Below are 115,343 nucleotides of genomic sequence, written 5' to 3'. Positions count from 1 at the left end.
GCGACAGAGGCCGGCAAGGCTGCAAACAAGGAAGCCGTGTCGGCCGACTCGAAGTAGCCCGCATCAGCGTTCGACGGCGGCCGTTCCCCTGCGGGGGAGCGGCCGCCGTCGCCGTTAACCCGGTACGCCGTCACCGCAGGCCTCTCCGGGGCAGGCCGGGGCCGCGCCTAGACTGGCTGAATGACAGCTGAAAAGGACCTCAACACCCTGCTGGCCACGATGCATCCGGAAGTCCGTGCGGGCGAGTTCGTCTACGTCCTCTGGCCGCACGGCCGGCCGCTCGCCGGGGCCGCCGCAGCCGCCGTCCGCGAAGCGGAGGGCCTGACCGTGGTGCTGCCGCGCGCCGACGCCGACAGCCTCGGGCTGCCCTACGACTTCGTCGGCGCCTGGATCACCCTCCAGGTCCACTCCTCACTCGAAGCCATCGGCCTGACGGCAGCCGTCAGCGCCGCCTTGACCCAGGCAAAAATCAGCTGCAATGTCCTGGCCGGCTTCCACCACGACCACATCCTGGTCCCCGTCGCGGACGCTGACCGGGCGCTTGAGGTGCTGCACGAACTCGTGGCAGCAAGCGGGGAACACAAACCCGCTCCGGAGCTGGTGCTGCGCAGCGAACAGCCCGCGGACCGGCCCGCCATCCTCGACCTCACCGCCGCGGCCTTTGCCGTCTCCCCGGTCACCGGGCTGCCCGTTGAGGGCGAACCCGAAGAAGTGGAACTCGTGCGTGCGCTCTTTGACTGTGAGGAGTACCTGCCGGAGTCCAGCATCGTCGCGGAGCTCGGCGGCGAAGTCGTGGGACACGTGATCAGCACCCGCGGCTGGGTGGGGGAGCTGGAGCTCCTGGGCCTGGGCCCGATCGGTGTGGTGCCGCGCCTGCAGCGCCACGGCATCGGCAGCGCGCTCATGACGGAAACGATTGCCCGGGCCAACGCCGCGGGGGAGCGCGGCATCGCGCTGCTCGGAGACCCGGAGTACTACTCGCGTTTCGGCTTCGTGCCGTCGACGTCGCTCGGGGTGGAGGCCCCCGACCCTGAGTGGGGCGTCCACTTCCAGCTGCTTCCGCTGGCCGTCTGGCCGGGCGGCGTGAGTGGAACGTTCCGCTACGCCAAGCCGTTCGGTATCGCCTAGCCCGCCGCCCGGCGGGATACCATGGACCGGGCCCCAGTAGCCCAATTGGCAGAGGCAGCGGACTTAAAATCCGCGTGTTGTGGGTTCGAGTCCCACCTGGGGCACTCGTCGTTGCGCCCGGCGGTCCTTCGGGCAGATTTCCTCTATGCAACGAGTGTTATAAGGATGTGACCGTAGTCACTTTGGATCGGGCCGGAATTGCACTAGCTTGAAGTTAAATCAGGAACACCTGATCTTTCGCATCAAAGGCCGTTCGCACCTTTAGATCGAGGAGATTGTAAATGACTTCACTCCCCCAGGTGGCGCCCCGCATCGCTAAGCTCACCGCGCTTAGCATCGGCGTCGCCCTTCTGGCTACGGCTTGTGGTGGCTCGTCCACCCCGACGTCGACCGGATCCGGCACCGCTTCGGCAAACGCCGCGGGCATCGCATGCCCGGCGCCCAGCGCGACTGCCGGTGCCAGCACTGCCGCAGGAGCCGGCGGGGCCGTGCCGGCTGCCACCACCACCACCGAAACTGCCCTCAAGATTGGATCGCTCCTGCCGACAACGGGGTCGCTGGCGTTCCTCGGCCCGCCCGAAATTGCGGGTGTCAACCAGGGCATCAAGGAAATCAATGATGCCGGCGGCGTGCTGGGCAAAAAGGTTGAGGTCATCCACCGCGACTCCGGTGACACCAAGACCGATATCGCCACGCAGTCCACCAGCGCCCTCCTCGGCCAGGGCGTTAGCGCAATCGTCGGTGCCGCTTCCTCGGGCGTCTCCAAGACCGTCATCAACCAGATCACGGGCGCCGGCGTCATCCAGTTCTCCCCGGCCAACACCTCCCCGGACTTCACCGCCTGGGATGACAAGGGCCTGTACTGGCGTACCGCTCCCTCGGATGTTCTCCAGGGCAAGGTCCTCGGCAACTACATGGCCACCTGTGGCGCCCAGACCGTCGGCATGATCGTCCTGAACGACGCCTACGGAACCGGCCTGGCCAAGAACGTGCAGGCGGCTTTTGAGGCAGCCGGCGGCAAGGTTGTTGCCCAGGAGCTCTTCAACGAAGGCGACTCCCAGTTCAGCAGCCAGGTGGACAAGGTCCTTGCGGCCAAGCCGGATGCCATCGCCCTGATCACCTTCGACCAGGCCAAGAGCATCGTTCCGCTGATGACGGGCAAGGGCATCAAGGCCAACCAGATCTTCATGGTGGACGGCAACATGTCCGACTACAGCAAGGACTTCAAGGCAGGCACCCTGAAGGGCGCCCAGGGCACCATCCCGGGCACCTTCGCCAAGGATGACTTCAAGAAGAAGCTGCTGGCCATCGATCCCGCGCTGAAGGACTACAGCTACGCAGGCGAGTCCTACGACGCCGTGAACCTGATCGCACTGGCATCCGAAGCCGCCAAGAGCACCAAGGGAACCGACATCGCCGCGCAGCTCAAGGCAGTCTCCGAGACTGGCGAGAAGTGCAACGATTTCCCCTCCTGCGTCACCCTGCTCCGCAACGGCAAGGACATCGACTACGACGGCCAGTCCGGCCCCGTAACGTTCTCCGACGCCGGTGACCCGACAGAGGCCTACATCGGCATCTACGAGTTCCAGGATGACAACACGTACAAGCCGGTCAAGGAAGAATTCGGCAAGCTGTAAGCTCGCTCTTTCCTAGCCACAGGAAACCCCCGTCCACTCCGGACGGGGGTTTCTTGCGTGCGGGGCGAGGCGGCCCGGCAAGGGCGCCCCAGCTACGCGTCACGCACAGCAGACTCTTGCCGGGCCGACGAACGCCCGACGCCGGGAATTCGAGGGCACAGAAGGACAGCCCGCCCAAACCCCGCGCTGGGTGACACCGTCGTCGTTCGGCCGGGGGAGCGTGCGGCTGCGGAGGCGCCCGGACGGTTGCTGCACGCGCTGACCACGCGCCGGGAACCCGCCGGGCGCGCAGAAGGGCCGCCACCGGCTGGTGACGGCCCATCTGCTGCTGCTGTGGAGCTGCGGGGAACTACTCGACGGTGTCGGCGAGGGTGCCCAGGTAGAGCTGGATGACCTTGGGGTCCTTCATGAGCTCCCGGCCGGTGCCGGTGTACGCGTCCTTGCCCTGGTCCAGGACATAACCGCGGTCACAGATCTGCAGGCAGCGCCTGGCGTTCTGTTCGACCATGATGACCGAGACGCCCGCGCGGTTGATCTCGTGGACCCGGAGAAAGGTCTCGTCCTGCTTGACAGGGGAGAGGCCTGCGGAGGGCTCGTCGAGAAGCAGCACGGCGGGATCCATCATGAGGGCCCGACCCATCGCAACCATCTGGCGTTCGCCGCCGGAGAGCGACCCCGCCCGCTGGGCCCGCCGCTTGGCGAGTTCCGGGAACAGGCCCGTGACGAAGTCGAAGCGCTCGGCGAAGTCCTTGGGGCGCTGGAACATGCCCATCTGGAGATTCTCTTCGATGGTCAGCGCCGCGAATACGTTGTTGTTCTGCGGCACAAAGCCGATGCCCCGGCTGACCAGCTTGTTGGCCTTGAGCCCGGTGATGTCCTGGCCGCGGACCACGACGGAACCCGAGTGGACCTTGACCAGGCCGAACATCGCCTTCAGCAGCGTGGACTTGCCGGCGCCGTTGGGGCCGATGATACCGATCAGCTCGCCCTTGCGGGCCTCGATGCTGCAGCCGTTGAGGATGTTGACGCCGGGAATGTAGCCCGCCACCAGGTCGGTGACCTTGACGACCGAATCCTCATCGTGCACGGGCTGAGCGGCGGGTGCCGCGCTGGTGGCGCTCATTCTGTGTCCTTCTCTGTGCGGTTCGGCTGCTCCGGGCTGTGCGGCTGATCGCGGCGGGTCGGCTCATCGGAGCTGCGCCTGCCGCGCGCCGGCCCGTTGCTGTCCGGGCCAGCCGGCTTGTCCGTTTCCGCAGCGACGACGTCGAGCGAGATGATGCCGGCATTTTCGGTGCCGACAATCGACTCCTCGTCGGCCACGAGTTCGGCGGCGAGTTCCTTGATGCCTTCCGAGTCCCCGAGGTCCACGTCGTGGTGGGCGCCCAGGTAGGCGTCAATCACGGCCGGGTTCTTCATGACCTCGGCAGGAGGGCCTTCGGCCACGATCTTGCCCTCGGCCATAACAACAACCCAGTCGGCGATGTGCCGGACCATGTGCATGTCGTGTTCGACGAACAATACGGTCATGCCCTCGGCCTTGAGGTTCTTGATGTGGTCCAGCAGCGACTGGGTCAGTGCGGGGTTGACGCCGGCCATCGGCTCGTCAAGCATCACGAGCTTCGGCCGCACCATAAGCGAGCGGGCCATTTCCAGGAGCTTGCGCTGGCCGCCGGACAGGGACGCCGCATAGTCGTCCTTCTTGGCATCCAGCTTGAACTTCTCCAGCAGCACATTTGCGTCGGCGGTGATCTTCTTTTCCTGGCCACCCCAGATGCCTTTGAACAGGGCCTTGGAGAGCCGTTCGCCGGACTGGTTCGAGGCGCCGAGACGCATGTTCTCCATCACCGTGAGCTTGCCCATGACCTTGGTCAGCTGGAACGTGCGGACCATGCCCATGCGGGCCACCTTGTAGGAGGAGACCCCGGCAAGGCTGTTGCCCTCGAACTGCCACTTGCCCGTGTTGGGTGTGTCGAAACCCGTGAGCAGGTTGAACAGGGTGGTCTTGCCGGCGCCGTTGGGGCCGATCAGCGCCGTGATTTTGTGCCGCGGGATCTCGAGGTACTCGACGTCGACGGCGTTGATGCCGCCGAAGCTGCGGGTGACGTTTTCCGCCACCACGATCGGGTCGCGCTTCTTGCAGCCGGGGGAAGTCTCCCCGGCGGCGATCGGACGCGTATCCGTCATGTAGTCAATGCCACTTTCTTCGCTCTGCGTGCTCATGCGAACGCCAGCTCCTTCTTATTGCCGAGGACACCCTGGGGCCTGAAGATCATCAGCAGCATCAGTGCGACGCCCACCAGGATGTACCGCAGCTGGCCGGCCTGGACAGTGTTCAGCCAGGTCACGGCACCGGATTCGATAAGGCCGTACAGGATGCCTTGGGTGAGGGACAGTACGACCCAGAAGATCATGGCGCCGATGACCGGCCCCAGCACCGTGCCCAGACCGCCGAGCAGCAGGCAGGTGTAGAGGAAGAACGTCAGCTCGGTGCCGTAGTTCGCCGGCTGCACGGCGCCGCGGGGGAGGGTGAAGATCATGCCTGCGAGGGCGCCGAGGACGCCGCCGATGACCAGGGCCTGCATCTTGTAGGCGTACACGTTCTTGCCGAGCGAGCGGACAGCGTTCTCGTCCTCGCGGATGCCCTTGAGGACACGGCCCCAGGGGCTGCGCATCAGCAGCCATACGAGGGTGCAGAACAGGGCCACGACCGCCCAGGCGACTATGCGGATGAAGAAGTCCCGGTTGTTCATTCCCATGTAGGAGCCCGGGGGGAACGGGTTCATGGCGTAGAAGTCGCCCTCGAACGCGGCGAGGCCGTTGGCCGAACCCGTGACGGCGGTCAGCTGGTTGGTCGTGACGATGTAGCGCACGATTTCCGCCGCCGCGATCGTAACGATGGCGAGGTAGTCGGCCCGCAGCCGGAGCGTGGGAATACCGAGCAGCAAGGCGAAGATGGCCGAGCAGACCACGGCGATGAGCAGGCCGACGAAGAACGGCACGCCGAACGACAGGGTGGAGATGGCGAAGCCATAGGCACCCACCGCCATGAAGCCGGCCTGGCCGAAGTTGAGCAGGCCGGAGTAGCCGAAGTGAACCGCAAGGCCGAGGGTGGCGAGGGCGTATGCCGCCGTCGTCGGGCTGAACAGTTCACCGGCAGCGCTGGAAAATATGAATCCGAAGTCCATGGCTGTCTCCTAACCCACGCGCTCGCGCCGGCCCAAGATGCCTTGGGGCCGGAACAGAAGGACAATAATCATGATGAACAGTGCTCCCACGTATTTAAGGTCTGCGGCGAGGCCGAACACGGTGGTCAGCTCCACGAAGATACCAACGATGATGGATCCGATCAGGGCACCCCATACGGTGCCGAGGCCGCCCAGGGTGACGCCGGCGAAGATGAGCAGCAGGATCTGCGATCCCATGTCGAAGGTGACGCCGGGCCGGTAGTACGCCCACAGGATTCCGCCGAGGGAGGCCAGCATGCCGCCGGTGACCCAGACAATCCGGATGACGGAGTCGACGTCGATGCCCGAGGCGGCAGCCAGCGCGGGGTTGTCGGCGACCGCGCGGGTGGCTTTGCCGAGCCGGGTCTTGAGCAGGACGATGCCGAGGATGGCGATGACGACGGCGCTGATCACGAGGGACCAGAGGTTGTTGGGGGAAATGGAGATCGGGCCGAGCTGGATTTCCGCGCTCTGGGCGAAGGGCAGCTGCTGGGTGGCGCCGCCGAAGAAGAACTGGATGACGTAGCGCACGGCCAGGGCGAGGCCGATGCTGACGATCATCATCGGTACCAGGCCGGTGCCGCGGCGCCGGAGCGGTTTCCACAGGCCGGCGTCCTGGACGTAGCCGAATAGACCGCCGCCGAGCAGCGCGAGCAGGATGGCCAGCCAGAACGGGAGGTTCATGGCGTTGAAGGCGAAGACCAGGACGGCCCCGAGGGTGACCATTTCACCGTGGGCGAAGTTGGTCAGGCCGGTGGTGCCGAAGATCAGCGAGAGCCCCACCGAGGCCAGGGCCAGCAGCAGGCCGAAGCTCAGGCCCGCTACGAGGCGGTTGATCAGGTTCTGGCCGAAGTCCTGCTGCTGGATCACGATGCCCTTGCCGAAAGCGAAGATCACCGACAGGTTGGAGGTCTGGTTGAAAGTGACCTGGCGGGGGTTTTCCTGGCCGTCGGCGAGCTTGATGCCCTCCGGGAGCGTGGATTCGTCGAGCTTAACTTCGTAGGTGCCCTGGGTGGGTACCCCGATGGTCCAGGATCCGTTGGCGCTGGATTTGGCCGTTCCGGTGAAGTCGCCGCTCTTGGCGGTGATGGTGACGTCAGCGATCGGCGCGCGGTCGTCGCCGCGCAGGAAGCCGCTGATGCTGTTCTGGAACGTTGTTGCCGACGGGGATGGTGTCGGCGAGGGGCTCGTGGCCTGGGATGCCGGCGCGACGATCAGCAGTAGCGCGGCCACGGCGGCGAAAACAGCCCCCACAGCTTTCAGCAGTCTGCCGCGCCGTCTCTGCGACAGGCCTCTCGGTGTGCTTCTCAAAATGAAACCTCCACATGGGGGTGGTGTGGGTTGCGCCATTGCAACCGCTGCGAACAGTGCGGGTGACGGGGGTGATACCTGATGCGATGCGGTGGTGAAGTAATGCTTGTGATATCCGTCACCCTGTTTGGCCCATATTACAGCCCGCTTGGGGCAATGAATGCCGTCGCGAGCAGGCAAAATGTCGCGATCGGATAACGACCGTGAAGCGCATGCTACTGGGTGGTTTACCTGTCCTAAAGTAAACTTTTGTTGTTCCGGAGTATGCCTAAACAGTCGCCAGGCCCGGTCGTGGTGCAGGACGCGTTGACGGGGCGCAGAGGTCACGGTTGGGTTGCGGCCCGGACGTCCCGGGAACTATCGCTGCCCGCCGGCTGTTGGAATTGGTAGCGTGTTGTAACAAGGCACGACCAGTTCACCACCGGACCATCACCCACCCCTTTATATGGAGGACACCCGCAATGGCACTTGGCGGAAACCCAGTCTTCAACGGAAAGAACTTCCGTGGAGCAACCCAGGCACCGCCTGCCCCGCAGGCTTACGGACAGAACGCGTACGGCCAGGCCCAGTATGGACAGACCCAGACCGGCTGGAACCCTGCCCAGCAGGGCATGAGCCAGGACCAGCTCCAGGACTTGTATAACCGGCCCGCTGCCGGACCCGCCGACACGGGCCGCATGACCTACGACGATGTCATCATGAAGACCGCGGCCTGCCTCGGCGCCGTCGTCGTCGGTGCGGCCGTCACCCTCGTGGTGGCACCGGGCCTGGCCAACCTGCTGATGATCGTCGGCGCGCTGGGCGGCTTCGCCCTCGCCCTCGTCAACACCTTTAAGAAGCAGCCCTCACCGGCCCTGATCCTCGCCTACGCGGCCCTCGAGGGGCTTTTCCTCGGCGGCCTGACGCGCATCCTCGACGGCATGTTCCCGGGCGTCGGCCTGCAGGCCGTGATCGGCACACTCTCCGTGTTCGCCGTGACCCTGCTGCTCTTCCGGAGCGGCAAGGTCCGGGCCACCCCGAAGGCCATGCGCTTCTTTATGATCGCGACGATCGGCTACGCCGTCTTCGCGCTCATCAACATGGTCATGATGTGGACCGGCGTCGTCGATTCCCCGTTCGGACTGCGCACCGAGGTGGAGATCTTCGGGATCCCGCTGGGTGTCTTCATCGGCCTGCTGGCGATCGGCCTCGCCGCTTTCTCCCTGATCATGGACTTCACCAGCATCGAAGCCGGCGTCCGCAGCGGCGCCCCGCAGCGCTTCTCCTGGACCGCGGCCTTCGGCCTCACGGTCACGCTGGTGTGGCTCTACGTGGAGATCATCCGCCTCCTGGCGATCCTGCGCGGCGACGACTAACAGCTTCAGCCCGCAGCCGGTCGCTGACGACCAAAACCAGAGGAGCCCCGCCACATTGGCGGGGCTCCTCTGGTTTTCGTCCTGCTCCGGCTATGCCAGGCGCATGGCCCCTGCCGCGGGCCGGACGCTGAAGATGTCCGGCGCCGGGTACCCGGCTCCCGCGAAGTCGTGTTCCACGGCGGCACGCACCTGCTGCTCTGCCGACGCCGGGGTGAGTGCGATTGCGGAGCCGCCGAAGCCGCCCCCGGTCATCCGCGCACCGATGGCGCCGGCAGCGCGGGCGGCTTCCACGGCGAGGTCCAGCTCGGGGCAGGAGATCTCGAAGTCGTCCCGCATGGAGGCATGGGAAGCATCGAGCAGCGGCCCGATCGCCGCCGGCCCGGCGCCGTCGAGGAGCCCGACCGTCTGCAGGACCCGGTCATTCTCAGTGACCACGTGGCGCACCCGGCGGAACGTCTCCTGATCCAGCAGGCCGCACGCCTCGTCGAGCTCGCCAATCCCGACGTCGCGCAGCGCCTTGACCCCGAGGACCTCGGCGCCCAGCTCGCAGGACGCCCGCCGGGAGGCGTAGCCGCCGCCGGCATGGGAATGCGACACCTTCGTGTCAATCACGAGCATCACCAGCCCGGCGCTTTCGGCGTCGAACGGGACCAGCCGGATGCTCTGGTCACGGCAGTCCAGGAAGAGGGCGTGCCCGGCAGCGGCGCGCAGGGACGCGGACTGGTCCATGATGCCGGTGGGCGCGCCGACGAAGTCATTTTCCGCGCGCTGGGTGGCCAGCACCATGTCCCGGGCGTCCAGGCCCGCCGCGGCGAGCTCGTTGAGCGCGGAGATGACGGCGCATTCGATGGCATGGGACGAGGACAGCCCGGCGCCGCGGGGAACATCGGAGTCCAGCAGGAGGTCCAGGCCGCGGACGGGGAGTCCGCGCTGCTGAAGCGCCCACAGGACACCCAGCGGGTACTTGGTCCACCCCCTCGCCGTGCCGCGGTTCAGGGACCCGGCATCCGCCGTCGTCAGCCCCTGGTTTCCAAACGTTGACAGCAGCCGGACCCGGGAGTCCGGACGCAGGCGTACGGCGACCCGGGCTGCCTTGTCGATCGCAAAGGGCAGCACAAAGCCCTCGTTGTAGTCCGTGTGCTCACCGATCAGGTTGACGCGGCCGGGTGCCTGCCAGATGCCGTCCGGCGCCGCGCCGAAGACGGAATCGAACCTGTCAGCCAGCTGCCCCGCGCTGAGGGAGCGTGTCATGCCGTGCCGTCGGCGGCGGTCCGGGAAGTGCGGGTCATGGATCCACGGTATACGCCGCGGCATGCGGCTGGGTACGGTGGTGACCATGAACCTGCTGCCCCCTGCTTCCCCTCACCCCGACGGCCCCGGCCCCGCCGCCGCCGCCCGGCGCTATGCCTCGGGCCGGCAGTACGAGCTGCTGCGCGGCGACGCGCTCGCCGTCGTCACGGAACTGGCCGCCGGGCTGAGGCTGTACAGCCGAGGCGGGACGCAGTTGACGGAAAGCTACGGGGACGCGGAGATTTCGCCCGGCGCGGCCGGCATCACACTGGCGCCATGGGCGAACCGGGTAGAGGACGGCGTCTGGTACCTGAACGGCAAGAAGCAACAGCTGGATATCACGGAGGTGTCCCGCAACAACGCCAGCCACGGGCTGCTGCGCAACGCCTCCTATGAGCTTGTCGACGAATCCGAATTCTCGGTCACCCTCGTAGCGGCCGTGTTCCCGCAGCACGGCTATCCCTTCCTGCTGCGTCACCGCGTGCGCTACGAACTGGCCGCGGACCTGGGCCTTGTGGTCCGGCAGGAGCTGATCAACGACTCCCAGGAGCCGGCCCCGTTCGTCCTGGGCGCGCACCCGTATCTCCGGCTGGGGGAGGTGCCCAGCGAGGAGCTGACCATCACCGTCCGTGCCGGCACGCGGCTGGTGACGGACGGGCACCTGATCCCGCGCGCGACGGAACCGGTCAGCGGCGGCTTCGACCTCCGCACCGGAAAGTCCGTGGCCGAACTGGATCTCGATTCCGCCTACACGGACCTGGAGTTCGACGCCGGCGCGGCCCGCCACACGCTGACCGCGCCGGACGGCCGGAGCGTGAGCCTCTGGCAGGACGGCAACTGCGGCTACGTCCACGTTTTTGTCACTACGCAGTTCCCGGGCCGGACCAAGGCGGTGGCGATCGAACCGATGACCGGCCCGGCCAATGCCTTCAACAGCGGCGACGGACTCCGCTGGCTGCCGCCGGGCGAGAACTTCGCCATGAGCTGGGGGATCAGCGCGTCCCTGGAACCGTGAGCGGGCACAGAGTTTCCCATCCGAGTTTCCCATCCGAGTTTCCCATCCGAGTTTCCCATCAGAGTTTCCCATCCGAGTTTCCCATCCGAGTTTCCCATCCGGGGGGTGCTGGTGAATCATGGGGCTATGACGCCAGCTGACGATCCCGCCCCGCGGGACCTCCCGTACGCCTCCCGCCCCGCCGCCAGCGTCTCCGCCGGAATCTCCGCACAGGTGCGACCTGTCACGGACCGGGAAATCGACCAGGACATCCCGTACGGCGTCCGGATCGCCGCGTCCTGGTCCTGGCGCCTTGGGCTCATCATTCTCGTGGCGGGCGCCCTCGTGTGGCTGCTCAGCAGGGTCAGCTTCCTCCTCATTCCGGTGATGGTTGCCGCGCTGCTGGCCGGGCTGCTGGCACCGGTAAAGAACTGGCTCAGGAGGAACCGCGTCCCCAACGGGCTGGCCGTGGCTATCACCGTCCTGGGCTTCATCGGCGTGATTGGCGGGGCGCTGGCCCTCGTGGGGCGGCAGCTCGTGTCCGGCTTCTCCGAGTTGTGGAGCGAGGCGCTGGCCGGAGTCCAGAAAATCCAGGTCTGGCTCGCCGACGGCCCCCTGCACCTGACGGCGGCCCAGATCGACCAGTACCTCAAGGACGCCACCGAAGCGCTGCAGAACAACAGCAGCAGCATCCTCAGCGGAGCACTGTCCTTCGGCAGCACCGCCGGGCATTTCGCGGCCGGAATGATCCTGGCGCTGTTCATCCTCGTCTTCTTCCTGCTGGAAGGAGACCGCATCTGGGCCTTCCTTGTGCGGCTGCTGCCCAGGAAGGCCCGTGCCGCGACGGACGGGGCCGGCCGGGTGGGCTGGTCCTCGATGGTGAGCTACGCCCGGATCCAGATGTTCGTTGCTTTTGTGGACGCGGTCGGGATCGGCGTGGGGGCCGCAATCATCGGCGTGCCCCTGGCGCTGCCGCTGGGCGTGCTGGTGTTCCTGGGCTCCTTCATCCCGATCATCGGCGCCCTCGTGACCGGCGCCGTCGCCGTGCTGCTGGCCCTCGTCGCCAACGGGTGGGTGAACGCCCTGATCATGCTGGGGATCGTCCTGCTGGTCCAGCAACTGGAGAGCCACATCCTGCAGCCGCTGGTGATGGGCAAGGCCGTCTCGCTGCACCCGGTGGCCGTCATCCTGGCCGTCGCCGCCGGTTCCTACCTCGCCGGCATCCCCGGAGCCCTGTTCTCCGTTCCCATCCTCGCCGTAGCAAACTCGTCGATTCGCTACATTGCCGGCAGAACGTGGGAACATGAAAGTGCGCCGGCCGCCGCGGGCCATCAGGACGTCCTTGCCCCTGCGTCCGGCGCCGACCACACCGTGAGGGACGCCCGCCTGCCGGGTGAAACCTCCGGCCGCAGCAACGATGCCAGGTCCGAAGACTGAGCCGTAGAAGGAGACTAGTTCGTGAACACCCTTGAGAGCCTGCCCGTCACGCTGGACGATGTCCTGGAGGCGCAGAAGCTGCTCGACGGGATTATTACGCGGACCCCGGTTGAATCCTCGCGTGCCCTGGGCGCCATGGTCGGCGGTGAGGTGTTCCTCAAATGCGAGAACCTGCAGCGGGCCGGCTCCTTCAAGGTCCGTGGCGCCTACGTACGGATGGCCAAGCTCAGCGCCGAGGAAAAAAGGCGCGGCGTTGTGGCGGCCTCGGCCGGCAATCATGCCCAGGGGGTGGCCGTCGCGGCCAAGAGCCTGGGCATCAAAGCCCGCATCTACATGCCGCTGGGCGTCGCCCTGCCCAAACTCGCCGCGACCCGCAGCCACGGGGCCGAGGTGGTCCTGCACGGCCACAACGTCGACGAGGCCCTCGCCGAAGCGAAGCGCTACGCCGATGAGACCGGCGCCGTCTTCGTCCACCCCTTTGACGACGTCGACGTCGTCGCAGGCCAGGGCACCGTCGGGCTGGAAATCCTCGAACAGGTCCCGTACGTCGACACCATCCTGATGGGCGTCGGCGGCGGCGGGCTCCTGGCCGGAGTCGCCGTGGCCGTGAAAGCCAGGGCCAAGGAACTGGGCCGGGAGATCCGGATCATCGGCGTCCAGGCCGAAAACGCGGCCGCCTACCCGCCGTCGCTCGCCGCCGACGCCCTCGTGCCGCTCAAGCGCGTCTCCACGATGGCCGACGGCATCGCCGTCGGCCGGCCCGGCCAGCTGCCGTTCAGCATCATCCGGGAACTCGTCGACGACGTCGTCACCGTCAGCGAGGACGCCCTGGCCCGGGCGCTCATCTTCCTGCTGGAGCGCGCCAAGATGGTCGTCGAGCCCGCCGGCGCAGTGGGCGTCGCAGCCCTGATGGAGGGCAAGATCGAGAACCCGGGCACTGTCGCCGTGGTCCTCTCCGGCGGCAACATCGACCCGATGCTGATGCTCAAGGTCATCCAGCGCGGCCTCTCCGCCGCGGGCCGGTACATGACCGTTCGCATGATGCTGGACGACCGGCCCGGCTCGCTGGCCACCATCGCCCGGATCATCGCAGAGAACGACGCCAACGTGACGGGACTGGACCACACCCGGGTGGGCGGCTCGATCAGCATGGGCGACGTGTCCATCACCGTGAACCTGGAGACCAAAGGCCACGAGCACTGCGAGCAGGTCCTCGCGGCGCTCCGGGCCGAAGGCTTCCAGCCGATCGTGGTGCACTAGGGGACCATGATGCTGGACTCCACCCGGAACGGCAGGCCACGAGCCGGCGAGACCGCGGCGGGGCGCGCCCGCACGGGACTGTTGGTGGTGGGGTCGTTCGTGCTGGTGCTTTACGTCATCGAGATCATCAACGCCCTCATGCTGCATTCGCTCAACGGCATGTTCGGCCTGCGCCCGCGCAGCCTCGACGGGGTCCTGGATATCCTGACGTTCCCGCTGCTGCACGCCAACCTGGCGCACTTGTTCTCCAACACGCTTCCGTTGATCGTCTTCGGTTTCCTGGTGCTGCTGTCCGGACCGCGGGTGTTCTTCACCACCCTGGCCCTGAGCTGGCTGGCCTCGGGGGTGGTGGTGTGGCTGATCGGCGGCTTCAACATCACCGTCGGGGCGTCCGGACTGGTGTTCGGGCTCTTTGCGTTCCTGCTGGTGCGGGGCTTCTTCAACCGCAACTGGTGGCAGATCCTGCTCTCCGTGGTGTTGTTCCTGAGCTACGGCGGGATCCTGTTCGGCGTCCTGCCCACAATGGTGGGCTTCGTGTCGTGGCAGGCGCACCTCGGCGGCGCCATCGGCGGAGTGCTCGCCGCCCTGCTCCTGAGCGCGCCCCGGGCAGGAACCCAGCTCAGCAGGCCGTAACCGGCGCCCGGGGGCTGCTGAACCGGCCGCGGAACGCAGAAAGTCCCCGCCGCGGCAGGGACTTTCTGGTGGGACCGTTGAGGCTGGCTGCGCCGAAGTCCTGTGTTAGCCGGCGTACGGCTTGGCGGAGATGATCTCCACCGTGATGACCTTGCCGTTCGGAGCGGTGTAGCTGAGCTTGTCGCCCTCCTTGTGGCCGACGATGGCCGCGCCCAGGGGGGACTTCTCGCTGAAGACATCCAGGTCCGAGTCGCCCGCGATTTCGCGTGAGCCGAGCAGGAAGGATTCCTCGTCACCGGCGATTTTGGCAACGACGATCATGCCGGGCTCGACGATGCCGTCGTCCGCCGGGGATTCGCCCACGTGGGCGTCCCGGAGCAGCGCGGTCAGCTGGCGGATGCGGGCTTCGATCTTGCCCTGCTCCTCTTTGGCCGCGTGGTAGCCGCCGTTTTCCTTGAGGTCGCCTTCCTGGCGCGCGGCTTCGATTTTCTGGACGATTTCCGCCCGGCCGGGGCCGGAGAGGTGGTCCAGCTCTGCCTTCAGGCGGTCAAAAGCTTCCTGGGTAAGCCAAGCTGCAGTTGCGCTGTTGGTGGTAGACACGGACTTCTCCTTATGGTCAAACAAGCAAAGACCCCGCCACGGTGGCCACTTTTGGGACTCAGTAACCAGCTCAGCGGGGGAAAGGTATTGATCCATTGTAGTCAATCCTGTGGATAAACCAAAGATGGCTGCGGCGTGGATCACACCGTGTTCCCGCACCCCGGCCGGCTGCGCGGCGCCGGGCTATTTGCCGGCGTCGGGGATCCAGCAACTGTCGACGATGCCGGACACGGCCTGGGACTCGGTGCGCACCGTCGCCCGGTGTGCGATGGTGCGTCCGCCGTTGGTGCCGGCGTCGGCGGCGTTGGGGGTGATGTCCACGACTTTCCAGCCGACGACGGCGAACTTGGAATCCAGCGCCTTGACGGAACATTTGGCGGCGGTGGCCGGCTCCTTGGTGACCTGAAAATCCACCTCGGCCAGGGTGGCATCCGGCGTGCTGTAGCCGATGTCCTTGAACGTAACGCTCTCCGTCGCGTTGGACGTTGAAATCCAAGCCATAAAGCCCATCCCGGCAGCAAGGGCAACGATCAGTGCGGTGCGTTTGGCTTTGCCGCTCAGCGTCCGCTTTTGACCGCCGTAACGATTGGCTAGGCTGGGAGATGCCGATGCGGGCGCGGCAGGCTGATCCTTGGAAGTCACTAGTCCAGTTTAGTGTGGATCGGGACGGGTATTCGCCGCTTCGCCGATCCGGCCCGCGGCGCCCGCCAAAAGTTCTGTACCTGTAGATGAAAGAGGAGCCGTCCCACGATGACAGCGTCCACCAGCCCGTCAGCGCCGCTTCGGCTGTTGGCTGTCCATGCTCATCCCGACGACGAATCCAGCAAGGGCGCCGCCACGATGGCCATGTACGCCGCAGCCGGCGTCGACGTCCTGGTGGCCACGTGCACGGACGGTTCGCGCGGCGACATCCAGAACCCGGCGATGGAAGGCGTGCCGCACCCCAAACGCGACATGGCCGGAGCGCGCAGGCTCGAGATGGAGCACGCCGCCGCGGTACTGGGCGTCCGCCAGCGCTGGCTGGGCTTCGTGGATTCGGGGCTGCCCGAGGGCGACCCGCTGCCGCCGCTGCCGGTCGGCTCCTTCGCGACCCTGCCGCTGGAACGGGCGGCCGCGCCGCTGGTCCGGCTGGTCCGCAGCTTCAAACCGCAGGTCATCCTGAGTTACGACGAGAACGGCGGCTACCCGCACCCGGACCACATCATGGCGCACCGGGTCGCCGTCGAGGCTTTCGAAGCCGCGGGGGATTCCGCCCGCTACCCGGGAACCGGCGAGGCCTGGGCGCCGAGCAAGCTCTACTACGACCGGGCCTTCAGCCCCGAACGGTTCCGGGCCCTGCATTTTGCGCTGGAGGAATCCGGGCTCCAGTCGCCCTACGCCGAGCGGATCGCCGCCTGGCTCGAAGCCGACGCGGAAGGCCACACCCCGCCGGCCCCGACCCACGCCACCACCACCCAGATCGAGTGCGGGGATTTCTTCGAAGCGCGCGATGACGCGCTCCGTGCACACCGCACCCAGGTGGACCCGGAGGGCTTCTTCTTCGCCGTCTCGCCTGCGATGCAGCGCCGCGTCTGGCCGTGGGAGGACTACTCGCTGATTCAGTCAAGGGTCCCCGCCGACCTGCCTGAAAAGGACTTCTTCGCCGGGCTAAGATAGACCCAACAGGCCATTTCTATGACGCGTAGAAGACGTCGTGGAAAAAGTTCCCACTCCGCAGCCAGCCCCGTCGGGCCGCCATTTAGCCCCCATAGAAGGTCCTCACCGTGCACTCCTTGCTCACCGCCCTGGCAACCACCCCGGCGCCCGCTCCCTCGCCGTCGCTCCGCGAGGGATTGTCCCAGGACCAGGTGACGCCCGGCCTGCTGGGCTTCCTCCTGACCGCCTTCATCGTGGTGCTGACGGCACTGCTCATTGTCGACATGGTCCGCCGCATCCGCCGCGTCCGCTACCGGGCCCAGGTGGAGGAGGAACGCGCGGCCGCCGCCGGGGCTTCCGTCAACGAGGGCGCTGCGCAGGCCACAGGGACCCAGGATCCGGCCGGCCAGCCCGGCACCCGTCCGGACGCCGACGGTGATGCAGGACCCGGAAACCGCTGACCGCGGCACACCCCCGCACTTCCCCGAGGCCGCCAATGCCCTGGCTGGAGAGCCCTCTGCCTACCTCCGGCAGCACGCCGGGAACCCCGTGCACTGGCGGCCCTTCGGCGACGCGGCGTTCGCTTTCGCCGCAGCCCGCGATGTGCCCGTCTTCCTCTCGGTCGGCTACGCGGCCTGCCACTGGTGCCACGTTATGGCCCGGGAATCCTTTGAAGACCCGGACACCGCGGACTTCCTGAACGCCAACTTCGTGGCCGTGAAGGTGGACCGCGAGGAGCGTCCCGACGTCGACGCCGTCTACATGGCCGCGACCCAGGCCATCAGCGGTGAAGGCGGCTGGCCGATGTCCGTCTTCCTGCTGCCCGATGGTCGGGCCTTCCACGCCGGCACCTACTACCCGCCCTGGCCGCAGCCGGGCCGGCCCTCCTTCCGCCAGGTACTGGAAGCCGTGGCCGAAGCGTGGCGGGAGCGCCGCGACGCCGTGGAACAGAACGCCGACGCCCTGGCCCGCGGCCTCGCCGCTTCGCAACCGCGCGCCGCCGTGCGGCTGGACGGTGTGCCGGAGGCGCTCGACCCGTCCCTGCCCGGGGATGCCGTGCGGGCGCTGGCCGGCGACGAAGACCCCGTATACGGAGGCTTCGGCACCGCGCCGAAGTTCCCGCCGTCGGCCGTGCTGGAATTCCTGATCCGTCACGCCGCGGTTCCCGTCCGGGCTGTTTCCCGGCAGGCCGGGCCCTCGCTGGCCGGGGAGGCAGAGACCCCAGCCATGGCCCGGGACCTGGCGGGCCGGACCCTCGCCGCGATGTCCCGCTCGGCCCTGTTCGACCAGCTCGACGGCGGCTTCGCCCGCTATTCCGTGACCCGCGACTGGTCCGTGCCACACTTCGAGAAAATGCTCTACGACAACGCCCAGCTGCTGCGCGTCTACGTCCACTGGGTCCGGCTGGGCGGCACCCCCGGGTACCCCGCCGCGGAAGCCGCCGACGTCGCCGGCCGCACCGCCGGCTGGCTCCTCGCCTCACTGGGACTGGGGCACGCCGGTTCGGGCCCCGGAGCGGTGCCCGAGGCCCTGGCCTCGTCCCTCGACGCCGATACTGTCGTGGACGGTGTCCACGCCGAGGGGGGCAGCTACCTGTGGACCCCGGCAGCCCTGGCCTCCGTGCTGGGACCCGCCGACGGCGCCGCCGTCGCCCGTCTCCTGAACGTCCACCCCCGCGGCACCGTCACCGCGGAGGGATCCCCCCTGCACCCCGGCCGGGCGTTCAGCGCCGACGAAGCGGCACTGTGGCAGCGGGTCCGGCCGGTGCTGCTCACCGGGCGCTCCCGCCGGCCCCGGCCTGCCCGGGACGACAAGGTGGTGGCCGGCTGGAACGGGCTGGCGGTCGCGGCGCTGGCCGAGGCCGGCGCCGTGCTGGGACAACCCCGGCTGGCCGCCGCGGCCGGGCGGATTGCCAACTACCTGGAACGGGTGCACTGGCGTCCCGGTGCCGATGGCCAGCCCGGCACGCTCATGCGGATCTCCCACGACGGCGCCGCCCGGGGGATCGGCGGGCTCCTGGAGGACTACGCCTTCTGCGTCGAGGGCCTGATCGCGCTTTACGCCGTCTCAGGCCGGACACGCTGGTACCGGCTGGCCGAGGACATCCTGGCTGCAGCCTGCGCACGGTTCGCCACGGACGGCACGCTCAAGGACACCGCGGTGGAGCCTGCACAAGTCGCCAATGCCCACGGCGGACGCGCGTCGCTGGAGCTCTTCGACAATGCCACGCCGAGCGGAGCCGCCGCCTTCGCGGGCGCGCTGCTGTCCTGCGCGGCACTTTCCGGCTCCTCTGAATACCGGGCCCTCGCCGGCAACATCCTTTCGCCGCTGCCGGCGCTGGCCACCCGCGCGCCACGGGCGGCGGGCTGGCTCCTCGCGACGGCGCAGGCCGCGCTCGCCGGCCCGGTGGAGGCCGCCGTCGTCGGGCCGGACACGCCGGAACGGGCGGCACTGCACCGGGAGTTGCTGCTCTCGCCCAGCCCCGGGCTGGTGATCGCCCTGCAGGAGGACGCCCTGCAGGACAACGACGCTGCCGTGCCCCTGTTGCGCGGCCGGGAGGGCGCGCCCGACGGAAGGCCTGTGGTCTATCTGTGCCGCGGGATGGTCTGCGGGCTTCCACTGGGTTCTGCCGACGAGGTGCGGGACCGGCTGGCTACACTGGCGGGATGACTCCCTCACCCCTTCGAACTTGTGGTTTTCGACTGCGACGGCGTCCTGGTCGATTCCGAGGTCATTGCCGTCCGGGTGGACCAGGCTGTGACACCGTTTCGAAGGCCGGATCTTCAGCGCGACGGATGTTGCCAACGGCAAACCCGCCCCGGACCTGCTGCTGCACGCCGGGGCGCTCGGCTGAGCCGGCCCTGACGCCGGAAAGTCCCCACCTTTGAAGTCGGCGCGCGGTGTGTCGGGCAGAAGAGCCGGGGAGTCGCGGCGTCGTCCTCTCAAAGGTGGGGAGAGTCCGCGCAGGCAGGACGTCAGCTCAGGACGGCGATGGCAATCGCGATGTAGTGCGCGGCGAAGGCGAAGACCGTAAGGGCGTGGAAGAGTTCGTGGAAACCGAAGTGTTCGTAGCTGAAGTTTGGCTTCTTCAGCGCGTAGAAGACGGCGCCGGTGATGTAGAGGGCGCCGCCGACGCAGATCAGCACGGCGGAGGCAACATTGGCGGCGAAGAAGTCCGGGAGGTAGAACAGCGCGCCGCACCCCAGGGCGATGTAGATCGGCACGTAGAGCCAGCGCGGGGCATGGGTCCACAGCAGCCGGAACAGCACGCCCAGGATGGCGCCGGTCCAGATCACCCACAGCAGGAGCTCGGCCTTGGGCCGGTCCAGGAGTGCCCAGGCCAGCGGCGTGTAGCTGCCGGCGATCACCAGCATGATGTTCGTGTGGTCCAGCCGCTTCAGCACGATCTTGACCCGCGGCGACCAGTTGCCGCGGTGGTAGATGGCACTGATGCCAAACAGCAGCACCCCGGTGAACGCATAGATGGCGCAGGCGATCTTCAGGTCCGGTGTCGGCGCCAGAATCACCAGCACCAGGCCGGCGGCCAGCGCCAGCGGAGCCGTCACGGTGTGGATCCATCCGCGCCACTTGGGTTTGATCATCAGGAGCTCGGCCAGCCGGACGGCAGCGTCGTCTATCGGGCCGGTTCCACGGTCCGGGGGATGCTCGGGCCGGGGCTCGGGGGTGTTGCTGTCCATCCCGCCATAATAAACTACGGTCCGGTAAGTTACCTGCGGGTAACAACGCCCGGGGGCCACAGCCGTCTCGTTCCTGCGCCCCGGCGGCCCCTGCGGCGGGTAGCCTAGGATGTGCACAGCAGTCGCACTTCAAGGAAGCCAGGTGAATCTCCGGATGCAAATGCCCGGGTTCCTCTATGGCTTCTACGAGCGCAAACTCCAGCGCTCGCTGGACCCGGAGCGCATCCCCCGGCATATCGGCGTCATGGTGGACGGCAACCGCCGCTGGGCCCGGCAGTTCAACGCCCCCACCAGCCAGGGCCACCAGGCCGGGGCCGACAAGATCCACGAGTTCCTTCGCTGGTCCCAGGAACTGGGCGTCAAAGTGGTCACCCTCTACATGCTCTCCACGGACAACATGAACCGCTCGAGCGAAGAACTCGACCTCCTCATGGCGATCATCGCCAACACGCTGGACCGGCTGGACGAGGACGCCGAAATCTCGGTCCATGCCATGGGCGCCCCGGAACTGCTGCCTGACTACCTCGCCGCACGGCTCAACCGGCTCACGGCCCGGACCCCGACGCGCGAGAAACTCCACGTCAATGTCGCCGTCGGCTACGGCGGACGCCGTGAAATCGTCGACGCCGTCCGCGAGCTGTTGCACGACGCCGTCGCGCGCGGTGCGGACATCGGGAAACTGGCCGACGAACTGAGCGTCGACGACATCTCACGATTCCTCTACACGCGCGGCCAGCCCGATCCGGACCTCGTGATCCGGACCTCGGGGGAGCAGCGGCTCTCCGGCTTCCTGATGTGGCAAAGCGCGTACAGCGAGTTCTATTTCTGCGAAGCCCTGTGGCCCGCCTTCCGGAAAGTGGACTTCCTCCGGGCCCTCCGCGACTACGCCGGCAGGCAGCGGCGTTACGGTTCCTGACCCGTCATGAGCTGTTCACACGATGGCAACAAGAATCGCCGACGAATTGGCACAGAAACGCCGCGCCCCGGACGTACGTTAATCCCATCAGCAGGCAAACTGCCGGCTGATCGGGGAGGCCAGTACATGGAGCGGAAGTTCGCACCGGGTGTATGGGAGGCCGCGTCCGGCCTCAAGGCCGAGCCGCCTCACCACTAACAATTCCGGGCATGCGCCCCGGGGCTGGAGTCGATGTGGCTATTTCTGAACAACTGCCCGACGTCGTGACCGACCAGGGACAGAAAGCTACCTCTCGCGCCAAGCGAGCCACCTCAAAGACCGGTGCAGCGGAGATTGACGCTGCGGCCGGTCTTGCTGTTTCCGGGGAAGGGACAGCAAGTATGGAACCGGCCCGGAGCTTCGTGATCGACACCTCGGTTCTGCTCTCGGACCCGCGGGCGCTGCTGCGCTTCGCGGAGCATGAAGTGATCCTGCCGATCGTCGTCATCACCGAACTCGAAGGCAAGCGGCACGATCCCGAGCTCGGCTATTTCGCCCGCAAGGCACTCAGGCTCCTGGACGACCTGCGGGTGGAACACGGCGGGCTCGACCGCCCCATCCCGCTCGGGCACGACGGCGGCACGCTCATGGTGGAGCTGAACCACATCTCCGCCGAGGTGCTCCCCGCCGGCTTCCGCGGCGGGGACAACGACAGCCGGATCCTCGCCGTCGCCAAGAACCTCGCCAACGAAGGGCGGGACGTCACCGTGGTGTCCAAGGACCTTCCGATGCGCGTCAAGGCCTCGGCCATGGGGCTGCAGGCCGACGAGTACCGCAACGAACTCGTCAAGGACTCGGGCTGGACCGGCGTCGCGGAAATCGACGCGAGTGAGGAGGAAGTCGCCACCCTCTACGGCCACGAGCCCGTCTTCATCCCGGAGGCGGCCGAGATGCCGACGAACACCGGCCTGGTGCTCCTCTCCCAGCGGGGCTCTGCGCTGGGCCGGGTAGGCGCCGACAAGCAGGTCCGGCTCGTGAAGGGCGACCGCGACGTGTTCGGTCTGCACGGGCGGTCGGCCGAACAGCGGCTGGCGATCGACCTGCTGATGGACCCCTCCGTGGGCATTGTGTCCCTCGGCGGCCGCGCCGGCACGGGAAAGTCCGCGCTGGCCCTGTGCGCGGGCCTCGAAGCCGTCCTGGAGCGCCAGGAACACCGAAAGGTCATCGTCTTCCGGCCGCTCTACGCGGTGGGCGGGCAGGAGCTCGGCTACCTGCCCGGCTCCGAGGCGGAGAAAATGAACCCGTGGGCGCAGGCCGTCTTCGACACGCTCGGCGCCCTGGTCAGCCAGGAGGTCGTGGAGGAAGTGATGGACCGCGGCATGCTCGAGGTGATGCCGCTGACCCACATCCGGGGCCGGTCGCTGCATGACGCGTTCGTGATCGTGGATGAGGCCCAGTCGCTCGAGAAGAACGTGCTGCTGACCGTCATGAGCCGGATCGGGCAGAACTCCAAGATCGTCCTGACCCACGACGTCGCCCAACGCGACAACCTCCGGGTCGGCCGGCACGACGGCGTGGCCGCCGTCGTCGAGACGCTCAAGGGGCACCCGCTCTTCGGCCACGTCACCCTCACCCGTTCGGAGCGCTCGCCGATCGCTGCGCTTGTTACGGAGTTGCTCGAAGGGGCGGAGATCTAGGTCGGGTTCTTCAACTCGCCTGTGCTGGGGGCCGTGGTCGGGTTCGCCGGGCCACGGCCCTTCGCCGTCGTCGGGTTCGCCGGGCCACGGCCCTTCGCCGTCGTCGGGTTCGCCGGGCCGCGGCCCTTCGCCGTGGTCGGGTTCGCCGGGCCGCGGCCCTTCGCCGTCGCTTAGCGCAGAGGTCCCTTCCCAAGGCTCGCAAGCTCGCCTCGGGGCCCTCGGGACGCTGCTTACGTCGCATGGGGCCCGCTGCGGTCGCTGGGCGACCTCCGCTTCGCTTTGGTCGGCGATGCGCTCCTTTGCGAAGAACCGTGACCCGGCTTGGGTGCCTCTGCAATCCTCTCGAAGGCGGCATGCGATCCGTCGCCTTTGTTCCTAGATCCCCAGGTACTTCGCCGTGGGTTCGTGGCCTTGCACTTGCAGGTGCCAGTCGGGGCGGTTGAACGTGGCGGGGGTGAGGCGGACTTTTTGGGCTTCCTGGCGCCGGCCGCCCCAGGTGACGCGGGTGACGCCGTTGAGTTCGTAGCCCAGGGAACGGGAGACGCCGAGGGACTGCTGGTTCCAGGCGGCCGCCTCGGATTCCGCGACCTCCGCGCCGAGCCAGTCGAAGGCATAGAGGGCGACGGCGGCGCGCATCTCCTTGCCGAGTCCGCGGCCGTGCACGCTTTGTTTGAGCCAGGATCCGGTGCTCACCGTTTTCAGGGTGGCGAAGTCCCTGGCCTCGATGTCCTGGCAGCCGATGAAGTCGTCCTCGTGCCAGATGCCCAGCAGCAGGGTCCATTCCTGCGGCGACATGTTCCCGCGGCAGCGCCAGTACCACTGCGCCATATTCGGACCGAGCTCCTCCGGCGGGGCCTCGGCCCAGGGCCGGCTGAACGGGCTGCGGCCCGGCTCGTGGATGCCGCTCAGGGCCGCCTGCACCGCCACGGGGATCTCCTCGTCGCGGATGGGCCGCAGCGCCAGGCGTGGTGTGGTCAGGGTGAGGCCGAAGGGCGGCCAGCAGCGGGCGAGTTCAGTCATCCGGGAAGCCTAGCCGCGCAGCCGGGGCCCAGCCAGTCACACGCGCTTTTCAGCCCGCCGGGAGTTCCCAGCTGATGTGCCGGCGGACATCCGTGAGGTTCATGGACTCGGCGAGGAACAAGTCATCCAGCATGTACTCATCTACGGCCAGGATCCGGATCCAGTGCCCATACCCGTCCGGTCCGTCCCCTTCCTGCCCGCCCTCCAGCCAGCGGCTCGCGACGCAAACGCCCGTGCCGGCGTCGATCCTCACCAGCGTGCGGCCCGGCCGGCACAGCGGCGACCCGGGGTCGCTGGGACGGTAGCCGGGGTTCGGGGTCACGGTGGCTTCCAGCGCGGGTCGGCCTTCGTGCAGCACTTCGGTGATGGTGCCCAGTTCCACAGCATTTGAATTGGGGAATTCGAGCGGCACGGGGGCGTTGCCGGCCAGTTCCACCGGGTCCAGCGCGGCGGCGAACCGGCCGTTGCCGAAGCCGGGCTCGCCGTAGGCGGCTTCGGGGCGGCGCCGGACCAGGCCGCGGTCGTCGTAGACCGGGGTGACGAGGTGGGGCGGCAGTAACCAGGTCTTCCTGGTGGAGCGGACGTAGAACACGTCACGGGAATCATTGATGCCGGTGGTGCTTTGCAGGACCAGGCCGTCGGCCGTCTCCAGCCGCAGGGCCCCGGGGCGGCGAAGCCAGGCACGGACCAGGTCCGGGGGCGGTGCCGTTTCAGGGGCACCGGAACCGGCGGCGAGGGGCCGGTCAAGGTACTCGAAGCGCAGGGAGTGCCATTTCCACGGCGAGGAGCGGCACAGGTTCCGGAAAGCGGCCGCCTGTTCCGCGGGGTCCCCGGGCGTGCGCGGCCCGCGCGCGTTTGCGTTGTCCCATGCGGCCATATCCACAGTTTACGCGCGGGCCCCGCCACGCCAGCCGGAAATTCCAGTAGCATCCGAGAGTGATCCAACGACTCGGTGGACTGGGCGAAGTGACCCCGCTGGCCTTCTGGCTGGTGCTTCTGGCGTGCACCTACCTTGCGGTCACCGCCGTCCGCCTCACGGTCATCGACGTCAGGCGCCATCTGCTGCCGGACCGGATCGTCTTTCCGGCCTATGCCGTCGCCGGGGTGCTGCTGCTGGGTGCAGTGGCGGTCCACGCGGCGTCGGGAGCCCCGGCCGCGGCTGCCGTGCCCGACGGCGGGGCCGGGCTCTTCGGGGTGCCCGGACTGCGCGTGCTGGCCGGGGGAGCGGCGTTGTGGCTTTTCTACTTCCTGCTGCGGGCCGTGTACCCGCCGGGGATGGGTTTTGGCGACGTCAAGCTGGCAGGCGTGCTCGGAATGTATCTGGGCTTCCTCGGCTGGCCGCACGTGTTTGCCGGGACCTTCGCCGCGTTCCTTTTCGGCGGGCTGTGGAGCCTGGGCCTGCTGGTTTCGCGGCGCGGCAACCTGAAATCGAGCATCCCCTTCGGGCCGTTCATGCTGGCCGGCGCCGCCGCGGCCATGCTCCTTCTCCCGGCGGCCTGAGGCGGAGACCCCCGTGCCCGTTGGCTAGGCTGGCGGGATGGCTACCCCCGATTTCATTCTCAAGCTCCGCGCCAAGGTTGGTCACGAGACCCTCTGGATTCCCGGCGCCCGGGCCGTCGTGTTCGACGACGCCGGCCGGGTCCTGCTCGGCCAGCGGGCCGACAACGGCCGCTGGGGGCTGATCACCGGGATTCTGGAGCCCGGCGAAGAGCCGGCGGCGGGCCTGCTGCGGGAGGTCCTGGAGGAGACCGGCGTCGTGGCCTTCGCCGAACGGCTCGTCTCGGTGGACACGGTCGGGCCCACCACCTATCCGAACGGCGACGTCTGCCACTTCCTGACGCTCGTGTTCCGGTGCCGTTATGTCTCCGGGGAGGCGCGGGTCAACGACGACGAATCCCTCGCCGTGGGCTGGTTCCGGCCGGAGGAGTTCCCCGAGCTGATGCCCGGGCACCTTGAGAGCATTGAGCGTGCGGGGCAGGCCGACGGGGCTGCCCACTTCCGGCGCTAGCGGTGCAGGCTGTGGAGTTCGTCGTCTGCCGGCGCCGCTGGGACCGGCTCCGGAGGCGAGGTGACTCCGGCGTGGCGTTCGGCTTCAAGGCGTTCGGCCTCCTCGCCGCCCACGGCCTCGCCGCGGGCCACCATGCCGGCGGTGTCCGAGAGCGGGATCTGCTTCAGGGTCAGCGCGAGCACCAGGGCGATCCCGAGGAACGGCAGCAGGTACCAGAACACGGGGGCCAGTGAATCGGCGTAGGCGTTGACGATCGCGTCCTTGAGCTGGGCCGGGAGCTGGCTGAGGGCCTGCGGGTCCAGGGTGCGGGTGGACTGCGACGCCTGCTCCGCTGTGGCGCCCGCTCCGGTGAACGCCCGGGACAGGGACTCGGAGAGCCGGGCGGTGAAGATGGAACCAAAGACCGCGACGCCGAGCGAGGCGCCCACTTCACGGAAGTAGTTGTTGGTGCTCGTGGCCGTGCCGATCTGTTCGGCGGGAACGGAGTTCTGCACCACCAGCACGATCACTTGCATGATGGAGCCGAGTCCGGCCCCGAAGATGAACAGCTGGACGCAAATGATCCAGATGGGGGTCGCGGCGGTGAGCGTGGTCAGCCACAGCATCGCGGCAATGGTGAGGACGGCCCCGAGGATCGGGAACATCTTGTACTTGCCGGTCTTGGAGATGCGGATGCCCGAGAAGATGGCCATGCCCATCAGCCCCACCATCATGGGCAGCATCAGCAGGCCGGATTCCGCCGCGGAGGTCCCGGAGGACATCTGCAGGAACGTGGGGACAAAGGCGATGGCGGCAAACATGCCCAGGCCAAGGGTGAAGCCGATCGCCGTGGAGTTGACGAAGATCCGGTTCCTGAACAGGCTCAGCGGGATGATGGGGTCCTCGGCCCTGCGCTCCACGAGGACGAAGGCGACGGCGGCAAGCACCATCCCGGCGCCGAAGGCCCATGTCAGCGGGGAATCCCAGCCTTCATCCTTCTTGCCGCCGAAGTCAGTGAAGAAGATCAGGCAGGTGGTGGCCGCGGACAGCAGGAGCACACCCAGGATGTCGATCCGCTTTTCGGCCTTCTTGTTGGGCAGGGTCAGCGTGAACCAGGCGATGGTGAACGCCGCGATGCCGATCGGGATGTTGATGTAGAAGGCCCACTCCCACGTCAGGTGGTCCACGAAGTAGCCGCCCAGGAGCGGGCCGGCGACGGCGGACAGGCCGAAGATGGCGCCCAGCGGGCCCATGTACTTGCCGCGGTCCTTGGCCGGGACGATGTCTGCGATGATGGCCTGCGCGAGGATCATGAGCCCGCCGCCGCCCAGGCCCTGGACGGCGCGGAAGATGACGAAGCCCCAGAAGTCCGTGGCGAAGGCGCAGCCGATCGAGGCCAGCGTGAACAGGGCGATGGCAACCAGGAACAGGTTCCGGCGGCCCAGGATGTCGCCGAACTTGCCGTAGATCGGCATCACGATGGTGGTGGCCAGCAGGTAGGCGGTGGTGATCCACGCCTGGTGTTCCACGCCCCCGAGCTTGCCGACGATGGTGGGCATGGCGGTGGAGACAATCGTCTGGTCCAGGCTGGAGAGCAGCATGCCAGCGATCAGGGCGGAGAAAATGATCCAGATGCGTTTCTGGGTCAGCAGCAGCGGCTCGGCCGCCGGTGTGATGCTGGCGGTGGAACTCATTGGGGTCCTTCGGTGGAGGCGGACGGGGCGATGTCCAGGGGCTGGCAAAAAAGTGAGCGGGCGGCTGCGACGTTTTCGAGCAGCATGTCCTTGTAGGGGCGGGTGTTGTCCGCGGAGAAGTAGTCGGCGCTCGTCTTCCGGGCGATGTTGCCCAGGAGAAGGACGGCCATGCGGACCACCGGGTGGTCCGGCGGGACGTTTTCCCGGGCCGCGAGCATTCGGGCGAATTCGGCTTCGCGCTGTTCCGAGGCGCCGATGATCCGCAACATCAGCTGGGGTTCCTTTTGGATGACGCCGATCAGCTGGCGGGTTTCTTCCTCGCTGGCGGTCATCTGTTCGGACAGGTCAAGAGAGAGCTGCACGAGGTCCGACAGCAGGGTGGGGGAGATCGCGCCGGCCGGAGAGCCGGCCCCGCCCGCCACGAAGCGACTGACGACGGCGGCCGGGAAGTCGTCGTCGACGTGTCCGATGATGGCGTCTTCCTTGGTGGGGAAGTAGTTAAAAAACGTCCGGCGGGAGATTCCCGTCCGTTCGCAGACCTCCTCCACCGTGTAGCCGTTCAGGCCATGCGCTGCCGTCAGGGAACGTGCGACGGCGGTGATCGCCGCCCGCGTCGCGGCGCGCTTGCGCTCGCGGAGTCCGCCCTCAATAATTGCACTTTCATTCACATAGTAAAGATTTGCACTTTGTTTTGGTAAGTGCAACATTATCGGCCGGAACATCGGCGCCACGAACGACGCCGGCCGGCACCTTTCACGCAAAGGTGCCGGCCGGCGTCGGACGTTCTGGCGGGAGAGCGGGCGTCCCGCCCGCGGGGCCCTAGGCCTTGTGCGGCGGACGGGTCATGGACATAACGTCCAGGGCGGTGTCCAGCTGCTCCTCGGTCAGTTCGCCGCGCTCCAGGAAGCCCATCGCCACCACAGTTTCGCGGATGGTCAGGCCCTCGGCCACGGACTTCTTCGCGATCTTCGCGGCGTTCTCGTAACCGATGAACTTGTTCAGCGGCGTGACGATCGACGGCGAAGCCTCGGCCAGGAAGCGGGCGCGCTCGACGTTGGCGGTGATGCCGTCGATCATCTTGTCCGCCATGACGCGGCTGGTGTTGGCCAGCAGGCGCACGGACTCGAGCAGGTTGGCGGCCATCACGGGGATGCCGACGTTGAGCTCGAAGGCCCCGTTGGTGCCGGACCAGGCGATGGCGGTGTCGTTGCCGATGACCTGGGCGCAGACCATGATGGAGGCCTCGCAGATCACCGGGTTGACCTTGCCGGGCATGATCGAGGAGCCCGGCTGCAGGTCCGGGATCGAGATTTCGCCGAGGCCGGTGTTGGGGCCGGAGCCCATCCAGCGAAGGTCGTTGTTGATCTTCATGAAGGAGATCGCGATGTTGCGCAGCTGGCTGGACGCCTCGATCAGGCCGTCACGGTTGGCCTGCGCCTCGAAGTGGTCGCGGGCCTCGGTCAGCGGCAGCCCGGTGTCGGCGGAGAGCAGTTCGATGACGCGCTCCGGGAAGCCGGCGGGGGTGTTGATTCCGGTGCCGACGGCGGTGCCGCCAAGCGGAACCTCAGCGACGCGGGGGAGGGAGGCATTGATGCGCTCGACGCCGTAGCGGACCTGCGCGGCGTAGCCGCCGAACTCCTGGCCCAGCGTCACCGGCGTGGCGTCCATGAGGTGGGTGCGGCCGGACTTCACGACGTCCTTGAACTCGACGGCCTTGCGCTCCAGGGACTCCGCGAGGTAGCCCAGTGCCGGGATCAGGTCGTTGATCAGTGCGGACGTGGCAGCCACGTGGACCGAGGTGGGGAAGACGTCGTTGGAGGACTGTGAGGCGTTGACGTGGTCGTTGGGGTGGACCACCTTGTCGCTGCCGGCGGCCTTGAGCGCGCGGGTGGCCAGTTCGGCAAGCACCTCGTTGGTGTTCATGTTGGAGGAAGTGCCCGAGCCGGTCTGGAACACGTCGATCGGGAAGTCGCCGTCGTACTTTCCGGTGGCGACCTCATCGGCAGCGTCCGCGATCGCCTGGGCGAGCTCGCCGTCGAGCACCCCGAGTTCGGCGTTGGCCTGCGCTGCGGCCTTCTTGACGCGGGCGAGGGCTTCGATGTGGGCGCGCTCGAGGGTCTTGCCGGAGATCGGGAAGTTTTCGACGGCACGCTGTGTCTGGGCACGGTACAGGGCGTTCACGGGCACGCGGACTTCGCCCATCGTGTCGTGTTCAATGCGGAACTCTTCGGTGTTCAACTCTTCTGTGGAAGTCATGGGGCTAGCTTATTGGGCGGAGGCGTTCCATCGAAAACCGTGAAGTGCTTGCTACCCGGAGGCGGCAGGAGTGCTGCGGCGGGAACTCAGAGCTCGCCGATTCCGGAAACGAGGTCGGCCCTGCCATCGGACAGGCTGTAGGCAAGGCCGATTACCGCGGCCCGGCCGCCTTCAACTGCCTCGGAAATGACCCGCGAGCTGTCCACGAGCCGCTGCGACGTCTGTTTGACGTTCTCGACCACCATGTCGTTGATGTCGTTCTGGTTGTTGCGCAGCGAGGTCAGCACCGACGGGGTGATGCGCTCGACGAGGCTGCGCATGAAGCCCACGGGCATCAGCCCGGTCTCCATGGCGTTCTTGGTGGCCGTGACCGCGCCGCAGCTGTCATGCCCGAGGACGACGATCAGCGGCACCGACAGGACGCTGACGCTGTATTCGAGCGAGCCGAGGACGGCGTCGTCGATCACATGGCCTGCGGTGCGGACCACGAATGCATCGCCAAGGCCGAGGTCGAAGATGATTTCAGCGGCCAGCCGGGAATCCGAGCAGCCGAAGATTACCGCAAAGGGGTGCTGGTTCTCCACGAGGGAGGAACGCCGGGACGCGTCCTGGTTCGGATGGGACGAAGTTCCGGAAACAAAGCGCTCGTTGCCTTCGCGGAGGCGGCGCCAGGCAAGGGCGGGGGTGAGATAGGTGGCCACGGCCTTACCTTACGGCGAAGGGACGGTGGACGGCGAAACTGTGGCTTCCGCGGTGCCCCCTGGTGACGCGCCGCCGGCCGCACCGGGCGTGCCCTCAAGGGACTTCACCACAGCGGCTGCGAGCAGCGTGAATTCGTCCAGCTGCGCGGATCCGGTCAGGACAACGGTGGTGCCGCCGGCGTCGGCAAGCACCATGCTCTTCTCGCCCTTGCCCGTGTCACGGAGTTCCCAGTCGCGTCCTCCGGCGCTGCGGGTGCCGGTCACGGGCGCGCTCTTCACCTGCTGCAGGAGCCACGTGGGATTGGACTGCCGGGCCTGCACCAGGGCGATGAAGGACTCCTTGGGGGTGAGGTAGCCCACCTCCCACGTCGGGACGCCGCTGCCCGCGCCGGATTCCCAGCGGGCGTAATTTGCGCGGAATGTGTCGCCGGTTTCCGGGGCCGCGGGTGTGAATCCCGCCACACCCGCCGCGTTGCGCGCCACGGCGCTGACGTCGATGTTGGGCCGGTAGCCGTCGGTCTTGGGCGACGGGTTCATCAGGACGATCGGCAGGAAGGCCGCGATGCTCACGACCAGCGCAATGATCATGCCGATTACCGAGGCGTTCGCGCGCTTCGCCGCTCCCGCGGTCAGGACGGGCTTGACGGGCGGCTGGCCATCCGCGCCATGCGCTTCCGGGCCGGCGGTGCCCGCAGGGGAAGCGGGGGCTGAGGGGGGCGTTTCCTGCAATTCACTCACCCCTCTATAGTCGCCCATTCCCGGCCGATCTCACATTCGGCAGTGCCGGGCGGCCCGACAGGCGGGCGTTCACGGATTGGTCATTCCAAGACGCGGCTTTCCGCCGCGACTATGATCAGTAACAGACGAGATCACAAACAAACGAATCACCGCGACGGATCGATCCTGTCCGTACGGCTTCAGTGATCGCCACTCGAAGAAGAGGTTCACGTGACACCAGCGCCAATGACACAGAAGTACTCCACCCTCTCCCCGTCTCTTGCCGTCGGCATCGACGAGCCGGACCGCAACCTTGCTCTGGAACTGGTCCGCGTCACCGAAGCGGCCGCCATCGCCGGCGGCCACTGGGTGGGGTTCGGGGACAAGAACAAGGCCGACGGCGCCGCCGTTGACGCCATGCGCTCCTTCCTCCAGACCGTCCACTTCAATGGTGTGGTGGTGATTGGCGAGGGCGAGAAGGACGAAGCCCCGATGCTCTTCAACGGCGAAAACGTCGGTGACGGCACCGGCCCCGAGTGCGACGTCGCCGTCGACCCCATTGACGGAACCCGCCTGGCCGCCCTCGGCATCAACAACGCCCTCGCCGTCCTGGCCGTCGCCGAGCGGGGCTCCATGTTCGACCCCTCCGCGGTGTTCTACATGGAGAAGCTCGTGACCGGCCCGGAAGCCGCCGACATGGTGGACCTGCGCCTGCCCGTCAAACAGAACCTGCACCTGATCGCCAAGGCCAAGGGTGTCAAGGTCAACCAGCTCAACGTCATGATCCTGGACCGGGACCGGCACCGTGGGCTCGTGGAGGAGATCCGCGAGGCCGGTGCCCGAACCAAGTTCATCATGGACGGCGACGTCGCCGGCGCCATCGCTGCCGCACGCGCTGGGACGGGTGTCGATGCCCTGATGGGTATCGGCGGAACGCCGGAAGGCATCGTATCGGCTTGCGCCATCAAGTCCCTCGGCGGCGTCATCCAGGGCCGGCTGTGGCCCACGAGCGATGACGAGAAGCAGAAGGCGATCGACGCCGGCCACGACCTCGACCGGGTGCTGTCGACCAACGACCTCGTCTCCAGCGACAACTGCTACTTCGCGGCCACGGGTATAACCGACGGTGACCTGCTCAAGGGTGTGCGTTACTCCAAGGACAAGGTCCTCACCCAGTCCATCGTGATGCGCTCCAAGTCCGGGACCATACGCTTTGTTGATGGCGAGCACCAGGCCAGCAAGTGGGAAGGCTACGCGCGCAAGAGCTAACGCCTGCCGCACCAGCCAGAACACCCGGATCCCGGGGCGCGTTTCGCGCCCCGGGATCCGGCGTTTCCGGAGAGCCGCTTTCCGGGCCGCGGGGCGGCCGTTCCGGACGGCCCGGCTGCCGGGCGGCGGGGCGGCATTAGGTAGGGTGGAACCATGACATGGCTCGTAACAGGTGGCGCAGGATATATCGGTTCACACGTGGTCTCCGCATTGCGCGGGGCCGGGATCCAGGCGGTGGTGATTGACTCGCTCTCCAGCGGGCACCGCGAGTTCGTCCCGGAGGACGTGCCCTTCGTGCACGGCACCATCCTCGACTCCGAGCTCGTGGCCCGCACCATGCTGGACCACGGCGTGACCGGCGTCATCCACCTCGCGGGCTTCAAGTACGCCGGCGTCTCCGTGCAGGAGCCGCTGCTGACATATGAGCAGAACGTCACCGGCACGGCGGAACTGCTGAAGGCGATGGAGCTCGCCGAGGTGGACAAGCTGGTCTTCTCATCCTCGGCCGCAACCTACGGAACCCCCACCGGGGACATCGTCACGGAAGAGACCCCGACGCAGCCGGAATCCCCTTACGGGGAAAGCAAACTGATCGGCGAATGGCTGATCCGTGACCAGGGGACGGCACGGGGGCTGAAGCACACCTCGCTGCGCTACTTCAACGTCGTCGGCTCGGGCTCGCCCGAGCTCTACGACACAAGCCCGCACAATCTCTTTCCGATCGTGCTCCGCGCATTGACCGCAGGCAAGACGCCCCGCATCAACGGCACCGACTACAACACCGCAGACGGCACCTGCGTGAGGGACTACGTCCATGTGGCCGACCTGGCGACCTCGCACGTGGCGGCAGCCCAGGCCCTTGCCGCCGGAAAGCTGCTGGAACGCGTCTACAACCTCGGATCCGGCGACGGCCTCTCCGTACGGCAGATCATGACGGCCATGGCCAAGGTCACCGGCATCGATTTCGAGCCCGAGATCGGACCCCGCAGAGCCGGTGACCCGGACCGGATCGTGGCCGACGGCACCCTTGCCGCCCGCGACCTGGACTGGAAGATGCGGCACTCCGTCGAGGACATGGTCGCCAGCGCCTACGAGGCGCAGAAGAAAGCTGCCTCCGCGGCCCTCTAGGGGCTCCGCCCCCGCGCCCCAGGCCCACCCGGGGGACATGTCCAGTGGCCGGGCCCCAGGCCCACCCGGGGGACATGTCCAGTGGCCGGGCCCAGGAATGGACATAGTGGGTTTATGTCCAACCGCCACGGCTGACGCGGGGCATGTCCAGCGGTCAGACCCAGGTTGATGCTGCACGGGCGGGACATGCTCAGTGCTGAGGCCCAGGTTAGTGCTGCTGCCCGGGGGACATGCCCAGTGGCCGGGCCCAAAAATGGATTTAGTGGGCCTATGCTCACCTGCCAAGGCTGACGCGGGACATGTCCGGTGGGCGGGCCGGATGCGTGCTGCTACGGGACATGCCCAGTGCGGCCGCCCAGGTTCATGCTGCCATAGGCGGACATGCTCAGTGCCGAGGCCCAGATTAGTGCTGCTGCCCGGGGGACATGCCCAGTGGCCGGGCCCAGGAACGGACAGAGTGGGCTTATGTCCACCCGCCAGGGCTGACGCGGGGCATGTCCAGTGGGGGGAGGGTAGGCCCAGCCGGGGAGGGTGGGCCCAGCCGGGGCTGCGGGCTAGCGGCGGAGCGCCGCGGGGAGCTTGCGCGCCGAGGTGATGCCCCTGCGCGCAGTCTGAGCGCACTTCCGGGCCAGCTGGTAGGCGCCGTAGCGCAAGGTCCGCACCGGGAGATCCCAGGTTCCGGGGTACGCGACTTCGCGGCCGCCGAAGGACTTCTTGAAGGCCGTGAAACCCGCCCACTTGTGGTCCGGCTGGTCCGCAGGTGCCACCCCCCAGAGATCCACATGCTTCAGGCCCCGGTCCTTGGCATCTGCCATCAGCGTGACCAGCAGCGGAATCCCGGCGCTGAGCTTCCGGTGCGCGTCATCGAGCGCGGCGTGGGCATAGGTCCGTGTGTCCGCGGAGTCGTAGGCCAGGGCAGCCGCGATCGGCTCGCCCTCGAGTTCGGCAATGAAGAGCGTGGCAGCCCCGGCCGGCATCAGTGAGCGGGCCACCTGGGTGAGGTAGTCGTCGCTCTGCGGCTTGAAACCATTGCGTGCCGCCGTCAGATGCAGGAACCCCAGCAGGATGGAGATCGCCTCCGGGTCCTGGCTGGAGCGGAACGTCACGCCCTTCTTGTGGATGTTCCGGTACACGTTTCGGTTCGCCGGTTTCATATCCGCGAGGACGTCCTTGAAGTCCCGTTCCAGGTCCACGATCCAGCTCAGGTCCGGCTGCTGGTTGGCCGGGGCGCGCCGGAGGCCGCGCGTGCGCAGGACAGCGTCGGCGTCGTCGGCTGTGAAGCCGGCATCGACCGGTTCAATCCGGACGAACACGGCCCCGCAACTGCGGGCCAGGTCCGTCAGCGCCGCCAGGGCGGCGTCGAACGCGGCAAGGGATGCGGCGACCGGGCCATAGGGTGCGTAGAGGAGTTTCCCGGCCGGGTTGCTTTCCTCGATGGCCAGGAAACTCCAGCCGGGTCCGGAGCGCTGGTGCACGGTCCGGCCGAGGCTGCGCTGGAAATCGGCCCAGGCGGGGCTTTGCAGGAAGTGGTCCACGGGCTCAGGCTTCCAAGGCGGTGGTGACGGCAAAGGCCAGGGCGGTCCCGGTGGCGCCGGACGCGGCGTGCGCATTGACCGGGGCCTCGGCCGCGGGCAGGAACGCGCTTGAGCCGCGCTCCAGCCGCAGCTCGCCCTTGGGGGAGTCAAGGAGCACGGATCCGGAGACCACGATGATGACTGCGGCTCCTGACTGCGCCAGCGGGACGGGTTCCGCGCCGGGCTCCAGCACGATGCGCTGCAGCTGGAACTCGCGGAACGGCGGCCGGAAGACCTCCTGTCCCAGCATGGTGGTCTCGGGGCTCAGCATCGGCACGCCGGCGGATTCAAAGGAGATGGTCCGGAGGAGCTCGGGGACATCGACGAATTTCGGGGTCAGTCCGCCGCGCAGCACGTTGTCCGAGGAGGCCATGACTTCGATGCCGAGGCCGTGCAGGTAGGCGTGGACGTTGCCGGCCGGCAAATAGACAGCCTCGCCCGGTGCCAGCGAGATCCGGTTGAGCAGCAGCGAAATCAGCACGCCGGGATCTCCCGGGTACTGCGCGTTGAGGGTGACGACGGTGGACAGCTCCGCCTGGTAAGGGGCGGTCGGGGCGCCGGAGATGAGGGCTGACTCAATCGCGGCCGTCGCCTCAGCCACCTCCCCGCCACCGGCGATCAGCCGCTCGAAGGCCGAACGCAGGGCCGTGCGTTCGTCCGGCTGTGCCAAATCCTGCAGCAGCAACGGAACAAGCGGCGGGAGTTCGAGGCCGGCCAGCTCAAAATCCGCCACGAGCCGCTCGAAGACGGCACGGGCGTCCGCCGCCGGTTTGAAGCCGCACAGCGCCTCGAACGGTGTCAGCGCGAGGATCATCTCCGGCTTGTGGTTGTCGTCCTTGTAATTGCGTTCCGCAGCGGCGCGGTCGACGCCGGCGGCCTCCTCGCGGGCGAACCCCGCGCGGGCCTGCTCGAGCGTCGGGTGTACCTGGAGGGACAGGGGGCTGTCGGCAGCCAGGACCTTGAGCAGGAACGGCAGCCGGGGGCCGAACTCGGCCACACTGTCACTGCCCAGGTGGTGCTCCGGATCCTCCGCGATCAGCGCGTCCAGGGCCAGGCGTCCGCCGTCGTCCGCCACCGCAGCGTGGGCGCCAGCCGACCCGGCACCGGCCGGGCTGAGCGCCACGGACGGGGAGTCCGGGTGCGCGCCGATCCACAGCTCCGCTTCCGGGCCGCCGGATGCTGCCCTGCCGAGGAGCCCGGCAATGGCTGTTGCGGAGCCCCAGGCATAGGGCCGGAGGACATTTTCGAGTTCGTACACTGCCGGGGTGTCCCTGTCTGTTGTGGAATCCTGTTTACGGAAAAACTGCTAGAGCGGCGCGCACTGGCCGTTCGTGGCGACCAGGTTGCGGATCGACTGTTCGTCGCCGTCGAGCTTGAGCTGGTTCAGCATCTCTTCGGTGATCGGCTCGCCGTCCGGAGTGGTGGTTACCGGAGTGAAGTCCGACGACGGCGCGGGCTGGGTGCCGGGCTGGGCGAGCGGCACGCCGCCGGCCGCCGAGAGCGGTCCGGGCGCCGCGTCCTGCCGGCGGATGCCGTCGTCGGCGGGGCCCGCCGCGGGAGCGGGTCCGAGGAGGGCGTCGACCTTCTGGTGGATCTGGTCGAAGTCCGGGACCGTCGAGAAGGAGGCGTCGAAGTCGGGCGGTCCGATGGTCAGCCGTTTCGATTCCTGGCCCTTGGCCTTCATGGCCAGGTCCACAAAACTGCCGAGCTGGCTGGCGGAGACGTTGGAATCGACCACCTTGGTGCCGGCCTTGGCGATGTCCTCGAACTTGGCCAGGAGGGTTGCCGGGTCCAGCTGCTTGAGCATGGCCTGCTGGACGCACTGCTGGCGTGCGATACGTGCGTAGTCGTCCACGAATTCGCGCGAACGGCCGTACCAGAGGGCATGGTAGCCGTCCAGGGTGTTCTCGCCGGCCGGGATCCAGCCCAGCGGCATCCCGTGGATTCCGTTGGCTTCGTCCACGGTCTCGCCGCTGATCGGGACCCAGCCGCCGGCCTTGATCCGGATGCCGCCCATGGCGTCAATGAGCTTGGCGAAGCCGTCCATGTCCACCAGGACGTAGGCCTGGACCTTGATGCCCAGGGATCCCGACACGGCCTCCAGCGTGGCCTGCGCGCCGGGGTCCTCCACCCCGGGGTACAGGTCCTTGTGCTCGTTGGTGACCTCGGTGTTGATGGCGTTAATGAGGCATTCATTGCCGCAGTCGTAGCCGTCAGGATAAATCGTGCGCATCGGGGAGTCTTCGCTGAACTGCGCATTCTGGAGGTTGCGGGGCACTGAGATGATGGCGGTCTGGCCGGTCTTGGCATCCACGCTGATAACCGAGAGGCTGTCCGGCCGGCGGCCGGTGCGGTCCGCCCCGGCGTCCCCGCCCATCATCAGGAAGTTGTACCGGCCCTCCGAAGGCTGCATGGTGGGTCCGGCGGAGAAGATGTTGCCGATGGCGTCGCGGCTGACGTTGAGCAGGTAGGCGGCGTAGCCGAGCGAACCGCTGCTGAGGACCATCGCGAGCACCAAGGCAACGACGACGGCGGGGCGAACGCCGGGTGCCAGCAGCACGGGGCGGATCAGACGCAGGGTGTTGAGGAAGAGGGCCGCCCAGCCGATGGCCAGCGCCACGAGCCCGATGATCAGCAGCAGCGACGTAACGGGGCTGGTGAACAGGTTGATCAGCGTCGACCGTGAAACCAGGAGGAGCACCACCGCGAGGATGGCCAGCACCCAGACCGTGAGGGTGACGCGCAGCGCCATCCGCCCCAGCCGCCGGTTGCCGGCGACAATCTGGGCGCTGCCGGGCACCAACAGCGTCATCAGGACCAGCAGGAAGGCACGTTTGGCCAGGACCGGAGCCGCCGCCCCCGAGGGGTAGCGGACGGGATCCGTGAGGGTCCCGGCAGGCGTCGGGTTCCTCGGCGCCGGCTGACGGGAAGGGGCGTAACTGTTGGTCATCTGGTAATCCTTAACGGCTGCCCCGGGTGACGACGTTTGCGTCGGCGAACACTTCGCTCACCTTCTGCCGCAGGTTCGCGCCTTTCCGGGTGGCGACGTCATTGAGCTCCTGGGCGAAGTCGAGCAGCTCGGTCCGGAGCCGGGCGGCCAGCGGATCCGTGCCGGCGGCCAGCATGCGCACAGCCAGGAGGCCGGCGTTCCGGGCCCCGCCGATGGAGACGGTTGCGACCGGGACGCCGGCGGGCATCTGGACGATGGAGAGCAGGGAGTCCATCCCGTCAAGGGTCTTCAGTGGCACCGGGACTCCGATGACCGGCAAGGGCGTGACAGAGGCGAGCATGCCCGGCAGGTGGGCGGCGCCGCCGGCGCCGGCAATGACGACGCGCAGCCCGCGCTCATGGGCCGTCTGGCCGTAACGGATCATTTCCAGCGGCATGCGGTGTGCGGAGACGACGTCGGCCTCAAAGGGGATTCCGAATTCGGCGAGGGCCTCGGCGGCGGCCTCCATCACGGGCCAGTCGGAGTCCGAGCCCATCACGAGTCCGACGATCGGGGCGTCGTCGCCGGTGTCCGACGCTGCGGGGAACTGGACGTCGCTGGAAGGGGCTGTGTTGCTGGCGCTCATGGGTTCTCCTCGTGGGCTCCCGCAGCGGTTCGGGACTGGGCCGTTCCATTCCGGATGATGTTGGCGACCGTGGTGGCGCGTTCGCGCACGGAGTCGACGTCGGCAACGGAGCCTCCGACGAGGTTAACGTGGCCGATCTTGCGGCCCGGCCGGACGGCCTTGCCGTAGCAGTGGACCTTCGCCGCGGGTTCGCTGGCCAGGGCTGCTGGGTATGCGGAGAACAGATTCCGGTTCGCGCCGCCCAGGAAGTTCTTCATGACCACAACGGGGCCCAGCAGGTCCGTGGCGCCGAGCGGCAGATTGAGGATGGCCCGGAGATGCTGTTCAAACTGGCTTGTCACCGAGCCGTCCTGGGTCCAGTGGCCGGTGTTGTGTGGACGCATGGCGAGTTCGTTGATCAGGAAGCCGGCACCCACCCCCGGGGTCTCGAACAGTTCCACGGCCATAACACCCGTGACGCCGAGTTCGCTGGCGATCCGCAGGGCGGCGTTCTCCGCCGCGGCAGCGACGTCCAGCGGGATGTCCAGGGCCGGGGCGATGACTTCGTCACAGACGCCGTCGACCTGGATGGTGTGCACCACGGGCCAGGCCCGCGCCTCGCCGTCTGGGGTCCGGGCAACGAGGGCCGAGAGTTCGCGGCTGAATTCCACTTTGGCCTCCGCGAGCAGCGGCGACATCGCTTCGAACCAGTCCGCGGTGTCCGCGGCGTCGGCTGCGGAGTCCACGATCCGCACGCCCTTGCCGTCGTAGCCGCCGCGCGGGGTTTTCAGGACGACCGGCCAGCCGGTGTCCCCGCCGAAGGCGATCAGCCCGGCGACGTCGTCGACGGGGGCCCAGCGCGGATTGGGCAGCTCCAGCCGGTCGATGGCCGCCCGCATCACGAGCTTGTCCTGGGCGTTGACCAGTGCATCCGGTCCGGGGTGGACGTTGACGCCGGCCCGCTGCAGGGACCGCAGGTGTTCGGTGGGGACGTGTTCGTGGTCGAACGTCAGGACGTCCAGGCCGCGGGAGAACTCAAGGAGATGGTCGAGGTCGGTGTAGTCACCGACCGGGGCATGGGCCACGGCGGAGACGGCTGAGACGTCCTCACCTTCGGCAAGGACGCGGAGCTCGAAGCCCAGGGCGGTGGCCGCCGGGGCCATCATTCGGGCGAGCTGGCCGCCGCCAACCACACCGATCACAGGAAAAGTCACAAGTCCCAGCCTACCGAAAACCTCGCCATAACCCGGCTTTTGGCAGTCCCGGTGCTGGTTCCGGGCCGTCGTCGGCCGCTTTCCGGCGCGGTTCGACGGGGGATATCGCCGGGCTGATGACCGCCGGCCGGCAGGCTTTCGACCCGGGTGGTTGCGGCCGCGGGGCCGCGTGCCGGGGCGCGGGGATGGCAATCGGCGCTAAAATGGGCCCTTGGCCCAATGGCCGACAGTTCAAAGAAGGCCACGGAGGGTCATGATTACTACACTTACCGAGCGCTTGCGCGGGCTTGCCTCGCTCTTCTGGCGCGAAGTGGCCAAGTTCGGTGCGGTGGGCGGTGTTGCGTTCATCATTGACAACGGACTCACGTATTACCTGATGCACGGGCCGATGACCGACAGCGAGGCCAAAGCCCGCTTCGTCGGCGCCACCATCGCAACCATCTTTTCGTGGATTGCCAACCGTTTCTGGACGTTCCGCCACCGCCGCCAGGACAATGTGATCCGCGAGTTCGCGATGTTCATCCTGATCAATGGCATCGGCATCGGTATCTCCACCGGGTTCACCGCCATCGCCAAGTACAGTCTCGGTGTCACGGACAAGAACATGCTGTTCGCCGCCGGAATCGTTGGCATCCTGGTCGCCACAGTGGTGCGCTTCTTCGCCTACCGGTTCCTGGTCTTCAACAAGGAACTCGACGAAGAGCCGGAGTTCTCCCACGACCACGAAATCATCGAACTGCACCCGCACACCCACCCCGGCCCCGTGGTCGGGAGTCGCAGCGTGGACAGCCCAGTCGCCGGGAGCCGCACCGCCAAGGATTCCGGGCTGCCGGGCCCGCCGGCCTAGGGACAGTGCTCAGCTGCCATTGACGCGTTCGTCCGCGAGCAGCTTCGCCGTCACCGCAACGCCGGGGTGCACCAGAACCACGGAGCCGTCGCCTTTCCAGGCACCCAGGGCGTGGGCGAGGGCTGTTTCCAGGCCTTCGCCGGCGGGCACCAGCAGCCGCACGCCGTCCGCGTGCGCCGCCGCGAAGCCGTCAAGCAGTCCGCCGTGGGTGTGTTCCGTTCCCGCGGCGGCCAGCACGGCACGCCGCGAGGCTTCCGGATCCACGTGTGGCATAAAGACGTCGCCGTGGGAGCGCACCTCGGCGGCATAATCGACGACGCCGGTGGGCAGCTCGCCCGGCCACCGCATTGCCAACGCCGGCAGTGCCACTGCCAGGACAGCGTCGAAAGCCCCCTGCGCCGCCCCGGGACCCGGATCGGCGGTGGCCAGCAGGTCCGCCCCGGCGTCGTTGAACACGACCTCCATGCCAAGCTGCCAGGCGGCGAGGGCAAGGATTACTGACTTCCAGTGGGCCGGCAGGTCCAGCCGCAACCGCGTCCCGGGTTCGGCGTCGAGTTCGTCCTGCAGCAGGTTGGAAGTCTTCGCCACCCAGTTGTCCAGGACCCGGCCGGAGAGCTCAACCCGCTCGGAATCAGGCCCGTACCAGGTGAGCCGGGGGGAGGTCGACTGGCCGGAACGCAGGGCTGTCATCAGTTCGATTGCCGGGATGCTCATGGGTTCATCTTGCCACGGCGGCCGCTCGTGTGATCTCTGTCATACGCATCCCGGTCGCCGTCGGCGGGCAGCCCCGGACCGTGCCGGGAAGTTCCCCGTGAATTCAGCAAAAATTCTCCAAAGTGCTCAGTACCCTGATTATTCTGCGCGTTCTCCGGGGTGTGGCCGAAAAATCCCGGGCGTGGCGTGCCCCGGCTTTGGGTCTCAAGTTGATTATTATCTCCGCCGTGGCTTGACTCCTGGATACTTACACACGTGTAATTAGGTATCGAAGGCCAATGCGCGGAAACCGGCACTCAACCGAGTGTTCAAGGGTCAGGCAAGGGCTGCAAATCAGAGAGGGAACGCCAATGGGGCTAGCAGAGCGTATCCATGAAGAGGCCGTCGTTGCTGGGCAGGCCACGGCCAAGTACCGTTCACGCGGAGTGCCGAGCGACTGGTATGTAGATCCGGCCGATCCCGACGCAGCGGACCGCTATAACGAACACACCAAAGACTCGCTGCAGGACCAGGCGACCGCCTTCCTCGCGGCGCATGACGAACTACTGGCCCGTCCGGACCAGGGCAACGACCTTCACGATCCACCGATGGAACTCCAGACCCTCCACGCGGGCACCACCACGCAGCCGGTATGGATCGGATTGCCCTCCCAGCAGGACTTCGACGATGAAGGCGAGCTGGGCTGGCAGACGGACGCGCTCTGCGCACAGACCGACCCGGAAGCGTTCTTCCCTGAGAAGGGCGGCTCCACCCGCGACGCCAAGAAGGTCTGCGGGGCGTGCAACGTCCGCTCCCAGTGCCTCGAATACGCCCTCTCCAACGACGAGCGTTTCGGTATCTGGGGTGGCCTCTCCGAGCGCGAGCGGCGCCGGCTTAGGAAGCGAGCGATCTAATTCTTCAGGTAGTACGAGTCACCGCCGTCGTGGTTTCCCACGACGGCGGAGACTTTCTCCCCAGGACCCTCGCGGCGCTGGCGGCTCAAACCCGGCCCGCGGACAGCTGCATCGGCGTTGACACCGGTTCCCGCGACCAGTCCGCGGCGCTCCTCGAACAGGCTTTCGGCGCCGCCAACGTCACCGTTTTAGACCAGACCCGCAGCGGCATGGGCGGGGCCGTGCAGGCAGGCCTCAGCGCGCTCGCCCCGTGGGGCGGCGGCACTTCCGTCGGCGGCACCGTTGCCGGTGGGCCGGCCGAGTGGATCTGGCTGCTGCATGACGACGCCGCCCCCGCTCCCGAAGCCCTGGCCGAACTCCTCCAAGCGGTGGAACGCGCTCCGTCCGTCACGGTGGCCGGCTGCAAGCAGCTGGACTGGTACCACGAGCGCCGGCTGATCGACGTCGGGCTCTCCACCAGCCGCTGGGCCGAGCGGCTGACCCTCATCGAAGCCGACGAGCTCGACCAGGGACAATACGACGGCCGCAGCGACACGTTCGCCGTCAACTCCGCCGGCATGCTGGTCCGCCGCGACGTCTGGGAGGACCTCCGCGGCTTCGACCCCGCCCTGCCGGGCAGCGGCGACGACGTCGATTTCTGCTGGCGCAACCGGCTGGCCGGACACCGGGTGGTGGTGGTCCCCAGCGCAAGGATGTTCCACGTCTTGCACCGCCCGCACGCCCTGGGCAACGCGACGGCGGCCCGCAAGGCGCAGGTGCACCTCCGGCTCAAGCACGCCCCGGCCTGGAAGGTTCCGCTGCACGCCGCCGGCGCCCTGCTGGGCAGCATTTTCAAACTGGTCCTGAGCATCGCGGTGAAAGATCCGGGCCACGGTTTCTCGCAGCTCCTGGCCACGTTCGGCGCCCTCGGACGCCCGGGAGCCGTGATCCGGGGGCGGCGAAACGCTGCCCGGACGCGCCGCATCCGGCGTTCTGTCATCAAGGGGCTGCAGACCCCACGGCGTGAGGTCTGGTCGCACCGCCGCTCACTGATGGAAGCCATCGGCGCGGACGATTCCGGGGAAGGCCTGACCGGGAACGACCCGCTGGCCGAACAGCCCACCGGCGACTCGGACGACGACTTCGCCGCACTCACCACCTCCGATCGTGGCTGGGTGGGCAACGGCGCGCTGCTCGCCATCCTGGTCACCACCGCTGCCTCGCTGATCGGCCTGCTCAACATCTTCCGGGCAGAAGCCGTCTCCGGCGGCGCGATGATTCCCGTCTCGCTGCGTCTGGGCGAAATCTGGAACCATGCCTCCGGCTGGTGGGTCACGCTCGGCGCAGGGCTTCCCGGCCACGGCGACCCCTTCGGCTATGTCCTGTGGGTCCTCGGCGTGCTCGGTGCCGGAAATGCCAACAGCGCACTCGGCTGGCTGCTGATCCTGGCCATGCCGCTTTCCGCCCTCGGCGCCTGGTTTGCGGCCGGCGCACTGACGCAACGCCGCCGCCTCCGCCTCGCCGCAGCCCTCGTGTGGGCCGGAGCGCCTGCCCTGCAGGTGGCGCTCAACCAGGGCCGCGTCGGGGCCCTGGTTGTCCACGTCGTGATGCCCCTGCTGGTGCTCGCCCTGCTGCGGGCCACCGGCACCGCCGCGGGACGCGGCCGCTACGCCGTTCCGGCCCCCGGGGAGCGGCGCTTCACCGAAGCGCCCCCGGCGAAACCTGGCATCAACGGCACACCCTCCTGGACCGCCGCCGCCGCGGCCGGCCTTTCGCTGGCGGTCGTCACCGCGGCAGCACCATCGCTGCTGCTGCCCGGCGTCGTCCTCGTGGCACTCTGCGGCACGCTCCTGGGCCGTCGCGGGCGGACTGTCTGGTGGGCACTGCTGCCCAGTCTTGCGCTGTTCGTACCGTTCCTGGCCTCCACCATTGACCGGCCCCGCGCCCTCCTTGCAGACCCCGGCCTGCCGCTGGGCTTTGACGCCGCACCCCTGTGGCAACAGGCCCTGGGCCAGCCGCTGCGCTTCGCGGCCGACGGCGGCCTCACCGGCCTCCCGGCGTTCGGCGCAGGCACTGCCGTGCCGTGGGCGCTCCTGCTCGCCCTCCTGATCGGTCTGCCCGTCGTGCTCCTGGCCGTGGCTGCACTGTTCCTGCCCGGCCGTGCACCGCGGAGTGCCCGGGCCCTCTGGGCCGCCGCACTGATGGTGCTGGCCGGCGGCTGGCTCAGCGGCCAGGTTGCCACGGGAGTCAGCGCCAACGTCCTGGTGACTCCCTTCACGGGACCCGCCGTCTCGGCCGCAGCCTTCGCCATCCTGGGGGCGTCACTGATCGGCGCGGCAGGCCTGCTGGACGCCGCGGACCGGGCCGCCGCCGCAACGATGGGCCGCAAGGTCCTCACCCGCGCCACCGCGGTCACGGCCATGATCCTCCTGCTGGCAGGCCCGCTGGCCGGCCTTACGGTATGGGCCGCGCAAAACGTCCTGCCGCAGGCCACCGAGGCCGCAGGCATGCCCGGCGCGGAACCGGCCTCCGGGCTGGCCGGCACTGATTCACCGGGCACGGCCTCGCTGGGCGCCTGGAGGCTTGTGCAGCCGGCCGAGTCCCGGAGCCTCCCGGCAACGGCCATCGACCGCGGCGAGGGGCCGGAACAGGCGCGCACCCTCATCATCTCCACCGGCGAAAACGGAACATTCGACGCCGCGCTGATGCGCGGTGCCGGCACCACCCTTGATGCCCTGTCCACGATTGCCGCCGCCCGCCCGATCATGGGGGAGCCGGGGCAGGAGACCGTGCGTGACGACGACGCCGTTGTGGCTTCCGTCCGCAATGTTGTGGCCACCATCGTGGCCGGTCAGGGCGTCGATCCCCGCGCAGAGCTCGAGCGGCTCGGCGTCGGCTTTGTGGTTCTGCGGGCCGCCGATACCGCGGCCCAGCTGACCGCGAGCCGGATGGACGCCGTCCCCGGCCTCGTCGCCGTCGGTAAGACCGACGTCGGCTGGCTGTGGCGGATCAGTCCCCTCAACCAGCCGGTGATCCAGGCCGCCGACGTCGCGCACCGCGTGCGGATTGTCGACGGCGCCGGCGCAGCGGTCGGGCTGGTCCCGTCCCAGGCGGTGTCCGCGGACGCCGCGGTTCCCGCCGGACCGGAAGGCCGGCTCGTGGTGCTGGCGGAACGCGCCGATCCGGGGTGGAGTGCCTGGCTCGACGGCCGCCGCCTCACCGCCACCACGTCCGGGTGGGCGCAGGCCTTCACCCTGCCCGCCGAGGGCGGCCGGCTCAGTCTCCGCTACGAGGCACACTGGGCCGTCTGGACCGGCGTCGCCCAGGCCGTCATCATTGGCCTGACCGCCCTGCTTGCCATCCCCATGCCTGCCCGCCGGCCGAACACCGGCCTGTCCAGGGACGAAGGCTCCCTGCGTAAGGAACATCTTGATGCCTAGGGACGACAACCCCGCGAACGACGCTCCGGACGCCCCGGAGACCCCGGACACCCCGGACGACGCCGGCGTCCCCGGCCGGACCGGGCGCAGGACACGCGTGTCGCTCCTGTCGCGGCCGACGGCTACTCCGCGCGCCCGGCGGCTGGGTGGCGTCCTTTCCGCCGCCGTCCTTGTCGCTGCCGGCGGCGGACTCGTGTCCGCAACGGCGCTCACCCCGCAGGGTCCCGGCAGCAGCCGGTCCATCGCGGCGCCGCTGGCGGCCGTCCCGGCGGGCAGCAGCATCGGCGTCTGCCCGGGGCCGGCCCGGCTGCTCGAAGGCGCGCCCGTGGGCACCGATCCGCAGTTCAGCCCCGAGTCCGCCACCGCCAAGACCGAGGTCAATGCCCTTGTGCTGGGCTCCGGTGCCGGCGTCCTGCCCGGCAGCAGGCTCGCTTCACTCACCGGCAGCACCCTGGTTGAACTCGCCAAGTCCACAGCGGCGTTCGCAAGCCCCGCCACGGCGGCGCCCAAACCCGCTCATTCCGTGCCACTGGCCGGCGTCGTATCCCAGCGCGGCGTCGATGGTGTGAGCGTCCTGAGCGCCGATGCACAGGGCGACCGCCAGCCCGCCGCCGGGGCCGTCCTGCGCTACACAGCAGAGGACGGCGACCTCCGGGGTTCGGCGGCCGCCGCCTGCCAGCAGCCTGCCAACGATCTCTGGCTCGTCGGTGCGAACACCGCGCTGGGCCGGACGGCCGTACTGAACCTCAGCAACGCCTCCAGCAGCCCGGCCACAGTCAGCCTCGATCTCTTCGGAGCCAAAGGCCCCCTCCAGGCCCCGGGCAGCCGTGGACTCCTCGTCGCACCGGGCACCACACGCTCGGTTATCCTGGCCGGGCTCGCTCCGGGGCAGGAGCAACTCAGCGTCCGGGTGCGCAGCGCCGGCGGACCCGTGGCAGCGGTTATCCAGCAGAGCGTGTTGCGGGGGCTGACGCCCGGCGGTGTGGAGTTCATCGCCCCCGCCACGGCCCCGGCGCTCCGCCAGGTGGTCTCCGGTGTCGACATCCAGGACCCCGCCGGGCTGGCGGATCTCACCGGGAAGTCCGGTTTCGCGGATGCCGGACCTGCCCTGCAGATCACGGTGCCGGGGTCGGCCGACGCCGTCGTCGCGATCAAGTTGTTCGGACGGGACGGCCAGAAGGCCCTGCCCGGCGGCGGCGTGGTCACGGCGAAGGCTGGATCCGTCACCCAGGTTCCGCTCGCCGGCGTGCCGGCCGGGCCTTACACGGTGGCCGTCAGCTCGGACGTTTCCTTCACTGCGGCGGCGCGTGTCACCAGGGGCCTCAAAGCCGAAGACGCCTCCGACTTCGCGTGGTCGGCGGCGTCGGCGAGGCTGGGAAGCCAACACGTTGTGCCGGTCCCGGGCGCAGGGGACCGCTTCCTCATTTTCGGCGCTCCCGAGGGCCGCGCCACGATTTCCTACACGCCGATCACCGCGGATGGAAAAATCCGCGCGGCCGCAGCCGCCGACATCGCCGGCGGCACGACTGCCTCCATCAAGGTCCCCGCCGAGGTCGAGGGCTCACAGCTTGTCGGCTACCTGGTGTCCGCCGCGGGCGATCCCGCCTACGGCGCGGTCCTGCTGCAGCAGGACGGCCGACAGGACATTTCAACTATTGCCATTGCCCCGGGAGTGGCGGGCCAGGAGCAGGTCCCGGTCACGCTCGGCTACTGAGCACGCCGGGGCAGCGTAGTTCCGCCCGCGGCAGCCGGATAGCGGCGGCCCGGTAGTGGGGTCCAGCAGGGCGCCCTAGTAGCGGCGGCGGTAGACAGGGTCCAGTGACTCCGGCGGCACACCAAGCATCTCGGCCGTGTACTCCACCACAACGTCATGGACCAGGTCCTGAAGTTCCTCGCGGGTCACGCAGGCCTGCCCGACGACCCGGCGGTACAGGGTGATCACGGGACCCTCGTCCGCCGTGGCGGGGGAGTAGGAACCCATGGGGGCAGGAGCCCGGTCCGCCACGAGCTGTTCGAGCCCCGGCGGAATCTCATCGACGGCGAAACGGACGCCGTCCAGCGGCTTGCCCCAAATGTCGTGCAGCCGCTCGGCCGAGTCGAGGACGAAGTCGTCGAAGCGGTCGGAGCGGGTACGGTAGCCGGGCAGTGTGGGCAGCATGATCTCGCCGCGGAGCCCGCGGCCGTGCCGGTTCCTGCGCCGCTGGCGGAACCCCCGGGCCGCCGTGGGGCGCCCTGAACCGCCCGCCGGGGAACCGGCGTCGTGACGTCCGGCGTCGCTTTCAGCCAAGCGGACCGTAAAACCCGGATCGTGGTGCGATGACTGCATATCTCGACTCTAAACCCGGCGAATGGTTTACGCGATACGGGCCCCCCGACCCGCCGTCAGCGCGCCGGGCGCCGTCCGGCGGCGCGGGGGAGTAGTCTGTGATGTCGTGGGTGCAATTCGTCTTTGTTCAAGGTCAGCCTGCCGCAACTCAGCGGTGGCCACTTTGACGTACGTGTATGCCGACTCCACCGCGGTCCTGGGACCCCTGGCAACCTATGCCGAGCCGCACTGCTACGACTTGTGTGAACAGCACGCCGGGTCCCTGACGGTCCCGCGCGGCTGGGAAGTGATGCGGCTGGCCATGCCGGCCACCCCCGCAGGTCCCGGCCCCGATGACCTCCTCGCCCTCGCCAATGCCGTCCGGGAAGCGGCCTCGCGGCCCGCCGCGCCGGAATCCGGCCAGGGCCAGCGCAGCGTCCATCCGGCCCTTGAAGCTCCTGCCGGGGCCGAAGGCACCCGCCGGGGCCATCTGCGCGTCCTGCGCGAACCTTCGTAGGCGGCAACTGGCGGTAGGCTGGGAACTGCAAAATCCGTAAGCCACCGGCGCCTGCTGCGGCGTCCACCAGGGAGCGTTCACCATGCCGAAGATCAGTCCCGAACTGTTGTCTGTCCTGAGATGCCCCGTGACCGGTTCGCCGCTGGTGCAGGACGGCGAGGAACTCGTCACCACCACGGCCGGCCCTTCCGGAGAGAAGCTGCGCTACGCGATCGAGGACGGCATCCCCCTGCTGCTGCCGCCGGAACTGCTTCCAGCCGCCGCGGCGGCCCCGGCTTTCCAGCACGACGGCGGCCAGCCCGACGCAGCCAAGCCCGATGCAGCCTCCCGCCCCACCGGCGCTTAGCCCCCGGGCCCATCGCTTTGCCGCTCGGCTTCGAAGTACTTTCCAGCCACCGATAAGCACCTCTACCGACTTCACAGGCAGCCAGGTCCCGGACCTGCCCGCCGGCCACAACAAAGGATTCAAATGACTCTCGATTACAAGATTGCGGACATCTCCCTGGCCGAGGCAGGCCGTCACCAGATCCGCCTCGCCGAGCACGAAATGCCCGGCCTGATGTCCCTGCGCGAGGAGTTCGGCGCAAGCCAGCCGCTCAAGGGTGCCCGGATCGCCGGCTCCCTGCACATGACGGTGCAGACCGCCGTGCTGATCGAGACCCTCACGGCACTCGGCGCCGAGGTCCGCTGGGCCTCCTGCAACATTTTCTCCACGCAGGACGAAGCCGCCGCCGCCGTAGTGGTCGGCAACGGCACGGTTGAGGACCCCCAGGGTGTTCCCGTGTTCGCCTGGAAAGGCGAGACCCTCGAGGAATACTGGTGGACTGCGGAACAGATCCTGACCTGGCCCGGCGCGGACAGCAACCCGGACCTCGGCCCGAACATGATCCTCGACGACGGCGGCGACGCCACCATGCTGGTCCACAAGGGCACCGACGTCGAGGCGCTCGGCGCTGTCCCGGCCACCGCAGAGGACGAGTCCGAGGAAGGCCGCGTCTTCCTCGAGGTGCTGCGCGCCTCGCTGCAGGCGGATCCGCAGAAGTGGACCCGGATCGGCTCCCGCCTGCTCGGCGTCACTGAGGAAACCACCACCGGTGTGCACCGCCTCTACCAGCTCGCGGAGCAGGGCAAACTGCTGTTCCCGGCCATCAACGTCAACGACTCCGTCACCAAGAGCAAGTTCGACAATAAATACGGCATCCGCCACTCCCTGCCCGACGGCATCAACCGCGCCACCGACGTCCTGATGGGCGGCAAGGTCGCCGTCGTCTGCGGCTACGGCGACGTCGGCAAGGGCGCAGCGGAGGCCTTCCGCGGCCAGGGCTCGCGCGTCATCGTCACCGAAATCGACCCCATCTGCGCCCTCCAGGCAGCAATGGACGGCTACCAGGTCGCGAAGCTGGAGTCCGTCCTCAGCGGGGGCCACATCTTCATCACCACGACGGGCAACAAGGACGTCATCATGGCCGAGCACATGGCCGGGATGCGTGACAAGGCGATCGTGGGCAACATCGGCCACTTCGACAACGAGATCGACATGGCCGGACTGGCCCGGATCCCGGGCATCAAGAAGGTCGAGATCAAGCCCCAGGTGCACGAGTGGGTGCTGGAGGCCGATCCCGCCACAGGCAAGGACAGCCGCTCCATCATCGTCCTCTCCGAAGGCCGTCTGCTGAATCTCGGCAACGCCACCGGCCACCCGTCCTTCGTCATGAGCAACTCCTTCGCCAACCAGACGATCGCGCAGATCGAGCTCTTCACCAAGCGAGACCAGCCGGAAGGCGAGCGGGAGTACGAAAAGCAGGTCTACGTGCTGCCGAAGATCCTTGACGAGAAGGTCGCCCGGCTGCACCTCGATGCCCTTGGAGTCGAACTGACCGAGCTTTCGAAGGAGCAGGCCCAGTACCTGGACCTTGAGGTTTCCGGCCCGTACAAGCCGGACCACTACCGCTACTAGGACGCGCCGGCCGCCGCACCACGCCTTCGCCACCACGGCCCAGCACCGGCGGGTGACTGCCACGAGGGCTCCGGACTGCCGTCCGGGGCCCTCTTCGTGACCGGATCGTGGCGGGGCCGACGGCGGGTCCCACCGGTATTTCCCTTATGCTTTCAAGGTAACTTCTGGAAGGACCTGAGTATTGTGAACGCCCCGAGAAGCCGGAGCACCGGCCGCAAGCTTGCCGTCCTCGGAGCGGTCTGCGCCATAGCCGCGGCCGGCGGGGTGTTCGCGGCGGGACCCGGATTGGCCCATGCCTCCTTCGCCTCCGAGGCCACCTCGCCGGAGCGCTCGACGCCGGGACTCGCCTTCCCGGTGGTGGCGCCTGCGCAACTGGACGTCGTCCCGGCGAATGAGGCCAAGCAGGTCAACCCGGCCGCGCCCGTGACCCTGAAGGTCAAGAACGGCCGGATCGACCGCGTGTCGCTCACCAGCGGTTCCGGTGACGCCGTGGAGGGGACCCTCAGCGCGGATGCCTCCAGCTGGACGGCGACTGCACCGCTGAAGTTCAACACCCGCTACAGCTACACCTTCTCCGTGGTGGACGCAGCCGGCCGCAAGGAGAACACCACACGGACTTTCACCACCGTCTCCACCGCCAACGAAGCCGACGCCGCCATCTACCCGCTGGACGGCATGAAGGTGGGAGTGACGCAACCGCTGCAGATCACTTTCAGCGAGCCTGTCCTGAACCGGGACGCCGTCGAGAAGGCCATCAGGATCAGCTCCACCTCCGGGCAGCCAGGCGACTTCCACTGGTTCAGCAACACCATGGTCCGGTACCGTCCGGAGAGTTTCTGGACCGCGAACAGCACCATCACCATGGACATGCAGCTCTTCGGCGTCGACCTCGGGAACGGGCAGATCGGCAACTTCAACAAAAAGGTCACCGTCCACATCGGCGACAAGAAGGTCGCCATCGCGGACGCGACCGCGCACACGTTCACGGCCAGTATCAACGACCAGCAGGTCGGGCAGTGGCCGGCGACCATGGGCGACACCCGGTTCCCTTCGGCCCGCGGGTACCTCGTGTTCATGGAGAAGTACCGCGTGGAGCACATGGATGCCTCCACCATCGGGCTCAAGCCCGGCGACCCCGCCTACTACGGCCAGCTCGACGTCAACTACGCCACGCGCCTGACCCCGAGCGGGGAGTTCATCCACCAGGCCACGGACTCCGCCATGCCGTATCTAGGCGTCGCCAACCTCTCCCACGGCTGCATCGGGTTGGGGCCGGACGGTGCGAAATGGGTCTTCGAGAACATGACTACCGGTGACGTGGTCCAGGTGGTCAACACCGACGGCGACTTCGCCGCTGTGGACGACGGCTACGGGGACTGGAACATCCCCTGGGCGCAGTACGCCAACTGAGGCCCGCGGGCGGCTCCGCGAACCGCGGTAAGACTTTTTATTTGGGGGACAGGACATGGACGAGATGACAACGGACCTTGGCGCGCGGCGCCGGCGCGGCAAACCCGGGTCCCGGCGGGAACCCGGGGGCAAGGGCCGCCGGAGAAGCGGGAAGATGCTGGCTGTGCTGGCACTCTGCGCCGCCGTCGGCGCCGGCGGAATCGGCATCGCGACGGCGCCCGGCCGGGCCGACGCGGAAATGCCTTCAGAGGCAGCTTCCCCGATGCGGAACGTCGCGGGCCTCGCGGCCCCGGTGGTGAAGGCCGTGGAACTCGGTGTGACCCCGACCGACGGGGCCAAGGCCGTCAACCCCGCCGCACCGGCTTCGGTCAAGGCCGTCAACGGGACGGTGAAAGACGTCGTTCTCGAGCGTGCCTCCGGCGGCGGCCGCGTCCCCGGGACCACGAGTCCGGACGGCTCCACCTGGACCGCCGGAGATCCCCTCGATTTCGATACGAAGTACAAGTACAGCTTTACGATTGTCGACCAGGCCGGCCGGGAGACGAAGAAGGCCCAGACCTTCGCGACTGTCGCCAAGGCCAACGAGGCCGACGCCGCCGTGTATCCGCTCAACGGCACGACTGCCGGGGCCGGCCAGCCTATCGAGATTGTCTTCAGCGAACCGGTGCTGAACAAGGAGGCCATGGAGAAGGCCGTCACGGTTACGGCTTCCTCCGGCCAGGCCGTGGCGTGGCGCTGGTACTCGGACCGGCGCGTCCGGATCCGGCCCGAAGCATTCTGGGCTGCCAACAGCGAGATCACCGTGGACCTGAAGCTCTTCGGCGTCGACTTCGGCAACAAGATGATCGGCAACTCCGACACGAAGGCCTCCTTCAAGGTGGGACCGCAGCGCCTCGCAGTCGTAGATGACATCACCAAGACCATGAACGTGTACTTCGACGGCCAGCTGGTCAAGACAGCACCGGTCACGCTGGGAGACGCTGAGTGGCTCTCTCCAACGGGCTTCGCCGTCATCATGGAGCAGGAACGCCACTCCAAGTTCAACGCCGGCAGCATCGGCCTCAAACCCGGCGACAAGGGCTACTACCCGCCCCTGACCGTGGAATACGCCAACCGCCTGACCAGCTCCGGTGTCTACGTCCACCAGGCCCTCGAATCTGCGTGGGGTGCCGTGGGCAAGTACAACGTCTCGCACGGCTGCGTCGGGCTGCTCCCGGCCGACGCGGCCTGGTTCTTCAACAACATGAAGACCGGCGACGTCGTCCAGACCCTCAACACCGGAGCGCCGGCCGTGGAGCCGCTCGAAGGTTTCGGCGACTGGAACATCCCGTGGGCGCAGTACGCCAAACGATGACCGCAGGCCGGGGCCGGCCGCACCGGGATGCCGCCTGAATCCCACCGCCTGAATCCCGGCCCGCTTCGGGGTGGCATCTCGCCCACCCCGCGGCTCGGGCGGTAGGCTCGGAGGCAGATATGTAGCGTTGCCGGGCCCCGGGCCGGCGGCGCGGCCGCCTACGGAAGCGAAGCTGCAGTGACTGACTCAAGTCCCACCCCTCCGAACCGACAGGATCCGCAGCTGGATCCGGCCGATGACGCTGACGAACCCGCGTTCGACTGGATGAAGCAGAACCCGGCGGAGAAGCGTTCCGCTGCCCCTTCCGACCACTCACCGGCGACGGCTGCCGGCGCTGCTCCGGCCACGACGACGGACTCAACCGCGCAGGACGCCACCACGCCGACGACGCCGGACACGACGCCGGCGTGGCGCCAGGCCGGCAGCCGCGCCGACCGCAAGGCTGCGGAAGCCGCCGTCGAACCGGCACCCCGGGGCAACGGCAGCCACTTCAGCGAGCCGCTGCCAACGTCCGCACTGCAGGTCCGGCCATCCGAGGAAGAGGTGCAGCGCCGGAACGCCGAGCGGGAACACGCTGCAAACGCCAAGCCCGTCGCCCCGCGCGTGATGCAGGTCCTGCTCGCCGTGTGCTTCCCCGTCATTTTGCTGGTGCTGGCCATCCGGGCCATCGCCAGCCCGCTGTTCCTCTGGGTCGAGTACAACCGGCCGGGCTTCCCGGGCGACGGCTACGGCTTCAGCACCGACGACCGCATGACCTACGGATCCTATGCCGTCGACTACCTCAGCAACTGGGCAGGACCGCGTTACCTGGGCGAACTCGTCCACCGCGGGGGAGACAAACTGTTCAAGGACGGCGAGGTCAGCCACATGGCCGACGTCAAGGTCGTGATCCTGTCCGCCTTCGGCGCCGGCGTCCTGCTGATTCTCCTGAGCCTCATCGCCGCGATCTACCTGCGGCGCCGCAGTACCGGCGGAGTGCGCCGCGGCCTGTTCGCAGGCTCCATCATCACGCTCGTTATCATCATCGGCCTCGGCGTGCTGGGTGTGCTGGGCTGGGAACAGTTCTTCGCCCAGTTCCACAGTGTCTTCTTCGCCAACGGCACCTGGACGTTCTCCCTGCAGGACACCCTGATCCGGCTCTTCCCCGCCCAGTTCTGGGTGGACGGCGGTATTGTCATCGCCGGCCTGGTGCTGGTCGCCTCGCTCGCCACCCTGATCCTGACCTGGCCAACGCGCAAGCGCCGCGGGCTGCCGAAGCGCAGCGCAGCGAAAGAGGACCCGGCCGGCGAGGACACCACCGAAACTGACGCCACCACAGACGCTGTTCCCGGTGACGCACCCGCCAGGCGCTCGCTCTTCCGCCGGGACAAGGCCAGCAAGGCCGATGCAGGCGCCGGCGACGAGCCGGCCGCCGATGATGCGGCCGCCACGGACTCAGCCGCCGGCCGCTCCGCCCCGCGTTCCACTGCCCCGGGGCGCCCCGGCGCTGCCGGGACCGGAACATCAGCGACCGGGACGACTGACACCGGCACACAGGACACCCCCACGCGGGGGCAGTCCAGCACCGTCTAGCAAGCCCGGATCAAGGCGCCGGATCACGGCGCTGAATCCGCCCGGGACACCGGCGACGGACAGGCAACCGGAAGCGGCCGGCACCCACGGTGCCGGTCGCTTCCGTGCATCCCCGCCGGAGATGCCGCGGTGTCAGCCGTAGATGCGGTTGATCTGCGCCTCGAAGTCGCGCACGACGGCGGCCCTCTTGAGCTTGAGCGACGGCGTCAGGTGCCCGGACTCCACCGTGAAGTCGGCGTCCAGCACCACGAACGTGCGGATGGACTCGGCCTTGGAAACGAGGGCGTTCGCGTCGTCCACGGCCCGCTGCAGGGCAACCCGGACCAGGTCACTGCCCCGGGCCTCGGCGGGGCTCATCGCCGGAATCCTGTGTGAGGCGCACCAGTTCTCCAGGCCCTCCGGGTCCAGGTTAATCAGGGCTGACACGAACGGTCTGCCGTCCCCGATCACCACGGCCTGGAGGACCAGTTCGTGCTCGCGGATCTTTTCCTCCAGCGGCCCGGGTGCGACGTTCTTGCCGCCGGCGGTGACCAGCAGATCCTTTTTCCGGCCCGTGATGGTCAGGAAGCCGTCCGCGTCGAGGGAGCCGAGGTCGCCGGTGCGGAAGAACCCGTCCACGAACGCCGCCGCATTGGCCGCGGCGTTGTTGTGGTAGCCCTTGAAGACGCCGATGCCCTTGACCAGGATTTCGCCGTCCTCGGCAACCCGGATGGTGGTGCCGGGCACCGGGATGCCGACCGTGCCCACCTTGGTCCGCGCCGGAGTGTTGGCCGTGCACGGTGCCGTGGTTTCGGTGAGTCCGTAGCCTTCGAGGACGGGGATGCCGGCGCCGCGGAAGAAGTGCGCGTCGTGCGGACTCAACGGGCTGGCCCCTGAGACCGTGTAGCCCAGCTGGCCGCCGAAGGCCTGCCGGAGCTTGGGATAGAGCAGCCGGTCGAAGAGGGCGTGCTTGGCGCGGGTCACCAGCCCGGGGCCGCTCCCGTCACCCCGGGCGGCGGAGTCAAGGGCCTTTGAGTAGTCGATCGCGACGGCGGCTGCCGACTCGAACAAGCGTTCCTTCCCGGCGAGGGCCGCCTTGTGGGCGGCGCCGGCGTAGACCTTTTCGAAGATCCGGGGCACCACGAGCAGGAAGGTGGGTTTGAAGCTGGCCAGGTCCTCCAGCAGTTCCTTGGCGCTGGCCGTGTGGCCCAAAGTGGTCCCGGCGCTCAGGCAGATCACCTGGACGGCGCGGGCGAGGACGTGGGCCAGCGGGAGGAACATGAGGGTCCGGGTGCGGGGCTGCATCAGGATCTCGGGCAAGAAGGGCACGATGTTGCGGGCGACCAGGGCGAAGTTCCCGTGGGTGATTTCGCAGCCCTTGGGCCGGCCTGTGGTGCCGGAGGTGTAGACGAGCGAGGCGACGTCCGCGAGTCCGGCCGCGGACCGGTGGCGTTCGAGCTCGGCGTCGCTGACTCCGCTGCCTGCCGCGGCGAGGCTGGCGAGGTTGGGGGCGGCGCCGTCGTAGTCCATCCGCACCACGGGGAGCACGGTGTCGCCGAGCACCCCGGAGCTGTCCAGCACCTGGCGGACAAGGGCCGCCTTTGCCTCGTTCTCCGCGAAGATCCGTCGGGCCCCCGAGTCATGCAGGATCCATTCGATCTGGCTGGGGGAGGACGTTTCGTAGATGGGAACGGGCAGGCCGCCGGCGAACCAGATGGCAAAGTCGACCACGGTCCACTCATACCGGGTGCCGGACATGACCGCGACGGTTTCGCCGGGAGTGATGCCGCCGGCGATCAGGCCCTTGGCCAAGGCCCGGACCTGGTCCAGGAACTGCTGTGCGGAGACGTCGGCCCAGCCGGCCGGTCCTTTGCGGGAGTACAGCGCATGCACGGGATCCTTGGCGTGCTGCTCGAGCAGCAGATCGGTCACGTTGCTGCCCGGGTCGAGCTCGACGAGCAGCCCGGTGCTTGCTTCTCTCACAGCCGTTCCTCCGTTCCGCGTCCGCCTCGTGCCGGTGGACGTCCCCTGCAATCCTGCCCTAGATCCAGGACGGCATCCACATCCGGAACCGCCAATCCTGGTAGGTGATGGTCTCGGCGGTCCAGACCGGATAGAAGAAGGCCGAGACGGCGACGGCCGTGACCACAAAGAGCGCCACGAGGTAGAGCCCGGAACGCCGCCGCCACAACGGATCCGCCCGCTGCCCCAGGACGAGGCCCAGGCAGTACACGAGGGCCAGTACCAGGAAGGGCTCGAAGGACACGGCGTAGAAGTAGAACATGGTGCGTTCCGGGTACAGGAACCAGGGGAGGTAGCCGGCTGCCACGGCCGCCAGGACGGCCCCGGCGCGCCAGTCACGCCGTCCGGCCCACCAGAAGAGCAGCACGCCCAGGCAAACGGCGGCGCCCCACCAGATGAGGGGGTTGCCCACGGAGAGGATCGCCGTTGTGCAGCTGGTGGCATCGCACCCCGGGCTGCCCTGCTTGGGGGATTCGTAGAAGAAGGAAGTAGGCCGGCCGAGCACCAGCCAGCTCCAGGCGCTGGCCTCGTACGGGTGGTCCGCGCTGAGCCCCTGGTGGAACTTGTAGGCCTCCAGGTGGTAATGCGCCAGGGACCGGACGGCATTGGGCAGCCAGCCCCACTCCGCCGAAGGGACGGTTTCAGCCCAGTTCCGGAAGTAGGCGTCCTTGGACCGGAACCACCCGATCCAGGTGGCGGTGTACACCAGTGCAGCCACCGGCACGATGCTGAGGAAGGCGGGGATCCCGTCCTTGAGGATCCCGCCGCTGATCCAGCCGTGGATTCCAGCGATCCGGCGGGCGCTCAGGTCCCAGAAGACCGTCAGCAGCCCGAAGCCGGCCAGGAAGAACAGCGCGGACCATTTGGTGCCGACCGCCAATCCCAGGCACACCCCGGCCGCGAGCCGCCACCAGCGGATCCCCAGCCAGGGGCCCGACGCCAGCTGCAGCAGGCTGGGCCGTCCGTCCGGGGAGGCGGCGGCCTGCCGGCCGAGCCGCCCGGCAAGCCGGCGGCGGCCGTCGTCGCGGTCCATCAGCAGGGCCCCGAACGCGGCAAGGATCCAGAACATCAGGAAGATATCCAGCAGCGAGGTCCGGGACATCACCAGATGGTGTCCGTCCACCGCCAGCAGCACCCCGGCCACTGCCCCAAGGGTCAGCGAGCGGAAGAGTTTCTGGGCGATGAGGGCCAGCAGGAAAATGGACAGCGTACCGGTCAGAGCCGCCCCGAACCGCCAGCCGAAGGGATTGTCCGCGCCGAAAAGCCACATGCCGGCGGCGATCATCCACTTCCCGACCGGCGGGTGGACGACATATTCGGGGGTGTCCAGCAGCACCCCGGGATTGCCGGCGATAAAGGAATCGTTGGCTTTGTCCGGCCACGCCCGCTCGTAGCCGCTGACCAGGAGGGAGTAGCTGTCCTTGACGTAGTAGGTCTCGTCGAAGACCAGGTTGCGGGGCGTATCCAGCCGGACGAAGCGCAGGACGCCGCCGAGGGCCGCGGTGATGACCGGAATGAGCCAGAACCACAGCCGAAGCGAGGGCGGGTAGTCCCGCCAGCTCCGGATGCCGCCGATCAGGCGGTCCTTGAGGGCTTCGGCGGTAAACGCCTCCGCCGGGCGGGTGACCCAGCGGTGCCCCTCCAGGTTGCGTCCGGTGCTGGGGGCTGGGGGCGCCGATCCGGGGGAACCGGCGTCGACAGTCCGCGTGGGGGTCTGCGTCACGATGCCCATGCTACCTTTTGCGGCCGGGGCCATCGGCCCCGGCGCCGCCCCGGTTCGCGGGTCCGGCCAGTCTGCAGGGGCCCCGTGCCGGCAGTAGGCTGGTTATGTGGACCCAAAACTGAGCACTTCCCCGAACCTTCCCGGCGACAACCTGGTCCCTGCGGACGACGTCGAAGAGGGTGCCGGTGCCGGCCCCGGCGGCCCCCCCAGGACGGAGCAGGCGACGGAGCAGGGCACGGAGCAGGGCACGGCGCCGGCTGCGCAAAGCGGCGGACCCGGCCGGATCGTGCTGGCGGCAACCCCGATCGGCAACGTCGGGGACGCCACCTACCGTCTGGTCGAGCTGCTGACGACGGCGGACATCGTCGCCGCCGAGGACACCCGCAGGCTGCACCGGCTGGTCCAGAACCTGGGGATCACTGTTGCCGGCCGGATCATCAGCTACCACGAGCACAACGAGGCCGCCAAGACCGGTGAACTCCTGGAGCAGGTGCGCTCCGGCAAGACCCTCGTGATGGTGACCGACGCCGGCATGCCGTCCGTCTCGGACCCCGGCTTCCGCCTGGTCGAAGGGGCCGTGGCCGCCGGATTGACGGTCACCGCAGCACCCGGGCCGTCCGCGGTGCTCACCGCGCTCGCGCTCTCCGGCTTGCCGACCGACCGTTTCTGCTTCGAGGGCTTCCTGCCCCGGAAAGCCGGAGAACGCGCCTCCCGCCTTGCGGATCTCGACGCCGAGCGGCGCACCATGGTCTTTTTCGAGGCCCCGCACCGGCTGGAACCGATGCTCCGGGCGCTGCGTGAGCGGTTCGGCGCGGACCGTCGTGCCGCCATCTGCCGGGAACTGACGAAGACGTACGAGGAAGTCATCCGGGGCACCCTGCGCGAGCTGCTGGAGTGGGCCGAGACCAACGAGGTGCGCGGCGAGATAGCCGTCGTTGTGGGCGGCGCCCCGGAGCGGGAGCCGGGCACGCCGGAGGACCACGTGGCCGACGTCAACGCGCTCATAGCCCAGGGAATCCGGCTCAAGGAAGCTGTCGCGGCCGTGGCGGAGGACGCCAAGGTCAGCAAGCGCGAACTCTATTCCGCGGTGCTCGCAGCCCGGTAGTCCCGCCCGCCGCCGGCTGGAACGGCGCTGTGCAGCTGCACAGCGAAGCGTGCCCGGCGTAGTGCGGACATGCGTAGACAGCCCCGAGAGCACAGCAGTACCGTGGCAGTAAATCCAGCGCGCTGAGACGGTCTTATGAACGGCGCTGAACCCGATCCCATCCACCCCGAATCGCTGACGAGGGAGTCAACCGTGACTGTAACTGCCCAGCCCATTGTTACCGCAGAGCGCGAGAGCGCCCTGCTGGCGTCTGTCCCGACCGGCCTCCTGATCGGCGGCCAATGGCGCCCGGCCGCTTCCGGCAAGACCTTCGACGTGGAGGACCCCTCGACCGGCAAGGTCCTGCTGAGCATTGCCGATGCCGGGCCCGAGGACGGGGCTGCCGCCCTGGACGCGGCCGCCGCTGCGCAGGAGTCCTGGGCGAAGGTCCCGGCCCGGGAACGCGGGGAGATCCTGCGCCGGGCCTTTGACCTGGTCACCGCACGGGCCGAGGACTTCGCGCTGCTGATGACGCTGGAGATGGGCAAGCCGCTGGCCGAGGCCCGCGGCGAGGTCACGTACGGCGCCGAGTTCCTGCGCTGGTTCTCCGAGGAAGCCGTCCGCGCGTTCGGCCGGTACTCCGTGTCCCCGGACGGGAAGTCCCGGCTGCTGGTGACGAAGAAGCCGGTGGGCCCGTGCCTGCTGATCACGCCGTGGAACTTCCCGTTGGCCATGGCGACCCGCAAGGTGGCCCCCGCGGTCGCTGCGGGCTGCACGATGGTGCTGAAGTCCGCGAACCTGACCCCGCTGACCTCGCAGCTGTTCGCGGCCGTGATGATGGAGGCCGGGCTGCCGGCCGGGGTCCTGAACGTCATCCCGACCTCCACGGCCGGGGCGACCACGGGTCCGCTGATCAAGGATTCCCGGCTCCGCAAGCTTTCCTTCACGGGATCCACCGAGGTGGGCCGCCGGCTGCTCGCCGATGCCTCCGAAAACGTGCTGCGGACCTCGATGGAACTGGGCGGCAATGCCCCCTTTGTCGTGTTCGGTGACGCGGACGTCGATGCCGCTGTCACCGGGGCGATGCTCGCGAAGCTGCGCAACATGGGCGAGGCCTGCACAGCCGCGAACCGGTTCATTGTGCACGAATCCGTCGCGGATGAATTCGCGGAGAAGTTCGCCGCGAAGATGGCGGAGATGACCACGGCCCGCGGCACCGAGGCGGAGTCCAAGGTGGGCCCGCTGATCGATGCGAAGAGCCGGGACAAGGTCCACGAACTGGTCTCCGACGCCGTCGCCGCCGGTGCGGTCGCGGTAATCGGCGGCGCCGCCGTCGAGGGCCCGGGCTACTTCTACCAGCCCACCATCCTCAAGGGAGTCACCGAGGGCACCCGGATCCTGTCCGAGGAAATCTTCGGACCCGTCGCCCCGATCATCACCTTCGACACCGAGGACGAGGCCGTCCGGCTGGCGAACAACACCGAGTACGGACTTGTCGCCTACGTCTTCACGCGCGACCTCAACCGGGGCATCCGGATGGGCGAACGCCTCGAAACCGGCATGCTGGGCCTGAACGCCGGCGTCGTCTCCAACGCCGCCGCCCCCTTCGGCGGGGTCAAGCAGTCAGGCCTGGGCCGGGAAGGCGGACTCGAAGGCATCGAGGAATACCTCTACACCCAGTACATCGGCATCGCCGACCCCTACGCCGGCCAGTAACACCCCCCCCGGCTTACCGGGGCGGCCTCAGCTCCGGCGCAGCCTACGCACCCGGCGCAGCGTTTCGCGGGCCCTTGACCAGGCCCTTGCGACGCCGCGCCGGGTGCTCTGTGCTGCGCGGCGGGCGGCGCGGAACGGCGCCCTGGCCGCATGCCGCCAGACAGCCAGGATGGAGGACGGCAGCCACTCCGCACGGAACCGCCGGAGCGGTCCGGCATGGGCGCGCAGCGAACTGCGGACCGACGATATCAGCGGTGCCGCCGATGTGACGGGGCTGACTGTGCCGGGGGAACGGTCGGCGTCGGGCCCGGCCGGAGGACCGTATTGCCGGCGTTCGAAGTCCGCAGTCAAGGCCCTGACGGCCTTGTGGCTGTCCGCGTCCATGGCCTGCGGTTCGCCCAGGGCCCCCGAGGAGCGCAGCCTTTCGGAGTAATGCCGTGGAGTCTCGCTGGTCCGCGCCGCCACGCCGTAATCCATGGTGAGGTCGCGCAGTTCCGCCCAGGCCTGCAACGCTGCCGCACTCCGGCCTCGGGAACCGTTCAGCCGGCGGCGGCGGACTGCGCTGCGTGCCAGGTGCGGCGACGCCAGCAGAAGCCCCAGGAGCAGCAGGGCGCCGGTGCCGTACAGCACGGGCCGCAGCCTACTTGCCGTGTCCGCCGGGGCGGCAGCTCCCGGGAGCGGCAGCGGCGCCACGCTGGGCGCGGGGGAGGGGTTCGGGCTGATGCTCGGAATGAGTCCGTCATTGTTCTCATTCGTGCTGGCGCCGCTGGGGGCTGCGGATTCCGTGGCGTAGGGCGGAACCACGCCGCGCGACGGAGTGGGTTCGAAGGGGACCCAGCCCAACCCCTGGAGATACAGTTCAGGCCACGCGTGGGCGTCACGGGCATCCACCTCGTACTCCGGCAGGGCGCCCTGGCCCCCGATCGACACCGTGGAGCCGGTGGGCCGGCCCGGGGCGTAACCGATGGCAATGCGGCTGGGGATGCCTTCCAGCCGCGCCATCACGGCCATCGCCGAGGCGAAATGAATGCAGTATCCGCTCTTCTGGGTCAGGAAGTCCGCCAGCACAGACAACCCGTTGCCGTCATAGCCTCCCTGTACCGGGGACTGCAGCGAATAGGTGAAATCGACGGAGCGCAGGTACCGCTGGATGGCCATGGCCCGGGCGTAGGGAGTGGCGCTTCCGGCGGTCACGGCCCCGGCGGTGGTGCGCACGATCTCCGGGACGTTGTCCGGCGGCCGGATGAACTGTTCGGCCACACCCTGCACCGGCCCTGTGGCCTGTGCCAGCAGGTCCGGGGTGAGCTGGGGGGCAACAGAGAGCGCGACGTACTGCTGGTCGCGGGAGTTGGTGTCGACGCCCTTGATGCTCAGTGTGGCCGGGTCCCAGCTCCAGCGGCCGGTAAGGCCGTTGACTGCCTCCGGCGCGTAGGGCACCGGCAGATACGGACTTGTGAACTGGCCGGTGTTGACCGCGGTGACCACCCGGACTTCGGTCGCGGCGGACTCGAGGCCCGATTCCATCCTCCCCGTGCCCAGCCGGCGGGTATCATCGCGATCATCGGGCGCCCAGTTGTCCCCGTTGAAACTGTCCACGGTCACGGAGCGAAGGTACGGGGTGCTCGGCGCGTTCGTCGCAAAGGTAATCCGGCCCGCACCGGTGGGGCTGCGCAGGCTGTTGCCCAGGCTGATCATCGGGTTGAGCCCCGAGGCCGGGCCGAAGGGATTCAGCCGGGAGCCCTGCGGGAACGTTCCCTGGTCGAAGCCCGGGATCACCAGCTGGAGCAGGAGGGTAACGGTCAGCGCTACGGCGCCTGTCAGCGCGCCGCGGCGGAACTGGCCCGGGTTGCGTACTGTGTCTGCCCCGGTCCGAACGTCGGGCGCGAACCAGTGGCTGCAGCCGAGGATCATCAGGTAGCCGGCGGCAGCCGCCGCGAAACCCAGCGCGCCCACGCTCTGCGGCTTGATCATGGCGGGAACGATGAGGATGGCGAGGATCCCGAGGCCGCTCGTCGCCGGCAATGCCAAAGGATAGGCAAGGGCATCGACCAGGATCACCACCAGTCCCAGGGCGGCGCAGACCAGCAGGACGATGCCGGCATTCGGTGCCACGGGCGCGCTTTCCCCTAGGACAGTCTCACTGGCCCGGCGCACGTACCGGCCCAGCTGCGTCATGGTGGCGCCGGAGGGAATGAAGCCCACGATGCTCTGCGGACGGAAGAAGGTAAATGTCAGGATCAGCACCAGTGCCGCCAGCGCACCAGCCGTCACGAAGACGCTGCGCCACCGGAGGGCGCGCAGACCGGCCATGGTGAACGCCACTGTGAGGACCGTCGAGAGCACGGGGGAGTACCACGCCCATCCCCGCAGCACTCCGTTGAGGCTCAGGGCTGCACCGGCGACGGCGAGTGCCACCGCGAAGGCCATCAGCCACGGCCGCGCGCCCACCTTCGTCCGTACCTTCGGTTTCCCCGGCGGGACACCCGGGCCGGCGTCCGGGCCGCGCCGCACGCCCGCCCCGGACTGTCCGGCGCCGGCGGCGCTTCGCTGGGGTGTCAGTGTCATCGCCGGATCCCCGTTCCGCGCCGGACGTCGGCGGCCGCGGCCAGTGGTGCGGTGCCGCCGTCGTCGAAGGCGGTCCATGCTGCCGGCAACGGCGTCGAGGGGGAGACGGCCACGGCCCGCCAGCCGCCGAGCCGGAGGGCTTCGAGCACTTCGTCGGGTTGGGCGGCCCGCTCCGTGATCACCAGGGCAAACGCGTTTGCCGCGAAGCCGGCAGCCGGGGAGAGCGCCCCGGCTTCGGCCGGCGTGAGATTTCCGAGGATAGCCAGGACGGGCCCGCGCATCCTGTGGGCGGCCAGCTTGTCCATGAGCCGGTCATCGAACGGCTGCGGACCGGCGCCCGCGCCTGAGGGATGCCGCCGGCCAGGAGTCCCGGGGGCGGCAGCCTCCCTGGCGTCCCGGCGGTTGTGGTGGGGGCTGGCGAGCTGGATCGCGGCCAGGCTTTCGGCGACGGACTGCAGCCCCGGTGCGCCGAGGTACTCTTCCGCGTCCGGCTCGGGTGCGGACGGCGAGTGCTGGAAGGCGGGCTCGCCCGCGGCGTCGAGGAAACGCAACGCATAGTTGCGCTCGGCGAGGTGGGCGGCGATGGACACGGCGGCCGTCACGGCCCACTCGAAGGCGTCGCTGGTCAGGGGTTCGTGGCCGTCCGCGGGGGGAACGCCGCGGTGAAGCGTCCCGCGGTCCGTCCCGCGTGGGCTGCCGAACGGGTGGCGGGCGTGCGAATTCGAGCCGGCCGAAAAGGTGCCGCGGGTGAAGGCCGACAGCCGCTGGTCCAGGATGATGGTCGCTTCCGGCGTGGTGACGGACTCCTCCTGGCGGACCATCAGTTCCCCGTGCCGTGCCGTGGCCGCCCAGTGCACACGGCGCATCGGATCACCGTGGCGGTATTCCCGGGTCATGACGTCGTCGTCGCTCGGGTTGGCCCGGATGCGCGTGGCGGTGACGCCGTCGTGCCCCCTGGCGCCGGCCAGCCCGGTAACGGGAAGTTCGACGGCGGCGGGCGTCACGGTGAGGATGTCGCCGTCGTCGATGGCGTGGCGGTGCACGGACAGCCCGAAGGGGTCGCTGAACTCGGCCGTGACCGGCCCGATCAGGAACTGGCCCCGGTTCCCGGAGCGCAGGTGATATTCGTAGCGGCTGGCCCCGCCCATGGCCGAACGGGCCGGGAACCGGAAAACAGGGGATTCGCCGAACCGGGCGGGAAGGTGCTCCTCCATGAGCGCGTGGCCGGAGCCGACGCCGGTCCGGGCCACGGCCAGGCGGACCGTGGCCGTGGCCGCCGTTTCGACGCTGGCAGGGGTGAACTCCCGGTAGACGCTGAAGTTGGGCTTGAGCAGGCGCGTTCCGGCCAGCGAGAGCAAAGGCAGGACGAACAGCAGGATGGCCAGCGCCAGCAGGTCCCGGCGCCCCATCACCTGGGCTGCCAGCAGGAACACCGCGCCCGTCCCCAGCAGTCCCCAGCCACGGGTCGTGAAGATGTGCCTCGGGATCCGGTCTTTCAGCGCCACGGCCGGGCCACCCCTAGCGGCGGTTCGGCAGCGTGGCAGCCGGGGCGGCCGCCAGGTCCGGGCTGACCGGGACCTTCGCCAGGAGGGTACGGATGACGCTCTGGGCAGTCTCGCCAGTGCTCGCGGCTTTGCGGTCCAGGATGATCCGGTGGGCCAGAACGGATTCAGCCACGCTGACGATGTCGTCGGGCAGCACAAAGTCGCGGCCTTCCAGGGCCGCCGTGGCTTTGGCCGCGCGCAGCAGCTGGAGCATGGAACGGGGGCTGGCACCGAGCCGGAGCATCCCGCTTTCGCGCGTGGCGCGGCCCAGGGACACGGTGTATTCCTTGATCGACTGGGAGACGTACACCTGCCGCACCGTGGCAATCATGGAGGCGACCTCGGCGGCGGTGACGACGGCGGTGACCTTGGCCAGGGGGGATGTGGCCTGGTGGGTTTCCAGCATCTCCATCTCGGCTTCCTTGTCCGGGTAGCCCATCGAGATCCGGGCCATGAAACGGTCCCGCTGTGCCTCCGGGAGCGGGTAGGTCCCCTCCATTTCGATCGGGTTCTGCGTGGCCACCACCATAAACGGCTCGTCGAGCCTGTAGGACTTGCCGTCCACGGTGACCTGGTGTTCCTCCATGCATTCCAGCAGGGCAGACTGCGTCTTGGCCGAGGCGCGGTTGATTTCGTCGCCGATGACGATGTTGGCGAACACGGCTCCGGGCCGGAACTCAAAGGACCTCGACGCCTGGTTGTAAATGGACACGCCGGTGACATCGGACGGGAGCAAATCAGGGGTGAACTGGATGCGGCTCACCGAACAGTCGATGGTGCGGGCCAGCGTCTTCGCGAGCAGGGTCTTGCCGACCCCGGGGACGTCCTCGAGGAGCAGGTGGCCCTGGGCCAGGAGTACGGTCAGTGCCAGCTTGGCCGCTTCCGCCTTTCCGTCGATCACGGTGTTGATGGCGGTCAGGATCCGCTCGCTGGCGGAGCGGAAAGCCTCCGCATCCATGGCCGCGGGCGCCCGGGCGGGGCGCAGCGCAGCCGGGAGCGCAGCCGCGGCGGAGTCGTCCCTGAGGTCCGGCCCCTCAGGGAGTGCTTCGCCTAGGGAGATGCGGTGGTAGTCCATCGGTAGCCTTTCAGCCCTGGTGGTTCCCGGGTCGGATCGGCATGGAGCCTGCCGGGCCACTCGTCGGGTGTGTGCCTGTGTTCCTGACCGTTGATTCCTAGCCTCCCTGCTCCTGGCTGCTGATTTTTTCCGTGGTGCGGAAGCCGGTCTTTAGACCAGAGTACTAACACAACTGCCGGGCCTGACAGAGAGTTCCGGGGAAATCTCCGCCAGGCTTCCGCCCGGCTGGTAGCGCGGTCGGGTTAACTCCTGCGCGGGCCGGTTCATCCGGCCGGGGACCGCCGATAAGGTTGAAAGATGAGCACCCCCCTTACCCCCGTCCCGTTCCGTGCGCCCGGCAGCGATGGCACCGGCAGGCAGGGATATCCGCCGGCGCCGGAACCGCTTCCCGTGCCGGTCATGGACAACCACACCCACCTGGATTTCCCCCACAGCGAGCTGAAGGTCAGCATCACCGACGCCCTCGACGCCGCCGAAGCGGTCGGGGTGCAGGGTGCCGTGCAGGTGGGGTGCGACCTCGAATCGTCCAGGTTCACCGTGCGGGCGGTCGAGCTGGACCCGCGGCTGCTCGGCGCCGTCGCCCTCCACCCCAATGACGCGCCGGACTACGCCGCCCGGGGCGAACTGGAGGAGGCCCTGGCCGAGATTGAAGCCCTCGCGGCGCACCCGCGGATCCGGGCCATCGGCGAGACGGGCCTGGACTTCTTCCGCACCGAGGGCGAGGGGCTGGCCCACCAGCGCTACTCCTTCCGCCGACACATCGATATCGCGAAGCGCCTTGGGCTGACATTGCAAATCCATGACCGTGACGCCCACGATGACGTGGTGCAGGTGCTGCGGGAGGAAGGCGCCCCCGAGCGCGTGGTGTTCCACTGCTTCTCCGGCGGGGAGGACCTGGCCCGGATCTGCAACAGCGAGGGCTGGTATATGTCCTTCGCCGGGACGCTGACGTTCAAGAACGCCGCCAACCTCCGGGCCGCGGTGGCCATCGCGGAGCCAGAGCGGATCCTCGTCGAAACGGATGCCCCGTTCCTCACCCCGCACCCGCACCGGGGCCGTCCCAACGCCAGCTATCTGGTCCCGTACACCGTCCGGGCCATGGCCGAATTGACTGGATGGGAGCTCTCGGAACTGTGTTCCCGAATTGCCGGAAATACCGTGCAGGCCTACGGATCCTGGGACTGATGTGACGAAAACAAACCCCGCGGGGTAGATACTTGGTATGCACAATTTGTTGGACGGTTTATAACGCTCCGGTTACAGTGGACAACTATTAGCCGGGGTCGGGGAAGGCCTTCGGATAGTTTCACTCCTGCAGGGCGCGCATCGTGGCCAACGAACCATGGGCGCGCTCTCGTTTGTGAGTGTGGCGGTGCACACAGCTGCCGCGGACACACCGCACCGTTTCCGGTGCCGCCTCCGGGCTGTCTGCGACGGGTGGGACTGTGCACTTTTCCCCGTGCCCGGATGGTCCAAAAGATACGGGCAATCGTGGTCAAGTTCTTTACATCGGATGGCAAGTTCAGCTTCGTCAAGGTCGGCACGCAGCTCGTGGTGCTCGTCGCCCTGGTGCTGGGGCTCGTCGCCTTCGTCGGCAACAACAAGACAGTCACCCTCAACGTCGACGGCAAAGTGAGTTCCGTCCAGACCTTCGGCGGCACTGTCGGCCAGGTGGTCAAGGGCGCCAGCCTTGAACTCCAGTCTTCCGACCGGGTCACGCCTGCTGCGGACTCCCATGTACAGGACGGCACCGTCATCAACGTCAACCTCGCCAAGGCCGTCAAGGTCAGCCTGGACGGCGCCGAGCGGACCATCAGCACCACCTCACCCACCGTCGAAGGCCTCGTGACGGAACTCGGCGTCGCCAGTTCCTCCGAGCTGTCTGTTCCGAAAGACGCGCAGCTCGCGGTCTCCGGTTCCTTCGTGTCCATCTCAACGCCAAAGACCGTGAGCATCGTCGCTGACGGCAAGGCCGACAAGACCACGACGACTGCCGCCAATGTGTCCCAGCTCCTCTCCGACGCCGGCATCGCGCTGGCCGCGAGCGACCGCGTCTCGCAGCCGGGCAACGCGCCCGTGGTCAATGACATGGTGATCAAGGTTTCCCGCGTGGACGTCAGCAAGACGGCAGACGCCACCGAGTCCGTGCCGTTCGAAACCCTCACCTCGGAGGACGCCGGCATGGCCAAGGGTGAAAAGAAAGTGACCCAGGCGGGCGTCGCCGGCACCATCAACAAGAGCTTCAAGCTGGTCCTGGTCGACGGCCGCGAGGCCTCCCGCACCCTGGTGTCCCAGTCCGTCAGCACGCAGCCGGTCACCGAAAAGGTCACTGTCGGCACCAAGGAAAAGCCGAAGCCGGCAGCCCAGGCCGCCGCCGCGAACACCGGTGCCGCGGCCCCGGCCATGATGAACGAAGCCATGTGGGACAAGGTCGCGCAGTGCGAGTCCGGCGGCAACTGGTCCATCAACTCCGGCAACGGCTACTACGGCGGCCTGCAGTTCGACGTCCGGACCTGGCTCGGTTCCGGCGGCGGCGCGTACGCACCGAATGCGGCCGGGGCCAGCAAGGCCCAGCAGATCGACATCGCCAACCGCGTCTACGCTCAGCGCGGCCTGCAGCCGTGGGGCTGCGGCTGGGCCGCCTCAAGCTAGTGGCGCCGGGCCGGGGCCTTGGCTCCGGCTGACGGGCATGAATCAGCGCCGGTTCCGCAGCGGCTGACCACGGCAGCGGAAGTCCGGCATGGGCCGGGTCCGGTTTTTCGGACCCGGCCTTCGCCATGCCCGGGCCGGGCAACGGGATAGGATACCTAGGTGACTGAACCGACCCCCTCCGCGCCAGGCAGTGCGCCAACCAGTGCACCAACCAGCACGCCGGCGGGCGCCCCCGCACCCCTCATGGGCGCCTCGGACATCCGCAGGCTGGCCGAGGAAATCGGCGTCCGCCCCACCAAGAACCTCGGTCAGAACTTCGTCATTGACGGCAACACCATCCGCAGGATCGTGGCGGCTGCTGACATCCACCCGGACGAGACAGTCCTGGAGGTCGGGCCGGGGCTGGGGTCCCTCACCCTGGGCCTGCTGGACGCCGCCCGCTCGGTCGTCGCCGTCGAGATTGATCCGGTCCTCGCCGGCAAACTCCCTGCCACAGTCGCCGCGTGGCGGCCGGACGCCGTCGGGAATTTCCACCTGGTCCTCGCCGATGCCATGCGGGTCACCGAGCTTCCCGTGGAGCCCACCGCGCTCGTGGCGAACCTGCCCTACAACGTCGCCGTCCCGGTGGTCCTGCACCTGCTGCAGCACTTCCCGAGCCTCCGCCACGGCCTGGTCATGGTCCAGGACGAGGTGGCCGACCGGCTGGCCGCCGGGCCCGGGTCCAAGACCTACGGCGTGCCCTCGGTCAAGGCGGCCTGGTACAGCAGCATGCGCAAGGCCGGGGTCATCGGCATGAACGTCTTCTGGCCGGCGCCCAAAATCCACTCCGGCCTCGTGGCGTTCACCCGCAGGGAACCACCCGTCACCACGGCCACCCGGGAACAGGTGTTCGCCGTCATCGACGCCGCTTTCGCCCAGCGCCGCAAGACCCTGCGCGCCGCCCTGGCCGGCTGGGCAGGCAGCGCAGCGGAGGCCGAGCGGTGCCTTCGTGCCGCCGGCGTCGACCCCACCGCCCGCGGCGAAGTGATCGACGTCGCGGCGTTTTCGCGGATCGCGGAAGCGCACGAGCGCCCGGCTCAATGACCCCCGCGGCAGCCACGGAAACGTGAGGCCGCACCCGCGCTGTGCTTGGAGCCTGCCCCTGCCATGCCATAGCGTGGAGCCATGAACGCAGTGAGAGGGCGCTTTGCCGCGAGGACTGTCCGGGTCAAGGCTCCCGGCAAAGTAAACGTCTCACTGGACGTCGGGCCGCTGCGTGCGGACGGCTACCACTCGGTGGCCAGCGTCTACCTCGCGGTCTCCCTCTACGAAGAAGTCGCCGCCACCAGCACGGACACCGGGGAGATCACGGTCAGTATCAGCCCGGAAAGCACCCTGGACCTCGACGGTGTCGACATCCCCCTGGACCGGCGCAACCTGGCCTACAAGGCCGCGGCCATCATGGCCGACGTCTCGGAGCACTCCACCGGCGTCCACCTCGAAATCACGAAGCGGGTTCCCGTGGCCGGCGGCATGGGCGGCGGCTCGGCCGACGCCGCAGCCACCCTCCTTGCCTGCGACGCGCTGTGGAACAGCGGCCTCTCGCGCGACGAACTCGCCCATCTGGCCGCCGAACTCGGCGCCGACGTGCCGTTCTCCCTACTCGGCGGAACCGCCGTCGGGCTCGGCCTGGGCGACGAACTCTCGCCGGCCCTGGTCAAGGCGCAGACCGACTGGGTCCTCGTGGCCGCGGACTTCGGCCTGCCCACCCCCGAGGTCTACCGGACCCTGGACCGGCTGCGCGCCGCCGAAGGAGCGGTCATCGAGGAGCCCACCGCGGTGGACCCGATGATCCTCCAGGCCCTGCGGGCAGGCGATGCCGATGCCCTGAGCCGGGTGCTGGTCAACGATCTCCAGCGCGCCTCGATTGAGCTGGCCCCCAGCCTCCGGGACACCCTCGGACTCGGTGAATCCCTGGGGGCGATCGCCGGAATTGTCTCCGGCTCCGGCCCCACGGTCGCGCTGCTGGCCCACAGCCCGGCGGCGGCTGAGGGACTGGCCAACGACCTGCGGCACCACGGCCTCGACGCCCTGGCGGTGCACGGCCCGGTTCACGGGGCGCGCATCATCTCCGATACGCTCCTTTAAGAGGATTGTCGTCCTCCTCCGCACGACCTACCGGGCTTGGGTCAATCCAGCCTGACCAGATTCGCTCGACATTATTCTTCTCTAGGAAAGCAGTTCCCAGTGGCACACCTGCTCGGCGGCGAGAACCTCACGGTCTCGTATGCAACCCGTACCGTCCTCGATGGCATCACCCTCGGCCTTGAAGAGGGCGACCGGATCGGCATGGTCGGCCGCAACGGCGACGGCAAATCGACGCTGATGCGGCTGCTGGCCATGCGCGCCACCCCGGACTCCGGCCGCGTCACCAAACGCAGCGAAGTCAACATCGGCTACCTGGACCAGAGCGACGTGCTCGACGGCGACCTCACCGTCGGCGCCGCTATTGTCGGGGACCAGGCCGACTACGAATGGGCCCGCAACCCGCAGATCCGCGAAGTCATGGGCGGACTCGTCTCCGACGTCGACTGGCACGCCAACGTGCACGCACTCTCCGGCGGCCAGAAGCGCCGTGTGGCGCTCGCCAAGCTGCTGATCGAGGACCACGACGTCATCATGCTCGACGAGCCCACCAACCACCTCGACGTCGAGGGCGTCGCCTGGCTGTCCCGGCACCTGAAGACCCGCTGGCGGCCCAACCAGGGCGCCTTCCTCGTGGTCACCCACGACCGCTGGTTCCTCGACGAAGTCTGCACGAAGACCTGGGAAATCCACGACGGCATCATGGACCCGTTCGACGGCGGCTACGCGGCCTATGTGCTGGCCCGCGCCGAACGTGACCGCTCAGCATCCGTGGTGGAAAGCAAACGCCAGATGCTCGTGAAGAAGGAGCTCGCCTGGCTCCGGCGCGGCGCCCCGGCCCGCACCGCCAAGCCCAAATTCCGGATCGAGGCTGCCAACGCCCTGATCGCCGACGTCCCCGAACCGCGCGACTCGACGGCGCTGAGCAAGATGGCCACGGCCCGGCTCGGCAAGGACGTCCTGGACCTCGAGAACGTCTCCCTGGACTTCCTGGGCGGCGAGCCCGGCCAGAAGCTCTTCGACAACATCACCCTGCGGCTCGCCCCCGGCGAGCGGCTCGGCCTGGTGGGCGTCAACGGCGCCGGCAAGACCACCCTGCTGAAGCTCCTCAACGGCGAGATCCAGCCCACGTCCGGCAAGGTCAAGCGGGGCAAGACGGTGGTCACCGCGGTCCTGACCCAGGAGGTCAAGGAGCTCGACGACGTTTCGGATCTGCGCGTCATCGAAGTGATTGAGCGGGAGAAGCGTTCCTTCAACGTCGGCGGCAAGGAATTCACCGCCGGCCAGCTCGTGGAGCAGCTTGGCTTCACCAACGAGAAGCAGTGGACCCCGGTCAAGGACCTCTCCGGTGGCGAACGCCGGCGCCTCCAGCTCCTGCGCCTGCTCGTGGGGGAGCCCAACGTGCTGATGCTCGATGAGCCCACCAACGACCTCGACACCGACACCCTGGCCGCCGTCGAAGACGTGCTGGACGGCTGGCCGGGCACACTCGTCGTCGTCAGCCACGACCGCTACCTGCTGGAACGCGTCACGGACCACCAGATGGCGCTGCTCGGTGACGGCAAGATCCGCGCCCTGCCGCGCGGCGTTGACCAGTACCTGGAACTGCGTGAAGCGGCGCTGGCCGGCTCCACCATCACCGGCGGCGGCAACCCGGTCACCGCTGCCAGCGGCGCTTCGGCACCCGCGGCAGCCGGTCCGTCGGAGGGCGAAAAGCGGGACGCCCGCAAGGCCAAGAACCGGATCGACCGCCAGCTGGGCAAGCTCAAGCAGCAGGAAGACAAGATCCACGCCCAGATGACCGCTGCCGCCGCCGACCCCTCTGCCGTCGGCGAACTCGGCGGACTTAACAAAAAACTCAAGGAGTTCGCCGTCGAACGCGAAGCCCTCGAACTCGAATGGCTCGCCGCGCTCGAGGTGCTGGGGGAGTAGGCTTCCGGGCCGCTCGCCTCGGCCCACTCGAAACCCTTCGGACATGCCCCTTGGTGCAGGCCAGGGATGGGCATAATGGCACTATGTCCATTCTTGGGGGCCAGGGGAGGGCATGTCCCGCGGGGCGCTAGGTTGGTTCGGTTGCTTCGTCGCCGGCAGGGCTTCGCCATGTCCCTGGGTCCTGGCCCAGGCTGGACATGTCCCTCGGCCCACTCAAAACCCTTCGGACATGCCCCTTGGTGCAGGCCAGGGATGGGCATAATGGCACTATGTCCATTCTTGGGGGCCAGGGGAGGGCATGTCCCGCGCAGGGCTCAGAACTCCGGGGCCCGCCCCGGTGCCCGGCATGCGAAGTCCGGCTAGTCGTCGCTGCGGAGTTCGGGGTCCTTTTGGAGGCCCGTGAGGCCATTCCAGGCAAGGTTGACCAGGTGGGCGGCGACCTCGCGCTTGTCCGGGGTCCGGCTGTCCTGCCACCACTGGCCCGTCATCGCGACCATGCCGACCAGCATCTGCGCGTACATGGCGCCGTCGGCCGATGTGAAGCCGCGGCGCGCGAACTCGTCGGCCAGGATGTACTCCACCCGGGCCGTGACGTGGGAAAGCAAGGTGGAAAACGCCCCCTCGGGTTGGGTCGGCGGAGCATCGCGCATAAGGATCCGGAAGCCGTCCGCACGGTCCTCGATGTAGCTCAGCAGCGCCAGGGCTGCGCGCTCGACCAGGACGCGCGGCTTCGCTTCCTCGGACAGTGCGTCGTTGATGGAACCCAGCAGGATCCGGAACTCGAACTCAACGACCTGCGTGTACAGGCCCTCCTTGGAGCCGAAGTGCTCGTAGATCACCGGTTTGGAGACGCCCGCGGCAGCGGCGATCTCCTCGATGGTGGTCCCGTCCAGTCCGCGGAGCGCGAAGAGTCCCCGGCCGATGCCGATGAGCTGGCTGCGGCGCTGGGGCCCCGTCATCCGGATCCGGGGTACGTAATCGGCAGACCGGACGGGCCGGCCGCTGCGGCCCTCCGCCCCTCCGGATACCCCTGCGCTCTTGCTCACAGCTCCATCATGCCCCAGAACATCCGCCAGGAGGGCTGCGGCCGGACCACGGGCATGGCGCCAACACTTGGGGGCAACGCAGTGTGGCAGAATTGACTCTCGTGCCACAGGCTCAACGCCTGGGCATGGTCCGCCCTGGTGTAATGGCAGCACCCCGGCCTTTGGAGCCGTGGAGTATAGGTTCGAGTCCTATGGGCGGAACTGTTGCGCATCGCGGGGCCGGGAAACGGCGCCGCCGGGCGCGGCCCGGCGTGAGTCCAGTAGGATGAATCTGGCGCCGCGACCGGAGTGTGGTCCGCCCACACCGCGCGGATCCGGCAACCGAGGTGCACCAGCTGGCCTCGGCCGCCGGCCACCCAGATCCACCAAGCAGGGGCATGAGCTAAGCCGCTGAGCAAGGAGAGCCCGTACGTGAGCCCCGAGAAGACCGGCCCAGCCGCCGTCATCGTCCTAGCTGCAGGGGCCGGTACCCGGATGAAGTCCCGTACCCCCAAAATCCTCCACGAGATCGGCGGGCGCTCCCTCGTTGGCCACGCGCTGCACGCCGCGCGCACCATCCGGCCGCAGGAGCTGGCACTCGTCGTCCGGCATGAACGGGACCTCGTGGCCGCCCACATCGCCGCCGTCGACCCGTCTGCCCTGATCGTCGACCAGGACGAGGTGCCCGGCACCGGCCGGGCCGTCGAGGCCGCCCTGGAGGCCCTCGACGCGCTTCACCCCGACGGCCGGCTCAGCGGCACGGTCGTCGTCACCTACGGCGACGTCCCCTTGCTCACCGGCCAGCTCCTCGCCGAACTCGTCGCCAGCCACGAGGCCGGCCATAACGCCGTCACCGTCCTCACCGCCGTCCTGGACGACGCCGCCGGCTACGGCCGCATCCTGCGGGCAGAAGACGGAACCGTCCTGGGCATCCGCGAGCACAAGGACGCCACGGACGCCGAACGCGGGATCCGCGAGATCAACTCCGGCATCTACGCCTTCGACGCCGCCGTGCTCCGCGACTCCCTGGCCCAGGTCACCACCGACAACGCCCAGGGCGAAAAATACCTCACCGACGTGCTGGGCCTGGCCCGGGCCGCCGGTGGCCGCGTCGCCGCCGTCGTGACCGAAGACCGCTGGCAGGTCGAGGGCGCCAACGACCGGGTCCAGCTCTCGGCACTGGGCGCCGAACTCAACCGGCGCACGGTCGAGGCCTGGATGCGCGCCGGCGTCACCGTCGTCGACCCGGCAACCACCTGGATCGATGCCACCGTCATCCTCGACGAGGACGTCCGGCTGCTGCCCAACATCCAGCTCCACGGCACCACCGCGGTGGCGCGCGACGCCGTCGTCGGTCCCGACACGACCCTCACCGATGTCCAGGTGGGGGAAGGCGCCACGGTGATCCGCACGCACGGTTCCGGCTCAACCATTGGGGCCCGGGCGAGCGTCGGCCCGTTTACCTACCTGCGCCCCGGCACCGTCCTGGGCGAGACCGGCAAGATCGGCGCGTTCTACGAGACCAAGAACGTCACCATCGGCCGGGGCTCGAAGCTTTCCCACCTCGGCTACGCCGGCGACGCCGAGATCGGCGAGGACACCAACATCGGCTGCGGCAACATCACTGCGAACTACGACGGCGAGAAGAAGCACCGCACGGTCATCGGCTCAGGCGTCCGTACCGGCTCCAACACCGTCTTCGTCGCGCCCGTCCAGGTGGGCGACGGCGCCTACAGCGGCGCCGGCGCCGTGATCCGCCGCGACGTGCCGCCCGGGGCCCTGGTCCTCTCGGTGGCCAAGCAGCAGAACGCCGAGGGCTGGGTCCTAGCGAACCGCCCGGACTCGATTTCCGCGTCCCTGGCCCAGGCCGCCGGCGCCACCACGACTTCCTCCAGTACTCCGGCATCTACAGAAGAGGGCTAGCAATAATGAGCGAAATTACGGCACGCGGCGAGAAGAAGCTGGTGCTTGCTGCTGGGCGCGCGCATCCGGAGCTGGCGAAGGAGATCGCCAAGGAACTCGGGACCGAGCTGCTGCCCCTGGACGCCTACGACTTCGCCAACGGCGAGATCTACGTCCGGGCCGGCGAAAGCGTGCGCGGCACCGATGCCTTCGTCATCCAGGCGCACCCCGCCCCGTTGAACAACTGGCTGATGGAACAGCTGATCATGATCGATTCGCTCAAGCGGGCCTCCGCCAAGCGGATCACGGTCGTTTCGCCGTTCTACCCCTACGCGCGCCAGGACAAGAAGGGCCGCGGCCGCGAGCCCATCTCCGCGCGCCTCATCGCCGATCTCTACAAGACCGCCGGCGCCGACCGCATTATGAGCGTGGACCTGCACACCTCGCAGATCCAAGGCTTCTTCGACGGCCCCGTGGACCACCTCATGGCCATCCCGCTGCTGGCGGACTACATCCGTACCCGCGTCGGCGCTGACGACATCACGGTGGTTTCCCCGGACACCGGCCGTGTCCGGGTCGCCGAACAGTGGGCCGAACGCCTCGGCGGCGCGCCGCTGGCCTTCGTGCACAAGAGCCGCGACCTCACCGTCCCGAACCAGGCCATCTCCAAGACAGTCGTCGGCCAGATCGAGGGCCGCACCTGCGTGCTGATCGATGACATGATCGACACCGGGGGAACCATTTCCGGCGCGGTCCAGGTGCTCAAGAACGCCGGCGCCAAGGATGTCATCATCGCGGCAACGCACGCCGTCTTCTCCGACCCTGCGGCCCAGCGGCTGTCCGAGTCCGGCGCCCGCGAGGTTGTCGTCACCAATACCCTGCCGATCGACGCCAGCAAGCGCTTCCCGCAGCTCACCGTGCTGTCCATCGCTCCGCTGATCGCCCGCGCCATCCGCGAAGTGTTCGACGACGGCTCCGTCACCAGCCTGTTTGACGGCAACGCCTAACCCGATTAACCCGGCAGCTGAGCCCGCTCAGCTGTCCGCCAGTACGGGGCCGTTTTCATGATTGCGGCCCCGCACTGGTAGCCTTGTACCGAAACCTTGGCGAGGGAGAGCGCCGGTATTCCGTATTGTTCCGTAATTCAGAGGAAATTATTACGGTAGCCGGACTGCTGGTCTCCGTTATCGACTGGGTCTGAATCTCCCTTCGGAAGGGCGGCCGCACAGCCACCCGGCGTTGAAGGTCGCAAACAGACCTCCGCCCTTGCTGACCACCGCTAGTCCACTAGGAGATACCCATGTCTGAGCAGAAGCTCGCAGCAGAAGTCCGCACCGAATTCGGCAAGGGCTTCGCCCGCCGCGCCCGCATGGCCAACCTGATTCCTGCCGTCATTTACGGCCACGGCGCCGAGCCGATCCACATTACCCTGCCGGCGAAGGCCACCACCCTGGCAGTCCGCAAGGCCAACGCCCTGCTGACCCTGGACATCAACGGCGAACAGCACCTGGCCCTCGTCAAGGACATCCAGCGCGACCCGATCAAGCAGATCATCGAGCACCTCGACCTCCTGACCGTCCGCACCGGCGAAAAGGTCACCGTCGACGTTCCCGTGCACCTCACCGGCGAACTGGCTCCGGGCAGCGTGTACAACCAGGAAATGACCGTCGTTTCCCTCGAGGCTGAGGCAACCCACCTGCCGACCGCCATCGAGGTCAGCATCGAGGGCCGCACCGCCGGCGAGCACATCCACGCTTCGGATCTCGTTCTGCCGAAGGGCTCCGTCCTGCTGGCCGACGCCGAGTCCCTCGTCGTGCACATCTCCGAGGCCACCGAGGTCTCCGAGGAAGAGGCATCGGCCGACACCACTGAAGGCTCCTCGGTCGCAGCCGAGTAGCACCCACGATTCCTCCGGTGGCCGGGTCCCCTTGGGGCCCGGCCGCCGTCGTCTCCGCCGGGCAACGCCAGCCCCCGCTGCCCGGAACCGGCCCCGCCTTGCCGAAGGCCATACCGAAGGACTGACCCATGACTGACACCTGGTTGATCGCAGGCCTTGGAAACCCGGGGGCGGAGTACGCCCACAACCGGCACAACGTCGGACAGATGGTCCTCGACGAACTCGCTTCCCGGATCGGGAGCGGCTTCAAGTCCCACAAGTCCCGGGCCCAGGTCCTGGAAGGCCGCCTCGGCATCGGCGGCCCCCGGGTCGTGCTGGCCAAGCCGCTGAGCTACATGAACGTCTCCGGCGGCCCGGTCTCGGCGCTGGCCAAGTTCTATGACATCGATCCCGGCCACGTCATCGCAGTGCACGATGAGATCGACATTCCCTTCAACACGGTGAAGCTGAAGCTGGGCGGCGGCGAAGGCGGCCACAACGGGCTGCGGGACATCTCCAAGGCCCTCGCCACCAAGGACTACCTGCGCGTCCGGGTCGGCGTGGGCCGCCCTCCGGGCAGAATGGACACTGCGGACTTTGTTCTGAAGGACTTTTCCGGCCCGGAGAAGAAGGAACTGCCCTTCCTGATCGACACGGCGGCCGACGCCGTGGAAGCCATGGTCCGTGACGGCCTGCTCGCGGCCCAGCAGCAGTTCCACCCGGCGAAGACGCCCTAGCAGGACCCGCCCCGGCACGTCAGCAGCGGGCCACGGGGTAACGCGCCGCCGCCGACCCGAATTGCTTCCAAGCTTCCAGAAATGCCTATATGATCGCTCTACTCTCATGTCGGGGGATACGGATACGCTACTTCTAGGCGGACGGTCTCAGGTTTGCTGTCCGCAAAGCGGTACGAAGGAAACTAGATGTCGAGGGAATCGCTGGGCTGGGGGAATGTTTCCACTACATTGGCACCCGCCGAAGAAGAACCGGTAACCGGTCCGCTGGACCGGCACAGGTGGTCCGGTCTCGCGCGCAATGCCGACGCCGACCGGGTTCGCAGCGCCCTGCTGGCCGAACACCGCATGGGCGTGGTCATCACCGGCGACCGCGGGGTGGGCAAGACCCAGGTGGGACGCACAGTGATCGCGGGTTTCGGGCCCGACGTCTACACCCTCCAGCTCCGCAGTTCCGGACCGGGCTCGGCCACCCCCTACGGCTGCCTGGCTTTCACGCTGGCCCGCCTGCCGCAAAGCTCCCTTGGCTCGCCGACGGCCATCCTGCATGGCATCACCTCGCTGATCCGCGACGACGCCGCCGGACGCAAGTGCGTCATCCTGCTGGACAACGCCGGTGCCCTGGACGAACTGAGCACGGGCGTCCTGCTCAACCTGGTGCAGACCCGGACAGCGCGGCTCGTCGCCACTGCCCAGCGGACCACGGACCTTCCGCCGGACTTTTACTGGCTCATCACCTCCGGGCAGCTGGCCGAAGTCCGGCTTGCCAACCTCACGGAGGTCGAAACCCTCGAAGTGCTCAAGGCAGCCCTCGGCCACCGGGTATCGAGCGCACTGGCGAGCCAGCTGCACCAACTTGTCGGCGGCAGCCCGACCCTGCTGCAGGCCGTGGTTTCGGAACAGATCGAACGCGGCAACCTCGTGCTCGCCGGCTCCGTTTGGACCCTGGTGGACGAGGTGGTTCTGGACGGCCGCACCGCGCTGGAAGACATCGTCCGCGCCCGGTACGCCCGCGAAACGCCGGTGGCACGGGAACTCATCGAGGTGCTGTCCTGTGCCCGCACCCTGCCGTTGGCCCGGCTCGCACGGATGTACAGCCCCGGCGTCATCGCGGACATGGAGGACGCCGGCCAGATCGTCGTCGACCGGACGGACCGCCACCTTGTCTCGCTCGGCGACCGCTATCTGGGCGACATCGTCCGCAACTGGCTCAGTGTCGAGCGCAGGCTGGAACTGCGGGACAAGGTGCCCGGTCACCAGCAGGATGAGCTGAACGAGCTCACCGTGGAGGACCTGCTGGCCTATGCGGCATGGACCCACGACTGCGACGCACCCCTGGCACCCGCCCACGCCGTGGCGGCCGCCGGCGCCGCCGTTAAACTCTTCGACCCGAAGTTCGCGCTCCAATGCGCCGGCAGCCTGAGCCCGGAGGATCCGGAATGGACCGAGGGGCAGCTGCAGAAGGCCGCCGCCTACCTTCAACTCGGGCTGCCCCTGCAGGCCATGGCCGCCCTGGACGATGTCTCGGAGGCCCAGCTCCGCTCTCTGGGTGCCGAAGCATATGCGGAACTGATAGCCGCGAAGGTGGACTGCATGTCCTGGCTCAAGGCCCGCACGGCCCAGGTCCCTGAGCTGATCCGGCAGGCCCGGCTGCGGCTCAAAGAACTCAAAACCGGCCAGCCCGATGCATCGGCGCAGGAGCTGACCCGCGCCGGACTGTGCCTGGACCTCTGCGAATTCAACTTCCTCTCCTTTGTCGGGGACTACGGGCCAATGATGGACCGGCTCAGCGCAGCGGCGAGCGCGGAAGTGGACGACATCAACGCCGTGCACCGGCTCAGGTCCGGAATCATCCTGATGGAAGCCCTGTGCATGACGGGCAAGGAAGTCGAGGCCCGGAAGCTGATGCGCGAGATCGGCGGCCAGCTGGGGGAATGGTCCAACGTACCGCGGATCCGGGAAAACTTTGCCTGGCGATCCTTCAACGTGCTGCTGTTATCCGGACAATGGCGCCAAAGCATCGACATGCTCAAGGACGCAAGCGGCCGGGCCGGCCACGGACTGCACTCCGGCAGCGCGCCCACTGACCTGGCCGTCGGACTCGCCTATGTCTACGCGGGCCGCGGCTACATGGCCCTCGACCCGCTCCTTGCCGCGATCGCGCAGCTGGAAGTCCGCGCGAGCCTTCACTCGTTGCGGCAGGCCTACGCAGCCACTGCCTTCGCCTACGCCCAGACCGGGAACTCCGTGCAGGCCTCCGTCTACTTGGACCGGGCCAGGTCAGCGGATGGCCCCGCACGCTTCGCGATCCGAACCTCTGCAGACTTCTGCATGGACATGGCCTCACGCTGGCTGGGTGATCCGGAGGCGAAGGACCGGCTGGTGCGCGCGGCCGAGGAACACTACCGGGCCGGCCGGTATACCCTGGCCGGAATCTCCATGCTCGGTGCGACGGTCAACGGCACCACCAAGGATTTCGAGTTCCTGGAGGAGATCGCGGCGTTCCGGCAGGGGGCCCTGGCGGAGCTGTCCCGGACCATCGCCCTGGGCAGCCGCAAGAAGGACGCCGCCATCATGCTGGAGGCCGCCGGCCAGGCCGCGGCCATGGAACTCGACGCCGTCCAGGCGAGGTGCGCTGCCCTCGCCTTCGACTTCGCCAAGGCTGCGGGGCTCAGCGGCAAGGCCAGCGCCGCACACGCCATCCTTGAGAGCCTCGCGGTCTCATTGCCGGCCCTGCCGATCATGCCAAGGAACAAGGGGCCGCTGCTCACGGACAGGGAGCGGCAGATTGCCGCCCTCGCCGGCAATGGCGTTTCGAACAAGGACATTGCCTTGGCCATCGGCATTTCTGTCAGAACAGTGGAAGGACACCTCTACCAGGTGTTCACCAAGCTGGGAGTTTCTTCGCGAAGTGATCTGCTTGGACTCATCTAGGAAGCGCGCAACCGCCCCCGACGCTGCGGAGGCATCCACGGTCCTGACCGGGCGAAAGGAGGACCTGCGTTCGGCGGTTGAAGCCGTCCAAGGGAGCAACCACGTCGCCGTCCTCCTGCTCGGTGACAGCGGGATCGGCAAATCCACCCTCCTCGAAGCCGTGGTGGCCGAACTGCAGACAGCCGTGACGCCCGTCCGCATCCACGGCAGCCCGTCCCTGTCGAATGTGCCCTACGGCGTGCTGGGTCCCTTTATTGTCGGGCTGCCCGTGCAGGAAGCCACTTCGCAGCTGGCCGTGCTCAGGACTTTCTGGGCGCGGCTCGAAGACGAGCGCAGCGCCTCCCAGAAGCCCCTGCTGCTGATCGTGGACGATGCCCATGACCTTGACGAGTCGACCGCCGGGATCCTGGTGGAACTCGCCGCCGCCGGCTGGGCGAAGCTGCTCGTGGCCTCGGCCACCCGGCCTGGCTTGCCGGAACCGCTGCTGCAGCTGTGGTTTGAGGGAATCGCCGAACGCCTCGACCTCCGGCCCCTGAGCCAGCAGCAGACAAACGAGATACTCGAAGGCACGCTGGGGCCGCAGGTCCTGCCGAGCGTCGCCGAAATCCTCTGGGAGGCTTCCGAAGGCAATCCGCTCCTGCTCAAGGGTCTCATCGAGGACGCGAAGAGCGACGGCACGCTGCTGCAACGCAACGGGGTCTGGCTGCTCGCGCGCCCGCTTAACAGCCACGGGGACCGTTTGACGGACGTCGTGCGGCGGCAGCTGCTCCGGCGCTCACCGGCCGAACGCCAGGCCCTGAACCTGATCGCCCTGTCGGAGCCGGTGTCCCGCGACGTCATTGAGTCCACGGTGGGCGAGGACCCGGTGGCGGCACTCATCGAACACGCGATGATCCGCGTCACGCCTGCGCCACACCCCCAATTGCGGCTGTGGCACTCCATCTACGCCGACACGCTGCGCAACCTGATTTCCCCGGCACGCAGCCTCCAGCTCCGGCAGAGCCTCCTGCGGCGCATGGACAGCGAACCGACGTCGGCAGAAGGCCTTCTGCGTCAGGTGAGCTGGTCAATGGAATGCGGAGCGGAGATCGAGGACCGGCAGTTGCTGCGGGCAGCCGTCCTGGCCAGCCGGCTGTATGAGGACGAGCTGGCCCGCAAGGCCGCCGCACTGGTCAAGGACCCTGAACTGCAGGTGGCAGCGCGGGCCGTGACAGCGCGGACCTACTTCAACACCTCGGACTATGCGGCCGCCCGGGACATCCTGGAGCCCGACTTCGCCAAGGGACTCAGCGTGGCAATGCTCCTGACGGGAACCCTGATGTGGGCTGCGGTCCAGGCCGCTCTCGGCCGCACGCCAGCGGACATCATGGACCGCGCCGGGGCCCTCCTGGAGGCAGGGGAGCGGCTGGGCAGGGGAAACCCGGACGACGCCGATGGCATCCTCAAGGCCACCAGGGAGCGATACGACACCATGCATGCCATGGTGTACGCCCTGGCAGGGGAGTACCCGGAGGGTGCCGGGACGGAAGCCGACGGCGAGGCCGTCCCCCCGGCCAATACCCTTGAAGCAGCGTTCAGGCTGGCACTGACATCGGAGCGGCTCCTGGTGCAGGGCAAGGCAGTCCAGTCCTTCGCCGCTGTCTCCGAGGCCCTGGAAACCGCGGGCTCAGGACACGACGAACTGTATTTCCTCGCGGAATTCCTCGTGGCGCGGGCAGCGGCTGCCGTGATCCACGGGGGCGACTGGGAAGCCGCCGAAAAGCTCCTGGCCGGAGTCGGCGCCGGGCAAGGGCCCAACCTCATCTCGTTAGGCGGGGGAGTCCACGCCGCGCACGGCATCATCCTGCTGTACCAGGGCAAGGCCGCCCAGTCCCTGAACACCCTCAGCGCGGCCCTGGAGTCACTGCGGCTCGCGGATCCCCAGCAGCTCTTCGCCCTGGTCTCCTCGATGGGGTTCGCCGCCGCCGCCGAAGTCGGTGCCAAAGACAAGGCCTCGGCGTTCCTCGCCGACTACGAAGCCGCGCCCCGGGCGGTCTCACGCTACCTGCGCGTCCTCTCGCAGATGGCAGTCACGTACGGAAAAGCGCGCCTCGGCAATTACCCGGGGGCCGTCGACGAGCTCCGCGCGCTGGGCCGGCCCCACGGGGACGGTTCCACCGCGGGCCTGGAATTTGATTCGCTTGCCTTCTGCCTGGCTTTGGGAGACCGCGACGCGGCTGTCCGGCTCCTCGAACTGCAGCCCGCGCTGGAAGGCCCCAGGCCGGCCGCTATCTGTCACTATGCGGCGGCGATCAGGACGGACCTCGCCACCGACCATCTGGAAGCAGGCAAGAGCTGCGCAGACGCCGAGCTGTGGGGCTTCGCGGCACTTGCCTATGATGCCGCTGCGAACGGGTACCGGGCGGCCGGTGACACCCTGCGCGAGCGTATGGCGCTGTCCCAGCGGAAGCGGTGCCTGGACCGGGCAGACAGCCTCGCCGGCCAGGAACAGGAAGCTGAAGCTGACGCCCTCGGCCTGCTGACCCGCCGCGAGCGCGACATCGTGGCGCTCGCGGTCCGCGGCCTCAGCGACCGCCAGATTGCCGCCGAGCTGCAGGTTTCCATCCGGACAGTCGAAGGCCACCTTTACCGCAGCTACGCCAAGCTGAACGTCAAGGGCCGCGATCAGCTGCCGGGAGTCTCCTCCTCCTAGCCTCCGCCCGGGCGTTCCACGGGCAGCCGGTTCTTCCGGTCCTCCGCCCCTGACTTCTGCACGTGTGAAGGCAACACTGCCTTTTCCCCTTCGGGCGTGCGTAACTCCGGGGGGCCGGCAAGTAGGCACCACGCCGCCCGGGTATGGGGACCGCGTAGCCGGAACGCACAACTGTCGGAAGCCGGCTGCCGTGGCAAGTACCCTCAATCCCGGTTTCGTCGGAACCCGTCACGAATTCGAGTACGGACTACCGGTGCGCGGGTGCCCTCGGGTTCGCTAGATTGTAGTCAGCACCAGGAACAAAGGACTCTGAACAAAGGACTCTGAACAAAGGACCCTGAACAAAGGACTCTGAACAAAGGACTCTGAACCAGGAGACTGAATCAGGGACTCCGAGCAAAGGACTTTGAACGTGGAGCCATCAACGCGGAAGCGGTCCAGGCAATCCAAAGACGCTGCCAGGGTCGCCGGCGTGGGGAACGATGGTCCACTCTGGTGCAACAGACATTGAATTATTTCCGAAACGGTCTCCCGAATGGTTCCCGCCGAGTGCGTGAACCCCTTTGACGGAGCCGACGGCGTCGGAACCTTCTGAGACCGAGGTTCCTCCCCCCAGCCGCCGTCGGCTCCCTAAGTTTTCCGTGGCCCCAGTCCTGGCTCGGCCGCCCGATAGCCGGGCGGCCGTGCCAGAACTGTGAAGCCCCAGCGTGGCATTGCGCCCGCGCGGTGGGGGCCCTGCGGTGGCACTTGGCAGCCCAGGCGCGGCGGCCTCCGGACCTGCCGCTGCACCGAGACACCCGTGGAAAGCTGCACCGAAACACCGGTGGAAAAGGGTCCCCGTCGGGCTGGAACTTCGAGTCGAACTACTTGGTTTGAGGCCCGGAACGGCCGGAAGATTCTGAGTACAACTACGTAGCCCAGGGCTGGCCCCTACGCCCGTAATCGAGTAGCACATACGCATCCCGAAAATTCCCCATATCAATAAGTTGGACCTATCGGTAGTCATAACTTTGATTGCGAAGGTCTCTCTCATGTACCAGCAAGAAGCCGGCCTGCCTGCGGGCAGCGGCAGAACAGATGTGATGTCAGCCGCCCAACGTCCGGGGAAGGGGCGGCCCGAGAAGCACTACACACGCCACAAGACCGTTGCGGAGGTGGCAGCGGCCCTGACCTCGGGATCGGGATGCGGGGCCGTGATTGTTGGGGAACACGGGGCAGGAAAGTCCTTTGTTGCCCAGCGGGCCCTCGAGAAGCTCGGTGAAGACTACCTGGTGGTTCAGGTCCGGGGCAGCTCCATTTCCTCCAAACTTCCTTACGGGGCCCTCAGCGTACTGCTCAACGAACTTGAAGCATCCCACCTTGAGCACCCACTGATGGTGCTGCGTGGCTTGACCCAATTGCTTCACAACCGGGCCCAGGGCCGCAGCGTCGTCCTCTTTGTCGATAATGCGCATGACCTCGATGAGCTCTCCACCATGATGGTTGCCCAGCTCTGCGCCGGTGGACACGTCCTGCTGCTCGCAGCGTGCGTTGACCTGCCTAATCTGGGGAGCGACATCATGGGGCTCTGGAAGGACGACCTGCTGCGCAGGGTGGATCTTGGGCCCTTCGATTTCATCGAAACGGCGGACAGCCTTGCCCATGAGTACGGCGGACACTTTTCCCACACAGCGGCACGTGCCCTCTGGAACGCCAGCGGCGGCAATCCGCTCTTCCTGCACTCCCTGGCCCGGGAGCAGATCAAGCTCGGCACGATTGTCCGCCACGAGGATTCCTGGGTTTTGGGGGAGAAACCGGTGGCTCTGGCCGGTGAGATCAGGGATGTTCTCAAGGCCCGCCTGAACCGGCTCAGCCCTGGCCAGCGCGATGTTTTTGAGCTTTTGTCGCTCGCCGGAGCGCTGCCGCTGCAGACCCTCATGAGCGTGTCCAAGGCGCAGGACATCGATACGCTCCAGGAGCGCGGGCTGATCCACGTCAGCCATGACCATCCGCCCATGGTGAGCATCGCCAACCCGGTCACGGCCGGAATCGTTGCCAGTGTGGTTCCGCCCGGCCGCAGTGCAGAGCTTCGCCGCCGGTTGGGTGCTGTTCTCCAGGATCAGGACCTCGACGAGTTCACGGGATCCACCGCAGTGGCGTGGGCTTTGGACTGCGGGGAAGACGTGGAGCCCGGGCTGGCCCTGGCCGCGGCCCGCCTCGCGAACAAAGCATCCGATCCGCAGTCCGCCCTCAGATTCACCCGGGAAATCGCGGGCAAGGAGAAGCTCGCCGAAGTGGCCGTCGAATCTGCCAGAGCGCATATGTCCTTGCACAATGACGAAGCAGCACGCCGTGTCCTGGCTGACGTTGAACTGCGCGCCGGCGATGGACTTGCCCTGGATGAGTGGGCCTCCCTTCAACTGCTGTGGGCCGAGCTGGACAGGCGCAGCCCGGCAGCGGGGGCAAACGCACTGGCCCGGCTGCAGGAGATTGAACTGCGGCTGACGGCGTCAGGGGACCCCGGGGCGGGGCTGAAGATGGTTGGTGAGCGTGTCCGCCTGGCTTATGCCGAGCTGGCCGCCTTCGAAGGCCGGTACGGTGATGTCCTGCAAATTTTCCAGAATGTGGATGCCACGGACCTGGGCAGCGAAGCAAAGGTCATGGCCGCGAGCCTTGTGAGTGAGGCGAAGGCGGTCACCGGCGACATCCTGGGTGCGGTCGGGCTCGGGAGGCAAGTCATTCTGGCCGCCGGCACGCTGGACCTGTCCGACGGTTCGATCCGGGAAATCCGCGGTCGGTTCCTTCTGCTCCTGCTCCTGTCGGCCAAGTACCGGGAAGCCGCAGACTTCCTCGCGGGCACCTCGGAGTCGTGGGACGAGCAGGCCAGGCTCGGCGGGATGTTCGAGATCGGACAGGGAATCGTCGACCTCCACCGTGGCCACCTCACGAGGGCACTTCAACGCCTGGAGTCCGGGGTTTGGCAGCTGAGGGTAAACGATCCGGATGCAGTTGCCGGACTCGCAACCGCAGCCTGTGCCTATGCATTCGCGCTCCAGGGCGATGAGGAAAAAGCGGGTGCCCTGCTGGTGGAAATCGAGGAGCTGCAGCCCCGGGCACCGTGGCTGGTGAACCGCATCACACGGTACTTTGAACTCTCTGCCAAGGCGGAAATCGGCCAAAAGACCGAGGCCCTGCGCGCACTGAAGCTGGAAGCCGACATGGACACCGAGGCCTCGGCGCTTGCTACCGGCCTCCAGTTCCTCTCAGCGGTGGCCCGGCTGGGTGACCGTCAGGCAAGCCAGAAGCTCAGCGATCTCGCGGGCCAGGTCACCGGGCAGTTCGCCGGCCTCTGCTCCCGGCTTGCGGAAGGGCTGAAGGACGCCGACAGCGAGGAACTGCTGGCAACGTCCAAGGACGCCGATGCGGCCGGCAACGCAGTTTTCGCCAGGGATGTGACCAGGAAAGCGGTCAGTTGTGCCAACGACGCCGGCAACCGCATCTCCCTCAGGATGGCCCAGCGCACGCAGCAGTCCCTGGAGGACCGGTTCGGCAACCCAAGAAATGGCGTGCTCTCACTTTTGAGCGCGACGTTGACAGCACGGGAATCCGAGGTGGCGGTCCGGGCAGCCGCCGGTACGTCCAACCGGAAGATCGCTGACGAGATGCACGTTTCCGTCCGGACCGTTGAGGGGCATCTCTACCAAGTATATGCGAAGCTCCACGTCGCGAGCAGGTCGGAACTCAAAGATGTCATCTCCGGACCAGTGGAACACGCCCGCCTCGGCTGACCGACCGGGCCCCCCTTCCTCCGGGCGGCCCGGGACATCCGGGAGCCGCCGCGCCGCCGCAGGGAGGGCTGCGGGTGGAAAGTCTGACTGAGTCCGCCACGCTGGTTGGCCGGTCCGGCGTCGTCAAGAATATCGTCAGATGCCTGCGCGACGACGGGATGTCCGGCGCTCTCGTCGTCGGCAACCCGGGCACGGGAAAGACGGCCATTTCCAGGGCGGTCATCCGCGAACTCCGCCCGCACACTGCCGTGATCCGACTCGCGGCAACGCCGGCATTGTCTGCCGTGCCGTTCGGCGCGCTTTCGCCCTATCTCGGCCAGCTGCCCGCCCACGACCTGGATTCATTTTCCGCGGTCGTGAAGGCCGTGACGGACAGCATCAAGTCCGAGCCCAGCAAACCGCTTTTTGTGATCGATGACGCCCAGTGCCTGGACCGCGGGACGACGCAGCTTGTAGCGCAAGCCGTCGCCACCGGTGCGGCCAGTGTCCTGGCGACCTGCCGGCCGGGTTTGTTGATCCCGGAGGAATTCCTGGCGCTTTGGGATGACGGAATCCTGGCCAAATTCGACCTGGAGCCGCTCACCCGTGCCGAGGTGCATCAGCTCTGCGAGCAGGTGCTCCGCGCCGACGTCTCGCCCTGGGCGAGTGCGGTGTTCGCAGATGCCTCCGCCGGCAACCCGTTTATGCTGCTGTCCCTGATTGAGCACGCCCGGAACACGGGGGCCCTGGGGCTGCGCCATGGAATCTGGTTCCTCATCTCGCCTCCCGGCTTGTCCGATATCCCGGTGGCTGATCTGATCGGTCACGAACTGCGGTCCATGTCACCGGAGGAGAGGACAGCTGCCGCGATAGTGGCCCTCGCGGGACCGCTTCCGCTCGGCCAGCTCTTGGGATTCGGTGGCCCCAAGGCTGTCGACGCCCTGGAAAGGGCCGGGATCATCAGAGTGTCCCGGGGCGCCGACCGAACCGTCCGGCCCGCGAGTCCCCTGATCGGTGAGATCATCCGCCGTTGGGTTCCGGCGGGTCGAAGCGCCGGATTGCGTGCCAGTTTTGTCTCACTGCCCCCGGGAGCGTCGGTGCCTCCCGAAGCCTTCCTGAACCGGGTCCGGTGGGCGCTGGACTGCGGAGCCGCAGTGCCGGCGGACCAGCTCCTCAAGGCGGCCAGCATCGCCAACGTTGGCCTCGACGCGCAGACAGCGTTGAGGACCGCGGCCGCGGTTTCCGAGGATGCGATGATTCCGGAGGCACGGTTGCAAATGGCATATTCGCGGTATCTGCTGGGGGACCGCCAGCAGTCCGCACAGTTCCTGCAGCTCGCGGGACCTGTCCCGAACCAGGACGCCCGGTACCTGGCGGCCCTGTTGTCCGCCCGCCTGAGGGGGCCGGCAAAGCTGCTGGCAGACGGCGCCGCACCCACCGGCCCGGGTGTTCCCGCCGGTGGAGCAGCACCGGCCGCAACGGGGCCGTCGTGGTTGGATGTTGCCGCGATCGCCGTGGCGGCGGAGCCCCTCGGGAGCCAGCCCCGCGGCGGCACCGAGGACCGTGAGGGCGGTCTGAGCCAGCTGGTTGTGGCCGCCGGGGATCGGCGCGACATTAAGATTCCGGCGGAGTCACAGCTCGCCGAGTTGCTCTGTGCCAAAGGCAAGGTGGCGGAAGGCCTGGGGCTGGCCCGCGAGGCCTGGCACGGGGCGCGCAGCGCCAGCCAGGCGTTGCCCCTCGTCTACGAAGACCTCCTGGTGCGGTACAGCCTGAGCCTGAACTGGGCGGGGGAGTGGGAGGCGCTCGCCTCGGCCCTCGATGAGTACGAGGCTGACTTCCCCTCGAGGCTGCTGCTCAGCGGCGGCATCCTGCACTTGATGAGAGGCCTCGCCCGTGTCCGCCAGGGGCGCATGCCCGAGGGCATTGCCGAACTCGTTTCCGGCGTCGAGGAACTCACCATCGCCGATCCCTGGGAGTTGCTGCCCTTCGCCCATTCGGTCGCCGCGTACGCCAACTCCGTGGTGGGCCACGCGGGGGAGGCCGAGGAGCACGCGGCGGCATTCCGGCTTTCGCGGTACCGCGGGCCGGGGGCGCTGCCCCTGCTCGCTGACGCGTACTCCACCGCGGCCGGCGGGGCACCGGGCGGCGGGGAGGTCAGCAAGAGGCTCGCCGGCCTGGCCGCGGAGGCCAAACGGCAGGGATTGCGGGGGATTGAGACGGACATCAGACGACTGGCCTTGCGCCACGGGGACACCGGGGCCGCGGACGGTCTTGCCCGCAGCAGCCTCGCGGTCGAGGGACGGGAGGCCAGTATGCTGCACGATTATGCGCTCGCGGTGCTGCAGGCTGACGACGCCGAACTGGTCAGGATCAGTGACCGGGCGCTGCGTGCCGGCTATGTGTTGCTGGCGCTCGAGGCGGCCCAACAGGCGGAGCGGTGCCTGGCCGAAACCACGGACAAACGGAAACTGCTGGCCGTCCAGCGCAAGATCCAGAACCGGATGACTGCTGCCGGAATGGCGGCCCACATTGACCTTGTCCGTCCCGAGCAGGATGGGGAACTCACCGCTAGGGAAACCGAAATCCTCGATCTGGTGTCCGGCGGAGCCACCAACGCCGAGATCGCCAGCAGGCTCTGCGTGTCCCAGCGGACCGTGGAAGGACACCTCTACCGGGTCTTCGCCAAACTGGGCGTCAGCCGGCGGGTCGACCTCATCGACACGGGCGGCGATTCACCCCGGCCCTGAGGCCCTCCCAGCGGGAAACATCGGAAAACAGCGGATAGCCCAGAGCCGTCCGCAGAACCACCCGCCGACCAGGGGCGTGCCGTTCCGTGGGATGATGGGCAGTAGTCCATTCGACCCGATCCGAGGAGGCCAGCGTGGCTCTTGTGCCCACGTCAGAGTCCCAGGCCCTGCTCTTGCCTGCACTGACCGACGACGAGGTGTTGCGGATCCGCAATGACTTCCCCATCCTCTCAAGGTCCATGGGCGGGCACCCCCTGATCTATCTGGACTCCGGGGCCACGTCGCAGAATCCGCTCAGCGTCATCGAGGCCGAGCAGGAGTTCTATGAGCAGCGGAACGCCGCCGTGCACCGCGGAGCCCACCTTTTGGCCGTAGAAGCCACGGAATCCTTCGAGGACGCCCGCGAAACCCTGGCTGCGTTCCTGGGGGCCGGGGCCGACGAGATCATCTGGACTTCGAACGCCACCGAGGGCCTGAACCTGCTCAGCTACGGGTTCCTGAACGCGTCCCTGCCGGGCGCCGCAGCTGAGGCGGCACGATTCGCCCTGGGCGCCGGCGACGAGATTGTGGTCACCGAGATGGAGCACCACGCGAACCTCATCCCGTGGCAGCAGCTCGCCGAGCGGACCGGTGCCACGCTGCGGTTCATCCCGGTCGACGACGCCGGCGGGCTGGATCTCGACGCGGCCGCCCACATCATCAACCCGGCCACCAGGGTCCTCGCGTTCAGTCACGCCTCGAATGTCCTGGGCACCATCAACCCGGTCAAGTCCCTGGTGGCGATGGCCCGGGAGGCGGGTGCCCTGACAGTGCTGGACGCCTGCCAGTCCGCACCGCACCTGCCGCTGGACGTGCGGGACCTTGGCGTCGACTTCGCGGTCCTCTCGGGACACAAGATGCTGGGCCCTACCGGCATCGGCGTGCTGTATGGCCGGTCCGAGTTGCTGAACGCGCTGCCGCCGTTCCTGACCGGGGGATCGATGATCACCACCGTGACGATGGAGCGCGCCGCGTTCCTGCCGGCCCCGCAGCGCTTCGAAGCGGGGACCCAGAAAGTTTCCCAGGCCATCGCACTCGCAGCCGCGGCGAACTACCTTACCGAGACGGGGATGGGCCGCGTCCACGCCTGGGAGTCCTTGCTGGGGCAGCGCCTCGTCGAGGGCCTCGCGTCGATTCCCGGCGTCCGGGTCCTCGGGCCGGCGCCCGGACAGGAGCGGATCGGCCTCGCGTCGTTCGACGTCGCCGGAGTGCACGCGCACGACGTCGGACAGTTCCTGGACAGCAAGGGCATCGCCGTCCGGGTCGGCCACCACTGCGCCCAGCCACTGCACCGCCGCCTGGGACTGACGGCCAGCACCCGGGCCAGCACCTACCTGTACAACACCACGTCTGATGTGGACGCTTTCCTCGCGGCTGTCGCCGGGGTCCGTGCCTACTTTGGAGCCTAAGGATATTCCCGCATGAGCCTTGAACAGCTGTACCAGCAGATCATCCTGGAACACGCGAAACTGCGAACCGGCAGCGGACTGGCCGAGGCGCCGGTTCCGGCAGGCGCGTCGACCGGTCAGTCCCACCAGCTCAATCCCGTCTGCGGGGATGAGATCACCGTGCGGGTGGCGGTGTCCGACGGGAAGGTCGCCCAGTTGCGCTGGGACGGGGCAGGGTGTTCGATCTCAATGGCCTCGGCCTCGGTGCTCACCGACCTCGCCGAGGGGATGGACGTCGGCAGCTTCACGGCGGTCATCGACAATTTCCGCGAAGTCCTGCGGTCCCGGGGAAAAATGGCCGCGGATCCCGAAATCCTTGGCGATGCGTCGGCCTTCGAGGGCGTTTCCAAGTACGCCGCCAGGGTCAAGTGCGCCATGATCTCCTGGGTTGCGGCAGAAGATGCCCTTGCCCAGGCGCTGGCGCCCAGCACGCCGGCACCCCAGATCCCGTAGCACCCCAGATGCCGTAGAACGCCGAGAACCGTAGAATCCCTGGAACCGTAGAACGCACGCGGCCTCAGCCCAGCAGGCCGGCAATCCCGATGACCGCCGTCGCCGCCCCGAGCAGCATGGAGATGCTGACCAGGACGACGTGGACGGTGAGGAATCGGGTGGCTTTGCCGTTGGCGTCGCGGGACCTCGGATCCTTCATGACCCGGCGCAGGAACTGCGGCCAGACGGCAAGGGACCAGAGGCCGGCCACGATCAGGACGACGGCCAGGACTGCCGGAAGCACCATGGGCTAGTGGCTTTCGAGCCAGGCCTGGGCCTGGGTGGACTGGATGTTCAGGGCCTTGCCCACCATCGGCTCGGCCGCCTCGGCGATCTTGCCGCCCAGGAACGGCACCGAGGATGTGACGGTGCCTTCCAGTTCGATCCGGGTGCTGCCGCCGTCGGAGACGAGGCGCTGGACGGCGTTGACATCCAGGGGTGCGCCGGCGACCTTCATGGTGATGTTGCTCAGCCGGGAGCCGTCGGCTGCGGGCGCGTCCCAGGTCTCGAGCTGCGTCACCTTCAGGCTTTCGCCGACGAACTTCCGGGCAATATCCGGCATCCGGGTGGTCGGGATGGTCCGCACGGTGGTGGTGCTGAAGGCGCCTGCCGTGTCGCCGTCGACGGCGAAGGACTCCAGGGTGCCGCCGACGAGTTCACTCGTGTGGCGCAGGAAGTCCTCGTTCACGAAAACCGCGGTGACGCGGTCAACGCTGTGCGGAAGGTTGGTGGATGCACTCAATGCCATTGGGGGTCCTCCGTGGGGTGGAACTGGTCGTTTCGGGCTCCAAACATCCTACGCGGTGTGCCCGGCTGGCTCCGATTCCTGGTCCTGCAGGGCCTTGGCCGCTGCCGTGATATTCCGCGACATGGCAGGGAAGATCAGGCTGTGGAACGGCAGCACCGCCAGCCAGTAGAGGCGCCCGCTGAGACCTTTCGGGAAGAAGATTGCCCGCTGGCGGTACCGGCTCCCGGTTCCCTCCGGCTCGACCGACAGCTCCAGCCATGCCCGGCCCGGCGCCCGCATTTCGGCGCGCAGCCGGAGCAGCCGGCCGCGATCGATCCGCTCCGCCCGCCACCAGTCCACCACTTCGCCCTCAGCCAGCCGGTGCGGGTGCCGCCTGCCGCGCAGCAGCCCGGCTCCGCCGGTGAGCTTGTCCAGCAAGCCGCGGATACGCCAGGCCAGGGGCATGGAATACCAGCCGTTCTGCCCCCCGATCCCCTCGATGATGGTCCAGACGTACTTGGGATCGACGTCGCTGGAGTAGCTGCGCTCATCCAGGTACACGAGGTAGCCGGCCCACTCGGGATCGGACGGCAGCGGATCGGCGTCGGCGCCCGCGCTGGCCCAGGTGGTCTGCACCTGGCCGTCGCGCTCCTTGCCCAGGGCGAGGGCGACTGCCCTCCGGTAGGGGGTGAGCCCTCCTTCCGGCGGGGGGATGTACGCGTCGATCTCGTGTTCCCGGGAGACAGCATCGTGCTGGAGGGACTCCACGAGCGGCAGGGACATCGACAGCGGAATCGGTGTGGTCAAGGCGACCCACATGCCCGCGAGTTTGGGCGCGGGAATGGGGAGCGCCAGCACCACCCGGTGCGGGAGCCCGGCCTCCGCGGCGTATTCCTGCATCATGCCCGCGTAGCTGAGGACCTGGCGGCAGCCGATGTCGAAGGTGCGGTTGGTCGGGCCTTCGAGCGCTGCCGCCGCGACCAGGTAATGCAACACGTCGCGGACCGCAATCGCCTCGATCTTGTTGCGCACCCAGCTGGGCGCCGGCATCAGGGGAAGCGTCTCGGACAGGTGCCGGATCATCTCGAACGACGCCGAACCGGAGCCGATCACGACGCCCGCCTGGAAAACGATGGCGTCGACCGGGCAGTCGAGGAACACCTTGCCCACGGCTTCGCGGGACCTCATGTGGGTGGAGAGCTCGGCGTTGGCGGGGTGCAGGCCGCCCAGGTAGACGATCCTGTCCACGCCGGCGTCGGCCGCGGCCCGCGCCGCGGTCTGGGCCATCGCCTTTTCCTTGGATTCGAAGCCCGACCCGGCCGCCATGGAATGGACCAGGTAGTACAGGACATCGACGCCGTCCAGCGCCGCGCGCAGGGCATCGCCGTCGTCAAGGCTGCTCTGGACAACTTCGACGTCGGCCAGCCACGGGACGCCGGCGATCTTGGCCGGCGTCCGGACCAGGACCTTCACGGTGTGACCGGCCTCCAGCAGCCGGGGGACCAGCCGGCCGCCGATGTAGCCGGTCGCGCCGGTGACCAGCACCGTCTTCGGCGTGACGGTCTGCGCGGGCTTGGTCTGCGGGGTTTCGGGCGTGCTGGTCATGGTGACTCCTTGTCGTCTATGAGGCATTCGGAGCGCCAGGCCGTCTGGACGGCCGCGTATCCTGCCAGCCTAGTCCGGCGCCCGTTGGCGCCGGCAGGTCGGTGTCCCGGCAGGCGATCCGGATGCCTCCGGGCTGCGCGGTAGGCTTGGGGTACCCGGGATTCTCGCGAATTCCGGCTATTCGTGTTGCCTGCATCCCCGTGATCCCTTCAGGAGCTTCAGTCCATGAGCCTCAACGGCCCCTCTCTCACCGGTCTGCGCCGCGTCCTCGCCGAAGACCGGAACTACGCCCGCGTCCGCGCCGAAGCCTCCCGCGGTTTCGCAGACCGCAGCGAGGACTATCAGATCAGCGCTCCCGCCGGCCTGCGCTCGGCGTTGCTCGCGGAAATGGCGGACGGGCTCGCCGCGCTAGCGGACAATACAGCGGACAACACGGCGGACACCCCGGCGGACGGCAACGGCCGAGCACCGGTCGTCCTGGCCATCACCGCCACCGGCCGTGAAGCCGAGGACCTGACCGAGGCGCTGCGCGCCTTCCTGCCGGCCGACGCCGTCGCCGAATTCCCCAGCTGGGAAACACTCCCGCACGAACGCCTTTCGCCGCGCTCGGACACGGTGGGCCGGCGCCTGTCGGTGCTGCGCAGGCTCGCCCACCCCGAAACTTCCGCCAGCGGCGCCCTCCGCGTCGTCGTCGCTCCTGTCCGCGCCGTCGTCCAGCCCATCGTCGCCGGACTCGGTGAGCTGGTCCCGGTCACTTTGAAGGTGGGCCAGGAGGCACCGTTCAGCAACGTTGTCAGAAGCCTCGCCGACGCCGCCTACGCCCGCGTGGACATGGTCACGCGCCGCGGTGAGTTCGCCGTCCGCGGCGGGATGCTCGATGTCTTCCCGCCGACCGAGGACCACCCCATCCGGGTCGAGTTCTTCGGTGATGAAGTGGACCAGATGCGCTGGTTCGCCGTCGCAGACCAGCGCTCGCTGAGCGCGCCGGGGGTGCATCACCCCACAGAACTGCACGCCCCGCCGTGCCGCGAAATCCTCATCACACCCTCCGTGATGTCCCGCGCTGCGACGCTGAAATCAGAACTGCCGGCCGCCGCGGACATGCTGGAAAAGATCGCTGGCGGCATCGCCGTCGAGGGCATGGAGTCCCTTGCCCCGGTGCTGGTGGACTCCATGGTGCCGTTCCTGGACCAGTTCCCGGCCGGCTCGATGGCCGTGGTCATCGAACCGGAAAAGGTCCGGACCCGCGCCCACGACCTCGCCGCCACAAATGAGGAATTCCTCGAGGCGGCGTGGTCCACGGCGTCCGACGGCGGGACAGTGCCTCTGGCATTGGACACTGTTTTGACCTCTGGGGCGTCGGCGGCCCTGCACTCCGCCAGCTTCCGTTCGCTCACCGAAACCCGCTCCGCCGCCGTCGCCCACGAGGTGTCCTGGTGGTCGATCACGTCGCTGGCCACCGACGAGGAGCTGCTTCCCGACGTCGACGTCCTCAACCTGCATGCCCGCGAACCCCGCGGTTACCAGGGCGACGTCGCCGAGATGATGGCCTTCATCGGCTCCCACGTCAGGGAGCAGTGGCGGATCGTCGTCGTCACCGAGGGTCCAGGCCCGGCCCAGCGGCTTGCCGAGCTGTTCCACGACAACGACATCCCGTGCGCCCGGGTCGACTCCCTCAACGACGACCCCCAGGCCGGGCTGATCGAGGTGACGACGGCCGCCGTCGGACGCGGTTTTGTCCTGGAGCCGCTCAAACTGGCCCTCCTGACCGAGGCGGACCTGCTGGGCCGTACCTCCGCGGGATCCACCAAGGACATGCGCCGGATGCCGTCCAAGCGGCGCAACGCCGTCGATCCGCTGCAGCTCGTGGCCGGCGACTCCGTGGTGCACGAACAGCACGGCATCGGCCGGTTCGTGGAGCTGATCCAACGCAAGGTCGCGGGTGGGGGCGATGGGGTGCGCGAATACCTTGTGCTCGAATACGCGCCGTCGAAACGCGGCGCCCCGGGTGACCGGCTCTTCGTGCCCACGGACCAGCTGGACCAGGTCACCCGCTACGTCGGTGGGGACACCCCCGCGCTGAGCAAAATGGGCGGCGCGGACTGGGCCAGCACCAAGTCCAAGGCCCGCAAGGCCGTCAAGGAAATCGCCGGGGAGCTGATCCGGCTGTACTCCGCCCGGATGGCCTCCCGCGGCTACGCCTTCGGCCCCGACACCCCCTGGCAGCGCGAGCTCGAGGAAGCGTTCCCGTACGTGGAGACTCCGGACCAGCTGACCACCATCAACGAGGTCAAGGCGGACATGGAGCGGGAGATCCCGATGGACCGGCTGATCTCCGGCGACGTGGGCTACGGCAAGACCGAGATCGCGGTGCGGGCGGCATTCAAAGCCGTCCAGGACGGCAAGCAGGTCGCCGTGCTGGTGCCCACGACGCTGCTCGCCCAGCAGCATTATGAAACGTTCACCGAGCGGTTTTCCGGCTTCCCGCTGGTGGTCAAGCCGCTGTCCCGCTTCCAGGCCGCCAAGGAAGCCAAGGAGACGGCCGAAGGGGTCAAGGCAGGTTCCGTCGACGTCGTGATCGGCACCCACCGGCTCCTGTCCAAGGACTTCGCGTTCAAGGACCTCGGTCTGGTGATTGTGGACGAGGAGCAGCGCTTCGGCGTCGAACACAAAGAGGCGCTCAAGAAGATGCGCACCAATGTCGACGTCCTGGCCATGAGCGCCACCCCGATTCCCCGGACCCTGGAAATGTCGTTGACCGGCATCCGCGAGACCTCCACGCTGGCCACCCCGCCGGAGGAACGCCACCCCGTGCTGACCTACGTCGGCCCGTACACCGACAAGCAGACCTCCGCGGCGATCCGCCGCGAGCTCATGCGCGAAGGCCAGGTGTTCTTCGTGCATAACCGGGTGTCCACGATCGACCGCACCGCGGCGAAGATCCGCGAGCTGGTCCCGGAGGCCCGGGTGGAGGTGGCGCACGGGCAGATGTCCGAGAGCCGGCTCGAGCAGATCATCGTGGACTTCTGGGAGAAGCGCTTCGACGTGCTGGTCTGCACCACCATCATCGAGACCGGCCTGGACATCTCCAACGCCAACACGCTGATCGTGGACGGCGCGGACAAATACGGGCTCTCCCAGCTGCACCAGCTGCGCGGACGGGTGGGCCGCGGCCGCGAACGCGCCTACGCCTACTTCCTCTACCCGTCCGAAAAGCCGCTGGGCGAAGTGGCGCTGGAGCGGCTCAAGGCCGTCGCCACCCACAACGAGCTCGGTGCGGGCATGCAGCTGGCCATGAAGGACCTCGAAATCCGCGGCGCCGGCAACCTGCTCGGCGGGGAGCAGTCCGGCCACATCCAGGGCGTCGGCTTCGACCTCTACATCCGCCTGGTCGGCGAGGCAGTCGCGGAGTACCGCGGCGAGGCCGAGGAGAAGGCCGCGGAGATGAAGATCGAGCTGCCGGTCAACGCCCACCTGCCGCACGACTACGTGCCGGGCGAACGGCTGCGCCTCGAGGCGTACCGGAAGCTCGCCTCGGCCATCACCTACGAGGCGATCGACGAGGTCCTCGCCGAGCTTGTGGACCGCTACGGCGAGCTGCCGCTGCCGGCGACGAACCTGATCGACGTCGCCCGCTTCCGGGTGGGCGCCCGCGAAGCCGGACTGTCCGACGTCGCCCTGCAGGGCAACTTCATCAAGTTCTCCCCGGCGCAGCTGCCGGAGTCCAAGCTCATGCGGCTCACCCGGATGTATCCCGGATCGCAGTCCAAGCCCGCCCTGGACGCGGTGCTCATCCCGAAACCGAAGACCGCCCGGATCGGCGGCCGCGACCTGCAGGACGCCGAGATCCTCGAATGGGCCAACGGCGTCATCCGCAACATCTTCTCCGACGCCCCGCTGTCTGCCTCACCGACGGGGCGTTAGACGGTGATGGGAGGACACCACGCCGCGTCGGGAGCCGCGGCGTGGGTGGCTGTTGCGTCAACGGGCCCATACGCGCTGGGCTGGTACCCGCTGGACGCGACCGGGATTGTGATCGGCGGGATGGCGACGGCGGGCACAGCACTGGTCTGCGACTGGGACCACCGTTCCAGCACAGTGGCGCACTCGCTGCCGCCGCTGTCGAACGTGATCGCAGTCGGCATCGAAAACGTCTCCGGCGGGCACCGGCAGGGGACGCATTCGCTGCTCGGCGCGGCGTTCTTCGTGCTGCTCGCGGCGCTGGCCGGGCAGCTCCAGCTGCAGACCGACTTGGGCCTGCTGTCGGTAGGCGCCGGGCTGCTGTGCATGTTCATGATTAACATCGCCGCCAAGGCGCTGAAGCTCTTCCCGAAGTACGGCTGGATCAGCAACTGGGTCTTCGCCCTCACCATGGCCGGGCTGGTGACCTGGTTCGCGCCGCACCAGTGGACGTGGCTGCCGGTGTCGATGCTGACCGGCGTAATGGTGCACATCGTGGGGGACATGGTCACCACCGGGGGAGTGCCGCTGCTCTGGCCGGTGGTGATCAAGCCGCCGAAGTTCCTGCGGAAACTGCCGCTGCTCAAGAACGTCTGGAAGGCCAACGGGGCGTTCTCCATCCCGCTGCTGGGCCGCGCCGGCTCACGGCGGGAATGGTTCGTGCTGATCCCGGTCAGTGCCTACGCCATGATCGGCATGTTCGGCGCGGCACTGGCCCTGGCCGAGGTCCACTGGCCGGCCGCCGTCGCGCTGGGGACCGGGCTGGTGCGGAGCCTGTTCGGGTTGCTGGCCGCCGCATAGGGGCTATAGGACAAGACATGTGCATGGAATGTGCCTGCTTCCCAGTGGCGGGCGGCACTGCTGCTTGTGTAGCTGCGGAGTGTCTGGTTTGTGGCCGGACCCTGGGCCGGAAGGGGCAGGCAGTTGTACCTGCACAGCGGGAGTCCCGGGCATTCCTTCCGGTTCATCGGACCTGAACTCCGGAGGGCGCCGTTCTCCGTCCGGGGCGCCTTTGAACACGTTTTCCGGCCTTTGGGTCCAGTGTTTGCGGCGTGTCCGTGTCGAAGTGCCCCCGGACCGCTGACGACGGGCGACATCAGGGGCTCGCCCGGGTCCGCTTGCTTAGGGTCCAGGCAGGACGTGCCGGCACGCCGGGGGTTACCCACGTTTTGTCCAATAACCGCCGCACAGCTTCGGCGCTGCGGCGAAGGACCCGGTTAAATGACTGAAGCTCCGGAAATCCGGAGCTTCAGTCATTTAAGTTGGGCGGTGCTTCAGCTTTCGCCGGCGGAATCCGAGCGGCCGGTGATGGTCTGGGGAATCCAGAATGCCAGGGCGAACAGGACCAGGCAGGCGGCCATCGGCCACGGGTTGCCCAGGGTCAGGAAGCTCAGAGAGTAGAGGGAAGCGCCGAAGAGGACCATCATCAGGACGAACAAGATGATGCTGGAGCCGAGGCTGTTCTCGTTCTGCGGCGTCTGCTGGGTCTTGACGGTATTGCTGGACATTCGTTCCTCCTCGGCCCCGTGGGGCTCAAAACTGTGGCGGCTGCCGGATCGGATCAGTAAGCGGACGAACCCTGTTCACCCTTGACGATCGCGATCCCGGAGCTGGCGCCAATACGTGTTGCACCTGCAGCAATCATAGCCTGTGCATCCGCGAGCGAACGCACCCCGCCCGAGGCCTTGACACCGAGGTCAGGACCCACAGTGCGGCGCATCAGCGCGACGTCCCCGGCGGTGGCGCCGCCGCCGTTGAAGCCGGTGGAGGTCTTCACGAAATCGGCGCCCGCCTCCACAGCGGCCTCGCAGGCGAGGACCTTCTGGGCGTCGTTGAGCAACGCCGTTTCGATGATGACTTTCAGGATCGCGCCGCCTTCGTGCACGGCATCGGCGACGGCTGTGATGTCATCGACGAGGGCTCCCTTGTCGTTGGCCCGGGCCGCGGCGATGTTGATCACCATGTCGACTTCCTCGGCACCGTCCAGCACTGCGCCGCGGGCCTCAAAGGCCTTGACGTCGCTCGGGGTGGCGCCCAGCGGGAAACCGACGACGGAGCACGTCAGCACCCCGGTTCCCTTCAGTGCCTTCTTGACCGTCTTGACCCAAACCGGGTTGACGCACACAGACTTGAACCGGTACTCGGCGGCCTCGGCACAGACCTTGAGGACCTCGGCCTCGCTTGCCTCCGGCTTGAGCAGGGTGTGGTCGATGTAGGAGGCAATATTGGCGGGGGTGGTGCTTCCGGCAGTCGCGGCGGCTAGGTTGCTCATGGGGTCCCTTCGTGGCTTCTCAGGTGTCCATCTTGCCACAATGGGCCTCCTTCCGGAGGGCGTCCGATCAGGGGCCCGCAAGTGTTCAGGCAGCCTCCGCGAGGGGCTCTGCCAGTCCGGCCTGGAGCAGCTGGGACGCGCAGACCGAGGCAGCGGAGGAGGCGGCCACGAGCAGACCCAGCCGGACTCCGTCGAACACGGCAGCGTCCCCGATAGCCCAGATGCCCGGGACGGAGGTTCGGAAGTCGCGGCCGATGACGATTCCGCCCTGGCGGGCGGTCTTCAGCCCGGCGCTGACCGCGAGGGCATCGCGGGCAATCGGTTCCTCGGCCAGGACCACCAGGTCCCCGGCCATGCTGGAGCCGTCCTCGAACACAATCCCGGCGGCCGTGAGTGTGGAACCGGCCAGGGTGGGAACGACGGAGGCCGGCCGCTGCGTGGTGCGGATGGGAGGGACGCCGCGGGCGCGCAGCACTGCCTCGGCCTGGCCCGCGGCGGTCCCGGTGCCGACCAGGATGCCCAGCGGCCGCCGGCCAAGGACGCGCGTGACATCCTTGACGGCTTCGCCCAGCCGGGCGGCGTCGTCGATGGTGGAGTAGCTCAGGCACCGGCCTTCCCCTGCCAGCGGCGCACCGGCGGGGGAGGACCCGGTCGCGATGACCAGCTGGTCGTAGCTGAATTCCAGCCCGTCCGACGTCGTGACATAGCGGCTGTCCGGGTCGATGTAGCTGGCCGGCTGGCCGAAGTGCACGGAAACCTGGGGGAGGGCGGCGAGTTCCAGCAGCTCCTCGGGGGCGTCATCACGGTTGCTGAGCACGGTGATGCCGCCGGCGAACGTTGTCCGGGTGAGCTGGCGGACGAGGGCCTGCGCGGCCGGGCCGGCTCCGGCGATGACGATCCGGGGGCGGGCCTGGGAATCGGCTGGAACGGTGGAGGTGGCGGACATGGTGAGGCCCTTTCGCTGGTGGCCGGTGGTGTGGCCTGACTGCTTGATGGAACCCAGCGTAGGCGGGCGATCTTTCCGGCGTGTTTCCCCGGTGTTGCCGGATTTTCGCCGGCCGTTCGCCAATGTTTACCGGCCGGTAATGGCGTGCGTCACACGCGGATCCGGTAGCCGCGCTTCACCACGGTTTCCACGAGCCGGCCGTCCGGCAGGGCGGAACGCAGCCTGCTGACCGTCATGTCCAGGGCATGCACGGAACCGCGGAGTTCCAGCAGTTCGGACAGCGACTCACGGGAGAGCACCGCGCCGCCGGCGCCCATCAGCGCCCGCAGCAGCAGCAGGGGGGCGGGCGCCAGTTCGATGGGCTCGCCGTCGATCCGCAGCGAACGGCCGCGGAGTTCCACCCGGCCCGACACGGTGTCCAGGCGGCGGACGTGGTTGAGGGCAAGGTGCTCCACCACCAGCCGGATGAGGGCGCCCATCCGGAACCGGTCCGGGACCAGCGGCTGCAGTCCGGCATCGATGAGCGGCTGCGCCGTGATGGGGCCGACGACGGCGGTGGACACGGTGGTCTTCAGGCTCTCCACGAGCTGCTTGTACAGGCCCATCTCGTGCGCCGTGCTCCACATGGCATCCACCGCGGGGGCGCTGGTAAAGGTCAGAACATCCAGGTTGCCGCTGCAGGCGGCCTCGATCAGCCGCGGCAGCCGGTCCTCGCCGTCGGGCTTGACCCACCGGTACGGGGTGACGGTCAGGACCGTGGCGCCGGACATCCGGAGGCGTTCGAGCTGGCGGACGTCGGTGTAGCCGTGCAGCTGCACCGCGACGGTCTTGCCGCGCACCCCCTCGGCCAGGAGCATGTCCACCAGCGTGGCGGTGGTTTCGTCGCTGCTGATCCCGACGTCGGCCAGCCCGGCGGCGCGGACGGCGCCGCGGGCCTTGGGCCCGCGGACGAACATGCGGGTGGCGCCGAGGGTTTCCAGCAGCTGCTCGCCGATCCCGAAGGTGTCCGCGGCCTCGCACCAGCGCCGCATGCCGTAGGCGGTGGTGGCGATGCACAGCTCGGGGCGGGCGGCGATGATGGCCCGGGTGTCCTCGATCAGGCTCACGTCCTCCTGCACGGGGGCGATCTTCAGCGCCGGTGCATGCAGCACCTCGGCGCCGCGCCGCTCCAGGGCTTCGATCAGGTCCTGGGAGCGGCGGTGCGAGGTCACGCCGATCCGGAAGCCCTCCAGCGGCAGCTCGACAGCCTCCGCCACAGTGTCCGGCGCGGGGTCGGGGCCGGCACCGGGCGGCCCGGCCGGGGCGATGGCGTTGAGTGCGCTCACGGCTCTCACGCTCCCATCAGGGACGCGGCGAGGCGGTCCAGCTCGGCTTCGGCTTCCGCGCAGCCGCGGTTGGCCTCGGCCACCCGGACGACGTCGCCGATCACCAGCACGGCCGGGTTGCTGCAGCCAGCAGCCGCCGTCGTGATGGTGCCCAGCTCGGCGATGGTGGTCCGCTGGCCGGGGCGGTAACCGCGTTCGACGACGGCCATCGGCATGTCCGCGCGCATTCCCGCCCGGCGGAGGCCGGCGGCGAGCTGGTGCAGGGTGCCGATGCCCATCAGCACCACAATGGTCCCGCCCAGTCCCGCGAGGTGGGTGTGTTCCTTCTCGGTCAGCGGGGCGTGGCCGGAGACCACGGTGAACATGTGGCTGACCTCGCGGTGCGTGACCGGGATACCGGCTGCGGCAGGGACGGAGATGGCGCTCGTCACGCCGGAGATCACCCGGACGGGGACGCCGGCCTTCACGCAGGCGGCCACTTCCTCGCCGCCGCGGCCGAACACGTACGGGTCGCCGCCCTTGAGCCGCACCACGTTCTTTCCGGCCAGGGCCGCTTCCACCATGAGTTCCTGGATGCCGGACTGGCTGACCGGGTGGTGGCCGGGGCGCTTGCCCACATCCACCAGCTCGGCCGTGCTCAGCGCGGGCAGTTCCTGGTACGGGGCCAGCCGGTCGTAGAAGATGACGTCGGCATCCCGCAGGGCCTTGACCGCCGCGACGGTCAGCAGCTCGGTGGTTCCGGGGCCGCCGCCGACCAGGGTGACGTGGCTGGCAGGCCCGGCGGCGGGTTCCGCCGCAACCGGGATGCCGGTGTCCCGGCAGCGGTCCAGCAGCGCCTCCCAGCCGGGCTGGCCGTCGTCGACCGCGGCGACCAGGAACGGGCGCTCCGGCAGGGGGCCGTCGTGGCGGGAACCGGCCGGGCTGCTGAGCCGTGAGACGACGGCGCCGGCCGCCACGTAGCGGCGGACTGCCTGGCGGGCTGCGGCGTCCGAGCCGGTGACCAGGACTTCGCGTCCGGTGAGTTCAATGGTGAGCTGCATGGCTATACCTCGTTCTCGTCAAGCAGTTCCGGAGTGGTGGCACGGACCGGGATGGAAGAACCGATCAGGACTGGCTGCTGGGCCTTTTCTTCTGCGGTGGCGGGGCGCATCTGGCCGCGCTCGTCAGGGACGAAGGAGATCGAGTCATCCAACTGGCCCGGGGCGTTGACGAAGGACCGGAAGCGGCGGAGGCGCTCGGGATCCTTGAGGGTGTCCGCCCATTCGTCCTGGTAGGTGTCCACGTGCCTGGCCATGGCCGCTTCGAGGTCCGCGGCGATGCCCAGGGTGTCGTGCACCACCACGTCCTCGACGTGCCTGATGCCGCCGTCGAGCTCCTCCTGCCAGCGTGCGGTGCGCTGCAGGCGGTCCGCGGTGCGGATGTAGTACATAAAGTAGCGGTCGATGTACTTGATGAGGGTTTCGTCGTCCAGGTCCTTGGCCAGCAGCTGGGCGTGCGCCGGGGTGGCTCCGCCGTTGCCGCCGACGTACAGGTTCCAGCCGTCCGCGGTGGCGATGACGCCGACATCCTTGCCCCGGGCCTCGGCGCATTCGCGGGCACACCCGGAGACGCCCATTTTCAGTTTGTGCGGGCTGCGGAGGCCGCGGTACCGCAGCTCAAGCGCGATGGCCATGGCCACCGAGTCCTGGACCCCGAAGCGGCACCACGTGGAGCCGACGCAGGACTTCACGGTGCGCAGGCTCTTGCCGTAGGCCTGGCCGGATTCGAACCCGGCATCCACCAGCAGCTTCCAGATTTCGGGCAGCTGCTCCAGCCGGGCACCGAACATGTCAATCCGCTGGCCGCCGGTGATTTTGGTGTAGAGGCCGTACTGTTCCGCGACCGCGGCGATCACACCGAGCTTCTTCGGGGTGATCTCGCCGCCGGCGATGCGCGGGACCACCGAATAGGTGCCGTCCTTCTGCATGTTGGCCAGGGCCCGGTCGTTGGTGTCCTGCAGGGTGCCGCGGCCGGCGTCGAGGACGTAGGCGCTGTTCTGGCTGGCCAGGATGTTGGCGATGGTCGGCTTGCAGATGTCGCAGCCGTCGCCGGTGCCGTACTTGGCCATGATCTCCTCGAAGGAGGCCAGTTCCAGGACACGGATGGTCTCGAAGAGTTCCTGGCGGGACAGTTCGATGTGCTCGCACAGTGCCTTCGAGACCTCGACGCCGGACTTGGTGAGTTCGGTCTCCAGCAGCTTCTTGAGCATCGGCACGCAGGAACCGCAGCTGGTGCCGGCGCGGGTGCAGCCCTTGAGTTCGCCGAGCTCCTGGACGGGCGCGTTGCCGTCGCATGCACCGCAGCCGTTGACGGTGTCGCGGATGGTTCCGGCCGTCACGTTGTTGCAGGAACACAGGATGGCGTCGTCCGGAAGTTGGGTCTCCAAGACTTCGTCCCCGGCGTCGCCGCCGGCCGCGGTGAGGTAGGCGCCGGGTTCGGCGGCGAGTTCGCGGCCCAGCATGGGGCGCAGGGACGTGTACGGGGTGGCGTCCCCGACGAAGATGCCGCCGAGCAGGGTCTTTGCATCGTCCGTGGTGACGATCTTCTGGTAGACGCCGCGGGCCGGGTCGGCGTAGACGATTTCCAGGGCGTGCTCGGTCCGGGCGAAGGCGTCGCCGAAGCTGGCGACGTCGACGCCGGAGAGCTTGAGCTTGGTTGCGGTGTCGAAGCCCGGGAAGGTTGCGTCGCCGCCGTGCAGCCGGTCCGCGACGATCTCCGCCATGGTGTTGGCAGGGGCCACGAGGCCCAGGCACATGCCGCCGAAGTTGGCGACTTCGCCGATCGCCCAGATGCCGGGGACCTGCGTTTCGCAGCCGTCGGAGATCACGACGCCGCCGCGCGGGCCGAGCTGGAACAGCGCTGTGTCCAGCGGTGCTGTGCCTGCAGTCGCTGTGCCTGCAGTCGCTGTGCCTTCAGTCGCTGTGCCTGCAGCCGCCGTGCCGTTGGCGGTGCGGAACAGCTCGTCGCGGGGCTTCACGCCGATCGCGACGATCACCAGGTCGGCGTCGATGATGCGCCCGTCAGCCATCAGCACGCCGGTGACCTGGCCGCCGTCGTCGGAGAGGACTTCGGAAGGGAAGACCCCGCCGTGGACGGTGAAGCCCTTGGCCTCGATCAGGCGGCCGAGGGCCTGCCCGGCGCCCTCGTCCAGCTGGGTGTTCATGAGCCAGGGGGAACCGTTGATGACGATCGGGGTGGCACCGAGCTGTTCGGTGCCGGCCGCGGACTCGAGGCCCAGCAGCCCGCCGCCGATGGTGACGGCGTTGACCTGGCGGCCGAGCTTCTCCGTCAGTTCCGCGATGGCCTTGTTGATGGCCCAGACATCTTCCAGCGTGCGGTAGACGTGGGTGAGCTCGGACCCCGGGATCGGCAGGCGGGCGGCGTCGGAGCCGGTGGCGACCACCAGCTCGTCGTACGGGTAGACGGTGCCGGCCGCGGTGCTGACGGTCTTGCCCGCGATGTCGATGCCGGTGACGCGCTCGCCGGTCTGCAAGGTGAGTGCCTCGTGGTCCCACATCGAGGCGCTGCCAAGGGTGAGGTCGACGTCGGCGTCGGTGAGGGCTTTGCTCAGCGCGACGCGGTCATAAGGGAGGTGTGCTTCCTCGGTGAGGACGGTGACGTTCCAGCCGTCGAGGCCCCGGGCGTGCATGGCGTCGGCGAAACGGTGGGCGGCAGGGCCGCCGCCCGCAACCACGATGCGGCGCGGTGTTTTAGTGCGCTCTGCGCCCTGGTTCCGGGGGCTTGCAGTCTGTCCGGTCACGGTGGGCCTTTCGCATGGGCCGCAGTCGGTGCTCTGCGGCCTTCTCAATCGAGGTGTCCATCCAGACTAGGCAAGCGCAGTTTCGCTTCAGTTTCCCTTATGTTTCGTGATCTTAACTTCTGCATCACGGATGCGTTTCCGGCTGCGTGAGGTCTCTTTTACCCGCCGGACACATTCACTGCATGCGGCCGAAACACCCCGGACCTAGCGTGGGTATATGGCCGCAGGAGCGGCTGAGCCCGGGAGAGATGTACCAGAGAGGGGCCGGAATGACTGCCGTAGTTGAGAGCGCAGCACGGAGCTTTGTTGAACACCCCAGCTATGGGACCGGCTGGCACCGCGTGTGCGCCGTGGAGGACCTGGAACCGGCCTGGGGCGAGGCCGCGCTGATCGCGGGCCGCCAGGTGGCATTGTTCCGCACGGCATCCGGTGAGGTTTTTGCCGTCGCGCAGGAGGACCCTGCGACCGGGGCGCACGTGATGGCCCGGGGCATCACCGGTTCCCGCGGGACGCGGGCGACCCTCGCCTCGCCGCTGCATAAAGAGGTCTATGACCTCGCAACAGGCGAATGCCTGGCCACGCCGGGACTCCGGCTCCCGACCTTCGGTACCCGGATTGTGGACGGGTACATTGAGGTCGAGCTGTAGGGACTGAACCCCGGGGAGGTTACAGCCCGAGCGCCTCGCGGACGTCCGCCAGGACGCCGTCGAGCGCGGCGCGGGCCTCGTGCCGCGCAGCCGGCAGTTCGGCGGCCGATCCGACGTTGCGGATGACCTCCAGGTAGCACTTGAGCTTCGGCTCGGTACCGCTGGGGCGGATGATGATGCGGCTGAGATCCTTGGTCAGGTACAGCAGGCCGTCGGTGGGCGGCAGTTGGGCGCTGCCCTCGGCGAGGTCCGTGACGCTTTCGACGGCGGAGCCGCCAAAGGATTCCGGCGGGCTGACGCGCAGACGGTTCATCATGGCGTCCAGCAGGCCAAGGTCCGCGACCCGGATGCTGAGCTGGTCGCTGGCATGCAGCCCGTGGACCAGGTACAGCTCATCGAGCGTGTCGAAGATGGTCTTGCCCCCGGCCTTTGCTGCTGCCGCGAATTCGGCGATCAGCACCGCCGCGGAGATCCCGTCCTTGTCCCGGACCAGGGAGGGGGCGACGCAGTACCCCAGCGCCTCTTCATAGCCGTACAGCAGACCGGGAACACGGGCGATCCACTTGAAGCCGGTGAGGGTTTCCTCATGGGCGTAGCCTGCCGCGGCAGCGATCCGCGCGAGCAGCCGCGAGGACACGATCGAATTCGCGAAGACCCCCGCCGTGTTTTCTCCGCTGCCGCTGCCGGCCGCCAGCCGCGCCACGATGTGCGCGCCGAGCAGGGCGCCCACCTCGTCGCCGCGCAGCATGCGCCAGGAACCGGTGTCCGGATCCTTCGCGGCCACCGCGGCGCGGTCCGCGTCGGGGTCGTTGGCGATCACGATGTCCGCATCCACCCGGACGGCGGTTTCGAGGGCCAGGTCCAGGGCGCCGGGCTCTTCGGGGTTGGGGAAGTTCACGGTGGGGAAGTCGGGGTCCGGTTCGGCCTGCTCGCTCACCAGGGTGACGTCGGCAAAGCCGGCTGCGTGCAGCACAGCCACTGCGGTCCCGCCGCCCACGCCGTGCATGGGGGTCAGGACAATCTTGAGGTCCCGGGCCGGGAAGAGCTCCGGGACGGCGAGGGCCGCGGCGGCGGCCTCGTAGTCGGCAGCGATGGACGGATCCAGCACGGTCCAGCCCTCCGGGGCCAGGGCGACGCCGGACAGCTCACCGACGGCGTCGATTTTCGCCGCGATGAGGGCGTCGTACGGGGCCACGATCTGCGCGCCGCGGCCGCTCTCCTCGACCGCGTGCCGGCCCAGGTAGACCTTGTAGCCGTTGTCCTGCGGCGGGTTGTGGCTGGCGGTGACCATCACGCCGCCGTCGCACTCCAGCGCCCGCACCGCATAGGCGAGCAGCGGGGTGGGCAGGGCGGACGGCATCAGGAAAGTCTCCACACCGGCGGCGGTGAGGATGGCGGCGGTTTCTTCCGCGAAGATGTCCGAGTTGTGCCGGGCGTCGTAGCCGACGACGGCGCGCGGCCGGGTGCCGGGGGCGGCCTGGGCGACGGCGTCGGTGAGGAAGGCCGTGAACCCCGCGGCGGCGCGGCGCACCACCACGCGGTTCATCCGGTTCGGGCCGGGGCCGAGGGCTGCACGCAGGCCCGCGGTGCCGAACTGGAGGGTGCCGTTGAAACTGTCGGCGAGCTCCTGGCGGGCCGAGGCGGCGCCGTCGTCAGCGAGCCGGACCAGCTCGGTCAGGGCGGCGGCGGTGGCGGGATCCGGGTCCTGGGCGGCCCAGGTCCGGGCGTCGCTCAGCAGGCGGGTGAGGTCGGCAGCAGAAGACGTCATAGGAACCAAACTAGTGCCAATCGCCGCGGATGCCTCCCCGACAAGCGAGAGTCCGCCTTACAGATCGGTCACAACCGTCTTGCCCGCCAGGCCTTGACAGCCATTTTTCCGGACACGTAGCGTCTGGAATATGAAGATGGGCCGTGGGGTGGAGTGGGCCGTGCACAGCTGCGTCAACATGGCGTGGACGCCGGCCGGCGAGGCGGTCAACAGTGCCCGGCTCGCGGGGTACTACAAACTCCCGGGCGCCTACCTCAACAAGCAGCTCCAGGCGCTGGTCCGCGCCGGGATCCTCGGCTCCGTCTCCGGCCCCCGCGGCGGGTTCCACCTGGCGCGCAGGCCGGAAAACGTCACCGTCCTGGACATTGTCCTGGCCCTGGAAGGGCCCGGACCGGTGTTCCGCTGCGAAGGCATCCTGGGCAACGTTCCCGATGCCGACACGGAGCACAACTTCGTCCGGACCTGCCTGATCTCCCAGACCATGCGCCAGGCCGAACTCGCCTGGCGGCAGGCGCTGGCCCGGCAGACCATCGCCGGGATTGCAGACTCGATGGAGCGGCGGTACCCCCAGGACAGGGCGAAAGCGGTGCGCTACCTCGCGCCCGGGGGCTGATCCCTTAGAGCTTGGCGATGATCTCGGCGAGCAGTTTGGAGATGCGCGGTCCCGCGGCCTGCCCGGCTTCGAGGACTTCCTCGTGGCTCAGCGGCACCGGGCTGATGCCGGCGGCGAGGTTGGTCACGAGCGAAATGCCGAAGACCTCCATGCCCGCGTGGCGGCCGGCGATGGCCTCGAGCGCGGTGGACATGCCCACCAGGGACGCGCCGATCCGCTTGGCGTACTGCACCTCCGCAGGGGTTTCGTAGTGCGGGCCGGTGAACTGGGCGTAGATGCCTTCGTCCAGTGTGGGGTCGACTTCGCGGGCCAGGCCGCGGATCCGCGAGGAGTACAGGTCGGTGAGGTCCACGAAGGTGGCGCCCTCGAGCGGTGAGGTGGCGGTGAGGTTGATGTGGTCGCTGATCAGCACGGGGGTGCCGGGAGTCCAGTCCTCGTTGAGGCCACCGCACCCGTTGGTCAGGACGAGGGTCTTGCAGCCGGCCGCCGCGGCGGTGCGGACCCCGTGGACGACGGCGCGGACGCCTTTGCCTTCGTAGTAATGGGTGCGGGCGCCCAGGACCAGGGCGCGCTTGCCCTCCTTGGTCAGCACGGAGCGGATCGTGCCGACGTGGCCCACCACCGACGGGGAGGAGAAACCGGGGACCTCGTCCGCGGAGAGGGTGGCGGTGGTTTCGCCGATCAGGTCGGCGGCGTCGGCCCAGCCCGAGCCGAGTACCAGCGCGACGTCGTGCGCGTCGATGCCGGTCTCTTCGGAGATGTAGTCGGCGGCGGCGCGGGCGGCGTCGAAGGGGTCCGTGTTCAGGAATTCTGTTGTACTCACCGGTACAAGTTATCCTGCCGGCGGCGTGCTGCCCAGCACCGTGGGCTGTGTGGTGCCGGGTGTGGTGAGGACCCGGATTCTTGGTGGTGCCGGTCCAAATGGTGGACAATGGCTGATTGTGACTACGCATCCCGATTTCAGCTCACCCCGCATCGCAATCCTGGGCGGAGGGCCCGGCGGCTACGAAGCTGCCATGGTCGCCGCCTCCCTTGGCGCGAAGGTCACCATCATCGAACGGGCGGGGCTCGGCGGCTCCGCGGTGCTGACCGACGTCGTGCCGTCCAAGACGCTCATTGCGACGGCGGACCTGATGACCCGCGTCGGCGAGGCCGGCGAGCTGGGCGTCAAGTTCGACCTCGACGGCGGCGACTGCACCCCGACGATGCGCGCTGACCTCAAGCACATCAACGATCGCCTGCTGCGCCTGGCCCGGCAGCAGTCTGCCGACATCCAGAAGGGCCTGGAGAACCAGGGCGTCCGGATCATGCTCGGCTCCGGCAGGATGCTGGACAGCCACACCATCGAGGTCCTCACCGCCGACGGCACGGAAATCATTGAGGCGGACGCGATCCTGCTGGCCGTCGGCGCCCACCCGCGCGAGCTGCCCACCGCCCGCCCGGACGGCGTCCGGATCCTGAACTGGGCCCAGATCTACAACATGGACGAACTCCCCGAGGACCTGATCGTGGTCGGCTCCGGCGTGACCGGCGCCGAGTTCGCCTCCGCCTACAACGGCCTCGGGTCCCGGGTCACCCTGATTTCCAGCCGCGACCGGGTGCTGCCCGGCTCGGACACCGACGCCGCCGAGGTCCTGGAGGGCGTCTTCGAACGCCGGGGCGTGAAGGTGCTCTCCCGCGCCCGCGCCGAGACCGTCGAGCGCACCGAGGACGGCGTCATCGTTACCCTCGGCGACGGGTCCAAGGTCACCGGCAGCCACTGCCTGGTCGCCGTTGGCTCCATCCCGAACACCGCCGGGATCGGCCTCGAGGAGGCCGGTGTGGCGCTCACGGAGAGCGGCCACATCAAGGTCGACGGCGTCTCCCGCACCACCGCGCCGAACATCTACGCCGCCGGCGACTGCACCGGCGTGCTGGCGCTCGCTTCCGTGGCCGCGATGCAGGGCCGGATCGCGATCGCCCACTTCCTGGGCGACAGCGTGATGCCGCTCAAGCTGCACCAGGTCGCGTCCAACATCTTCACCTCGCCCGAGATCGCGAATGTGGGCGTCTCCGAGGCCGAGATCGAGTCCGGCAAGTACCAGGCCGACATCGTGAAGCTCTCGCTGCGCAGCAACGCCCGCGCCAAGATGCGCAACCACCGCGACGGCTTCATCAAGATCTTCGCCCGCAAGGGCTCCGGCACCGTGATCGGCGGGGTCGTGGTGGGTCCGAACGCCTCCGAGCTGATCTTCGCGATCTCCCTCGCGGTCACCCAGAAACTGCACGTCGACGACGTCGCCAGCACCTTCACGGTGTACCCGTCGCTGAGCGGTTCGATCTCCGAAGCGGCCCGGCGCCTGCACGTGCACATGTAGCCTCCGGTCTAACGGAGACACAAAAGGACCCGGCGGCAGCTGCCGCCGGGTCCTTTTGTGCCTCCGCTGGAACGGGTCCGGCGCTAGAACGGGTACGGGGCGATGTCCGGCCGGACGGTGAGCCACTGGATTTCGGTGAAGGACTCCATGTTGGCGTGGTGTCCGCCGATCCGGGAGCCGTTGCCCGAGCTCTTCATCCCGCCGAACGGTGAGTTCGCCTCGTCGGACACCGTCTGTTCGTTGATGTGGACCTTGCCGGAGTCGAGCTGGTCGGCGATGGTCATCGCCATGCCGACGTCGCCCAGGATGCCGATGGAGAGGCCGTACTCGTTGCCGTTGGCCAGTGCCACGGCTTCCTCCACGGTGGAGAACTTCATGACCGGGGCCACGGGACCGAAGATCTCGTCCTTCCACGCCGGGCTGGCCACGTCCAGGTCGGCGAGGACGGTGGGCTGGTAGAACCTGCCGTCGTGTGTGCCGCCGGCGGCCAGCCGTGCCCCGCCCTGCACCGCATCCTGGACGATCGAATCGACCCGGTGCAACTGCTTCTCGTCGATGATGGGGCCCAAGGCCACGGTCCCGCTCTTCGGATCGCCGACCGGAAGATGCGCGGCCTTCTCCGCGAGGGCGCTGACATAGTCGTCGTAGATGTCGTCGTGGACGATGTGGCGCCCGGCGGCCATGCAGATCTGGCCCTGGTGCATAAAGGACCCGAAGGCCGCCGCGGAGGCGGCCTTGGGCAGGTCTGCGCCCGGCAGCACGATGAGCGCGTTATTCCCGCCGAGTTCCAGGTGCGCGCGCTTGAGCAGCCGCCCGGCCGTCTCGCCAATCTTCCGGCCGGCCGCCGTCGAGCCGGTGAAGGCGATGACCCTGACCTCGGGTGCCTCGACGACGGCGGCGCCGATGTCGGCCCCGCCCGGCAGCAGTGACAGGAGTCCGGGCGGGAGTCCGGCTTCCTCGAAGATCCGCACCAGGGTGACCCCGCCGCAGACCGCGGTCCGGGGGTCCGGCTTGAGCAGCACGGCGTTGCCGAGAGCCAGCGCGGGGGCGACGGCGCGGATCGAGAGGATCAGCGGGAAGTTGAACGGCGCAATCACGGACACGACGCCGACCGGACGTCGGCGGGCGAAGGACCAGCGGTTCTCGTTTGAGGTGAGCACGTCCCCGGCGGGGAGGGAGGGCAGCGCCGAGGCGTCGTAGCATTCGTTGGCGGCGATGTGCGTTTCCAGCCCCGCCTTGGGCGGAATGCCGCCGGACTCGCGCACGATCCAGTCCTGGATCTCGGCCGCATGCTCCTCCCAGAGCAGCCCGGCGCGGCGCAGTACGGCGGCGCGGTCCTCGGGGTTCAGTTTCGCCCAGTCCTTCTGGGCGGCCGCCGCCGTCGTCGCGGCTTCACGGACGTCCGCCACGGACGCCAGGCCATAGCTGCCCAGCGTCCCGCCGGTGGCAGGTTCGACTGCGTCGGCTGTCCCGCCGCCGCCCGGGCGCCAGCCGTTGAGGTAGATCTTGCCCTCCCAGAGGGAGGAGTCGAGCAGGGACATGTCCTGTCCTTTCGTGGGTATACGTCGTGCCGCACCGCCGGCCGACTGTGAACCGGGCCGGGCCTTTGTACATCACATGCCGCCGGGCCGCGGCCGTCAAGGGCGCGGTGCGCTTTCGAGACGGCGGGGACGTTCGGCCCTACCTGTTGCCAGTGCCGCGGGGACACAGTGGAACATGGCCAAGATCTATCTCCCGTACGGGAGCGTTGAAGGACAGACAGCCCAGATTGCGGAATACATCGCCGAGCTGATCCGGGCCCACGGGCACCAGGCAGAGGCGGCGGACCTCAAGCGCTCCGGGGACACCTTTCCGGGCGGGTTCGACGGCGTCATCGTTGCCGCCTCGGTGCATATGGGCAAGCATGAGAAGTTTGTGGCCGACTTTGTCCGGAAAAACCGCGGTGAGCTGGAGCGTCTCCCGTCCGCCCTGATTTCGGTCAGCCTGGCCGCCCACGGCGACGAGCAGAGCGCGGAGAGCTACGTTGAGAAGTTCGAGGAGGAAACCGGCTGGCATCCTGCCCATGTCGGGATGTTCGCCGGCGCCCTGCTCTACACCCACTACAACTTCATCACACGCCAGCTGATGAAGAAGATCACTAAGGACAAGGGGTCCCCGGACCTGGATACGGGCCGCGACTACGTCTATACCGAGTGGGACGGCGTGCGGCGGTTCACCGAAGACTTCCTGGCGGGATTTACTGCCCCGCCGCGTCAGGCGCAGGCTTAGCCTCGATCCACCGGTTGTGTTTGATGGGGCGGGGTCGTTCTGATCTAGGTCTGGGTTCGGTCGGTGGGCATGACGGGGTTCCCGGCCTTGCTGCCGGTGGTGTTCCGTG

General features: G+C 68.2%; 91 protein-coding genes and 2 tRNA genes (1 of these 93 running past the window's edge). 53 read left to right on the top strand and 40 right to left on the bottom strand.

Annotated features, from left to right (window positions below; genetic code table 11):
* The 4 genes from ACZY0Y_RS01710 to ACZY0Y_RS01695 form a co-directional block, all read left to right on the top strand.
* Positions 1–57 carry the 3' portion of an NAD(P)/FAD-dependent oxidoreductase gene (locus ACZY0Y_RS01710; protein WP_463882722.1) on the top strand. 1,431 nt of this gene lie to the left of the window's left edge, so 57 of the gene's 1,488 nt are visible here — the last part of the coding sequence; the start codon falls outside the window, past its left edge; it ends in the stop codon at positions 55–57.
* 123 nt (positions 58–180) lie between these two features.
* Positions 181–1,128 carry an N-acetyltransferase gene (locus tag ACZY0Y_RS01705; protein ID WP_463956564.1) on the top strand — a complete coding sequence of 316 codons (948 nt, stop codon included), beginning with the start codon at positions 181–183 and terminating at the stop codon, positions 1,126–1,128.
* A gap of 30 nt (positions 1,129–1,158) precedes the next feature.
* Positions 1,159–1,232: transfer RNA gene (locus tag ACZY0Y_RS01700), tRNA-Leu, on the top strand.
* Positions 1,233–1,409: 177 nt separating this feature from the next.
* Positions 1,410–2,765: an ABC transporter substrate-binding protein gene (locus ACZY0Y_RS01695; protein ID WP_463956562.1), complete on the top strand. Its 1,356-nt coding sequence runs from the start codon at positions 1,410–1,412 to the stop codon at positions 2,763–2,765.
* A gap of 349 nt (positions 2,766–3,114) precedes the next feature.
* Here the strand turns inward: ACZY0Y_RS01695 and ACZY0Y_RS01690 are convergent, their stop codons facing one another.
* From ACZY0Y_RS01690 to ACZY0Y_RS01675, 4 genes are read right to left on the bottom strand one after another with little or no spacing between them, the layout of a single operon-like run.
* Complete coding sequence (locus ACZY0Y_RS01690) at positions 3,115–3,888, bottom strand: ABC transporter ATP-binding protein (protein ID WP_160667160.1); 774 nt, start codon at positions 3,886–3,888, stop codon at positions 3,115–3,117.
* Positions 3,885–4,985: an ABC transporter ATP-binding protein gene (locus tag ACZY0Y_RS01685; protein ID WP_463882714.1), complete on the bottom strand. Its 1,101-nt coding sequence runs from the start codon at positions 4,983–4,985 to the stop codon at positions 3,885–3,887. The genes ACZY0Y_RS01690 and ACZY0Y_RS01685 overlap by 4 nt, the downstream gene beginning before the upstream one ends.
* Positions 4,982–5,950: a branched-chain amino acid ABC transporter permease gene (locus tag ACZY0Y_RS01680; protein ID WP_463882712.1), complete on the bottom strand. Its 969-nt coding sequence runs from the start codon at positions 5,948–5,950 to the stop codon at positions 4,982–4,984. The genes ACZY0Y_RS01685 and ACZY0Y_RS01680 overlap by 4 nt, the downstream gene beginning before the upstream one ends.
* A gap of 9 nt (positions 5,951–5,959) precedes the next feature.
* Complete coding sequence (locus tag ACZY0Y_RS01675; protein ID WP_463882709.1) at positions 5,960–7,243, bottom strand: branched-chain amino acid ABC transporter permease; 1,284 nt, start codon at positions 7,241–7,243, stop codon at positions 5,960–5,962.
* Positions 7,244–7,761: 518 nt separating this feature from the next.
* On the opposite strand from ACZY0Y_RS01675, the gene ACZY0Y_RS01670 reads away from it, so the two are divergent.
* On the top strand, positions 7,762–8,655 hold the full coding sequence (locus tag ACZY0Y_RS01670) for a Bax inhibitor-1/YccA family protein (protein ID WP_463882706.1): 894 nt from the start codon (positions 7,762–7,764) through the stop codon (positions 8,653–8,655).
* 90 nt (positions 8,656–8,745) lie between these two features.
* On the opposite strand, the gene galK is transcribed toward ACZY0Y_RS01670, so the two are convergent.
* The gene (gene galK / locus ACZY0Y_RS01665) at positions 8,746–9,906 is read right to left on the bottom strand and encodes a galactokinase (protein WP_463956561.1); all 1,161 of its coding nucleotides are present in this window, start codon (positions 9,904–9,906) and stop codon (positions 8,746–8,748) included.
* Positions 9,907–9,991: 85 nt separating this feature from the next.
* Here galK and ACZY0Y_RS01660 point away from each other — a divergent pair, with 85 nt between their 5' ends.
* The 4 genes from ACZY0Y_RS01660 (at position 9,992) to ACZY0Y_RS01645 (ending at position 14,269) form a co-directional block, all read left to right on the top strand.
* The gene (locus ACZY0Y_RS01660) at positions 9,992–10,960 is read left to right on the top strand and encodes an aldose 1-epimerase family protein (RefSeq protein ID WP_463956627.1); all 969 of its coding nucleotides are present in this window, start codon (positions 9,992–9,994) and stop codon (positions 10,958–10,960) included.
* A 126-nt stretch (positions 10,961–11,086) separates the two neighbouring features.
* On the top strand, positions 11,087–12,376 hold the full coding sequence (locus ACZY0Y_RS01655) for an AI-2E family transporter (protein WP_463883568.1): 1,290 nt from the start codon (positions 11,087–11,089) through the stop codon (positions 12,374–12,376).
* A gap of 21 nt (positions 12,377–12,397) precedes the next feature.
* Entirely contained in the window at positions 12,398–13,636 is a 1,239-nt protein-coding gene (gene ilvA / locus ACZY0Y_RS01650; protein WP_160667148.1) for a threonine ammonia-lyase, read from the top strand.
* A gap of 9 nt (positions 13,637–13,645) precedes the next feature.
* The gene (locus ACZY0Y_RS01645) at positions 13,646–14,269 is read left to right on the top strand and encodes a rhomboid family intramembrane serine protease (RefSeq protein ID WP_463883626.1); all 624 of its coding nucleotides are present in this window, start codon (positions 13,646–13,648) and stop codon (positions 14,267–14,269) included.
* A 105-nt stretch (positions 14,270–14,374) separates the two neighbouring features.
* Here the strand turns inward: ACZY0Y_RS01645 and greA are convergent, their stop codons facing one another.
* Both greA and ACZY0Y_RS01635 read right to left on the bottom strand, forming a co-directional pair.
* Positions 14,375–14,869 (bottom strand): transcription elongation factor GreA, encoded by a 495-nt coding sequence (gene greA, locus ACZY0Y_RS01640; protein ID WP_024366144.1) that lies wholly within the window; start codon positions 14,867–14,869, stop codon positions 14,375–14,377.
* Positions 14,870–15,052: 183 nt separating this feature from the next.
* Entirely contained in the window at positions 15,053–15,511 is a 459-nt protein-coding gene (locus ACZY0Y_RS01635; RefSeq protein ID WP_463883571.1) for a DUF4307 domain-containing protein, read from the bottom strand.
* Between the two features lie 108 nt (positions 15,512–15,619).
* Between ACZY0Y_RS01635 and mca the strand changes: the two genes are divergently transcribed.
* The 3 genes from mca (at position 15,620) to ACZY0Y_RS01620 (ending at position 19,174) form a co-directional block, all read left to right on the top strand.
* On the top strand, positions 15,620–16,525 hold the full coding sequence (gene mca, locus ACZY0Y_RS01630; protein WP_463883572.1) for a mycothiol conjugate amidase Mca: 906 nt from the start codon (positions 15,620–15,622) through the stop codon (positions 16,523–16,525).
* A gap of 107 nt (positions 16,526–16,632) precedes the next feature.
* A complete protein-coding gene (locus tag ACZY0Y_RS01625; protein WP_463883573.1) occupies positions 16,633–16,965 on the top strand; it encodes a hypothetical protein in 333 nt (110 codons plus the stop codon).
* Positions 16,943–19,174, top strand: coding sequence for a thioredoxin domain-containing protein (locus tag ACZY0Y_RS01620; RefSeq protein WP_463956626.1), 2,232 nt, complete (start codon positions 16,943–16,945; stop codon positions 19,172–19,174). The genes ACZY0Y_RS01625 and ACZY0Y_RS01620 overlap by 23 nt, the downstream gene beginning before the upstream one ends.
* A gap of 305 nt (positions 19,175–19,479) precedes the next feature.
* On the opposite strand, the gene trhA is transcribed toward ACZY0Y_RS01620, so the two are convergent.
* Positions 19,480–20,202: a PAQR family membrane homeostasis protein TrhA gene (gene trhA / locus ACZY0Y_RS01615; RefSeq protein WP_463883577.1), complete on the bottom strand. Its 723-nt coding sequence runs from the start codon at positions 20,200–20,202 to the stop codon at positions 19,480–19,482.
* 154 nt (positions 20,203–20,356) lie between these two features.
* On the opposite strand from trhA, the gene ACZY0Y_RS01610 reads away from it, so the two are divergent.
* The 3 genes from ACZY0Y_RS01610 (at position 20,357) to ACZY0Y_RS01600 (ending at position 22,968) form a co-directional block, all read left to right on the top strand.
* Positions 20,357–21,118 carry an isoprenyl transferase gene (locus ACZY0Y_RS01610; protein WP_463883578.1) on the top strand — a complete coding sequence of 254 codons (762 nt, stop codon included), beginning with the start codon at positions 20,357–20,359 and terminating at the stop codon, positions 21,116–21,118.
* Positions 21,119–21,351: 233 nt separating this feature from the next.
* Positions 21,352–22,794, top strand: coding sequence for an RNA 5'-3' helicase PhoH2 (gene phoH2, locus ACZY0Y_RS01605; protein WP_463883579.1), 1,443 nt, complete (start codon positions 21,352–21,354; stop codon positions 22,792–22,794).
* A gap of 21 nt (positions 22,795–22,815) precedes the next feature.
* Entirely contained in the window at positions 22,816–22,968 is a 153-nt protein-coding gene (locus ACZY0Y_RS01600; protein ID WP_463956560.1) for a hypothetical protein, read from the top strand.
* A 201-nt stretch (positions 22,969–23,169) separates the two neighbouring features.
* Here the strand turns inward: ACZY0Y_RS01600 and ACZY0Y_RS01595 are convergent, their stop codons facing one another.
* Together ACZY0Y_RS01595 and ACZY0Y_RS01590 are read right to left on the bottom strand one after the other, a co-directional pair.
* The gene (locus tag ACZY0Y_RS01595) at positions 23,170–23,814 is read right to left on the bottom strand and encodes a GNAT family N-acetyltransferase (protein ID WP_463956559.1); all 645 of its coding nucleotides are present in this window, start codon (positions 23,812–23,814) and stop codon (positions 23,170–23,172) included.
* 49 nt (positions 23,815–23,863) lie between these two features.
* Positions 23,864–24,691 carry a hypothetical protein gene (locus ACZY0Y_RS01590; RefSeq protein WP_160667132.1) on the bottom strand — a complete coding sequence of 276 codons (828 nt, stop codon included), beginning with the start codon at positions 24,689–24,691 and terminating at the stop codon, positions 23,864–23,866.
* A 59-nt stretch (positions 24,692–24,750) separates the two neighbouring features.
* On the opposite strand from ACZY0Y_RS01590, the gene ACZY0Y_RS01585 reads away from it, so the two are divergent.
* A complete protein-coding gene (locus ACZY0Y_RS01585) occupies positions 24,751–25,314 on the top strand; it encodes a prepilin peptidase (protein ID WP_463883582.1) in 564 nt (187 codons plus the stop codon).
* A gap of 37 nt (positions 25,315–25,351) precedes the next feature.
* Positions 25,352–25,822, top strand: coding sequence for an NUDIX hydrolase (locus ACZY0Y_RS01580; protein WP_463956557.1), 471 nt, complete (start codon positions 25,352–25,354; stop codon positions 25,820–25,822).
* Here ACZY0Y_RS01580 and ACZY0Y_RS01575 read toward each other — a convergent pair.
* From ACZY0Y_RS01575 to ACZY0Y_RS01555, 5 genes are all read right to left on the bottom strand, one after another.
* Entirely contained in the window at positions 25,819–27,495 is a 1,677-nt protein-coding gene (locus ACZY0Y_RS01575; protein WP_463956556.1) for an MDR family MFS transporter, read from the bottom strand. The two genes, ACZY0Y_RS01580 and ACZY0Y_RS01575, sit on opposite strands and share 4 nt — an antisense overlap.
* Positions 27,492–28,163, bottom strand: a complete 672-nt coding sequence (locus ACZY0Y_RS01570) for a TetR/AcrR family transcriptional regulator (protein WP_463956554.1) — start codon at positions 28,161–28,163, stop codon at positions 27,492–27,494. The genes ACZY0Y_RS01575 and ACZY0Y_RS01570 overlap by 4 nt, the downstream gene beginning before the upstream one ends.
* A 151-nt stretch (positions 28,164–28,314) precedes the next feature.
* Positions 28,315–29,751 carry a class II fumarate hydratase gene (locus tag ACZY0Y_RS01565; RefSeq protein ID WP_463883587.1) on the bottom strand — a complete coding sequence of 479 codons (1,437 nt, stop codon included), beginning with the start codon at positions 29,749–29,751 and terminating at the stop codon, positions 28,315–28,317.
* A gap of 86 nt (positions 29,752–29,837) precedes the next feature.
* On the bottom strand, positions 29,838–30,452 hold the full coding sequence (locus ACZY0Y_RS01560) for a carbonic anhydrase (protein WP_463883588.1): 615 nt from the start codon (positions 30,450–30,452) through the stop codon (positions 29,838–29,840).
* Positions 30,453–30,461: 9 nt separating this feature from the next.
* Complete coding sequence (locus ACZY0Y_RS01555) at positions 30,462–31,208, bottom strand: DUF4245 domain-containing protein (protein ID WP_463956553.1); 747 nt, start codon at positions 31,206–31,208, stop codon at positions 30,462–30,464.
* 207 nt (positions 31,209–31,415) lie between these two features.
* Between ACZY0Y_RS01555 and glpX the strand changes: the two genes are divergently transcribed.
* Both glpX and galE read left to right on the top strand, forming a co-directional pair.
* On the top strand, positions 31,416–32,438 hold the full coding sequence (glpX, locus tag ACZY0Y_RS01550; protein WP_024366327.1) for a class II fructose-bisphosphatase: 1,023 nt from the start codon (positions 31,416–31,418) through the stop codon (positions 32,436–32,438).
* Positions 32,439–32,591: 153 nt separating this feature from the next.
* Positions 32,592–33,566: a UDP-glucose 4-epimerase GalE gene (gene galE, locus ACZY0Y_RS01545; RefSeq protein ID WP_463883590.1), complete on the top strand. Its 975-nt coding sequence runs from the start codon at positions 32,592–32,594 to the stop codon at positions 33,564–33,566.
* 554 nt (positions 33,567–34,120) lie between these two features.
* Here the strand turns inward: galE and ACZY0Y_RS01540 are convergent.
* The 5 genes from ACZY0Y_RS01540 to ACZY0Y_RS01520 all read right to left on the bottom strand — a co-directional run bounded on the left by ACZY0Y_RS01540 (position 34,121) and on the right by ACZY0Y_RS01520 (position 39,860).
* Positions 34,121–35,101, bottom strand: a complete 981-nt coding sequence (locus ACZY0Y_RS01540; RefSeq protein WP_463956552.1) for a lipid II:glycine glycyltransferase FemX — start codon at positions 35,099–35,101, stop codon at positions 34,121–34,123.
* A 4-nt stretch (positions 35,102–35,105) separates the two neighbouring features.
* Entirely contained in the window at positions 35,106–36,398 is a 1,293-nt protein-coding gene (gene manA, locus ACZY0Y_RS01535) for a mannose-6-phosphate isomerase, class I (RefSeq protein ID WP_463883592.1), read from the bottom strand.
* Positions 36,399–36,446: 48 nt separating this feature from the next.
* Positions 36,447–38,090 (bottom strand): LCP family protein, encoded by a 1,644-nt coding sequence (locus tag ACZY0Y_RS01530; RefSeq protein WP_463956551.1) that lies wholly within the window; start codon positions 38,088–38,090, stop codon positions 36,447–36,449.
* A gap of 10 nt (positions 38,091–38,100) precedes the next feature.
* Positions 38,101–38,625 carry a 5-(carboxyamino)imidazole ribonucleotide mutase gene (gene purE, locus ACZY0Y_RS01525; RefSeq protein ID WP_463956624.1) on the bottom strand — a complete coding sequence of 175 codons (525 nt, stop codon included), beginning with the start codon at positions 38,623–38,625 and terminating at the stop codon, positions 38,101–38,103.
* An 86-nt stretch (positions 38,626–38,711) separates the two neighbouring features.
* Positions 38,712–39,860 (bottom strand): 5-(carboxyamino)imidazole ribonucleotide synthase, encoded by a 1,149-nt coding sequence (locus ACZY0Y_RS01520; RefSeq protein WP_463883629.1) that lies wholly within the window; start codon positions 39,858–39,860, stop codon positions 38,712–38,714.
* A 301-nt stretch (positions 39,861–40,161) separates the two neighbouring features.
* Here ACZY0Y_RS01520 and ACZY0Y_RS01515 point away from each other — a divergent pair, with 301 nt between their 5' ends.
* Positions 40,162–40,755: a GtrA family protein gene (locus ACZY0Y_RS01515; protein ID WP_463883595.1), complete on the top strand. Its 594-nt coding sequence runs from the start codon at positions 40,162–40,164 to the stop codon at positions 40,753–40,755.
* 9 nt (positions 40,756–40,764) lie between these two features.
* On the opposite strand, the gene ACZY0Y_RS01510 is transcribed toward ACZY0Y_RS01515, so the two are convergent.
* On the bottom strand, positions 40,765–41,469 hold the full coding sequence (locus ACZY0Y_RS01510) for a TIGR03089 family protein (RefSeq protein WP_463956550.1): 705 nt from the start codon (positions 41,467–41,469) through the stop codon (positions 40,765–40,767).
* Between the two features lie 350 nt (positions 41,470–41,819).
* Here ACZY0Y_RS01510 and ACZY0Y_RS01505 point away from each other — a divergent pair, with 350 nt between their 5' ends.
* Genes ACZY0Y_RS01505 through ACZY0Y_RS01495 form a run of 3 tightly spaced genes read left to right on the top strand, consistent with a single transcriptional unit; the run spans position 41,820 to position 47,495 of the window.
* Positions 41,820–42,362 carry a WhiB family transcriptional regulator gene (locus ACZY0Y_RS01505; protein WP_463956549.1) on the top strand — a complete coding sequence of 181 codons (543 nt, stop codon included), beginning with the start codon at positions 41,820–41,822 and terminating at the stop codon, positions 42,360–42,362.
* Between the two features lie 29 nt (positions 42,363–42,391).
* Positions 42,392–45,781: a glycosyltransferase gene (locus ACZY0Y_RS01500; RefSeq protein WP_463956548.1), complete on the top strand. Its 3,390-nt coding sequence runs from the start codon at positions 42,392–42,394 to the stop codon at positions 45,779–45,781.
* Positions 45,774–47,495: a DUF5719 family protein gene (locus ACZY0Y_RS01495; protein WP_463956546.1), complete on the top strand. Its 1,722-nt coding sequence runs from the start codon at positions 45,774–45,776 to the stop codon at positions 47,493–47,495. The genes ACZY0Y_RS01500 and ACZY0Y_RS01495 overlap by 8 nt, the downstream gene beginning before the upstream one ends.
* A gap of 75 nt (positions 47,496–47,570) precedes the next feature.
* Here ACZY0Y_RS01495 and ACZY0Y_RS01490 read toward each other — a convergent pair whose 3' ends face one another.
* A complete protein-coding gene (locus ACZY0Y_RS01490) occupies positions 47,571–48,107 on the bottom strand; it encodes a metallopeptidase family protein (protein ID WP_463883600.1) in 537 nt (178 codons plus the stop codon).
* A 106-nt stretch (positions 48,108–48,213) separates the two neighbouring features.
* Between ACZY0Y_RS01490 and ACZY0Y_RS01485 the strand changes: the two genes are divergently transcribed.
* The 6 genes from ACZY0Y_RS01485 (at position 48,214) to ACZY0Y_RS01460 (ending at position 54,896) form a co-directional block, all read left to right on the top strand.
* Positions 48,214–48,603 carry a DUF3499 domain-containing protein gene (locus ACZY0Y_RS01485; protein WP_160669137.1) on the top strand — a complete coding sequence of 130 codons (390 nt, stop codon included), beginning with the start codon at positions 48,214–48,216 and terminating at the stop codon, positions 48,601–48,603.
* Between the two features lie 82 nt (positions 48,604–48,685).
* Positions 48,686–48,949: a Trm112 family protein gene (locus ACZY0Y_RS01480; protein WP_463883602.1), complete on the top strand. Its 264-nt coding sequence runs from the start codon at positions 48,686–48,688 to the stop codon at positions 48,947–48,949.
* Positions 48,950–49,072: 123 nt separating this feature from the next.
* Positions 49,073–50,560, top strand: coding sequence for an adenosylhomocysteinase (gene ahcY / locus ACZY0Y_RS01475; RefSeq protein WP_463956545.1), 1,488 nt, complete (start codon positions 49,073–49,075; stop codon positions 50,558–50,560).
* Positions 50,561–50,734: 174 nt separating this feature from the next.
* Complete coding sequence (locus ACZY0Y_RS01470) at positions 50,735–51,970, top strand: L,D-transpeptidase (RefSeq protein WP_463956622.1); 1,236 nt, start codon at positions 50,735–50,737, stop codon at positions 51,968–51,970.
* A gap of 154 nt (positions 51,971–52,124) precedes the next feature.
* Positions 52,125–53,324, top strand: coding sequence for a L,D-transpeptidase (locus ACZY0Y_RS01465; RefSeq protein ID WP_463883633.1), 1,200 nt, complete (start codon positions 52,125–52,127; stop codon positions 53,322–53,324).
* A gap of 177 nt (positions 53,325–53,501) precedes the next feature.
* Entirely contained in the window at positions 53,502–54,896 is a 1,395-nt protein-coding gene (locus ACZY0Y_RS01460) for a TIGR01906 family membrane protein (protein ID WP_463956544.1), read from the top strand.
* Between the two features lie 132 nt (positions 54,897–55,028).
* Here ACZY0Y_RS01460 and ACZY0Y_RS01455 read toward each other — a convergent pair whose 3' ends face one another.
* Entirely contained in the window at positions 55,029–56,858 is a 1,830-nt protein-coding gene (locus ACZY0Y_RS01455) for an AMP-dependent synthetase/ligase (protein ID WP_463883606.1), read from the bottom strand.
* Positions 56,859–56,916: 58 nt separating this feature from the next.
* A complete protein-coding gene (locus ACZY0Y_RS01450) occupies positions 56,917–58,629 on the bottom strand; it encodes a dolichyl-phosphate-mannose--protein mannosyltransferase (RefSeq protein WP_463956543.1) in 1,713 nt (570 codons plus the stop codon).
* Positions 58,630–58,903: 274 nt separating this feature from the next.
* Here ACZY0Y_RS01450 and rsmI point away from each other — a divergent pair, with 274 nt between their 5' ends.
* Together rsmI and ACZY0Y_RS01440 are read left to right on the top strand one after the other, a co-directional pair.
* Complete coding sequence (gene rsmI / locus ACZY0Y_RS01445; RefSeq protein ID WP_463883635.1) at positions 58,904–59,725, top strand: 16S rRNA (cytidine(1402)-2'-O)-methyltransferase; 822 nt, start codon at positions 58,904–58,906, stop codon at positions 59,723–59,725.
* Positions 59,726–59,917: 192 nt separating this feature from the next.
* Positions 59,918–61,420, top strand: coding sequence for an NAD-dependent succinate-semialdehyde dehydrogenase (locus ACZY0Y_RS01440; protein WP_463883609.1), 1,503 nt, complete (start codon positions 59,918–59,920; stop codon positions 61,418–61,420).
* A gap of 27 nt (positions 61,421–61,447) precedes the next feature.
* Here ACZY0Y_RS01440 and ACZY0Y_RS01435 read toward each other — a convergent pair whose 3' ends face one another.
* From ACZY0Y_RS01435 to ACZY0Y_RS01425, 3 genes are read right to left on the bottom strand one after another with little or no spacing between them, the layout of a single operon-like run.
* The gene (locus ACZY0Y_RS01435) at positions 61,448–63,985 is read right to left on the bottom strand and encodes a transglutaminase TgpA family protein (RefSeq protein ID WP_463956542.1); all 2,538 of its coding nucleotides are present in this window, start codon (positions 63,983–63,985) and stop codon (positions 61,448–61,450) included.
* Positions 63,982–65,490 carry a DUF58 domain-containing protein gene (locus tag ACZY0Y_RS01430; protein WP_463956541.1) on the bottom strand — a complete coding sequence of 503 codons (1,509 nt, stop codon included), beginning with the start codon at positions 65,488–65,490 and terminating at the stop codon, positions 63,982–63,984. The genes ACZY0Y_RS01435 and ACZY0Y_RS01430 overlap by 4 nt, the downstream gene beginning before the upstream one ends.
* Before the next feature lie 13 nt (positions 65,491–65,503).
* On the bottom strand, positions 65,504–66,604 hold the full coding sequence (locus ACZY0Y_RS01425; protein ID WP_463956539.1) for an AAA family ATPase: 1,101 nt from the start codon (positions 66,602–66,604) through the stop codon (positions 65,504–65,506).
* Positions 66,605–66,901: 297 nt separating this feature from the next.
* On the opposite strand from ACZY0Y_RS01425, the gene ACZY0Y_RS01420 reads away from it, so the two are divergent.
* From ACZY0Y_RS01420 to ACZY0Y_RS01400, 5 genes are all read left to right on the top strand, one after another.
* On the top strand, positions 66,902–67,789 hold the full coding sequence (locus ACZY0Y_RS01420) for a TatD family hydrolase (RefSeq protein ID WP_463883615.1): 888 nt from the start codon (positions 66,902–66,904) through the stop codon (positions 67,787–67,789).
* A gap of 282 nt (positions 67,790–68,071) precedes the next feature.
* Complete coding sequence (locus ACZY0Y_RS01415; RefSeq protein ID WP_463956538.1) at positions 68,072–69,256, top strand: resuscitation-promoting factor; 1,185 nt, start codon at positions 68,072–68,074, stop codon at positions 69,254–69,256.
* Between the two features lie 159 nt (positions 69,257–69,415).
* Positions 69,416–70,339, top strand: coding sequence for a 16S rRNA (adenine(1518)-N(6)/adenine(1519)-N(6))-dimethyltransferase RsmA (rsmA, locus tag ACZY0Y_RS01410; protein ID WP_463956537.1), 924 nt, complete (start codon positions 69,416–69,418; stop codon positions 70,337–70,339).
* Between the two features lie 81 nt (positions 70,340–70,420).
* A complete protein-coding gene (locus ACZY0Y_RS01405; protein WP_463883620.1) occupies positions 70,421–71,383 on the top strand; it encodes a 4-(cytidine 5'-diphospho)-2-C-methyl-D-erythritol kinase in 963 nt (320 codons plus the stop codon).
* Between the two features lie 99 nt (positions 71,384–71,482).
* The gene (locus ACZY0Y_RS01400) at positions 71,483–73,312 is read left to right on the top strand and encodes an ABC-F family ATP-binding cassette domain-containing protein (protein WP_463956536.1); all 1,830 of its coding nucleotides are present in this window, start codon (positions 71,483–71,485) and stop codon (positions 73,310–73,312) included.
* 359 nt (positions 73,313–73,671) lie between these two features.
* Here ACZY0Y_RS01400 and ACZY0Y_RS01395 read toward each other — a convergent pair whose 3' ends face one another.
* Positions 73,672–74,271 (bottom strand): TetR/AcrR family transcriptional regulator, encoded by a 600-nt coding sequence (locus ACZY0Y_RS01395; RefSeq protein WP_160669130.1) that lies wholly within the window; start codon positions 74,269–74,271, stop codon positions 73,672–73,674.
* A 216-nt stretch (positions 74,272–74,487) separates the two neighbouring features.
* On the opposite strand from ACZY0Y_RS01395, the gene ACZY0Y_RS01390 reads away from it, so the two are divergent.
* From ACZY0Y_RS01390 to sufU, 11 genes are all read left to right on the top strand, one after another.
* Positions 74,488–74,559, top strand: a tRNA-Gln gene (locus ACZY0Y_RS01390).
* A gap of 210 nt (positions 74,560–74,769) precedes the next feature.
* On the top strand, positions 74,770–76,260 hold the full coding sequence (gene glmU, locus ACZY0Y_RS01385) for a bifunctional UDP-N-acetylglucosamine diphosphorylase/glucosamine-1-phosphate N-acetyltransferase GlmU (RefSeq protein ID WP_463883622.1): 1,491 nt from the start codon (positions 74,770–74,772) through the stop codon (positions 76,258–76,260).
* 5 nt (positions 76,261–76,265) lie between these two features.
* Positions 76,266–77,246 (top strand): ribose-phosphate diphosphokinase, encoded by a 981-nt coding sequence (locus ACZY0Y_RS01380; protein ID WP_024367293.1) that lies wholly within the window; start codon positions 76,266–76,268, stop codon positions 77,244–77,246.
* 293 nt (positions 77,247–77,539) lie between these two features.
* Positions 77,540–78,136 carry a 50S ribosomal protein L25/general stress protein Ctc gene (locus tag ACZY0Y_RS01375; RefSeq protein ID WP_463883624.1) on the top strand — a complete coding sequence of 199 codons (597 nt, stop codon included), beginning with the start codon at positions 77,540–77,542 and terminating at the stop codon, positions 78,134–78,136.
* A 128-nt stretch (positions 78,137–78,264) separates the two neighbouring features.
* Positions 78,265–78,852 (top strand): aminoacyl-tRNA hydrolase, encoded by a 588-nt coding sequence (gene pth, locus ACZY0Y_RS01370; RefSeq protein WP_463956535.1) that lies wholly within the window; start codon positions 78,265–78,267, stop codon positions 78,850–78,852.
* Between the two features lie 186 nt (positions 78,853–79,038).
* Complete coding sequence (locus ACZY0Y_RS01365) at positions 79,039–81,783, top strand: helix-turn-helix transcriptional regulator (protein WP_463956534.1); 2,745 nt, start codon at positions 79,039–79,041, stop codon at positions 81,781–81,783.
* On the top strand, positions 81,770–84,475 hold the full coding sequence (locus ACZY0Y_RS01360) for a LuxR C-terminal-related transcriptional regulator (protein ID WP_463956533.1): 2,706 nt from the start codon (positions 81,770–81,772) through the stop codon (positions 84,473–84,475). The genes ACZY0Y_RS01365 and ACZY0Y_RS01360 overlap by 14 nt, the downstream gene beginning before the upstream one ends.
* A 1,031-nt stretch (positions 84,476–85,506) precedes the next feature.
* Positions 85,507–88,242: a LuxR C-terminal-related transcriptional regulator gene (locus ACZY0Y_RS01355; protein ID WP_463956531.1), complete on the top strand. Its 2,736-nt coding sequence runs from the start codon at positions 85,507–85,509 to the stop codon at positions 88,240–88,242.
* A gap of 74 nt (positions 88,243–88,316) precedes the next feature.
* Entirely contained in the window at positions 88,317–90,968 is a 2,652-nt protein-coding gene (locus ACZY0Y_RS01350) for a helix-turn-helix transcriptional regulator (protein ID WP_463956529.1), read from the top strand.
* A gap of 134 nt (positions 90,969–91,102) precedes the next feature.
* The gene (locus ACZY0Y_RS01345) at positions 91,103–92,416 is read left to right on the top strand and encodes a SufS family cysteine desulfurase (protein ID WP_463884312.1); all 1,314 of its coding nucleotides are present in this window, start codon (positions 91,103–91,105) and stop codon (positions 92,414–92,416) included.
* A 12-nt stretch (positions 92,417–92,428) separates the two neighbouring features.
* A complete protein-coding gene (gene sufU, locus ACZY0Y_RS01340; RefSeq protein ID WP_463884310.1) occupies positions 92,429–92,908 on the top strand; it encodes a Fe-S cluster assembly sulfur transfer protein SufU in 480 nt (159 codons plus the stop codon).
* 64 nt (positions 92,909–92,972) lie between these two features.
* Here sufU and ACZY0Y_RS01335 read toward each other — a convergent pair whose 3' ends face one another.
* Genes ACZY0Y_RS01335 through ACZY0Y_RS01325 form a run of 3 tightly spaced genes read right to left on the bottom strand, consistent with a single transcriptional unit; the run spans position 92,973 to position 95,279 of the window.
* Positions 92,973–93,194, bottom strand: coding sequence for an SCO4848 family membrane protein (locus tag ACZY0Y_RS01335; protein WP_463884308.1), 222 nt, complete (start codon positions 93,192–93,194; stop codon positions 92,973–92,975).
* Between the two features lie 3 nt (positions 93,195–93,197).
* Positions 93,198–93,695 (bottom strand): DUF2505 domain-containing protein, encoded by a 498-nt coding sequence (locus ACZY0Y_RS01330; RefSeq protein ID WP_463884306.1) that lies wholly within the window; start codon positions 93,693–93,695, stop codon positions 93,198–93,200.
* Positions 93,696–93,743: 48 nt separating this feature from the next.
* Entirely contained in the window at positions 93,744–95,279 is a 1,536-nt protein-coding gene (locus ACZY0Y_RS01325) for an SDR family oxidoreductase (protein WP_463884304.1), read from the bottom strand.
* Positions 95,280–95,504: 225 nt separating this feature from the next.
* Here ACZY0Y_RS01325 and mfd point away from each other — a divergent pair, with 225 nt between their 5' ends.
* Together mfd and ACZY0Y_RS01315 are read left to right on the top strand one after the other, a co-directional pair.
* Entirely contained in the window at positions 95,505–99,203 is a 3,699-nt protein-coding gene (mfd, locus tag ACZY0Y_RS01320; protein WP_463956528.1) for a transcription-repair coupling factor, read from the top strand.
* Positions 99,204–99,209: 6 nt separating this feature from the next.
* Positions 99,210–100,040 (top strand): metal-dependent hydrolase, encoded by an 831-nt coding sequence (locus ACZY0Y_RS01315; protein WP_463956527.1) that lies wholly within the window; start codon positions 99,210–99,212, stop codon positions 100,038–100,040.
* 473 nt (positions 100,041–100,513) lie between these two features.
* Here the strand turns inward: ACZY0Y_RS01315 and ACZY0Y_RS01310 are convergent, their stop codons facing one another.
* The 6 genes from ACZY0Y_RS01310 to nirB form a co-directional block, all read right to left on the bottom strand.
* Positions 100,514–100,747, bottom strand: coding sequence for a hypothetical protein (locus tag ACZY0Y_RS01310; RefSeq protein ID WP_463884300.1), 234 nt, complete (start codon positions 100,745–100,747; stop codon positions 100,514–100,516).
* 53 nt (positions 100,748–100,800) lie between these two features.
* A complete protein-coding gene (gene deoC / locus ACZY0Y_RS01305; RefSeq protein ID WP_463956525.1) occupies positions 100,801–101,511 on the bottom strand; it encodes a deoxyribose-phosphate aldolase in 711 nt (236 codons plus the stop codon).
* A gap of 85 nt (positions 101,512–101,596) precedes the next feature.
* Complete coding sequence (locus ACZY0Y_RS01300) at positions 101,597–102,457, bottom strand: FAD-dependent oxidoreductase (RefSeq protein ID WP_463884294.1); 861 nt, start codon at positions 102,455–102,457, stop codon at positions 101,597–101,599.
* Positions 102,458–102,606: 149 nt separating this feature from the next.
* Positions 102,607–103,782: a uroporphyrinogen-III synthase gene (locus ACZY0Y_RS01295; protein ID WP_463956524.1), complete on the bottom strand. Its 1,176-nt coding sequence runs from the start codon at positions 103,780–103,782 to the stop codon at positions 102,607–102,609.
* A gap of 5 nt (positions 103,783–103,787) precedes the next feature.
* Positions 103,788–104,822 carry a uroporphyrinogen-III C-methyltransferase gene (gene cobA, locus ACZY0Y_RS01290; RefSeq protein ID WP_463956523.1) on the bottom strand — a complete coding sequence of 345 codons (1,035 nt, stop codon included), beginning with the start codon at positions 104,820–104,822 and terminating at the stop codon, positions 103,788–103,790.
* 2 nt (positions 104,823–104,824) lie between these two features.
* A complete protein-coding gene (gene nirB / locus ACZY0Y_RS01285; protein WP_463956522.1) occupies positions 104,825–107,581 on the bottom strand; it encodes a nitrite reductase large subunit NirB in 2,757 nt (918 codons plus the stop codon).
* 269 nt (positions 107,582–107,850) lie between these two features.
* On the opposite strand from nirB, the gene nirD reads away from it, so the two are divergent.
* Entirely contained in the window at positions 107,851–108,228 is a 378-nt protein-coding gene (nirD, locus tag ACZY0Y_RS01280; RefSeq protein WP_463956521.1) for a nitrite reductase small subunit NirD, read from the top strand.
* A 19-nt stretch (positions 108,229–108,247) separates the two neighbouring features.
* On the opposite strand, the gene ACZY0Y_RS01275 is transcribed toward nirD, so the two are convergent.
* Complete coding sequence (locus ACZY0Y_RS01275) at positions 108,248–109,996, bottom strand: phospho-sugar mutase (protein WP_463956520.1); 1,749 nt, start codon at positions 109,994–109,996, stop codon at positions 108,248–108,250.
* Between the two features lie 130 nt (positions 109,997–110,126).
* Here ACZY0Y_RS01275 and ACZY0Y_RS01270 point away from each other — a divergent pair, with 130 nt between their 5' ends.
* Positions 110,127–110,609 (top strand): RrF2 family transcriptional regulator, encoded by a 483-nt coding sequence (locus ACZY0Y_RS01270; RefSeq protein WP_463956519.1) that lies wholly within the window; start codon positions 110,127–110,129, stop codon positions 110,607–110,609.
* A 4-nt stretch (positions 110,610–110,613) separates the two neighbouring features.
* On the opposite strand, the gene ACZY0Y_RS01265 is transcribed toward ACZY0Y_RS01270, so the two are convergent.
* Positions 110,614–111,432 carry a purine-nucleoside phosphorylase gene (locus ACZY0Y_RS01265; RefSeq protein ID WP_463956518.1) on the bottom strand — a complete coding sequence of 273 codons (819 nt, stop codon included), beginning with the start codon at positions 111,430–111,432 and terminating at the stop codon, positions 110,614–110,616.
* 118 nt (positions 111,433–111,550) lie between these two features.
* Here ACZY0Y_RS01265 and ACZY0Y_RS01260 point away from each other — a divergent pair, with 118 nt between their 5' ends.
* Positions 111,551–112,966, top strand: coding sequence for an NAD(P)H-quinone dehydrogenase (locus tag ACZY0Y_RS01260; protein WP_463884281.1), 1,416 nt, complete (start codon positions 111,551–111,553; stop codon positions 112,964–112,966).
* 83 nt (positions 112,967–113,049) lie between these two features.
* Here the strand turns inward: ACZY0Y_RS01260 and ACZY0Y_RS01255 are convergent, their stop codons facing one another.
* Complete coding sequence (locus ACZY0Y_RS01255; protein ID WP_463956517.1) at positions 113,050–114,507, bottom strand: benzaldehyde dehydrogenase; 1,458 nt, start codon at positions 114,505–114,507, stop codon at positions 113,050–113,052.
* 175 nt (positions 114,508–114,682) lie between these two features.
* Between ACZY0Y_RS01255 and ACZY0Y_RS01250 the strand changes: the two genes are divergently transcribed.
* Complete coding sequence (locus ACZY0Y_RS01250; RefSeq protein ID WP_463956516.1) at positions 114,683–115,234, top strand: flavodoxin domain-containing protein; 552 nt, start codon at positions 114,683–114,685, stop codon at positions 115,232–115,234.
* Positions 115,235–115,343 lie beyond the last annotated feature (109 nt).

It is taken from the genome of Pseudarthrobacter kochi, from assembly GCF_055412805.1.
Note: the sequence above shows the minus strand (reverse complement) of the source record. Positions and strands in the feature narration are given on the sequence as shown.

What these genes read in the sequence shown, in the direction of transcription:
- ACZY0Y_RS01595 (WP_463956559.1), bottom strand. Translation starts at nt 23,814, where the DNA reads ATGACTGAACTCGCCCGCTGCTGGCCGCCCTTCGGCCTCACCCTGACC.
- ahcY (WP_463956545.1), top strand. Translation starts at nt 49,073, where the DNA reads ATGACTCTCGATTACAAGATTGCGGACATCTCCCTGGCCGAGGCAGGC.
- ACZY0Y_RS01315 (WP_463956527.1), top strand. Translation starts at nt 99,210, where the DNA reads ATGGGAGGACACCACGCCGCGTCGGGAGCCGCGGCGTGGGTGGCTGTT.
- ACZY0Y_RS01270 (WP_463956519.1), top strand. Translation starts at nt 110,127, where the DNA reads ATGAAGATGGGCCGTGGGGTGGAGTGGGCCGTGCACAGCTGCGTCAAC.
- ACZY0Y_RS01275 (WP_463956520.1), bottom strand. Translation starts at nt 109,996, where the DNA reads ATGACGTCTTCTGCTGCCGACCTCACCCGCCTGCTGAGCGACGCCCGG.
- purE (WP_463956624.1), bottom strand. Translation starts at nt 38,625, where the DNA reads ATGGGCTCGGACTCCGACTGGCCCGTGATGGAGGCCGCCGCCGAGGCC.
- ACZY0Y_RS01425 (WP_463956539.1), bottom strand. Translation starts at nt 66,604, where the DNA reads ATGGACTACCACCGCATCTCCCTAGGCGAAGCACTCCCTGAGGGGCCG.
- ACZY0Y_RS01335 (WP_463884308.1), bottom strand. Translation starts at nt 93,194, where the DNA reads ATGGTGCTTCCGGCAGTCCTGGCCGTCGTCCTGATCGTGGCCGGCCTC.
- ACZY0Y_RS01300 (WP_463884294.1), bottom strand. Translation starts at nt 102,457, where the DNA reads ATGTCCGCCACCTCCACCGTTCCAGCCGATTCCCAGGCCCGCCCCCGG.
- ACZY0Y_RS01575 (WP_463956556.1), bottom strand. Translation starts at nt 27,495, where the DNA reads ATGAGTTCCACCGCCAGCATCACACCGGCGGCCGAGCCGCTGCTGCTG.
- galK (WP_463956561.1), bottom strand. Translation starts at nt 9,906, where the DNA reads ATGACACGCTCCCTCAGCGCGGGGCAGCTGGCTGACAGGTTCGATTCC.
- ACZY0Y_RS01490 (WP_463883600.1), bottom strand. Translation starts at nt 48,107, where the DNA reads ATGCAGTCATCGCACCACGATCCGGGTTTTACGGTCCGCTTGGCTGAA.
- ACZY0Y_RS01645 (WP_463883626.1), top strand. Translation starts at nt 13,646, where the DNA reads ATGCTGGACTCCACCCGGAACGGCAGGCCACGAGCCGGCGAGACCGCG.
- ACZY0Y_RS01695 (WP_463956562.1), top strand. Translation starts at nt 1,410, where the DNA reads ATGACTTCACTCCCCCAGGTGGCGCCCCGCATCGCTAAGCTCACCGCG.
- ACZY0Y_RS01365 (WP_463956534.1), top strand. Translation starts at nt 79,039, where the DNA reads ATGTCGAGGGAATCGCTGGGCTGGGGGAATGTTTCCACTACATTGGCA.
- ACZY0Y_RS01395 (WP_160669130.1), bottom strand. Translation starts at nt 74,271, where the DNA reads ATGACGGGGCCCCAGCGCCGCAGCCAGCTCATCGGCATCGGCCGGGGA.
- glpX (WP_024366327.1), top strand. Translation starts at nt 31,416, where the DNA reads ATGACACAGAAGTACTCCACCCTCTCCCCGTCTCTTGCCGTCGGCATC.
- nirD (WP_463956521.1), top strand. Translation starts at nt 107,851, where the DNA reads ATGACTGCCGTAGTTGAGAGCGCAGCACGGAGCTTTGTTGAACACCCC.
- ACZY0Y_RS01705 (WP_463956564.1), top strand. Translation starts at nt 181, where the DNA reads ATGACAGCTGAAAAGGACCTCAACACCCTGCTGGCCACGATGCATCCG.
- galE (WP_463883590.1), top strand. Translation starts at nt 32,592, where the DNA reads ATGACATGGCTCGTAACAGGTGGCGCAGGATATATCGGTTCACACGTG.
- ACZY0Y_RS01555 (WP_463956553.1), bottom strand. Translation starts at nt 31,208, where the DNA reads ATGGGCGACTATAGAGGGGTGAGTGAATTGCAGGAAACGCCCCCCTCA.
- ACZY0Y_RS01580 (WP_463956557.1), top strand. Translation starts at nt 25,352, where the DNA reads ATGGCTACCCCCGATTTCATTCTCAAGCTCCGCGCCAAGGTTGGTCAC.
- pth (WP_463956535.1), top strand. Translation starts at nt 78,265, where the DNA reads ATGACTGACACCTGGTTGATCGCAGGCCTTGGAAACCCGGGGGCGGAG.
- ACZY0Y_RS01420 (WP_463883615.1), top strand. Translation starts at nt 66,902, where the DNA reads ATGAGCACCCCCCTTACCCCCGTCCCGTTCCGTGCGCCCGGCAGCGAT.
- ACZY0Y_RS01565 (WP_463883587.1), bottom strand. Translation starts at nt 29,751, where the DNA reads ATGACTTCCACAGAAGAGTTGAACACCGAAGAGTTCCGCATTGAACAC.
- ACZY0Y_RS01530 (WP_463956551.1), bottom strand. Translation starts at nt 38,090, where the DNA reads ATGACCAACAGTTACGCCCCTTCCCGTCAGCCGGCGCCGAGGAACCCG.
- ACZY0Y_RS01670 (WP_463882706.1), top strand. Translation starts at nt 7,762, where the DNA reads ATGGCACTTGGCGGAAACCCAGTCTTCAACGGAAAGAACTTCCGTGGA.
- ACZY0Y_RS01510 (WP_463956550.1), bottom strand. Translation starts at nt 41,469, where the DNA reads ATGAGCATCCCGGCAATCGAACTGATGACAGCCCTGCGTTCCGGCCAG.
- ACZY0Y_RS01255 (WP_463956517.1), bottom strand. Translation starts at nt 114,507, where the DNA reads ATGTCCCTGCTCGACTCCTCCCTCTGGGAGGGCAAGATCTACCTCAAC.
- ACZY0Y_RS01355 (WP_463956531.1), top strand. Translation starts at nt 85,507, where the DNA reads ATGTACCAGCAAGAAGCCGGCCTGCCTGCGGGCAGCGGCAGAACAGAT.
- mca (WP_463883572.1), top strand. Translation starts at nt 15,620, where the DNA reads ATGACAGCGTCCACCAGCCCGTCAGCGCCGCTTCGGCTGTTGGCTGTC.
- ACZY0Y_RS01330 (WP_463884306.1), bottom strand. Translation starts at nt 93,695, where the DNA reads ATGGCATTGAGTGCATCCACCAACCTTCCGCACAGCGTTGACCGCGTC.
- ACZY0Y_RS01415 (WP_463956538.1), top strand. Translation starts at nt 68,072, where the DNA reads ATGGTCCAAAAGATACGGGCAATCGTGGTCAAGTTCTTTACATCGGAT.
- trhA (WP_463883577.1), bottom strand. Translation starts at nt 20,202, where the DNA reads ATGGACAGCAACACCCCCGAGCCCCGGCCCGAGCATCCCCCGGACCGT.
- ACZY0Y_RS01480 (WP_463883602.1), top strand. Translation starts at nt 48,686, where the DNA reads ATGCCGAAGATCAGTCCCGAACTGTTGTCTGTCCTGAGATGCCCCGTG.
- ACZY0Y_RS01505 (WP_463956549.1), top strand. Translation starts at nt 41,820, where the DNA reads ATGGGGCTAGCAGAGCGTATCCATGAAGAGGCCGTCGTTGCTGGGCAG.
- cobA (WP_463956523.1), bottom strand. Translation starts at nt 104,822, where the DNA reads ATGCAGCTCACCATTGAACTCACCGGACGCGAAGTCCTGGTCACCGGC.
- deoC (WP_463956525.1), bottom strand. Translation starts at nt 101,511, where the DNA reads ATGAGCAACCTAGCCGCCGCGACTGCCGGAAGCACCACCCCCGCCAAT.
- ACZY0Y_RS01310 (WP_463884300.1), bottom strand. Translation starts at nt 100,747, where the DNA reads ATGTCCAGCAATACCGTCAAGACCCAGCAGACGCCGCAGAACGAGAAC.
- ACZY0Y_RS01380 (WP_024367293.1), top strand. Translation starts at nt 76,266, where the DNA reads ATGAGCGAAATTACGGCACGCGGCGAGAAGAAGCTGGTGCTTGCTGCT.
- ACZY0Y_RS01515 (WP_463883595.1), top strand. Translation starts at nt 40,162, where the DNA reads ATGATTACTACACTTACCGAGCGCTTGCGCGGGCTTGCCTCGCTCTTC.
- ACZY0Y_RS01520 (WP_463883629.1), bottom strand. Translation starts at nt 39,860, where the DNA reads ATGATGGCCCCGGCGGCCACCGCCCTGGGCTTCGAGCTCCGCGTCCTT.
- sufU (WP_463884310.1), top strand. Translation starts at nt 92,429, where the DNA reads ATGAGCCTTGAACAGCTGTACCAGCAGATCATCCTGGAACACGCGAAA.
- mfd (WP_463956528.1), top strand. Translation starts at nt 95,505, where the DNA reads ATGAGCCTCAACGGCCCCTCTCTCACCGGTCTGCGCCGCGTCCTCGCC.
- ACZY0Y_RS01655 (WP_463883568.1), top strand. Translation starts at nt 11,087, where the DNA reads ATGACGCCAGCTGACGATCCCGCCCCGCGGGACCTCCCGTACGCCTCC.
- ACZY0Y_RS01405 (WP_463883620.1), top strand. Translation starts at nt 70,421, where the DNA reads ATGAACGCAGTGAGAGGGCGCTTTGCCGCGAGGACTGTCCGGGTCAAG.
- ACZY0Y_RS01250 (WP_463956516.1), top strand. Translation starts at nt 114,683, where the DNA reads ATGGCCAAGATCTATCTCCCGTACGGGAGCGTTGAAGGACAGACAGCC.
- ACZY0Y_RS01620 (WP_463956626.1), top strand. Translation starts at nt 16,943, where the DNA reads ATGCAGGACCCGGAAACCGCTGACCGCGGCACACCCCCGCACTTCCCC.
- ACZY0Y_RS01450 (WP_463956543.1), bottom strand. Translation starts at nt 58,629, where the DNA reads ATGGGCATCGTGACGCAGACCCCCACGCGGACTGTCGACGCCGGTTCC.
- ACZY0Y_RS01325 (WP_463884304.1), bottom strand. Translation starts at nt 95,279, where the DNA reads ATGACCAGCACGCCCGAAACCCCGCAGACCAAGCCCGCGCAGACCGTC.
- ACZY0Y_RS01680 (WP_463882712.1), bottom strand. Translation starts at nt 5,950, where the DNA reads ATGGACTTCGGATTCATATTTTCCAGCGCTGCCGGTGAACTGTTCAGC.
- ACZY0Y_RS01590 (WP_160667132.1), bottom strand. Translation starts at nt 24,691, where the DNA reads ATGGCCGCATGGGACAACGCAAACGCGCGCGGGCCGCGCACGCCCGGG.
- ACZY0Y_RS01375 (WP_463883624.1), top strand. Translation starts at nt 77,540, where the DNA reads ATGTCTGAGCAGAAGCTCGCAGCAGAAGTCCGCACCGAATTCGGCAAG.
- ACZY0Y_RS01435 (WP_463956542.1), bottom strand. Translation starts at nt 63,985, where the DNA reads ATGACACTGACACCCCAGCGAAGCGCCGCCGGCGCCGGACAGTCCGGG.
- ACZY0Y_RS01690 (WP_160667160.1), bottom strand. Translation starts at nt 3,888, where the DNA reads ATGAGCGCCACCAGCGCGGCACCCGCCGCTCAGCCCGTGCACGATGAG.
- ACZY0Y_RS01660 (WP_463956627.1), top strand. Translation starts at nt 9,992, where the DNA reads ATGAACCTGCTGCCCCCTGCTTCCCCTCACCCCGACGGCCCCGGCCCC.
- ACZY0Y_RS01685 (WP_463882714.1), bottom strand. Translation starts at nt 4,985, where the DNA reads ATGAGCACGCAGAGCGAAGAAAGTGGCATTGACTACATGACGGATACG.
- ACZY0Y_RS01610 (WP_463883578.1), top strand. Translation starts at nt 20,357, where the DNA reads ATGCAAATGCCCGGGTTCCTCTATGGCTTCTACGAGCGCAAACTCCAG.
- ACZY0Y_RS01495 (WP_463956546.1), top strand. Translation starts at nt 45,774, where the DNA reads ATGCCTAGGGACGACAACCCCGCGAACGACGCTCCGGACGCCCCGGAG.
- ACZY0Y_RS01465 (WP_463883633.1), top strand. Translation starts at nt 52,125, where the DNA reads ATGCTGGCTGTGCTGGCACTCTGCGCCGCCGTCGGCGCCGGCGGAATC.